95 protein-coding genes, 2 tRNA genes, 2 pseudogenes and 2 riboswitches (2 of these 101 cut by a window edge) are annotated in these 114,263 nt (G+C 63.1%); of the genes and pseudogenes, 60 read left to right on the top strand and 39 right to left on the bottom strand.

Annotation, left to right across the window (positions count from 1 at the left end; translation table 11 throughout):
- A protein-coding gene (locus ACIPW4_RS08885; protein ID WP_400656797.1) for a YceI family protein crosses the window boundary here: on the top strand, positions 1-225 show its 3' portion. The gene continues 354 nt to the left of window position 1, outside the view; 225 of the gene's 579 nt are visible here — the last part of the coding sequence; the start codon falls outside the window, past its left edge; the stop codon is at positions 223-225.
- 63 nt (positions 226-288) lie between these two features.
- Here ACIPW4_RS08885 and ACIPW4_RS08880 read toward each other — a convergent pair whose 3' ends face one another.
- The 5 genes from ACIPW4_RS08880 to ahcY form a co-directional block, all read right to left on the bottom strand.
- Positions 289-2,190 carry a DEAD/DEAH box helicase gene (locus ACIPW4_RS08880; RefSeq protein WP_400656794.1) on the bottom strand — a complete coding sequence of 634 codons (1,902 nt, stop codon included), beginning with the start codon at positions 2,188-2,190 and terminating at the stop codon, positions 289-291.
- 218 nt (positions 2,191-2,408) lie between these two features.
- Positions 2,409-3,197, bottom strand: coding sequence for a substrate-binding periplasmic protein (locus ACIPW4_RS08875; protein ID WP_400656791.1), 789 nt, complete (start codon positions 3,195-3,197; stop codon positions 2,409-2,411).
- 61 nt (positions 3,198-3,258) lie between these two features.
- Entirely contained in the window at positions 3,259-4,335 is a 1,077-nt protein-coding gene (locus ACIPW4_RS08870; RefSeq protein WP_400656790.1) for a hypothetical protein, read from the bottom strand.
- 93 nt (positions 4,336-4,428) lie between these two features.
- Positions 4,429-5,274, bottom strand: a complete 846-nt coding sequence (gene metF, locus ACIPW4_RS08865; RefSeq protein ID WP_400656787.1) for a methylenetetrahydrofolate reductase [NAD(P)H] — start codon at positions 5,272-5,274, stop codon at positions 4,429-4,431.
- Between the two features lie 137 nt (positions 5,275-5,411).
- Positions 5,412-6,821: an adenosylhomocysteinase gene (gene ahcY, locus ACIPW4_RS08860; protein ID WP_400656785.1), complete on the bottom strand. Its 1,410-nt coding sequence runs from the start codon at positions 6,819-6,821 to the stop codon at positions 5,412-5,414.
- 21 nt (positions 6,822-6,842) lie between these two features.
- Positions 6,843-6,939: riboswitch (S-adenosyl-L-homocysteine riboswitch) on the bottom strand.
- A 179-nt stretch (positions 6,940-7,118) separates the two neighbouring features.
- On the opposite strand from ahcY, the gene ACIPW4_RS08855 reads away from it, so the two are divergent.
- On the top strand, positions 7,119-7,520 hold the full coding sequence (locus tag ACIPW4_RS08855; RefSeq protein ID WP_012274534.1) for an acyl-CoA thioesterase: 402 nt from the start codon (positions 7,119-7,121) through the stop codon (positions 7,518-7,520).
- Positions 7,521-7,552: 32 nt separating this feature from the next.
- On the opposite strand, the gene ACIPW4_RS08850 is transcribed toward ACIPW4_RS08855, so the two are convergent.
- Together ACIPW4_RS08850 and ACIPW4_RS08845 are read right to left on the bottom strand one after the other, a co-directional pair.
- Complete coding sequence (locus ACIPW4_RS08850) at positions 7,553-8,788, bottom strand: cation:proton antiporter (protein ID WP_400656782.1); 1,236 nt, start codon at positions 8,786-8,788, stop codon at positions 7,553-7,555.
- Between the two features lie 141 nt (positions 8,789-8,929).
- On the bottom strand, positions 8,930-9,745 hold the full coding sequence (locus tag ACIPW4_RS08845) for a DUF3800 domain-containing protein (RefSeq protein ID WP_400656780.1): 816 nt from the start codon (positions 9,743-9,745) through the stop codon (positions 8,930-8,932).
- Between the two features lie 360 nt (positions 9,746-10,105).
- Here ACIPW4_RS08845 and ACIPW4_RS08840 point away from each other — a divergent pair, with 360 nt between their 5' ends.
- Both ACIPW4_RS08840 and ACIPW4_RS08835 read left to right on the top strand, forming a co-directional pair.
- Complete coding sequence (locus tag ACIPW4_RS08840) at positions 10,106-10,939, top strand: EamA family transporter (RefSeq protein WP_400656778.1); 834 nt, start codon at positions 10,106-10,108, stop codon at positions 10,937-10,939.
- Positions 10,940-10,967: 28 nt separating this feature from the next.
- Entirely contained in the window at positions 10,968-11,354 is a 387-nt protein-coding gene (locus tag ACIPW4_RS08835; RefSeq protein WP_110633294.1) for an MAPEG family protein, read from the top strand.
- Positions 11,355-11,447: 93 nt separating this feature from the next.
- Here ACIPW4_RS08835 and ACIPW4_RS08830 read toward each other — a convergent pair whose 3' ends face one another.
- The gene (locus tag ACIPW4_RS08830; protein ID WP_400656776.1) at positions 11,448-12,599 is read right to left on the bottom strand and encodes a murein transglycosylase A; all 1,152 of its coding nucleotides are present in this window, start codon (positions 12,597-12,599) and stop codon (positions 11,448-11,450) included.
- 118 nt (positions 12,600-12,717) lie between these two features.
- Between ACIPW4_RS08830 and ACIPW4_RS08825 the strand changes: the two genes are divergently transcribed.
- On the top strand, positions 12,718-13,164 hold the full coding sequence (locus ACIPW4_RS08825) for a c-type cytochrome (protein ID WP_400656774.1): 447 nt from the start codon (positions 12,718-12,720) through the stop codon (positions 13,162-13,164).
- Positions 13,165-13,194: 30 nt separating this feature from the next.
- Here ACIPW4_RS08825 and ACIPW4_RS08820 read toward each other — a convergent pair whose 3' ends face one another.
- The 4 genes from ACIPW4_RS08820 to ACIPW4_RS08805 form a co-directional block, all read right to left on the bottom strand.
- Positions 13,195-13,587, bottom strand: coding sequence for a DUF1090 domain-containing protein (locus ACIPW4_RS08820; RefSeq protein ID WP_400656772.1), 393 nt, complete (start codon positions 13,585-13,587; stop codon positions 13,195-13,197).
- Positions 13,588-13,718: 131 nt separating this feature from the next.
- Complete coding sequence (gene ligB / locus ACIPW4_RS08815) at positions 13,719-15,410, bottom strand: NAD-dependent DNA ligase LigB (RefSeq protein ID WP_400656770.1); 1,692 nt, start codon at positions 15,408-15,410, stop codon at positions 13,719-13,721.
- 144 nt (positions 15,411-15,554) lie between these two features.
- Positions 15,555-16,745: a methionine adenosyltransferase gene (gene metK, locus ACIPW4_RS08810; RefSeq protein WP_400656768.1), complete on the bottom strand. Its 1,191-nt coding sequence runs from the start codon at positions 16,743-16,745 to the stop codon at positions 15,555-15,557.
- Between the two features lie 18 nt (positions 16,746-16,763).
- Complete coding sequence (locus ACIPW4_RS08805; RefSeq protein WP_400656767.1) at positions 16,764-17,756, bottom strand: ArsR/SmtB family transcription factor; 993 nt, start codon at positions 17,754-17,756, stop codon at positions 16,764-16,766.
- 228 nt (positions 17,757-17,984) lie between these two features.
- Between ACIPW4_RS08805 and tkt the strand changes: the two genes are divergently transcribed.
- The 9 genes from tkt to ACIPW4_RS08760 all read left to right on the top strand — a co-directional run bounded on the left by tkt (position 17,985) and on the right by ACIPW4_RS08760 (position 27,390).
- Entirely contained in the window at positions 17,985-19,982 is a 1,998-nt protein-coding gene (gene tkt, locus ACIPW4_RS08800; RefSeq protein ID WP_400656764.1) for a transketolase, read from the top strand.
- Between the two features lie 180 nt (positions 19,983-20,162).
- The gene (gene epd, locus ACIPW4_RS08795) at positions 20,163-21,224 is read left to right on the top strand and encodes an erythrose-4-phosphate dehydrogenase (protein WP_152955657.1); all 1,062 of its coding nucleotides are present in this window, start codon (positions 20,163-20,165) and stop codon (positions 21,222-21,224) included.
- A gap of 12 nt (positions 21,225-21,236) precedes the next feature.
- On the top strand, positions 21,237-22,400 hold the full coding sequence (locus ACIPW4_RS08790; RefSeq protein ID WP_400656761.1) for a phosphoglycerate kinase: 1,164 nt from the start codon (positions 21,237-21,239) through the stop codon (positions 22,398-22,400).
- A 32-nt stretch (positions 22,401-22,432) separates the two neighbouring features.
- Positions 22,433-22,651 (top strand): hypothetical protein, encoded by a 219-nt coding sequence (locus ACIPW4_RS08785; RefSeq protein ID WP_400656759.1) that lies wholly within the window; start codon positions 22,433-22,435, stop codon positions 22,649-22,651.
- Between the two features lie 75 nt (positions 22,652-22,726).
- Positions 22,727-23,056, top strand: a complete 330-nt coding sequence (locus ACIPW4_RS08780; RefSeq protein ID WP_400656757.1) for an MliC family protein — start codon at positions 22,727-22,729, stop codon at positions 23,054-23,056.
- A gap of 100 nt (positions 23,057-23,156) precedes the next feature.
- Positions 23,157-24,221 carry a class II fructose-bisphosphate aldolase gene (gene fba / locus ACIPW4_RS08775; RefSeq protein ID WP_008093958.1) on the top strand — a complete coding sequence of 355 codons (1,065 nt, stop codon included), beginning with the start codon at positions 23,157-23,159 and terminating at the stop codon, positions 24,219-24,221.
- Positions 24,222-24,420: 199 nt separating this feature from the next.
- Positions 24,421-26,541, top strand: coding sequence for a putative bifunctional diguanylate cyclase/phosphodiesterase (locus tag ACIPW4_RS08770; protein ID WP_400656754.1), 2,121 nt, complete (start codon positions 24,421-24,423; stop codon positions 26,539-26,541).
- 39 nt (positions 26,542-26,580) lie between these two features.
- Positions 26,581-27,081, top strand: coding sequence for a M48 family metallopeptidase (locus tag ACIPW4_RS08765; RefSeq protein ID WP_027920691.1), 501 nt, complete (start codon positions 26,581-26,583; stop codon positions 27,079-27,081).
- Between the two features lie 12 nt (positions 27,082-27,093).
- Positions 27,094-27,390 carry a helix-turn-helix domain-containing protein gene (locus ACIPW4_RS08760; RefSeq protein ID WP_400656753.1) on the top strand — a complete coding sequence of 99 codons (297 nt, stop codon included), beginning with the start codon at positions 27,094-27,096 and terminating at the stop codon, positions 27,388-27,390.
- On the opposite strand, the gene ACIPW4_RS08755 is transcribed toward ACIPW4_RS08760, so the two are convergent.
- Entirely contained in the window at positions 27,365-27,838 is a 474-nt protein-coding gene (locus tag ACIPW4_RS08755) for a GNAT family N-acetyltransferase (RefSeq protein WP_400656751.1), read from the bottom strand. The genes ACIPW4_RS08760 and ACIPW4_RS08755 overlap by 26 nt on opposite strands.
- Positions 27,839-28,006: 168 nt before the next feature.
- On the opposite strand from ACIPW4_RS08755, the gene ACIPW4_RS08750 reads away from it, so the two are divergent.
- Entirely contained in the window at positions 28,007-28,744 is a 738-nt protein-coding gene (locus tag ACIPW4_RS08750; protein WP_400656749.1) for a substrate-binding periplasmic protein, read from the top strand.
- 25 nt (positions 28,745-28,769) lie between these two features.
- Here the strand turns inward: ACIPW4_RS08750 and yccS are convergent, their stop codons facing one another.
- The 7 genes from yccS to ACIPW4_RS08715 form a co-directional block, all read right to left on the bottom strand.
- Positions 28,770-30,953 carry a YccS family putative transporter gene (gene yccS / locus ACIPW4_RS08745; RefSeq protein ID WP_400657236.1) on the bottom strand — a complete coding sequence of 728 codons (2,184 nt, stop codon included), beginning with the start codon at positions 30,951-30,953 and terminating at the stop codon, positions 28,770-28,772.
- Between the two features lie 83 nt (positions 30,954-31,036).
- A complete protein-coding gene (locus tag ACIPW4_RS08740) occupies positions 31,037-32,218 on the bottom strand; it encodes an NAD(P)/FAD-dependent oxidoreductase (RefSeq protein ID WP_400656747.1) in 1,182 nt (393 codons plus the stop codon).
- A gap of 133 nt (positions 32,219-32,351) precedes the next feature.
- On the bottom strand, positions 32,352-33,689 hold the full coding sequence (dbpA, locus tag ACIPW4_RS08735; protein ID WP_400657234.1) for an ATP-dependent RNA helicase DbpA: 1,338 nt from the start codon (positions 33,687-33,689) through the stop codon (positions 32,352-32,354).
- A gap of 112 nt (positions 33,690-33,801) precedes the next feature.
- Positions 33,802-35,229 (bottom strand): multidrug transporter subunit MdtD, encoded by a 1,428-nt coding sequence (mdtD, locus tag ACIPW4_RS08730; protein ID WP_400656745.1) that lies wholly within the window; start codon positions 35,227-35,229, stop codon positions 33,802-33,804.
- Positions 35,230-35,338: 109 nt separating this feature from the next.
- Positions 35,339-36,658 carry a TldD/PmbA family protein gene (locus ACIPW4_RS08725; RefSeq protein ID WP_400656743.1) on the bottom strand — a complete coding sequence of 440 codons (1,320 nt, stop codon included), beginning with the start codon at positions 36,656-36,658 and terminating at the stop codon, positions 35,339-35,341.
- Positions 36,658-38,100 carry a TldD/PmbA family protein gene (locus ACIPW4_RS08720; protein WP_400656742.1) on the bottom strand — a complete coding sequence of 481 codons (1,443 nt, stop codon included), beginning with the start codon at positions 38,098-38,100 and terminating at the stop codon, positions 36,658-36,660. Before ACIPW4_RS08720 ends, ACIPW4_RS08725 begins: the two co-directional genes overlap by 1 nt.
- A 31-nt stretch (positions 38,101-38,131) precedes the next feature.
- Positions 38,132-39,934, bottom strand: a complete 1,803-nt coding sequence (locus ACIPW4_RS08715; RefSeq protein ID WP_400656741.1) for an acyl-CoA dehydrogenase — start codon at positions 39,932-39,934, stop codon at positions 38,132-38,134.
- Positions 39,935-40,072: 138 nt separating this feature from the next.
- Between ACIPW4_RS08715 and ACIPW4_RS08710 the strand changes: the two genes are divergently transcribed.
- Positions 40,073-40,753 carry a hypothetical protein gene (locus tag ACIPW4_RS08710; protein WP_400656740.1) on the top strand — a complete coding sequence of 227 codons (681 nt, stop codon included), beginning with the start codon at positions 40,073-40,075 and terminating at the stop codon, positions 40,751-40,753.
- A gap of 228 nt (positions 40,754-40,981) precedes the next feature.
- Here ACIPW4_RS08710 and putA read toward each other — a convergent pair whose 3' ends face one another.
- Complete coding sequence (putA, locus tag ACIPW4_RS08705; RefSeq protein WP_400656737.1) at positions 40,982-44,935, bottom strand: trifunctional transcriptional regulator/proline dehydrogenase/L-glutamate gamma-semialdehyde dehydrogenase; 3,954 nt, start codon at positions 44,933-44,935, stop codon at positions 40,982-40,984.
- Between the two features lie 358 nt (positions 44,936-45,293).
- Here putA and putP point away from each other — a divergent pair, with 358 nt between their 5' ends.
- The 8 genes from putP (at position 45,294) to ACIPW4_RS08665 (ending at position 55,374) form a co-directional block, all read left to right on the top strand.
- The gene (gene putP / locus ACIPW4_RS08700) at positions 45,294-46,772 is read left to right on the top strand and encodes a sodium/proline symporter PutP (RefSeq protein ID WP_400656735.1); all 1,479 of its coding nucleotides are present in this window, start codon (positions 45,294-45,296) and stop codon (positions 46,770-46,772) included.
- Between the two features lie 106 nt (positions 46,773-46,878).
- Positions 46,879-47,715 carry a 23S rRNA (adenine(2030)-N(6))-methyltransferase RlmJ gene (locus ACIPW4_RS08695; protein WP_400656733.1) on the top strand — a complete coding sequence of 279 codons (837 nt, stop codon included), beginning with the start codon at positions 46,879-46,881 and terminating at the stop codon, positions 47,713-47,715.
- 237 nt (positions 47,716-47,952) lie between these two features.
- Entirely contained in the window at positions 47,953-49,710 is a 1,758-nt protein-coding gene (locus ACIPW4_RS08690; RefSeq protein ID WP_400656730.1) for a carbamoyltransferase, read from the top strand.
- Positions 49,694-50,824: a glycosyltransferase gene (locus ACIPW4_RS08685; RefSeq protein ID WP_400656729.1), complete on the top strand. Its 1,131-nt coding sequence runs from the start codon at positions 49,694-49,696 to the stop codon at positions 50,822-50,824. Before ACIPW4_RS08690 ends, ACIPW4_RS08685 begins: the two co-directional genes overlap by 17 nt.
- Positions 50,824-51,720 (top strand): antimicrobial resistance protein Mig-14, encoded by an 897-nt coding sequence (locus ACIPW4_RS08680; protein ID WP_400656727.1) that lies wholly within the window; start codon positions 50,824-50,826, stop codon positions 51,718-51,720. Before ACIPW4_RS08685 ends, ACIPW4_RS08680 begins: the two co-directional genes overlap by 1 nt.
- Positions 51,717-53,120, top strand: coding sequence for a PIG-L deacetylase family protein (locus ACIPW4_RS08675; protein WP_400656725.1), 1,404 nt, complete (start codon positions 51,717-51,719; stop codon positions 53,118-53,120). Before ACIPW4_RS08680 ends, ACIPW4_RS08675 begins: the two co-directional genes overlap by 4 nt.
- A 37-nt stretch (positions 53,121-53,157) precedes the next feature.
- Entirely contained in the window at positions 53,158-54,114 is a 957-nt protein-coding gene (locus ACIPW4_RS08670) for a glycosyltransferase (RefSeq protein ID WP_400656723.1), read from the top strand.
- Between the two features lie 168 nt (positions 54,115-54,282).
- Positions 54,283-55,374: a glycosyltransferase gene (locus ACIPW4_RS08665; RefSeq protein WP_400656721.1), complete on the top strand. Its 1,092-nt coding sequence runs from the start codon at positions 54,283-54,285 to the stop codon at positions 55,372-55,374.
- Positions 55,375-55,376: 2 nt separating this feature from the next.
- Here ACIPW4_RS08665 and ACIPW4_RS08660 read toward each other — a convergent pair whose 3' ends face one another.
- Positions 55,377-55,982: a toluene tolerance protein gene (locus tag ACIPW4_RS08660; RefSeq protein ID WP_400656720.1), complete on the bottom strand. Its 606-nt coding sequence runs from the start codon at positions 55,980-55,982 to the stop codon at positions 55,377-55,379.
- 101 nt (positions 55,983-56,083) lie between these two features.
- Here ACIPW4_RS08660 and ACIPW4_RS08655 point away from each other — a divergent pair, with 101 nt between their 5' ends.
- The 3 genes from ACIPW4_RS08655 to hldE all read left to right on the top strand — a co-directional run bounded on the left by ACIPW4_RS08655 (position 56,084) and on the right by hldE (position 60,640).
- Complete coding sequence (locus ACIPW4_RS08655; protein ID WP_400656718.1) at positions 56,084-57,265, top strand: O-antigen ligase family protein; 1,182 nt, start codon at positions 56,084-56,086, stop codon at positions 57,263-57,265.
- 15 nt (positions 57,266-57,280) lie between these two features.
- A complete protein-coding gene (gene msbA / locus ACIPW4_RS08650; RefSeq protein ID WP_400656715.1) occupies positions 57,281-59,089 on the top strand; it encodes a lipid A export permease/ATP-binding protein MsbA in 1,809 nt (602 codons plus the stop codon).
- A gap of 129 nt (positions 59,090-59,218) precedes the next feature.
- The gene (hldE, locus tag ACIPW4_RS08645; protein WP_400656712.1) at positions 59,219-60,640 is read left to right on the top strand and encodes a bifunctional D-glycero-beta-D-manno-heptose-7-phosphate kinase/D-glycero-beta-D-manno-heptose 1-phosphate adenylyltransferase HldE; all 1,422 of its coding nucleotides are present in this window, start codon (positions 59,219-59,221) and stop codon (positions 60,638-60,640) included.
- 33 nt (positions 60,641-60,673) lie between these two features.
- Here the strand turns inward: hldE and ACIPW4_RS08640 are convergent, their stop codons facing one another.
- From ACIPW4_RS08640 to ACIPW4_RS08625, 4 genes are read right to left on the bottom strand one after another with little or no spacing between them, the layout of a single operon-like run.
- The gene (locus ACIPW4_RS08640; RefSeq protein ID WP_400656709.1) at positions 60,674-61,642 is read right to left on the bottom strand and encodes a metal ABC transporter ATPase; all 969 of its coding nucleotides are present in this window, start codon (positions 61,640-61,642) and stop codon (positions 60,674-60,676) included.
- A gap of 55 nt (positions 61,643-61,697) precedes the next feature.
- A complete protein-coding gene (locus ACIPW4_RS08635; RefSeq protein WP_400656708.1) occupies positions 61,698-62,510 on the bottom strand; it encodes an aldo/keto reductase in 813 nt (270 codons plus the stop codon).
- Positions 62,507-63,682 carry an NAD(P)/FAD-dependent oxidoreductase gene (locus tag ACIPW4_RS08630; RefSeq protein WP_400656706.1) on the bottom strand — a complete coding sequence of 392 codons (1,176 nt, stop codon included), beginning with the start codon at positions 63,680-63,682 and terminating at the stop codon, positions 62,507-62,509. Before ACIPW4_RS08630 ends, ACIPW4_RS08635 begins: the two co-directional genes overlap by 4 nt.
- Positions 63,683-63,728: 46 nt before the next feature.
- Complete coding sequence (locus ACIPW4_RS08625) at positions 63,729-64,061, bottom strand: DMT family transporter (RefSeq protein WP_400656704.1); 333 nt, start codon at positions 64,059-64,061, stop codon at positions 63,729-63,731.
- A gap of 87 nt (positions 64,062-64,148) precedes the next feature.
- Here ACIPW4_RS08625 and ACIPW4_RS08620 point away from each other — a divergent pair, with 87 nt between their 5' ends.
- Both ACIPW4_RS08620 and waaA read left to right on the top strand, forming a co-directional pair.
- Positions 64,149-65,039, top strand: coding sequence for a LysR family transcriptional regulator (locus tag ACIPW4_RS08620; RefSeq protein ID WP_400656701.1), 891 nt, complete (start codon positions 64,149-64,151; stop codon positions 65,037-65,039).
- Positions 65,040-65,050: 11 nt separating this feature from the next.
- A complete protein-coding gene (gene waaA, locus ACIPW4_RS08615) occupies positions 65,051-66,322 on the top strand; it encodes a lipid IV(A) 3-deoxy-D-manno-octulosonic acid transferase (RefSeq protein WP_400656699.1) in 1,272 nt (423 codons plus the stop codon).
- A 52-nt stretch (positions 66,323-66,374) separates the two neighbouring features.
- On the opposite strand, the gene ACIPW4_RS08610 is transcribed toward waaA, so the two are convergent.
- The gene (locus ACIPW4_RS08610; RefSeq protein WP_400656697.1) at positions 66,375-67,808 is read right to left on the bottom strand and encodes a TolC family outer membrane protein; all 1,434 of its coding nucleotides are present in this window, start codon (positions 67,806-67,808) and stop codon (positions 66,375-66,377) included.
- A gap of 161 nt (positions 67,809-67,969) precedes the next feature.
- Positions 67,970-68,076: riboswitch (TPP riboswitch) on the top strand.
- Positions 68,077-68,231: 155 nt separating this feature from the next.
- On the opposite strand from ACIPW4_RS08610, the gene thiC reads away from it, so the two are divergent.
- Together thiC and cytX are read left to right on the top strand one after the other, a co-directional pair.
- Positions 68,232-70,112, top strand: a complete 1,881-nt coding sequence (thiC, locus tag ACIPW4_RS08605) for a phosphomethylpyrimidine synthase ThiC (protein WP_400656696.1) — start codon at positions 68,232-68,234, stop codon at positions 70,110-70,112.
- Positions 70,113-70,277: 165 nt separating this feature from the next.
- Positions 70,278-71,561 (top strand): putative hydroxymethylpyrimidine transporter CytX, encoded by a 1,284-nt coding sequence (gene cytX, locus ACIPW4_RS08600; protein ID WP_400656694.1) that lies wholly within the window; start codon positions 70,278-70,280, stop codon positions 71,559-71,561.
- Here the strand turns inward: cytX and ACIPW4_RS08595 are convergent.
- Positions 71,530-72,276: an RsiV family protein gene (locus tag ACIPW4_RS08595; protein WP_400656693.1), complete on the bottom strand. Its 747-nt coding sequence runs from the start codon at positions 72,274-72,276 to the stop codon at positions 71,530-71,532. The genes cytX and ACIPW4_RS08595 overlap by 32 nt on opposite strands.
- Before the next feature lie 185 nt (positions 72,277-72,461).
- Here ACIPW4_RS08595 and ACIPW4_RS08590 point away from each other — a divergent pair, with 185 nt between their 5' ends.
- From ACIPW4_RS08590 to ACIPW4_RS08550, 9 genes are all read left to right on the top strand, one after another.
- The gene (locus ACIPW4_RS08590; RefSeq protein ID WP_400656691.1) at positions 72,462-73,079 is read left to right on the top strand and encodes an NUDIX domain-containing protein; all 618 of its coding nucleotides are present in this window, start codon (positions 72,462-72,464) and stop codon (positions 73,077-73,079) included.
- Positions 73,070-73,522 carry a DUF1249 domain-containing protein gene (locus tag ACIPW4_RS08585; RefSeq protein ID WP_400656689.1) on the top strand — a complete coding sequence of 151 codons (453 nt, stop codon included), beginning with the start codon at positions 73,070-73,072 and terminating at the stop codon, positions 73,520-73,522. The genes ACIPW4_RS08590 and ACIPW4_RS08585 overlap by 10 nt, the downstream gene beginning before the upstream one ends.
- 85 nt (positions 73,523-73,607) lie before the next feature.
- The gene (gene cpdA, locus ACIPW4_RS08580; protein ID WP_400656687.1) at positions 73,608-74,411 is read left to right on the top strand and encodes a 3',5'-cyclic-AMP phosphodiesterase; all 804 of its coding nucleotides are present in this window, start codon (positions 73,608-73,610) and stop codon (positions 74,409-74,411) included.
- Positions 74,412-74,598: 187 nt separating this feature from the next.
- Positions 74,599-75,207, top strand: a complete 609-nt coding sequence (locus ACIPW4_RS08575; protein ID WP_400656685.1) for a YqiA/YcfP family alpha/beta fold hydrolase — start codon at positions 74,599-74,601, stop codon at positions 75,205-75,207.
- A 35-nt stretch (positions 75,208-75,242) separates the two neighbouring features.
- Positions 75,243-77,147 (top strand): DNA topoisomerase IV subunit B, encoded by a 1,905-nt coding sequence (gene parE / locus ACIPW4_RS08570; protein ID WP_400656684.1) that lies wholly within the window; start codon positions 75,243-75,245, stop codon positions 77,145-77,147.
- Positions 77,144-78,130, top strand: coding sequence for an esterase-like activity of phytase family protein (locus tag ACIPW4_RS08565; RefSeq protein WP_400656681.1), 987 nt, complete (start codon positions 77,144-77,146; stop codon positions 78,128-78,130). Before parE ends, ACIPW4_RS08565 begins: the two co-directional genes overlap by 4 nt.
- On the top strand, positions 78,127-78,645 hold the full coding sequence (locus ACIPW4_RS08560; protein WP_400656679.1) for a TIGR02281 family clan AA aspartic protease: 519 nt from the start codon (positions 78,127-78,129) through the stop codon (positions 78,643-78,645). The genes ACIPW4_RS08565 and ACIPW4_RS08560 overlap by 4 nt, the downstream gene beginning before the upstream one ends.
- A gap of 10 nt (positions 78,646-78,655) precedes the next feature.
- The gene (gene parC, locus ACIPW4_RS08555; protein ID WP_400656677.1) at positions 78,656-80,914 is read left to right on the top strand and encodes a DNA topoisomerase IV subunit A; all 2,259 of its coding nucleotides are present in this window, start codon (positions 78,656-78,658) and stop codon (positions 80,912-80,914) included.
- Positions 80,915-81,088: 174 nt separating this feature from the next.
- On the top strand, positions 81,089-81,799 hold the full coding sequence (locus ACIPW4_RS08550; protein ID WP_400656675.1) for a membrane integrity-associated transporter subunit PqiC: 711 nt from the start codon (positions 81,089-81,091) through the stop codon (positions 81,797-81,799).
- A 177-nt stretch (positions 81,800-81,976) separates the two neighbouring features.
- Here ACIPW4_RS08550 and ACIPW4_RS08545 read toward each other — a convergent pair whose 3' ends face one another.
- Complete coding sequence (locus tag ACIPW4_RS08545; RefSeq protein WP_400656672.1) at positions 81,977-83,440, bottom strand: histidine kinase; 1,464 nt, start codon at positions 83,438-83,440, stop codon at positions 81,977-81,979.
- 135 nt (positions 83,441-83,575) lie between these two features.
- Here ACIPW4_RS08545 and serB point away from each other — a divergent pair, with 135 nt between their 5' ends.
- On the top strand, positions 83,576-84,790 hold the full coding sequence (gene serB / locus ACIPW4_RS08540; RefSeq protein ID WP_400656670.1) for a phosphoserine phosphatase SerB: 1,215 nt from the start codon (positions 83,576-83,578) through the stop codon (positions 84,788-84,790).
- A gap of 51 nt (positions 84,791-84,841) precedes the next feature.
- Here the strand turns inward: serB and asd are convergent, their stop codons facing one another.
- The 3 genes from asd to ACIPW4_RS08525 are packed head-to-tail and all read right to left on the bottom strand — an operon-like array spanning position 84,842 to position 88,109.
- Entirely contained in the window at positions 84,842-85,705 is an 864-nt protein-coding gene (asd, locus tag ACIPW4_RS08535; RefSeq protein WP_400656668.1) for an archaetidylserine decarboxylase, read from the bottom strand.
- The gene (locus ACIPW4_RS08530) at positions 85,702-86,529 is read right to left on the bottom strand and encodes a rhodanese-like domain-containing protein (protein ID WP_400656667.1); all 828 of its coding nucleotides are present in this window, start codon (positions 86,527-86,529) and stop codon (positions 85,702-85,704) included. Before ACIPW4_RS08530 ends, asd begins: the two co-directional genes overlap by 4 nt.
- A 44-nt stretch (positions 86,530-86,573) precedes the next feature.
- On the bottom strand, positions 86,574-88,109 hold the full coding sequence (locus tag ACIPW4_RS08525) for an HDOD domain-containing protein (protein ID WP_400656664.1): 1,536 nt from the start codon (positions 88,107-88,109) through the stop codon (positions 86,574-86,576).
- Positions 88,110-88,239: 130 nt separating this feature from the next.
- On the opposite strand from ACIPW4_RS08525, the gene motA reads away from it, so the two are divergent.
- Positions 88,240-89,091, top strand: a complete 852-nt coding sequence (motA, locus tag ACIPW4_RS08520) for a flagellar motor stator protein MotA (RefSeq protein WP_400656663.1) — start codon at positions 88,240-88,242, stop codon at positions 89,089-89,091.
- A gap of 3 nt (positions 89,092-89,094) precedes the next feature.
- Positions 89,095-90,129: a flagellar motor protein MotB gene (motB, locus tag ACIPW4_RS08515; protein ID WP_400656661.1), complete on the top strand. Its 1,035-nt coding sequence runs from the start codon at positions 89,095-89,097 to the stop codon at positions 90,127-90,129.
- Between the two features lie 33 nt (positions 90,130-90,162).
- Here the strand turns inward: motB and ACIPW4_RS08510 are convergent, their stop codons facing one another.
- Positions 90,163-90,633 carry a molecular chaperone Tir gene (locus ACIPW4_RS08510; RefSeq protein WP_400656660.1) on the bottom strand — a complete coding sequence of 157 codons (471 nt, stop codon included), beginning with the start codon at positions 90,631-90,633 and terminating at the stop codon, positions 90,163-90,165.
- A 113-nt stretch (positions 90,634-90,746) separates the two neighbouring features.
- Positions 90,747-91,778 carry a small ribosomal subunit biogenesis GTPase RsgA gene (gene rsgA, locus ACIPW4_RS08505; RefSeq protein ID WP_400656658.1) on the bottom strand — a complete coding sequence of 344 codons (1,032 nt, stop codon included), beginning with the start codon at positions 91,776-91,778 and terminating at the stop codon, positions 90,747-90,749.
- Between the two features lie 141 nt (positions 91,779-91,919).
- Between rsgA and orn the strand changes: the two genes are divergently transcribed.
- Together orn and ACIPW4_RS08495 are read left to right on the top strand one after the other, a co-directional pair.
- Positions 91,920-92,462, top strand: a complete 543-nt coding sequence (gene orn, locus ACIPW4_RS08500; RefSeq protein WP_400656656.1) for an oligoribonuclease — start codon at positions 91,920-91,922, stop codon at positions 92,460-92,462.
- Between the two features lie 91 nt (positions 92,463-92,553).
- Positions 92,554-93,165, top strand: a complete 612-nt coding sequence (locus ACIPW4_RS08495) for a trimeric intracellular cation channel family protein (RefSeq protein WP_400656654.1) — start codon at positions 92,554-92,556, stop codon at positions 93,163-93,165.
- Between the two features lie 146 nt (positions 93,166-93,311).
- Here the strand turns inward: ACIPW4_RS08495 and queG are convergent, their stop codons facing one another.
- Positions 93,312-94,376: a tRNA epoxyqueuosine(34) reductase QueG gene (gene queG / locus ACIPW4_RS08490; protein WP_400656652.1), complete on the bottom strand. Its 1,065-nt coding sequence runs from the start codon at positions 94,374-94,376 to the stop codon at positions 93,312-93,314.
- A gap of 64 nt (positions 94,377-94,440) precedes the next feature.
- Between queG and ACIPW4_RS08485 the strand changes: the two genes are divergently transcribed.
- The 15 genes and pseudogenes from ACIPW4_RS08485 (at position 94,441) to ACIPW4_RS08415 (ending at position 110,863) form a co-directional block, all read left to right on the top strand.
- Positions 94,441-95,301: an NAD(P)H-hydrate dehydratase gene (locus ACIPW4_RS08485; protein WP_400656650.1), complete on the top strand. Its 861-nt coding sequence runs from the start codon at positions 94,441-94,443 to the stop codon at positions 95,299-95,301.
- Positions 95,302-95,303: 2 nt separating this feature from the next.
- Entirely contained in the window at positions 95,304-95,762 is a 459-nt protein-coding gene (gene tsaE, locus ACIPW4_RS08480) for a tRNA (adenosine(37)-N6)-threonylcarbamoyltransferase complex ATPase subunit type 1 TsaE (RefSeq protein ID WP_400657232.1), read from the top strand.
- An 11-nt stretch (positions 95,763-95,773) separates the two neighbouring features.
- Positions 95,774-97,204 carry an N-acetylmuramoyl-L-alanine amidase gene (locus ACIPW4_RS08475; RefSeq protein ID WP_400656648.1) on the top strand — a complete coding sequence of 477 codons (1,431 nt, stop codon included), beginning with the start codon at positions 95,774-95,776 and terminating at the stop codon, positions 97,202-97,204.
- Positions 97,201-99,099, top strand: coding sequence for a DNA mismatch repair endonuclease MutL (mutL, locus tag ACIPW4_RS08470; RefSeq protein WP_400656646.1), 1,899 nt, complete (start codon positions 97,201-97,203; stop codon positions 99,097-99,099). Before ACIPW4_RS08475 ends, mutL begins: the two co-directional genes overlap by 4 nt.
- 1 nt (position 99,100) lies before the next feature.
- Positions 99,101-100,072 carry a tRNA (adenosine(37)-N6)-dimethylallyltransferase MiaA gene (miaA, locus tag ACIPW4_RS08465; RefSeq protein WP_400656644.1) on the top strand — a complete coding sequence of 324 codons (972 nt, stop codon included), beginning with the start codon at positions 99,101-99,103 and terminating at the stop codon, positions 100,070-100,072.
- Positions 100,073-100,166: 94 nt separating this feature from the next.
- Entirely contained in the window at positions 100,167-100,427 is a 261-nt protein-coding gene (gene hfq, locus ACIPW4_RS08460; protein WP_400656642.1) for an RNA chaperone Hfq, read from the top strand.
- A gap of 12 nt (positions 100,428-100,439) precedes the next feature.
- Positions 100,440-101,741 carry a ribosome rescue GTPase HflX gene (hflX, locus tag ACIPW4_RS08455; RefSeq protein ID WP_400656640.1) on the top strand — a complete coding sequence of 434 codons (1,302 nt, stop codon included), beginning with the start codon at positions 100,440-100,442 and terminating at the stop codon, positions 101,739-101,741.
- 96 nt (positions 101,742-101,837) lie between these two features.
- Positions 101,838-103,016 (top strand): FtsH protease activity modulator HflK, encoded by a 1,179-nt coding sequence (hflK, locus tag ACIPW4_RS08450; protein WP_400656637.1) that lies wholly within the window; start codon positions 101,838-101,840, stop codon positions 103,014-103,016.
- A complete protein-coding gene (gene hflC, locus ACIPW4_RS08445) occupies positions 103,016-103,885 on the top strand; it encodes a protease modulator HflC (protein ID WP_400656635.1) in 870 nt (289 codons plus the stop codon). The genes hflK and hflC overlap by 1 nt, the downstream gene beginning before the upstream one ends.
- 301 nt (positions 103,886-104,186) lie before the next feature.
- Positions 104,187-105,374: an ATP phosphoribosyltransferase regulatory subunit gene (locus ACIPW4_RS08440; RefSeq protein ID WP_400656633.1), complete on the top strand. Its 1,188-nt coding sequence runs from the start codon at positions 104,187-104,189 to the stop codon at positions 105,372-105,374.
- A gap of 55 nt (positions 105,375-105,429) precedes the next feature.
- Complete coding sequence (locus ACIPW4_RS08435) at positions 105,430-106,722, top strand: adenylosuccinate synthase (RefSeq protein ID WP_400656632.1); 1,293 nt, start codon at positions 105,430-105,432, stop codon at positions 106,720-106,722.
- A 599-nt stretch (positions 106,723-107,321) separates the two neighbouring features.
- A pseudogene (locus tag ACIPW4_RS08430) lies at positions 107,322-108,062 on the top strand (HAMP domain-containing protein); the annotation flags it as partial.
- The gene (locus ACIPW4_RS08425; protein ID WP_400657230.1) at positions 108,036-108,920 is read left to right on the top strand and encodes a methyl-accepting chemotaxis protein; all 885 of its coding nucleotides are present in this window, start codon (positions 108,036-108,038) and stop codon (positions 108,918-108,920) included. The pseudogene ACIPW4_RS08430 and the gene ACIPW4_RS08425, both read left to right, overlap by 27 nt.
- 475 nt (positions 108,921-109,395) lie before the next feature.
- A complete protein-coding gene (locus ACIPW4_RS08420; RefSeq protein ID WP_400656630.1) occupies positions 109,396-109,884 on the top strand; it encodes an Hcp family type VI secretion system effector in 489 nt (162 codons plus the stop codon).
- A 9-nt stretch (positions 109,885-109,893) separates the two neighbouring features.
- A pseudogene (locus ACIPW4_RS08415) lies at positions 109,894-110,863 on the top strand (hypothetical protein).
- Between the two features lie 421 nt (positions 110,864-111,284).
- Here ACIPW4_RS08415 and ACIPW4_RS08410 read toward each other — a convergent pair.
- From ACIPW4_RS08410 to ACIPW4_RS08395, 4 genes are all read right to left on the bottom strand, one after another.
- A complete protein-coding gene (locus ACIPW4_RS08410; RefSeq protein WP_400656628.1) occupies positions 111,285-112,850 on the bottom strand; it encodes an ABC transporter permease in 1,566 nt (521 codons plus the stop codon).
- Complete coding sequence (locus ACIPW4_RS08405; protein ID WP_400656627.1) at positions 112,850-113,863, bottom strand: extracellular solute-binding protein; 1,014 nt, start codon at positions 113,861-113,863, stop codon at positions 112,850-112,852. Before ACIPW4_RS08405 ends, ACIPW4_RS08410 begins: the two co-directional genes overlap by 1 nt.
- A gap of 180 nt (positions 113,864-114,043) precedes the next feature.
- Positions 114,044-114,130, bottom strand: a tRNA-Leu gene (locus ACIPW4_RS08400).
- An 87-nt stretch (positions 114,131-114,217) separates the two neighbouring features.
- Positions 114,218-114,263: transfer RNA gene (locus tag ACIPW4_RS08395), tRNA-Leu, on the bottom strand; it runs 41 nt beyond the window's last position.

The following is a 114,263-nucleotide window of genomic DNA, read 5'->3' as shown; positions in this document are numbered from 1 at the left end:
AAGACTGCCGATGTGACCGGTGACCTGACCCTGCACGGTGTGACCAAGCCCGTCACCTTCAAGGCCACCTTCAATGGTGAGGGCAAAGACCCGTGGGGCGGCGAGCGCGCTGGCTTCAACGCCACCACCACCCTGAACCTCAACGACTTTGGCATCAAAGGCCCAGGCCCGACTTCGCAGACCGTCGACCTGGATATCAGCCTCGAAGGCGTGAAGCAGAAGTAAGCCCTTTCAGGCACAAAAAAACGCCGCCCATCGGGCGGCGTTTTTTATTGTGCCATGGGCGGCTCAGCCCTTGCGGGTGAGTAATGCCGGGCGTTCACCACGTGGACGGCTTGGCAGCTCGTCCAGCTGCTCGGGCGTCGGGTAACGGTCGAGCTTGGACTCCTTGCGGATGATCACCGGCTGGTGCTGTTCGCGGGAGCTGCGTACTGTCGGCTCCTGGCGCGCTGCATCGTCACGCCCGGCTGAACGGTTGCGGCCACCGCCATTGTTGTCACGACGCGCGCCGCCAGCGTTGTTGTTGCGTGGGCGCTTGTCGCCGCTGGTGCCGCGCTGCTGACCGCCTGCATTGCGGCCTGCGCCCTGGCCACCACCGTTGTTGCTGCGTGGGGCACTGCCCTGGCTTTGGCCCTGGCCTTGACCTGCACCACCCGGGCGGCGGTTGCGGCCCTGTCCCTTACTCTGGTACGGGCTGACGTAATCGGCGCGGTTACCGAAGTTGTCGACATCATCGTCCAGGAATTCTTCCGGATCACGGTCGGCAGGCGCTTTTGGTATAGGGCTGTTGCTGGCCTGTTGCTGCTGGCGCGGCTTCTTGTCACGCGGCTTGCGCTGTTGCTGTTGCTTGTCGCCAGACTTTTCCTTGTCGGCCGGCTTGTCCGCAGCCTGTTGCTTGGCCTTGCCTTTGTCCTTGCCTTTGTCCTTGCGGCCGCCGTTGGCGTCTTTGCCGCCTTCGCCGCGGGCCTGCTGCTGGTTGCGGCCACCGCGGCCGGTATTCTGCTGGCGCTCGCGCACTTCAGGCTTTTCAGCTTCTACCTGGCTGGCATCGAAGCCCATCAGGTCGCCATCCGGGATCCTCTGTCGAGTGACCCGTTCGATGCTCTTGAGCAGCTTTTCTTCATCCGGCGCGACCATGGAGATGGCCTCACCCGACCGCCCGGCACGGCCGGTACGGCCAATGCGGTGCACGTAGTCTTCCTCGACGTTTGGCAGTTCGAAGTTGACCACATGGGGCAACTGGTCGATATCCAGGCCACGGGCAGCGATATCGGTGGCCACCAGCACGCGCACGCTGTTGGCCTTGAAGTCGGCCAGTGCCTTGGTACGGGCATTCTGGCTCTTGTTGCCATGGATCGCGGCGGCGGTCAGGCCGTGCTTTTCAAGGTACTCGGCCAGGCGGTTGGCGCCGTGCTTGGTGCGGGTGAACACCAGCACCTGCTCCCAGGCCCCGAGGGTGATCAAGTGCGCCAGCAGTGCACGCTTGTGGCTGGCGGGCAGGCGATAGACGCGCTGCTCGATACGCTCGACGGTGGTGTTCGGCGGGGTGACCTCGATGCGCTCCGGGTTGTGCAGGAGCTTGTCGGCCAGGTCAGTGATGTCCTTGGAGAAGGTTGCCGAGAACAGCAGGTTCTGGCGCTTGGCCGGCAGGCGGGCGAGTACCTTCTTCACGTCATGGATGAAGCCCATGTCGAGCATGCGGTCGGCTTCATCGAGGACCAGAATTTCTACATGGGCCAGGTCGACCTTGCCTTGGCCGGCCAGGTCGAGCAGGCGGCCCGGGCAGGCGACGAGCACGTCGACACCCTTGGCAATGGCCTGGATCTGCGGGTTCATGCCGACGCCGCCGAAGATGCAGGCGCTGACCAGTGGCAGGTCGCGGGCATATACCTTGAAGCTGTCGTGTACCTGGGCGGCGAGTTCGCGGGTCGGGGTCAGGACCAGTACGCGCGGCTGGCGTGGGCCATGACGCTGCGATTTGTCGGGGTGGCCGGCCGGGAACAGGCGCTCGAGGATCGGCAAGGCGAAGCCGCCGGTTTTACCAGTACCCGTCTGTGCGGCAACCATCAGGTCGCGGCCTTGCAACACGGCGGGAATGGCCCGCTGTTGCACTGGGGTCGGCTGGGTGTAGCCCGCTGCCTCGATAGCGCGGACAAGTGCCTCGGAGAGACCGAGGGAAGCAAAGGACATGGGCAATCCTGTTCTCGTGGGGGCTGGGCCCGTTGGGATATTCTGCCTGGCGCGACGGGCATCGAAGGGATGCGATCGCGTCCGGTCCAGCTGGGCTTTCACTGCACATCCGGGAAACGGAGGGTGGACGCCAGAAAGCGTCAATGCCGATCGGGATGCCTGTTGCGAGGCCGAGCGTCCGGGCGTGAGCCGGGCGGGAAGGCCCGAGTATAACAGAGCTAACGCAGCGTGCTGCTTTCCTGCTGCTCAACGGCGCCGACAAGATCGCCAGCGTCGCCGATGTAGCGTTCGATAATCGCCTCGAATGCCGGTTCCTGCTTGAAGCGGCGCAGCGCTTCGGCAAACGCCTCCGCCAATTGCTCGTGCCCGGGTTTGCGTGCCAGGCCCAGGTATTGCGCCTGACGGCTGATGACCAGCGGCAGCTCTTCGACCCGTTGTTCGAGGCCAAGCTGCCGGCGCAGGTAACGCCCGACCAGGCGGTCGGTGACCAGCAGATCGATGCGCCCGCGTATGAGTTTGCCGAAATTGGCTTCGTGACTTGGCGCGGTTTCGCGGCGGAAGTCGGCGGATTCGCTGAACGCCGTGTCGTAGGCGTAGCCCGGCGAAGTGCCGATGGTCAGGCCGGCAAGGTCATCCAGCTGGCGGATCGCATGGCGCCGGTCGCTCGCCTGAAACAGCACGAACTCGACATCGGACATGGGCTCTGCAGGGTAGACCAGAAACGTTTTGCGCGACTCGACCTGAAAGATATCCATCACCCCGTCAGCCTGACCCTGCTCCACCAAGGCCAGGCAGCGCTTCCAGGGCAGGAACTGCCAATCCACCTCGACCCCCAGGCGCCGGAACACCTCGGTGGTGACTTCGTAGTCGATCCCCTTTACCTGGCCACCATCGCGATACACATACGGCGCCCAGTCGTCGCTGACCAGGCGCAGCCGCTCGCCCAGCGCCATCGGGCTCAGGCAGGCGAGCAGCAAGATGCACAGCAGTTGAGCGATGTGGGGCATGGCGCGAGATTACGCGCTCACCAAGGGCAAGGCCAGTGAAGATGAATGCCCCGATGCCGGCTCAGCGATGTGAAGAACGCAGCAGGTGCGCTTCGATATCCTTGCGACGGCCACCCAGTGACAGGCGCAGGCTGGGGTGACGCAAGCACTGGCGCAACTGCTCGGGCTCGACGCGCCCGTTCCGTTCGTTGAGGTTCTCCAGCGCTTTGTCCCACCAGGCCGATGCACACGCGCGATCGAACTCATTGGGGTAGGGGTAGCAGCCATACAGCAGTTCGCGGACGAATTGGCGTTCGCGGCTGGGCATGGTCAGGCTCAAAGCCTTGTAGCCCAGGCGTTGCAGGGTCGGTGGCCGGGGCAGCTGGTCGTTGACCAACGCCACATCTGCAAGCGCAGCGGCACTCAGTGGGTTGTCGCCATGTTTACGCAGCCAGGCCTGGATCTTGGCGCGGAACTGGGCTTTTCGGCTCCAGTAGTGGTGGATCACGTCGGTACATTCGGCCAGATCCATCGTGCGGTAAGCAGCCACCGCCAGGCAGAACTCTTCGAGGGTGTAGGCGCTGCGGGCCAGCGGATAGAACTCGTCCATCATGGCAATGGAGCGGTCCAGCACATCGGTGTCCTCGGCGCACAGGCCGATCACGCCCGAATTGACCAGCGGCATCTGGCAGTCGCTCAGGCCGCGAGACTGCAGAATGCTCAGCAGGTTCGTGTACAGCAGGCACTTCTGATTCTCGCCGTAGCGCGCGCCGATGGCGTTGCACAGCAGCTTGCCGGGTTTGACCCGCCGGAACAGTTGCAGGGGCGACTTGCGAAAGAAGGTATCGGTGTCGATCAGCACGGCCTGGGGATGTTGCTGCAGCACGCGGCGCAACAGCACATGCTTGCTGCGAAAGTGATAGCCATGGGGCTCGTTCCAGGCTTTGCGGGTAGCCTCGTCGAGCAGATGAACGGTCACCGGCAACTTGCCGTAAGGTTCGGCATTGTCGGTGTAGACCTGGATATCGATGGCAGGGCTGGCACTGTGCCCCAGATGAGCGAGGGCGCTGACGATGCTGAAACAGGCTTCCTGGTGATAGGTGGCCGGGCCAAACGCCAGATACACGAGCTGAGGACGTGATGGCAGGAAATGTTGCATCGCAGATGACACCTGTCAGAGCCAGAATAAATCAAGGCCTCAGTCTACGACTAAAGCCTTAATTGAATCTGAATCAGATGGTGCCAAAAAGTTTCAGCGCGGCAGCTTCAGATTGTTCCAGATCGCCAGGCTCGCCTCGGCCTGGTTGAGGGTGTAGAAGTGCAGACCGGGCGCGCCACCTTGCAGCAGTTGCTCGCACATGCGGGTGATGACTTCTTCGCCAAACGCCTGGATGCTCGCAGTATCGTCGGCGTAGGCTTCCAGTTGCTTGCGGATCCAGCGCGGGATCTCGGCGCCGCAGGCGTCCGAAAAGCGCGCCAGCTTGCTGTAGTTGGTGATCGGCATGATGCCGGGCACTACCGGGATGTCCACGCCCATCTTCTGCGCACGCTCGACGAAGTAGAAGTAACTGTCGGCGTTGAAGAAGTACTGGGTGATGGCGCTGTCGGCACCGGCCTTGACCTTGTGCACGAAATTGCCCAGGTCGGCCTCGAAGTTGCGTGCCTGTGGGTGCATTTCCGGATAGGCGGCTACTTCCAGGTGGAAGTGGTCGCCGGTTTCCTGGCGGATGAACGCGACCAGGTCGCTGGCATACCGCAGCTCACCACTGGCCATGCCCATGCCCGACGGCAGGTCGCCACGCAGGGCGACGATGCGTTTGATGCCGGCCGCCTTGTACTCGGCCAGCAGGGCGCGCAGCTCGTCCTTGGTGTCGCCGACACACGAAAGGTGCGGCGCGGCAGGAACCTTCACTTCGCTTTCCAGCTGTAGCACGGTGTTCAGGGTGCGATCGCGGGTGGAACCACCGGCACCATAGGTGCAAGAGAAGAAGTCCGGGTTGTAGGCGGCCAGCTGGCGGGCAACGCCCATCAGTTTTTCGTGACCGGCATCGGTCTTGGTCGGGAAAAATTCGAAGCTGTAGCGGCGTTCTTGTGACATCTCTGTTTCCTCAGCTGCAAGCCGTGGGCCGCAAGCTGCAAGTAAAAGCCAGGGCGGTGTGGGCCGGCCTGGCTTGGGCATCGATCAAGATTCAACGACTACAAGCGCCAGCGGGCATGCCCGCTGGCGCTTGCCGCTTAGTAGCGGTAAGCGTGAGGCTTGAACGGGCCTTCGACGGTCACACCGATGTAGTCGGCCTGTTGCTTGGTCAGCTGGGTGACCACGCCGCCGAAGCCGCGGACCATTTCCAGGGCCACTTCTTCGTCGAGCTTCTTGGGCAGTACTTCAACGGTCAGGCGCTCGGCTTTCTTCTCGGCCGACAGGTCGGCGTATTTCTGCTCGAACAGGAAGATCTGGGCCAGCACCTGGTTGGCGAACGAGCCGTCCATGATGCGGCTTGGGTGGCCGGTGGCGTTGCCCAGGTTGACCAGGCGGCCTTCGGCCAGCAGGATCAGGTAGTCGTCATTCTGCGGGTCGAAGTCGCCAGCGCCGGTGCGGTGGATCTTGTGGACCTGCGGCTTGACCTCTTCCCATGCCCAGTTCTTGCGCATGAAGGCGGTGTCGATCTCGTTGTCGAAGTGGCCGATGTTGCAGACCACGGCACGCTTTTTCAGGGCCTTGAGCATGTTGGCATCGCAGACGTTGACGTTGCCGGTGGTGGTCACGATCAGGTCGATCTTGCCCAGCAGGGCCTTGTCGATGCTGGCTTCGGTGCCATCGTTGATACCGTCGATGAACGGCGAGACCAGCTCGAAGCCGTCCATGCAGGCCTGCATGGCGCAGATCGGGTCGACTTCGGTGACCTTGACGATCATGCCTTCCTGACGCAGCGACTGGGCCGAACCCTTGCCCACGTCACCGTAACCGATCACCAGGGCCTGCTTGCCCGACAGCAGGTGGTCGGTGCCGCGCTTGATGGCGTCGTTCAGGCTGTGACGGCAGCCGTACTTGTTGTCGTTCTTGCTCTTGGTGACCGAGTCGTTGACGTTGATCGCCGGGACTTTCAGCTCGCCCTTGGCCAGCATGTCGAGCAGGCGGTGCACGCCGGTGGTGGTCTCTTCGGTCACGCCATGAACGCGGTCCAGAACGGCCGGGTACTTCTTGTGCAGCAGTTCGGTCAGGTCGCCGCCGTCGTCGAGGATCATGTTGGCGTCCCATGGCTGGCCATCCTTGAGGATGGTCTGCTCCAGGCACCACTCGTACTCTTCCTCGGTTTCACCTTTCCAGGCGAACACCGGGATACCGGCGGCGGCGATGGAGGCAGCGGCCTGGTCCTGGGTGGAGAAGATGTTGCAGGACGACCAGCGCACTTCGGCACCCAGGGCAACCAGGGTTTCGATCAGCACGGCAGTCTGAATGGTCATGTGGATGCAGCCCAGGATCTTGGCACCCTTGAGCGGCTGCTCTGCGAGGTACTTGCGACGCAGGCCCATCAGGGCAGGCATTTCCGATTCGGCGATGATGGTTTCGCGACGGCCCCAGGCGGCCAGGGAAATGTCAGCGACTTTGAAATCGGTAAAACCAGCAGGCGTGTTTACAGCGCTCATTGAGAGCCTCCATTCGTAGTGTGCGAATGGGCGCCGTTGTGCGTTAAGCGCCCGCGGGAGCGGACAACGCCCCATCCGAGCCTGACAGGTCGAACCTGCTGCAGCGCCCCTCGGACAGGTGGCGGGCATGGCGCCGCTGGGGGCCGCCATGTAAAACGGCAAGGATTATAGCCTCGGCGGGAGTCATCGCCCAAGGTTTTCTGTCGATTAATCGAGACGATAGTCGATGTTCAATGGAGAGCTGCAGAACGCTCTGCCATCATTACTGCACGTTAGCCAAGCCGGTCAGGAGTAAAGATGAATTTTCACACCCGCAAATGGGTAAAGCCCGAAGACCTCAACCCCAACGGCACGCTGTTCGGTGGCAGCCTGCTGCGCTGGATCGACGAAGAAGCGGCGATCTATGCCATCGTCCAGCTGGGCAACCAGCGCGTGGTGACAAAGTACATGTCGGAGATCAACTTCGTCAGTGCCTCGCGCCAGGGCGACATCATCGAGCTGGGCATCACTGCCACCGAGTTTGGCCGTACCTCGATCACCCTCAAGTGCGAAGTGCGCAACAAGATCACCCGCAAGAGCATCCTGACGGTCGACAAGATGGTATTCGTCAACCTCGGTGAAGACGGCTTGCCGGCAGCCCATGGGCGGACCGAGATCAAGTATGTCCAGGACCAGTTCCCGGACTCTGCGGTCGAGTGATGTTCCGGGGCCGCATGGCGGCCCCGGCATTTTCAAGGTTGTGCGCTGACCTTGCGTACCACGCCCCCGATGCTCAACCCCTGCACCAGAATCGAAGACAGCACTACGATGTAGGTGATCGACAGCAGCAGGTCACGCTCCTCGCCCAGTGGCAGCGATAGCGCCAAGGCCACTGAAACCCCACCGCGCAAGCCACCCCAGGTCAGCACCCGCACTGTGCCTTTCGGCACCGGCCGCCAGCGCCGCAGCAGCACGATCGCCGGGGCCACCGTCAGCAGGCGCGACAACAGTACCGCCAGTGCCAGCACGCCACCAGCCGCCAGGTGCAGCCAGTTGAACGGCAGCAGCAAAAGCTCCAGGCCGATCAGGGCGAACAGCAGGGCATTGAGCATGTCGTCGATGAGTTCCCAGAAACCGTCCATGTAGCGGCGGGTCATGTCGTTCATCGCCAGGTTGCGGCCCAGGTTGCCGATGATCAGGCCGGCGACCACCATGGCGATCGGCGCCGAAACGTGCAGCTCGTAGCACATTGCCGAGCCACCGATCACCAGCGCCAGGGTCAGCATGACCTCGACCTGGTACTGCTCGACGCTCTTGATCATGCGGTAGGTGGCGTAGCCGATCACGCCGCCGAACAGCACGCCGCCGACCGCTTCGCGGGCGAACAGGAGGGCGGTGTCGGAGACGCTCGGCGTTTCGCCCAGCTGGATGATGCCCAGCAGCACGGTGAACACCACGACTGCGGTGCCGTCGTTGAACAACGATTCGCCGACGATGGTGGTTTTCAGCGGCTTGGGGGCGTTGGCGGTACGTAGCGCGCCGAGCACGGCGATCGGGTCGGTCGGGGAGATCAGTGCACCGAACAGCAGGCAGTAGATCAGCGGCACCTGCCAGCCGAACATCGCGAACACCCAGTGCGACAGGTAGCCGATCACCACGGTGGCGATCAGCACGCCCAGGGTGGCCAGCAGGCCGATTGGCCAGCGGTAGCTGCGCAGGTCGCTGAGGTTGACATGCAGTGCGCCTGCGAACAGCAGGAAGGCCAGCATCCAGTGCATCAGCAGGTCGTTGAAATCGATCTGGTTCATCAAACCTTCGACGCGTTCTTCCAGGCCAGGGAAGCCGATCAGGCTCAGGCCCTGCAGCATCAGGGAGAACAGCAATGCGGTGACCATTACGCCGATGGCGGGTGGCAGGCCGATGAAGCGGTAATTTACATAGGTGAGGAGGGTGGTGAGGCAGATAAACGCGGCAACTAGTTCAAGCATCCCGAATCCTGTGACAGTGGCTTCCAAGTCGTTACCCGAATGGCTCGGGCAGTTCTTTGATGATCTGGCGAGGGGGTGGGGCACACTTTTTGACTGTACAGGCAGACAGCGTATCCACTGCAAGGTTTCATGCCTGCAGCTTCAGGCTTCTGTACTCGCTATGGGGTGATTGCCGATCAGCGGCTTGACTGGATGGCGCTGCAGGCCGGAGCCCGGCAGGGCGACTTCGGCAATGCGTGCTGAGAAATACCTGTCGAAAGGCTCCCAGTCCGGATACTCCTCAGGCGAAACAGACAGTGCCATCAAGCGACCCACAAGGCCGCAGATCCAGTCTGCGCATTGCAGCGTCTGGAAGAGGTGGCTTTCGCCCTGCAGGGGTGGCTCTATCAAGCTTCGGCATTTTTCTGTGGCATCTTCGAACATCGCCAGGGTGCAGGCTTCTACATTTCGTTCACGCCACTCATTGCCGGCGCGCTGCTCATCCAGAAGGAGCATGAAGGTCGAAGCGGACGGGGCGCAGTACCGATCGATCGTTCTTGTCGCGTGCAGCAGTTGGCGTTTGAATGTATCGGTCGCGTCGTGCTGCCTGGCTGGGCATGTCTTGTGTTCACCCGCATAGATCACATGCCCACCAATCTTCCTGATGTGGTTGAGCAGGCGAAACGTTGCTTGTCTCAATGATCGGTATTGCGTGACGTTGCGTGTCGTGAAAAGTTTGGAACCTTTCTTTTCCCACTGATAGGCGGGAAGGCTCCTGGGATTTTCATGGGTTATGTCCCAGGCAAGCAATTGGCATTTCAACTGGTAGAAGAAAATGGCGAACTCTCGTACTTCTTCAGCTGGAAGAAGTATCCCAGCCAAGCCGAACACGGGGCTGGTCTTGAACTGGCTGTGTGTTCGCGAGACGTATTGCCCGACATGGCCGAATTCGTCGAGGTAGGCCACAAAGTGAGTCATGGATTCCGGGTGTCCTTGCCCCAGAAACACGAAAGCCCGTTTGCTTGCGCATCACGGGCCTCGGAAGGTAGGCACGGGTCACCCCATGCGTTACGGCGATCCTAAGCCTGCGAGCGTTGAAGCGTCAACCGTGTTTCGTAAGTGAGTGTGAATACATACGGCTGGGCTGCGTTCAGGTGCGCACGAGCCCTCAGCTACATGTAGTGCATTTCGTGATGAGTGTATTGGGTAATGCGATCAGAAATGGCCGTCTGTGCATGCCGAAACCTCTACACGACTTGTAGTCTTTTTCCGTGGCCGCACATTGCCACGAGGTATAGTGCTGCGACCTAATTGAATCCAAGGCAAGGACTCTCTCGCGTGCTGGCAACTTCCCTGGTTTTGGTCGCCGCCCTGCTCCACGCGACCTGGAACACCCTGATCAAATTCAGCGCCGAGCGCCTGCTGGTGATCGCCAGCATGGACGTCGTGGCGTTGCTGTTCGCCGTGTGCGCCGTGGCCTTCACCGATTTCCCGCCCGCCGAAATCTGGCCATGGCTGTTGGCCTCGGCGCTGGCCGAGCAGCTTTACCGGTTTCTGCTGATCCAGGCCTATCGGGTCGGCGACCTGGGTCTGGTCTATCCTCTGATGCGCGGCCTGTCGCCGCTGGTGGTGCTGGGGCTGACGCTGGCGTTCGCCGGCGAATCGCTCAGCCAGCAGCAGATCATCGGCATCCTGCTGATACCGTGCGGCATGGCGTGCCTGTTGTGGCAGGGCGGCGGGGGCGACCGGTTGCCCTGGTCGATGTTGCCGGTGGTTGCGCTGATCGGGCTGTGTATCGGTTGCTACACCTGGTTCGACGGCCAGGCGGTGCGGTTGTGGGGCAAGCCCTGGGACTACCTGGTGTGGCTGACGCTGCTCAGTGCCTGGCCCTTCCCGTTGCTGGCCAGCGTGGCACGCCGGGCGCCTTTCGTGCTGTTCTGGCGCACTCAATGGCGGCTTGGGTTGGCGGTGGGCTTTTGCGTGCTGTTCAGTTACGCACTGGTGTTGTGGGCCATGCACCTGGGCTCAGTGGCCGAAGCGGCGGCGCTGCGCGAGTTGAGCGTGATCCTGGTGGTGCTGTTTGGCATGCGCTATCTCAAAGAACCTTTTGGCGGGCCGAGACTCCTAGCTTGCGGGCTGGTGCTGGCAGGCATGCTGGTGATGAAGCTCTGACCTGAACATTGAACAAGGAGTCCTGTGCATGACCGTTGCCCTGTGGTGCATCCTGATCGCGCTGTTTCTGGCGCCGCTGTGTGCGTTGATCGCCAAGGTATCGAGTGGCCGTTTCGGCCTGAAGGACAACCACGACCCGCGGGCCTTCCTCGATACGCTGTCGGGCTTGCCGCGCCGTGCGCATGCCGCTCAGCAGAATAGTTACGAGGCTTTTCCCGCGTTTGCGGCGGCGGTACTGGTGGCCGATATCGTCGGTAATGCCGAGCAGGTGACCCAGGATGTGCTGGGGGTGATGTATATCACCAGCCGGCTGTTGTACATCATCTGCTACCTGGCGGACTGGGCGGCGCTGCGGTCGCTGGTGTGGTTCGCCGGGCTGGCCTTGATCGTGTCGTTCTTCGTGGTTTCCGTCTGACACCGCGTCGCTCTTTTCGCGGGTAAACCCGCTCCCACAGGAGATGTGCTGCACGTGTGGAAGCGGGTTCACCCGCGAAGAATCCAGCTCCGATCAGAGGGTTTTAGGCACCTCTGGCAGTGGCTTGCCCTTGGGCCAAAGCATCCAGATCTGACCTTGCTGCTTCATGTTCCCCGCCAGTTCGCCGGCCTGCGGCCCGGTGCCCCAGAACAAGTCCGCGCGCACCTCGCCAGCGATTGCCCCGCCGGTGTCCTGAGCACCTACCGGGCGCACCACCGGCGTTCCATCGGGGCGCGTGGTCGACAGCCACAACAAGCTGCCCAGCGGGATCACCTTGCGGTCGATGGCCACGCTGTAGCCCGCTGTCAGCGGCACGTTCAACGAGCCGCGTGGCCCTTCGTTGCTGTCCGGGCGAGTACTGAAGAACACGTAGCTAGGGTTGCTGGCCAGCAGTTCTGGCACTCGCTGCGGGTTGGCCATGGCCCAGGCATGGATGCTGCCCATGGTCACGTCTTCTTTTTTCAACTGGCCTTGCTCCACCAGCCAGCGGCCGATTGGCCGGTACGGGTGGCCGTTCTGGTCGGCATAGCCCAGGCGCAGTTGGCGGCCATCTTCCAGCTGCACCCGGCCTGAGCCCTGGATCTGCAGGAACTGCAGGTCCATCGGGTCGGTCAGCCAGGCCAGCACGGGTGCCTTCACGCCATCGCGGCTGATCACCTCGGCGGTGTCGTAGGGCTTGAGCACGCGACCGTCCAGGCGGCCACGCAAGCGCTTGCCCTTGAGTTCGGGATATACGCTGGCGAGGTCGACCACGATCATGTCATCGGGTACGCCATACACCGCCACATGTGCCGTTTCTGTGCGCTTCAGGCTGCCGGGGTAGACCGGTTCGTAATAGCCGGTGATCAGGCCGTTGGCGTTGTTGTCGGCGGAACGCAGGCCATAAACCTGCAGGTTCTGTTCGAGAAAGGTACGTACCTGGGCGGCGCTCGCCGTGTCGCTGCCGGCCGCTTCGCAGGTAGCGGCCCACACCGGGTCGCGTTTGAGTTTCTCGCAGCCGCTGCGCCAGGCGTAGAAGCCAGCCAGCAGGTCTTCATCGCTGACCGCAGGCAGGTCTTGCCAGGTGGCCGGTGCGTAGGTGGCGATGGCGTGAGGCTCGGGCTTGGCAGTCTCGCCGCCATTGCAGCCGGCCAGCAGGGCCAGGGCCGGTAGCGTCCAGGCCAGGTGGCGCAGGGCAGATTTCATCAGCGTGATCCTGTATGAAGCGAACATGAAGATTCGCCCCTGTAAATTATGTGGCTATTGGTCTTTGCCCACTTGGCAGCGATACTGGCCGCCCATTTGCGAGGCTTGAGTGACCGTGATGTTCAAGCGTTTGACTGTTGTACTGCTTGCTGCCCTTGCCCTTGCTGCCTGCGACCGGGTCGACCCGAACTCGCCGTTGGGCAAGCGCAAGGCCATTTTCAAAGACATGCTCAAGACCAGCGAAGACATGGGTGGAATGTTGCGCGGCCGGTTGCCGTTCGACGGGGTGAAGTTCGCTGATGGCGCGTTGAAGCTTGATGGCCTGGCCCACGCGCCGTGGCAGCATTTTCCGCAGGTGCGGGATGAGGGCGACAGCAGCGCGCGACCGGACGTGTGGGAACGACAGGCGCGTTTTCATGACCTTGCCCGGCAACTGGAGGGCGTGACCGGTGAGTTGGCCGACGTGACACGGGCACAGCCGTTGGACGCGGCACAGTTGAAGGCACCGATGGACAAGGTCGAGGCGGCGTGCAAGGCGTGCCATAACGAATTCCGCAATCATTGATCGCCTGCGTCGGCAGGCGATCGGGCATGATCAGCGGTCCAGTTCGTCCACTGCTTCCTGCAGCTCTTTACGGGATTCGGCAAGCTTGTCCTTGCGCTTGTTGATCTTTTCCGCGTCGCCTTTTTTCTCGGCCTTCTTCAGGTCCTTCTCGCGCTGCGCCACCTCGTGACGAGCATCGAGCACTTTCTGCTCGCGCTCTTTGCGCAGGCTGGCGTCGGTGCAATTGTCTACGCCACGCAGTGCCTCTTCGAGCCCTGCCACCTGATCGCTGTTGCCCTTGTCGCGGGCGATTTTCAGCTGGTTCTCGATGGCACTGCGCTTGGCTGCGCAACCGGTCAGGCCTTCTTCGGGCTGGGCGGCTTGGGCAACGCCGGTAGCGAGTGCAAGCGTGGTCAGCAATGCCAGGGTGGAAATCAATTTCATCAAAGCCTCCTTGTGGGGGCGGGGCAGCAAAAGATGGAGCAAATCCTGCCTTGCTTTTGACGATTTAGAAACCCTTGTTGGATATTTCCGGAACAATCATGGCGTTTTCCTACAACGGAATTTGTTAAAACTCATTGCCTCTCACGGGTTGCAACGTCAGTAAAACCGTGTATGCCGCTTTCACTCAGCTGTTGTGCCAAGGCCTGCACGTGCTCCGTCGCGAAAAAAGCCTGTAGCTGGAGGGCACGGGCCTCGCCAATACCGGGCAAGGTTTGCCACTCGACGTTCGAGCGCTTGGCCAAGGTTGCCCAGTTGCCTTCCAGTTGCATGTTGCGTGGCACCGGCACGCCAAGGCCGCTGACCCACTGGGCGAACGGCCGGGCGCGGCCAGCCTCGAAGCTTTGCTGCAGGCGCCTGGCGCTGGTGTCGCTGATGCCGGATAGCTGGGCCAGTTGCTCGGCGTCCAGCGCCAGCCAGTCTGCCAGCGATGTCACCAGCCCGGCCTGTACCAGCCGTCGCCAGGTACCGGGCCCGGTGCCCGGCATGGCCAGGCCTTGTTTGCCGCTGAGCCAGGTGAGACGGGCAATGAACTGTTCTTCGCAACGTTCGCCCGCTTGCCAGCACGTCAGGGTGCCGTATTGATCCAAGGCAGGCGCAGTGATGCTGTGGCGCTCGGTGGCCCGATGCACGACCTGCTCGAACCGCGGAATGGTCAGCCCCGCCAGACTGATTGCCACCTGATCACCCGGGCGAATGTCGAGGGCCTGCCAGCGAGCCAGGGAACCCAGGCTCACCTGGGCAACGCGACGGTCGTCGAGCTGTACCGGCTGCAGCTTCAGGATGGGCGTGATCCGGCCCGTGCGGCCGATGCGAAAGTGCACGTCACGGACCACGCTCAACGCCTGGGCAAAGGGGTATTTCCAGGCTGCAATCCAGTAAGGCGCATTGGTCTGCCAGCGGTCGGCGGATGGCCGTGCGTTCTGCCGCAGGATCACCCCGTCAGTGGCGAAGGGCAGGGCCGTGCGGTACCAGTGCATACGCCAGTGTGCAGCTTCCTCGGGGCTGTCGATGGCCACGCTGAAGCGTTGGCTGTCGGTGAAACCCAATGCAGCCAGCCGAGCCATGCGCTCGCCTTGGTCGCGTGGCCCGTGCGGCCAGTCCCAGACGAACAGGGCAATATCTGCGCCTTGTTCACGGCCCAGCTGTTTGCGCGCCAGCAGCCCCGCGACTGTAGTGCGTGCGTTGACGCTGCCGGCCTGGGCCTGCACATGGTCACCCAGGCGCATGTAGAGCTCCCCCTGCAGGGTCAGGTCCAGCGGGCTGGGCAGGTGCCGATTTATGCCCTCGAGCATCTCGATATGCCGGCTCCAGTCATGCCCCTGGTTACCGTCGCCTCGACTCAGCAGCTGGACCAGCCTGCCTTGGCGATAGACCAGGGTCACTGCGACGCCATCGACCTTCGGTTGCAGCCAGACGCCGGTCTTGCCGTCCATCCACTTCGTCACGGCCGGTTCATCCGGCAGCTTGTCGACGCCCGTATGGGGGGTCGGGTGGGCAATCGGTCCGCGTGCACTGGCCAGTGAGTCCAGGGCTTTTTCCAGTGCGAAGCAGCTTTGCAGATTCAGCAGACGTTGTCGGCTCTGGTCATAGACCTCGTCGGGCACCAGGGACTGGCCCAGGCGATGGTAATGGTCATCCCATTGGCGAACCGTCGCGTGGAGGCTGGCGATTTCTGCGCGTGCCCGTTCGGGCGACCAGGTCGGGCAGCCATCGGCTTGCGTGTTGAACGATAGAAAGAGCAGGAACAGTAGTAACGACGGCATGGCCAGCATCCTTGCTTGGCGGAAGGGAAGCCTCAGCCTAGGTAAAAGGAGCGAGCGTTGCGTCCTGCAGTTGTCAGCCGATATTTCACAAAAAAGCCCCTGCCGATCACTCGGCAGGGGCTTTGATTTACCGCTGCAGGAGAATTACAAGCCGGCAGCGTCACGCAGCGCCTGGGCGCGGTCGGTGCGTTCCCAGGTGAAGGTGGTGAAGGTGTCGTCGCCGACGGTCTTCTGCTGCGGCTCGCGGCCGAAGTGGCCGTAGGCCGCAGTTTCCTGATACATCGGGTGCAGCAGGTCGAGCATCTTGGTGATGGCGTACGGGCGCAGGTCGAAGCACTCGCGCACGATCTGGATGATCTTGTCGTCGGAAACCTTGCCGGTGCCGAAGGTGTTGATCGAGATGGAGGTCGGCTGGGCCACGCCGATGGCGTAGGACACCTGGATCTCGCAGCGCTCGGCCAGGCCCGCGGCAACGATGTTCTTGGCCACGTAGCGGCCGGCGTAGGCGGCGGAACGGTCGACCTTGGACGGGTCCTTGCCGGAGAACGCGCCACCACCGTGGCGGGCCATGCCGCCGTAGGAGTCGACGATGATCTTGCGGCCGGTCAGGCCACAGTCGCCCACCGGGCCACCGATGATGAAGTTGCCGGTCGGGTTGATGTGGAACTGGGTGCCTTTGTGCAGCAGCTCGGCCGGCAGGGTGTGCTTGACGATCAGCTCCATCACGGCTTCCTGCAGGTCTTTCTGCGAGACCTCAGGGTTGTGCTGGGTCGACAGCACTACCGCGTCGATACCGACGACCTTACCGTTCTCGTAACGGCAGGTGACCTGCGACTTGGCATCCGGGCGCAGCCACGGCAGCAGGCCGGACTTGCGCGCTTCGGCCTGGCGCTCGACCAGGCGGTGCGAGAAGCAGATCGGCGCTGGCATCAGCACGTCAGTTTCGTTGCTGGCGTAGCCGAACATCAGGCCCTGGTCACCCGCGCCCTGGTCTTCCGGCTTGGAGCGGTCGACGCCCTGGGCGATATCCACCGACTGCTTGCCGATGATGTTCATCACGGCGCAGGTGGCGCCGTCGAAGCCGACGTCGGAGCTGTTGTAGCCAATGTCGATGATGACCTTGCGCACCAGGTCTTCCAGGTCGACCCAAGCGGAGGTGGTGACTTCGCCGGCGATGATGGCGACACCGGTCTTGACCAGGGTTTCGCACGCGACGCGGGCGTACTTGTCCTGGGTGATGATGGCATCAAGGACCGCGTCCGAAATCTGGTCGGCGATCTTGTCCGGATGCCCTTCGGACACGGACTCGGAGGTGAAAAGGGAGTATTCGCTCATCTCGAAGGTTCCTGAAATTTACCGATGGTGTATGTCGCCAGCCGTCCGCTGAAAATGGCGGACCTGGATCTGGAAACCGTTACGCAAGCCCACATAGAGGCTGTCCCCGGGGGCCAGCCCGGCTGCTGTGGCCCAACGGGCCAGGTCGTCCTGCTCGAAGCCGAGCCAGAGGTCGCCGCAGGCTTCCCGCGCCCAACCCTGGTCATGGCTGCACAGTTCGGTGACCAGCAGGCTACCGCCTGCCTTCACCCGTTTGGCCAGCTGGCGCAGGGCCAGGGCCGGGTCGCTGAAATGGTGCAGGACCATGTTCAGCACTACGCAGTCGGCTTCCACATCCGTTGCACCCAGTGCATCGGCCAACTGCAGGTTTACATTACCCAGGTGTTCGCGTTCGCAGACCTGGCGCGCCAGCTCGAGCATGGTCGGGCTGTTGTCCAGGGCCGTGACCTGGGCGAAGCGCCGTGCCAGGTCTGGCAGGAAGCCGCCATCGCCGGGGCCGACTTCCAGCGCGCTGGCGGTCGGCGCGAAGTTCAGCTTGTCGAGCATCGCCAACAGGCTCTCGCGGTACTGCGGCAAGCCGGCGATCAGGTCTTGCTGGGCGCGAAATTTTTCTTCCACGCGCAGGAAGAAGTCCTGGCTGGTGGCGGCGCGGCGTTGCTGCACCTGGGCGATGCGGGCCTGGACATCTTCCGGCAGGGTCAGGTCGTCGACCTCATCGAGCAGGGCCATGTGCAGGCGCCCGCCGAAGCGTTGGCCGTCGGGCAGGGCGCGGCGGTAGAAGATCGCATTGCCCTCGCGCCGCGTGGCCACCAGTTCGGCCTGGGCCAGCACCTTGAGATGGTGGCTCATGCCCGATTGGCCGACGTCGAAGATCTGCGCCAGCTCCAGCACCCCGAACGAATCACTGGCCAAGGCGCGCAACACGTTCAGGCGCAGCTCATCGCCACTGGCCTTGCACAGGGCGGCCAGTGTGTCGCTTTGCTGGGGGATCGGTTGCGCACGGAGGTTCATGGTGCGGCAGTCTAGACAGGCAAGGCTGCCCCCGCAAGATCAATATCAAAAAGTTTTGATATTGCCGGATGGGTGGATGGCCCCGGCGTTTTTTTCGCCGTTATGGAGGCCAATCACAGGAAAATCCCCCAACTGCGACCATCCGTCATTGCCCCCGGCCCCCGCAGTGGGCGAAAATGGTCGCCTTTTTTCGTAACACCACCTCTTTCAAGCCTCAGGAGATAAGCGATGCCCAGCCGTCGTGAACGTGCCAACGCCATTCGTGCCCTCAGCATGGATGCCGTGCAAAAGGCCAACAGCGGCCACCCAGGTGCCCCGATGGGCATGGCGGATATCGCCGAAGTGCTGTGGCGCGACTACATGAAGCACAACCCGAGCAACCCGGATTTCGCCGATCGCGACCGTTTCGTGCTGTCCAACGGCCACGGCTCGATGCTGATCTACTCGTTGCTGCACCTGACCGGATACGATGTCACCATCGATGACATCAAAGGCTTCCGTCAACTGCACAGCCGCACCCCGGGCCACCCGGAATATGGCTACACCCCTGGCGTCGAGACCACCACCGGTCCGCTGGGTCAAGGCCTGGCCAATGCCGTCGGCTTCGCCCTGGCGGAGAAAGTGCTGGGTGCCCAGTTCAACCGTGATGGCCACAACATCGTCGACCACAACACCTACGTGTTCCTCGGCGACGGCTGCATGATGGAAGGCATCTCCCACGAAGTGGCCTCGCTGGCCGGCACCCTGGGCCTGAACAAGCTGATCGCCTTCTACGACGACAACGGCATTTCCATCGACGGCGAAGTGCACGGCTGGTTCACCGACAACACCCCGGCACGCTTCGAAGCGTACAACTGGCAGGTGATCCGCAACGTCGACGGCCATGACGCCGACGAGATCAAGATGGCCATCGAGACGGCGCGCAAAAGCGACCGTCCGACCCTGATCTGCTGCAAGACCATCATCGGTTTCGGCTCGCCGAACAAGCAGGGCAAGGAAGATTGCCACGGCGCACCGCTGGGCAACGACGAAATCGCCTTGGCCCGCAAAGAGCTGAACTGGAACCACGGTCCGTTCGAAATCCCGGCCGACATCTACGCCGAGTGGGATGCCAAGGCTGCCGGTGCCACGGCCGAAGCCGACTGGAACCAGCGTTTCGACGCGTACGCCAAGGCCTTCCCGGAGCTGGCTGCCGAGTTCAAGCGCCGTGACAGCGGCGAGCTGCCGGCGGACTTCAGCGCTAAGGCCCAGGCCTACATCAATGAAGTGGCTGCCAAAGGCGAAACCATCGCCAGCCGCAAGGCCAGCCAGAACGCCCTGAACGCTTTTGGCCCGATGCTGCCTGAGTTCCTCGGCGGTTCGGCTGACCTGGCCGGCTCCAACCTGACCCTGTGGAAAGGTTGCAAGGGCGTCGAAGCCAATGATGCCAGCGGCAACTACGTGTTCTACGGCGTGCGTGAGTTCGGCATGACCGCGATCATGAACGGCGTCGCCCTGCACGGTGGCCTGGTACCTTACGGTGCGACCTTCCTGATGTTCATGGAATACGCCCGCAATGCCGTGCGCATGTCGGCACTGATGAAGCAGCGTGTGATCCACGTCTACACCCACGACTCCATCGGCCTGGGCGAAGACGGCCCGACTCACCAGCCGATCGAGCAGCTGACCAGCCTGCGCAGCACCCCGAACCTGGACACCTGGCGCCCAGCCGACGCGGTCGAATCGGCCGTTTCCTGGAAAAACGCCCTGGAGCGCAAGGACGGCCCATCGGCGCTGATCTTCTCGCGCCAGAACCTGCAGCACCAGGAACGCGACGCCCAGCAGATCGCCGACATCAGCCGCGGTGGCTACGTGCTCAAGGACTGCGCCGGCGAGCCTGAGCTGATCCTGATCGCGACCGGTTCGGAAGTGGGCCTGGCCGTTCAGGCGCAAGCCAAGCTGACCGAACAGGGCCGCAAGGTGCGCGTGGTCTCCATGCCTTGCACCAGCGTGTTCGATGCCCAGGACGCTGCCTACAAGCAGTCGGTACTGCCGGTCGAAGTCGCTGCGCGCATCGCCATCGAAGCCGCCCACGCTGACTTCTGGTACAAGTACGTCGGTTTGGAAGGTCGTATCATCGGCATGACCACCTACGGTGAGTCGGCGCCGGCCGCTGCACTGTTCGAGGAATTCGGTTTCACCCTGGAAAACATCCTGGGCACCGCCGAAGAGCTGCTGGAAGACTGATACAGGCGTAAAGCGAGGGCTCGCCCTCGTTTCGCGACCGGTCCGACGCCTCGGCAAGGCCGCTCCTACAGGGTATTGCGCACGCCGTCCCCTGTAGGAGCGGCCTTGCCGAGGCGTCGGACCGGTCGCGATGGGCCGCAAGGCGGCCCCAACAGCCATCATGCGTTAGCGAGCCATCGAATGCCCCACCCGCGTCCCTACAAAGTTGCACTCAACGGTTACGGCCGCATCGGCCGCTGTGTCCTGCGCGCACTGTTCGAGCGGGGGGCAAAGGCCGGTTTCGAGATCGTTGCGCTGAACGACCTGGCCGATCAGGCCAGCATCGAATACCTGACACGCTTCGACTCCACCCACGGGCGTTTCCCCGGCGAGGTGAAGGTCGACGGCGACTGTCTGCATATCAATGGCGACTGCGTGAAAGTCATGCGCAGCGCCACCCCCGAAGGCATCGACTGGGCTGCCCTGGGTGTCGACCTGGTGCTGGAGTGCTCCGGCGTCTACCACACCCGCGCCGATGGCCAGCGTTTCCTCGATGCCGGCGCGCCGCGCGTACTGTTCTCGCAGCCCATGGCCAGCGAGGCGGATGTCGACGCCACCGTGGTCTATGGCATCAACCAGGACTGCCTGACGGGCAATGAACGCCTGGTGTCCAACGCCTCCTGCACCACCAACTGCGGCGTGCCGCTACTGCGCGTGCTGGACCAGGCATTCGGCATCGAGTACGTGCAGATCACCACCATCCACTCGGCGATGAACGACCAGCCGGTGATCGACGCCTATCACCATGAAGACCTGCGCCGCACGCGCTCGGCCTTCCAGTCGGTGATCCCGGTGTCCACTGGTCTGGCACGTGGCATCGAGCGCCTGCTTCCGGAACTTGCCGGGCGAATTCAGGCCAAAGCGGTACGTGTGCCGACCGTCAACGTCTCGTGCCTGGACATCACCCTGCAGACTGCCCGCGACACCAGCGCGGCCGAGGTCAACCGGGTGTTGCGCGAGGCGGCGCAGAGCGGCCCGCTCAAAGGCCTGCTGGCCTATACCGAGCTGCCTCACGCCAGCTGTGATTTCAACCATGACCCGCATTCGGCCATCGTCGATGCCAGCCAGACCCGCGTTTCAGGCCCACGCCTGGTGAACCTGCTGGCCTGGTTCGACAACGAATGGGGGTTCGCCAACCGTATGCTCGACGTTGCCGAACATTATCTGCACGTCGTCCACCCAACCCGCAGCAAACAGCCCTGAAGGACTGCATTCATGACCGTGTTGAAGATGACCGACCTCGACCTGCAAGGTAAGCGCGTACTGATCCGCGAAGACCTCAACGTACCTGTGAAGGACGGTGTGGTAACCAGCGATGCGCGTATCCTGGCAGCGCTGCCGACCATCAAGCTGGCCCTGGAAAAGGGTGCGGCGGTAATGGTCTGCTCGCACCTGGGCCGCCCGACCGAAGGCGAGTTCTCTGCCGAGAACAGCCTCAAGCCGGTTGCCGACTACCTGAGCAAGGCTCTGGGCCGCGAAGTACCGCTGGTTGCCGACTACCTGGCCGGCGTTCAGGTGAACGCGGGTGACCTGGTGCTGTTCGAGAACGTGCGCTTCAACAAGGGCGAGAAGAAAAACGCCGACGAGCTGGCCCAGCAGTACGCCGCCCTGTGCGACGTGTTCGTCATGGACGCTTTCGGCACCGCTCACCGCGCCGAAGGTTCCACCCATGGCGTCGCCAAGTTCGCCAAGATCGCTGCCGCCGGCCCGCTGCTGGCAGCCGAGCTGGATGCGTTGGGCAAGGCCCTGAAGGCTCCGGCCAAGCCGATGGCGGCCATCGTTGCCGGCTCCAAGGTATCGACCAAACTGGACGTGCTGAACAGCCTGAGCAGCGTCTGCGACCAGCTGATCGTCGGCGGCGGCATCGCCAACACCTTCCTGGCCGCTGCCGGCCACCCGGTGGGCAAGTCGTTGTACGAACCTGACCTGGTCGACACTGCAAAAGCCATTGCCGCCAAGGTCAGCGTACCGCTGCCGGTCGACGTGGTGGTTGCCAAGGCGTTCGCCGAGGACGCCGAAGCCACCGTCAAGGCAATCGCCGACGTTGCTGCCGACGACATGATCCTGGATATCGGCCCGCAGACCGCTGCCAATTTCGCCGAGCTGCTGAAGTCGTCGAAGACCATTCTGTGGAACGGCCCGGTCGGCGTATTCGAGTTCGATCAATTCGGTAACGGCACCAAGGTGCTGGCCAAGGCCATCGCTGATAGTGCTGCTTTCTCCATTGCCGGTGGTGGCGATACCCTGGCTGCCATCGACAAATATGGCGTCAGCAAGGATATCTCCTACATTTCTACCGGTGGCGGTGCGTTCCTCGAATTCGTAGAAGGCAAGGTGCTGCCAGCCGTGGCGATCCTGGAAGAGCGGGCAAAAGCCTGACAATGGCGGCGCCTGGCAAAGGGAGCGACCTGATGGTCAAGCAATTGCCTGTGATGATTCTGGCCGGCCTGCTGGGCGCTTGTTCCAGTGGCCCGTCCGCGGATGCCGACCCGGCGCAGCCGCCCAAGGGCGGCTGCTACCAGTCCGAGTGGCAGGCCGAGACCGTGCCGGTCATCAACAAGCGCGTCGGCCCGGAAGGCCTGGAAAAGTACGACGAAGAACACCAGCGCAAGGCGCCGGGTTGCCCTTGAAGGGAACAACCGCACCGGGCGTTCGTCGGTGCAGGCAACCAAGCGACCGCTCTGTGGTCATCTAGAGGATATGTAATGAAAGCGCTGATGGCCTCGATGGCCCTGGCGACACTGGCAGGATGCTCGCTATTGCAGCCTGCACCTTCTGCTCCGGCGGACGACTGGACCCGCTGGGTCTGCGATACCCAGACTGACGTGTTGTGGCGTTACGCCGATGCACAACGGGACCAGGTTGACGTACGCCTCGGTGGCGGTGACCAGGTCTACCGGCTCAAATCCGAGCCGGGCGCTTCGGGCGCGCTGTACAGCGATGGCGTGCTGGCCTTCCACACCAAGGGCGAGGAAGGCCTGGTGTACTGGGTGGCGACCAACGATCTGATTGGGCGGGGCTGCAAGGCACCGTGACTGGCCGGGCCGCACAGGCGGCCCACACTACTTGAACAGCAACCGCCCCTGCGGCAGGCTTGCACGAAACAATCGACGCTTGTCGGGAGAGAGATACACAATGGCACTCATTAGCATGCGCCAGATGCTGGACCACGCCGCCGAGTTCGGTTACGGCGTTCCGGCTTTCAACGTCAACAACCTCGAGCAGATGCGCGCCATCATGGAAGCGGCCGACAAGACCGACTCCCCGGTGATCGTCCAGGCTTCGGCCGGCGCCCGCAAATACGCCGGTGCCCCGTTCCTGCGCCACCTGATCCTGGCTGCCATCGAAGAATTCCCGCACATCCCGGTGTGCATGCACCAGGACCACGGCACCAGCCCTGACGTGTGCCAGCGTTCCATCCAGCTGGGCTTCAGCTCGGTGATGATGGACGGCTCGCTGGGTGAAGACGGCAAGACCCCGACCGACTACGAGTACAACGTCCGCGTCACCCAGCAGACCGTGGCCATGGCCCACGCCTGCGGCGTATCGGTGGAAGGCGAACTGGGCTGCCTGGGTTCGCTGGAAACCGGCATGGCCGGTGAAGAAGACGGCATCGGCGCCGAAGGCGTGCTGGACCACAGCCAGATGCTGACCGACCCGGAAGAAGCCGCCGACTTCGTCAAGAAGACCCAGGTGGATGCCCTGGCCATCGCCATCGGTACCAGCCACGGTGCCTACAAGTTCACCAAGCCGCCTACCGGCGACGTGCTGGCCATCGACCGCATCAAGGAAATCCACAAGCGCATCCCTAACACCCACCTGGTGATGCACGGTTCTTCCTCGGTACCGCAAGAATGGCTGGCGATCATCAACCAGTACGGCGGCGACATCAAAGAGACCTACGGCGTACCGGTCGAAGAGATCGTCGAAGGCATCAAGCACGGCGTGCGCAAGGTCAATATCGACACCGACCTGCGTCTGGCGTCCACCGGTGCCATGCGCCGCCTGATGGCTCAGAACCCAAGCGAGTTCGACCCGCGCAAGTTCTTCGGTGAAACCGTCAAGGCCATGCGTGACGTGTGCATCGCCCGTTACGAAGCGTTCGGTACCGCCGGCAATGCCTCGAAGATCAAGCCGATCTCCCTGGAAGGCATGTTCCAGCGCTACCTGAAGGGTGAGCTGGCCGCCAAGGTCAACTGATTCACAGGCGCAGTCATGAAAAACCCGCAGCGATGCGGGTTTTTTTATGCGTCGAAAATGCTGCAAGGCTACCGTTAGTCGGCTAACGTGAAACTTGTTCACTGATAGCGATCTGATTGCATTGCTTGTCGCAATCGCAGGTCTAGAGTATTAATCGGATCCAATAGCGAGCCGAAATCGATCAAACAAGAGAAGCAGCATGGATGGCGCTTACCCTCAACCACTGGATGGAAAATCTGTTCTTCTGGTGGTAGACGATTACCCGGAAAACCTCATCAGCATGCGGGCCTTGCTGGCGCGCAACGATTGGCACGTGTTGACGGCAAGCTCAGGGATGGAAGCTTTGGGTACGTTGCTTGAACACGAAGTTGATCTGGTACTGCTCGATGTGCAGATGCCCGAAATGGACGGCTTCGAGGTTGCCCGCCTGATGCGCGGCAGCCAGCGTACCCGCCTGACCCCGATCATCTTTCTCACGGCCAACGAGCAGTCCGATGCCGCCGTGCTCAAGGGCTACGCCAGCGGCGCAGTGGATTACCTGTTCAAGCCGTTCGATCCACAGATCCTCAAGCCCAAGGTGCAGGCGCAGCTGGATCAGCAGCGCAACCGGCGCATGTTGCAGCGCCTGACCCGCGAGCTGGAGGCGGCCCGGGCGTTCAATGCCTCGATCCTCGAGAACGCTGCCGAAGGCATACTGGTGGTCGATGCCGAGGGTGTCATCAGCTTCGCCAACCCGGCGATCTCGCGCTTGATGAATACCCCGGTCGAGCAATTGCAGGGTGTGCATCTGCTCGATCTGCTGCAATTGGCCAGCGCCACCCTGTGGAGCGAGTCCGAGTTCCACAACGCCTATCTCGCGCGGCAGATCGTGCGGGTCCATGATGCCCACCTGCGCATTCCGGGAAGTCAGCTGGTGCCTGTGGCCCTTTCGTGCGCGCCGTTGCCGGCGGAGCAGCAGGCCATGGTGGTGACGGTGCTGGACATGTCGGTAGAGCGCAACCTGCACCAGCAGCTTGAGTACCAGGCGGTAACCGACCCCTTGACCGGCCTGCTCAACCGCCGTGGTTTCTACCAGGCTGCCGAAGGCGTATTGCTGCGCGGCGAGCGCTCGAACAAGGTCCAGGCCCTGATGTATATGGACCTGGATGGCTTCAAACGGATCAATGACTCGCTAGGCCATGAGGCTGGAGACCGGGTGCTGCGCTGGGTGGCCGAGCAGATCAAGGACTGCCTTGGCAGCGAGGCGCTGCTGGCGCGCATGGGAGGCGACGAATTCACTGCGCTGTTCGATGGTTTGCCCTACCCGGAACAGGCCGGGCGCCATGCCGAGAAGCTGCTCGAGCGGGTGTCGATCCAGCAGCAGGTGGAAGGGCTGGATGTGTGCCTGGGTGTCAGCATCGGCATCGCCACCTTTCCCGACTGTGGCAGCAATGTCGAAGGCCTGCTGCGCGCTGCCGATACTGCGATGTACGCGGCCAAGCAGGCCGGTCGCCAGCAATATCGCTTCTATGATCAGGAACTCAACGGCCGCGCCCGCTCGCGGCTGATGCTCGAAGACAGCGTGCGCAATGCCATCGAGGCTCAGGATTTCAGCCTCGTCTACCAACCTCAGGTGGCCTTTGCCGATGGCCAGCTGCGGGGCTTCGAGGCCCTGCTGCGCTGGCAGCATCCCAGTGTCGGCGATGTGCCGCCCGGGCTGTTCATCCCCTTGCTGGAGGAGGCAAGGCTGATCAACCGCCTGGCCAGCTGGATCTACCGCCAGGGGGCCGCCCAGCGTCAGGCCTGGTGCCAGTGCTTTGCCCCGGAGCTGGTGCTGGGTATCAGCCTGAGCCGGGCGCAGTTCACCATGCCCAGCCTGGTCGATGAACTGCAACGGGTAATCCAGGACTACCAGCTCGACCCGGCGCAATTGGAAGTCGAGGTGGCCGAGACCTCGCTGATGTACAACATCGACACGGCGATCAAGCAGATTCACCGCCTGCGCGAGCTGGGCGTGCGCGTGGCGCTGGACGATTTCGGTGCGGGCGACTGCTCGCTGCGCATGTTGCGCGACCTGCCCATCGACACATTGAAGCTGGACCGTCACCTGGTGGCACGGCTGCCGGATTCGACGGCGGATGGCGCATTGGTGCGCAGTGTCATCGGGCTGTGCGCGGACTACGGTATCACCGTGATCGCAGAGGGTGTTGAAACACCAGCCCAGGCTGCGTGGCTGAAAGCAAACGGTTGCGCCTATGTGCAGGGTTTTCTGGTAGCGCGCCCGATGACGGCGGCCGATGCCAGCGGCTTTCCGGCGAATTTTCCCTGGCCGCGGCCGTGATTGGCTAGAATCGCCATTCGTTACGCCGAATGCCGTGCCATGACCGTATTACGCTATTTGCAAGCCTACCCACCGCACCTGCAGGAGCAGGTGCGGCAGATGATCGACAGCGACCGCCTGGGCGAATACCTGCAGCGCCGCTACCCCGGCCGCCATGACGTGCAGAGCGACAAGGCGCTGTACGGCTACGCCCAGGACTTGCGCCAGCAATACCTGCGCAGTGCGCCAAACCTGGACAAGGTGCTGTTCGACAACCGCCTGGACCTGACCCATCGGGCCCTGGGGCTCAATACTGCGGTTTCGCGGGTGCAGGGCGGCAAGCTCAAGGCAAAGAAGGAAATCCGTATCGCCTCGCTGTTCAAGGAGGCGGCGCCGGAGTTCCTGCGCATGATCGTGGTGCACGAGCTGGCGCACTTGCGCGAGCGCGACCACAACAAGGCGTTCTACCAGCTTTGCCAGCACATGGAACCGGCCTACCATCAACTGGAATTCGACCTGCGCGTCTACCTGACCTATCGGGAGTTGCCGGGCAACCTGTAAGGATCACGCAGCATGGATGTGAGCAAGACCAAGAGCAGCTTCTACCGCCGCCTGTACGTGGCCTGGTTGATCGACAGCCACACCGCCACCAGCGTGCCGGCGCTGATGGAGGCCACCGGCATGCCGCGCCGCACGGCACAGGACACGATCGCCGCACTCGCCGACCTGGACATCGTCTGCGAGTTCGAGCAGCAGCAAGGTGCGCGCAACCATGCCGGGCATTACCGCATCCATGACTGGGGGGCGATCGACAAACAGTGGATCATCCAGCACCTGCGCCAGATCAGGGAAGTGCTGGGCTATCCATGACCTTGCGCATGCCGATATGGGGTATGTCGTCCTCCAGGTATTGCTCACCCACCGCCTCGAAACCGTGCCGGGCGTAGAAACCCTGCAGGTGTGCCTGGGCCGACAGGTACACGGGCGTCCCATGCCAGCAGTGACCGGCCGCTTCCAGCCCTTTCATCAGCAACGGATGCCCGAGTTTCAGCTCACGCGCCTCGGGAGAGGTCACCACGCGCCCGATGACTACATCGCCACCCTGGGACTGCGGGTCGAGCAGGCGCAGGTAGGCCACCAGCTTGTCATCCTGCCAGCCCATAAGGTGCAGGGTGTCGCCCGTCAGGTCCTGGCCGTCGACTTCCTGGTAGGCGCAGCGCTGCTCGACCACGAACACGGCCGTACGCAGTTGCAGGATGGCGTAGAGCTCCTGCTTGTCGAGGTCGGTGTGATGCTTGCAAAGCCAGTGGGTGGGCATGGTGGCAGCTCCTGAAAATGATCGCCGATCATCGCAAATTTTCTCAGTTCGGCCAAAATAGAGGCTAAATGACATTATTGGCCGCTGCCTGACGCAGCGGCCATTGTGTACCCTGATCTGCGATTTGCCTTCCACAGCGTGTGCCTCCCACTGCAAAAGGACTTCTGCATGCGGCCACTGCTTTGCGCGTTGGGCTTGCTGGGCGTGCTCCTGGCAGCACCTGCAGCCGGCCAGGACAGGCTACGGCTGGTGGCCGACCATTGGCCGCCCTTTACCGACAGCAGCATGCCAGGTGGCGGCCTGGCCACTAGCCTGGTCACTACGGCCCTGGCCCGTGCCGGGTATGCCAGCGGCTACGAAGAGGTGCCGTGGGCGCGGGCCTTGATGGGCGTTGGCGAAGGGCGCTACGACGTGCTCATCAGCGCTTGGTACAACGACGCGCGCAAACAGATCGGGCAATTTTCCAAGGGCTACCTGAGCAACCGCATTCGCCTGCTCCAGCGCAAGGGCGACACGTTCCGCTACGAGCACCAGACCGACCTTTACCCCTACAGCATTGCGGTGGTGCGCGACTATGCCTATTCACCGCAGTTCGATGGCGATACACGCCTGCACAAAGTGGAGGTGCGCGACTTCTCCACCGCCGTGCGCATGCTCGCAGCCGGGAGAGTCAACCTGGCAGTGGAGGACGAATACGTGGCGCGCTATAACCTGCAGCGCGAGCCGCAGGCCGTGCGCGATGCGGTGATGGTGATGGAGCCGCTGCTGGGGGAGAACAGCCTGCATATTCTGGTCAGCCTGAAGCATCCCGATCACCAGCAGATCGTCGAACGGTTCGATCAGGCCATCGCAGCAATGAAGGCCGATGGCAGCTATGCGAGGCTGATGCGCCAGCATGGCTTCTGATCTCGGTTGCCAGCACAGGAAAAACTCAGGCCGCCGGTGCCTCTTTGATCAGGTGTGCCGCCAAGGTCCGCAACGGTCCCAACTGCCTGCAGATCAGCGCCAACTGGGTCTGCACCAACCGCTGGTGCTCATCCAGCTCCTCCGGCATCTGCTCCAGGGCATTGGCCAGCGCCTCTTCCTCATCACTGTGTATCGCCACCGGCAGCCGCGCCGCCAGGCCGTTGGCAATTTCGTCCAGGCTATTGGCCAGCCGCTGCGCGGCGCCATCAATCAACTGCTCCTGCACCTCTGCCGGCAAGGCGGTATCGCGGTGCGCGCCCAGCCCTGACAGGTAACTGAGCAAGGTGTGCGACAGCACCAGGAAGCGGAACCCGACATCGGCTTCCTTGCGGAAATGCCCCGGCTCCATGAGCATGTTGGCCAGTGTGGTCGACAGCGCTGCATCAGCGTTGTGGGCGTTGCGCCGGGCCAGGCGGTAGGCGAGGTCGTCACGCTTGCCGTGGGCGTACTGTTGCATGATCTGGCGCAGGTACACGCTGGCGCAGGCCAGGGTGTTGGCCAGCGCCTTGTTCAACCGTCGGCCCTGCCAGTCAGGCAGGAACAGGAATACCGCGAGGATGGCGATCAGGCTGCCGACCAAGGTATCGAACAGGCGCGGCAGGAACAGGCCGTAACCGTCGCCGATCTGGTTGAAGCAGAACAGCACCATCAGCGTGATCGCCGCCGTGGCCAGGGTGTAGCGGGTGGTGCGGTTGACGAAGAACACCACCCCCGCAGCCACGGCGAACAGCGACTGGATGACCGGGTTGGGGAACAGGTCGAACAGCGCCCAACCGACAGTCAGGCCGATCGCGGTGCCGAAGATCCGCTGCACCAGCTTGCGCCGGGTGGCGCCATAGTTGGGCTGGCAGACGAACAGCGTGGTGAGGATGATCCAGTAGCCCTGGGTCGGGTGGATCAGGTGCACCATGCCGTAACCGATCGACAGAGCCAGCGGCAGGCGCAGGGCGTGGCGGAACAGCAGCGAGGTCGGCGTCAGCTGGGTGCGCAGGCGCGTCCACACGTCTTTCAGAGTGCGGGGCGAGCGGTCGAGCAGGCTGCTGTCGCTGGCGTCGGCCAGGCTGTCGGGGTTGCTGGCGGCGCTGAGCAGGCGGTCGAGGGTCGCGAGGTTGGCGGCCAGGGCGCGCAACGAGCGCAGCAGGCCACGCCAGGCCGGGTTGTTCTGGGTGCGCAGGTGTTCGAGCGAGGCGTTGAGGTCTTCCAGTGCCTCGGTGAAGCCCGTGGCCAGCACGAAGGGTTGGCGCAGGCGGATCGAGCGGGCCAGCTCCTGGCAGGAGGCACCCTGTTTGCGCAGCAGCCGTTGGCAGCGGAACATGACATCGCTGTGGAAGAACGCTTCGTTCAGGGCATTGTAAGGGTAGTGCGAGGCGCTGACCCGTTCGTGGATGTCCTGGGCCAGGAAGTACAGCTTGAGGTAGCGGCTGACCTTGGAGTTCGGCTGGCTGTTGCCGACCCGGTGCAGAATGATCTCCTTGGCCGCATTGAGCGCCGCCACCACTTTGCCATTCTGCCGGGCCAGGTCCAGGCGCTGGGCTTCGACATCAAGGTTGCGGATCGGCTCGAACAGGCTGGCCTTGAGCTTGAGGTAGCTGCCAAGTTCGAAGAACAGCTTGGCCAGGCTCTGCTGCACCGGCTGGTTGGCAAACAGCGCCTGCCACAGCACCGAGAGCAGCCCGTACCAGGCTGCGCCCGCCACCAGCAGCATGGGTTCGTGCCAGAAATCCGTGACCTGTCCGCCACGCTGGTCCACGCCGATCATGGTGTACACCGAGGTGATCAGGGTCGCCGAAGCAATCGCGCCATAGCGCTCGCCCAAGGCGCCGAGCATGGTCAGGCCAAACGCTGCCAGGGCCAGGGCGATGGCGAAGACCCACGGGTAGGGGAACAGCAACTCCACTGCCAGCGCGGCAATGGCAAAGCAGGTGAGGGTAACGGCCAGGGCGCTGAGGCGGCCCTGCCAGCTGTCATCGGTCTCGGCCAGGGCGCTGGCGATGATGCCGAGGAACAGCGGAATCAGCAGGGCCATCTCGTTCTGGTACCAGCACAGGGCCAGGCTGCCGGTCAGGGCGATGGTGACCCGGATGCTGTAGCTGAACTTGTCTTGACCCCACAGGCGACGCAGTGACTGACGGAACGAGCTCGATGGCATGATGGCCTGCTGGGCAGTGATCGAATGAATGCATTGCAGCACGGCCAGCAAGAAGCGTTCCGTGCTGCTGAATGGATTCTACTCTACACGAACTGCGCAGCGGCGTTGGCCGATGCCCAGGCCCACTGGAAGTTGAAACCGCCCAGATGGCCGGTGACGTCGAGCACTTCGCCGATGAAGTACAGGCCGGGGCTTTTCAGCGATTCCATGGTCTTGGACGACACTTCACGGGTGTCCACGCCACCGAGGGTGACTTCCGCAGTGCGGTAGCCTTCGGTACCGGCCGGTACCACCTGCCAGTTCGACAGTTTCTCGGCGATCTGCGCCAGTTCCGCCGGGGTGTACTGTTTCATCGGCCGGGACTCGAACCACTGCTCGGCCAGCAGGTTGGCCAGCTTGCGGGTGAACACCTCGCCCAGCACGGTCTTCAGTTCGGCGTTGGCACGCTCGGCTTGCATCTGCTGCAGCCAGGTCAAGGCATCGCGATCGGGAAGCAGGTTCAATTCCACCGTGTCACCGGCTTCCCAGAACGACGAGATCTGCAGAATTGCCGGGCCACTGAGACCGCGGTGAGTGAACAGCAGGTTTTCGCGGAAGCTGGTGCCATTGCAACTGGCGGTGCAGTCGAGCGACGTGCCTGACAACTCGGTGCACAGTGCCTTGAGTTGGGGCTCGGTGATGGTGAATGGCACCAATCCGGCGCGGGTTGGCAGCAGCGTGTGGCCGAACTGGCGGGCCACCTGGTAACCGAAGCCGGAGGCGCCCAGGGTCGGGATCGACAGGCCGCCGGTGGCGATCACCAGCGACTGGCAGGCGAACTGGCCGCCGCTGGTTTGCAGCAGGTAGCCGGCTTCGGTCTTCTCGATGTGTTCGATGCTGGTGTGCATGCGGATTTCGGCGCCGGCGTCGTCGCATTCGGCCAGCAGCATGTCGAGGATGTCGCTGGCCTTGTTGTCGCAGAACAGCTGGCCGAGTTTCTTCTCGTGGTATGGCACGCCATGCTTGCTCACCAGCTCGATGAAGTCCCACTGGGTGTAGCGGGCCAGGGCCGACTTGCAGAAGTGGGCGTTGTGCGAGAGGAAGTTGGCCGGCTCGGTGTACATGTTGGTGAAGTTGCAGCGCCCGCCGCCGGACATGAGGATCTTCTTGCCAGGCTTGTTGGCGTGGTCGAGCAGCAGCACCCGGCGGCCACGGCGGGCGCTGAGCTGGGCGCACATCAGGCCGGCGGCGCCGGCGCCGAGGATGATCACGTCGGTGGAGTGCACGGTGTTACCTCATAGAATGCCGGGGCTGCTTCGCAGCCCTTTCGCGACACAAGGCCGCTCCTACAGGAGCATGCGATCCCCTGTAGGAGCGGCCTTGTGTCGCGAAAGGGCCGCAAAGCGGCCCCAAAATAGGTCAGACGATACGGACTTTCAGGGATCGGCCCTTGATCTTGCCGCTGTTCAGGCGCTGCATGGCCTGCTTGGCCAGCGGCCTTTCGACTGCCACAAACGCCTGGAAGTCGAAGATGGCGATCTTGCCCACCTGTTTGCCCGGAATTCCGGCATCCCCGGTCAACGCGCCCAGAATGTCACCCGGGCGCAGCTTGTCCTTGCGCCCGGCAGCAATGCACAGCGTGCTCATCAGCGGCAGCAGCGGCGCGCCGCCCTGGTTCTTCAGGCTGTCCAGCTGGTCCCAGCGCAGCGGGCTTTTCTGCAGGTCTTCGATGGCCTGGGCGCGGTGGCCTTCGGCTGGTGCGACCAGGCTGACCGCGATGCCTTTCTCCCCGGCACGGCCGGTACGGCCAACACGGTGCACATGAATCTCGGCATCACGGGCCAGTTCGACGTTGATGACCATGTCCAGACCATCGATATCCAGGCCACGGGCCGCCACGTCGGTGGCCACCAGTACCGAGCTGCTGCGGTTGGCGAACATAGTCAGCACCTGGTCGCGGTCACGCTGCTCCAGGTCGCCGTGCAGGGCCTGGGCGACGATACCCTTGGCGGTCAGGTGGGCAACCACATCCTCGCACTGCTGCTTGGTAAAGCAGAACGCCACGCACGATTGCGGGCGGTAGTGGCCCAGCACACGGGTGACGGCTTCCAGGCGTTGCTGCGGGTCGATCTCGATGAAACGCTGCTCGATCTGGTTGTCGGCGTGCAGGCTTTCGACCTTGACCTGCTGCGGCTTGCGCATGAAGTCGGCGGCCAGCTGCTCGATGCCGGCCGGGTAGGTGGCCGAAAACAGCAGGGTCTGGCGGCGTGACGGGGTCTTGCCGATGATGCTGGCGATGGCGTCGAAGAAGCCCATGTCGAGCATGCGGTCGGCTTCGTCCAGCACCAGCGTGTTCAGGCCGTCGAGCACCAGGGTGCCTTTGTCCAGGTGCTGCTGGATACGCCCCGGGGTGCCAACGATGATGTGCGCACCGTGCTCCAGCGAGGCAATCTGCGGGCCCAGCGACACGCCGCCGCAGAGGGTGAGGATCTTGATGTTGTCCTCGGCGCGGGCCAGGCGGCGCAGTTCCTTGGCCACCTGGTCGGCGAGCTCGCGGGTTGGGCACAGCACCAGCGCCTGGCAGCCGAAGTAGCGCGGGTTGATCGGGTTGAGCAGGCCGATGCCGAAGGCGGCGGTCTTGCCGCTGCCGGTCTTGGCCTGGGCGATCAGGTCCTGGCCGCGCAGGATGACGGGCAGGCTCTGGGCCTGGATCGGCGTCATCGAGGCGTAGCCGAGGGCGTCCAGGTTGGCCAGCATGGCGGTGGACAGCGGCAAGGTGGCAAAGGCGGTGGATTCGGTGGTCACGAGGCGGGCCTGCGTTGCGAAGCGAAAAATGCCGCACAGTCTACCAGCCTCATGGCCATTCGCCCTACGACTCCATGTGTTGTTCCGGACGACGGGCACGCCTTCCGTCCGTCGGCGACAGTTGCAGGAAGATCGCCGCCGCCAGCATGGCCATCACCCCGATGGTGAAGAAGGTCAGCTGGAACGCCCCCAGGGTGGTCTCCACGCCCTCTGCGCTACCCGCTGCGGTAAAGCCGCCGAGCAAGGCGCCAGCGCAGGCCACGCCGAGGCTCAGCGACAGCTGCGCGACCACCGACAGCAGGCTGTTGCCGCTGCTGGCGCTGGCATCGTCGAGGTCGATCAGGGTTACCGTGTTCATGGCCGTGAACTGCATCGAGTTGACCGCGCCGAGCAGGGCCAGCTGCACCAGCAGCACGGCGTAAGGGGTCTGCTCGTCGACCAGGCCCAGGCTGGCCAGGAGGATGCCCAGCAGCAAGGTGTTGCCGGTCAGCACGATGCGGTAGCCCAGCCGCTCGATCAGTGGCCGGGCGACAGACTTGGCGACCATCGCCGAAGCAGCCAGCGGAATCATGCTCATGCCGGCCTGGGACGGTGAATAGCCCAGCGCGACCTGCAGCAACAACGGCACCAGGAAGGGCAGGGCGCCGCTGCCCAGGCGCGAGAACAGGTTGCCAAGGATACCGATGGCGAAGGTGCGCACGCGAAACAGGCTGGGCGAGAACAGCGGCTCCGGGTCACGCCCGGCGCGCAGCCAGTAGGCGGCAAGGCAAGCCATGCCGGCGAACAGCAGCAACATCACCCGCAGGTGCGGCAGGTGCAGCTCGCCCAAACCTTCCATGGCGATGGTGATCAGCACCATCGCTGCGCCGAACAGCAGGAAGCCTGGGGTGTCGAAGCGGGTACGCTCGAGCCCGCGCAGGTCGGGAATGAACTTCCACACGGCATAGCAGCCCAGCGCACCGACCGGCAGATTGAGCAGGAAGATCCAGTGCCAGCTGAGGATTTCCACCAACCAGCCGCCAAGGGTCGGGCCCAGCAGCGGGCCGAGCAGGCCGGGGATGGTGATGAAGCTCATGATCCTCACCAGTTCGGTGCGCGGGTAGGCGCGCAGCACCACCAGGCGCCCGACCGGCAGCATCAGCGCGCCGCCCAGGCCCTGCACGATGCGGGCGCCGATCAGAAAACCGAGGCTGTTGGCCATGGCACACAGCAGCGAGCCGAAGCTGAACAGCAGGATGGCGCTGAAGAAAATACGCTTGGTGCCGAAGCGGTCGGCGATCCAGCCAGAGGCGGGAATCAACAGCGCCACGGTGAGCATGTAGGCGATGATCACCCCCTGCATGCGCAGCGGGTCTTCGGCCAGCGAGCGGGCCATGGCCGGCAGCGCGGTATTGAGGATGGTGCCGTCCAGGGACTGCATGAAGAAGGCGATGGCCACCACCCACGGGATCCAGCGAGCGGTGGTGGGGTCCAGGGGGATGCGTTCGGGCATGGCTTGCTCTTCCGTCAGTGCCGGCCCTATTGCGGCTAAAGCCGCTCCTACAGGGATTGCATATTCCCTGCAGGAGCGGCTTTAGCCGCAATAGGGCCGGTAAGGCCAATCACAATGTCAGGGTCAATCCCTTGACCAGCGCTCCCGGCAGATGACTCGACCCGGTACTGCGCTGCCCATAGGTACTGGTAGACAGGATCATCTCGCGCTCGCGGGTCAGATCCTCCAGCTGGCTGCCAAGCAGGCTGTACAGGCTGTCATCGAAGCGCATGGTGCTAACCGGCCCCTGGATCTCGCCGTTTTTCACCCAGAACGTGGCAAAACGGGTCAGCCCGGTCATGCGTGCCGCTGGCAAGTCAGAGTAGTTCAGGTACCACAGGTTGCTGATGTACAGCCCGGTCCCAAGCCGCTCCAGAATCTGCTCGCTGGGCAAATTGCCCGGCGCTAGGCTCAACGCGCACGGCGACTCGTAGCTGTCGGCGCCGTTGGCCAGCAACTCGAACTCCGCTGCGCTGCGGGCACTGACCAGCCGCTGCAATGCTTTACCCTGCTGAATCAGCGGAACATCCAGGCGCGGTGAGCCTTCGTCGGAGAATGCCGGGCTCAGCGAGCCGCTGACCTGCTCGCTGAAACTCACCATCGGATGCAGTTGCGCATCGCCGTTGTACAGGCGTTGCAGGGCACTGTTGCCGGTGGCCAGCGCCTGCGCGGAGAAGCCGCCCCAGCAGAGCATGCCGGCGATTTCGTCCATGGCCGCAGGCGCCAGGTAAGCGCGGTAGCTGCCAGGTTCGATCGTCACGGCCGGGCGGCCGAGGAAGCCCAGCTGCTCCCGTGCCTGGCGCAGGCGGGCGCTGAAGTCGTCAGCGTCCCAGCACTGGCCGGCATAGTTGGCCTTCACCGCCTGGCCATTGCCGTGGAACAGGCTCCAGTCGAAGTTGAAGCTGTTGGCCTGATGCCAGCCGAACGCCCCGAACGAGCTGGCAAAGCCCCGGCAGATCGGGCCGGCAGCGTAGATGCCGACCAAGTCCAGGTCGCCGGCTTCGCGGTCGAGCAGTGTCAGGACCTGGTCAAGCCCGGGTAGCGGTTGTGCCTGCTCGCTGAGGCTGTGCCAGGCGCTCTGGTCCAGCTGCAGGTATGGGTCCACGGCCAGCAGTGGCAGGGTCTGGCGCAACTGCTCCAGCGCTGAGATCAGGCGTTGCCGGTCAAGTGGCGTGTCGCCGCTCAGGGTCACCTGCTGTTCCGCCTGGCGGCCCTCACGGATCAACCGCAGTTGCGCGCTGGCCTGGCTCACCTCGCCGGCCTGGCGCACCTTGGCGTGGTTGAAACGCACGAATTGCGACTGTTCGGCGCTGAAGCCAAGGGTGAACTGCTCGCCAGGTTGCAGGGCATCCTGCATTGCGGCGACCAGGGTCTGGAAAAGTGGCTTCATCAGGCTTCACCTCCGAATACGTCTATCTGGCGGAAGACGCAGGCGGGCGAGGCATGCCCGACCCGTACCACCTGGTTGGGTTCGCCCTTGCCGCAGTTGGGTGTGCCCAGTACCTGGAAGGTGCTGCGATCACCGACGGCCGCCAGGTTGCGCCAGAACTGTGCGGAGATGCCGCGGTAACTGGGGTTCTTGACGATGCCCTTGAGCTCGCCGTTTTCGATCAGTTGGCCCCATTCGCAGCCGAACTGGAATTTGTTGCGTGCATCGTCGATCGACCAGGAGCGGTTGGTACGCATCAGGATGCCGTGCTCGATGCCCTGGATCAGCTGGTCGAGGGGCTGGTCGCCGGGTTCGATGTTGAGGTTGGCCATGCGGTCGATTGGCGCGCGGTTCCAGCCGCAGGCGCGGCTGTTGGCCACGCCACTCAGGCCCGAGCGGAACTGCGACAGTGCCCCGCCCAGCGGGCGCAGCAGCAGGCCATTGCGGATCAGGAACTGCTTGCTGGCCTCGCTGCCATCATCATCGAAGCTGTAGCTGGCCAGTTCTTCGCCGATGGTCGGGTCGAAGGTCACGTTGAGCAGGCTGGAGCCGTATTGAAGGTGGCCGAAGTCGCTGGCTTTGACGAAGCTGGTGCCGGCGTAATTGCGCTCGTCGCCGAGGATGCGGTCCATCTCCAGCGGGTGGCCGATGGATTCGTGTATCTGCAGCATCATCTGGTCGGGCATCAGCAGCAGGTCACGCGGGCCGCTGGGTGTGTTCGGCGCCAGCAGCAGCTGCAGCGCCTGGTCGGCGACCTGGCGGGCAGCGCCGACCAGGCCGCAGCGCTCGATGATCTCGAAGCCGCCCTGCTGGCCGAAGTTGTCACGGCCCAGGCTGCGGCTCTGGCTGTCCTGGCCGTCGCTGGCGGTGACGCTCAGGCCCGGGAACAGGAAGCGCTGGGCATGGCGCAGCTCGGCGCCGGCCGAGTTCAGGTAGGTCTGCTCCACCAGGCTCAGCCCCAGGCTGGCCTGCCAGTCCACCAGGCGGCTGTCCCTGGGCACGCTGGCCGATTCGGCGGCGAGCAGGCCAAGGCAGTCGGCCAGGCTTGGCACGGGTCGCTCGAAGTTGGGTGAAATGTGGTCGTGCCGGGCGCTGGTCACCGGCTGCTCGCGAAGGTCGAGCAGACTGTGCCGGGCGACCTGTCGAGCCAGCGCCTCAGCCTGCTCCAGTGCCCGTTGCAGGCCAGCCTGTGACAGGTCGGCGGTGGCCGCATAGGCCTCTACGCCGTTGACTCGCACGGTCAGCATGGCGCCCTCGTCCTGGCTGAAGTGGGGCGGCTCGGCCACATTGCGACGAACCGACAGCGCTTGGTGCGACTGTTTCACATGACGCAGAGAAAACAACTCGGCCGTACTGCGCAGCGCGGCAAAACGCTGGCGCAGCAGGGCGCTGGAATCGAACATCTGGAAGCCTCCGTTTTAACGGCGGCTCCCCCTAGAACCACCCATCTTGCATGGCCAGGCACGTATCGTCGCGCGCCTCGAGCAATGCCAGGTCATTATGGCAGGCGGGAATTTCCCAGGTCAGGAAAAAACGCGCGGCCTGCAGTTTGCCGAGGTAGAAGTCGCGGTCGGCGAGGTTGCCCTTGAGCAGCCCAAGTTCGGCATGGATCGCCTGCTCCAGCCAGCGCCAGCCGATCACGCAGTGGCCGAAGGCGTTCAGGTAGAGGGCTGAATTGGCCAATGCGCCAGCGATTTTGCCCTCGGCCAGGTCGCCGAGCAGCGCCAGGGTCACCGATTGCAGGCGATTGACCAACTGCTCCAGCGGCTGGCGCAGGGTATCCAGGCCCGGGTGATGGCTGGCGCGTTCGGCAGTGCTGGCGATCAGGCGGATCAGTTGCTTGAGGCCTGCGCCGTTGTTCTGCGCCAGCTTGCGGCCCAGCAAGTCGAGCGACTGGATGCCCTCGGTGCCTTCATGGATCGGGTTAAGGCGGTTGTCGCGGTAGTACTGCTCCACCGGGTACTCGCGTGTGTAGCCGTGGCCGCCGAGAATTTGGATTGCCAGTTCGTTGGCCTTGAGGCAGAAAGTCGAAGGCCAGGATTTGACGATAGGGGTCAGCAGGTCGAGCAGTTCCTGGGCTTGCCTGCGTGTGCTTTCGTCGCTGGCGGTGTGGGTGTCATCGAACAGGCGCGCTGCGTACAGGCCGAGGTCGAAGGCGCCCTCCACGTAGGCCTTCTGTGCCAGCAGCATGCGTTTTATGTCGGTGTGTTCGATGATCGGCACAGCCGGGCTTTGCGGATCCTTGTTGTCCGCCAGGCGACCCTGGGGCCGCTGGCGGGCGTATTCCAGCGAGTACAGATAGCCGGCGTAGCCGAGCATCACCGCGCCCATGCCGACCCCGATACGCGCTTCGTTCATCATCTGGAACATGCAGGCCAGGCCCTGATGCGGCTGGCCGACCAGGTAGCCGATGCACTGGCCGTTGTCGCCGAAGTTCAGCGCGGTGGAGGTGGTGCCGCGCCAGCCCATCTTGTGGAACAGCCCCGCCAACAACACGTCGTTGCGCGGACCACGGCTGCCATCTTGGTTGACCCGATACTTCGGCACGATGAACAGCGAAATACCCTTCACGCCGGGCGGCGCGTCCGGCAGCTTGGCCAGCACCATGTGCACGATGTTTTCCGACAGCTCGTGGTCGCCGCCGGAGATGAAGATCTTGTTGCCCTTGAGCCGGTAGGTGCCATCGCCGGCGGGTTCGGCGCGGGTGCGGATATCGGCCAGCGACGAGCCGGCATGGGGTTCGGTCAGCGCCATGGTGCCGAAGTAGCGGCCGTCGATCATTGGCTGTAGGTACAGGCGCTTCTGTTGCTCGGTGCCGAAGCTTTCGATCAGGTTGGCGGCGCCCATGGTCAGGAACGGGTAGGCCGTGGTGCCGGCGTTGGCTGCCTGGAAGTGGGCGAAGCAGGCCTGCGAGACCAGGCTGGGCAGTTGCATGCCGCCTGCTTCGAAATCGCGGTTGGCGTTGAGGAAGCCGGCTTGGAGGAAGGCATCGACGGCGGGCTTCACCTCGGGGATCAGCTCGGCACGGCCGTCCACGTAACGCGGCTCGTTTTCGTCGGCCTTGCGGTTGTGCGGGGCGAAGAACTTCTCGGCGATGGTGCGCGCAGTGGTCAGGGCAGCGTCGAACGTCTCGCGGCTGTGCTCGGCGAAGCGCGGGCGCTGGGTCAGGGCTTCGGCGTCGAGGACTTCGTAGAGTTCGAAGGCTAGGTTGCGGAGGCTGAGCAGGGTCTCGGGCATGGGGGCGGTCCTTGAGCGGGCATGAGCCGAGTCTAGGAGTCGCTTCAGGTGGATGACTACCATGATTGATTCAGTTGATAGCACGAAACACACGTAAACGTTGTGGGGTAGCTATCCCTTCATGGCCACAGGGGGTAGATGGCATTTACGCATCTGGCGATATTTAGACGTTTCCTGCGCAATCTTCAGAATCAGCCTGGTGAAGTTAAGGCACCGACTGGCCTTGAATGCTTGCTTTGGTGTTCGCTCAAGGAAATTGTTTTAATGGCCAGTGATCGTGTAAGTGGCTCCGGATCTAACGAAGCACCGTTTTTTGTGGTCTCACCCTCCAAGTTAGTAGTGATGACCTTATTTACTTTGGGCCTTTACTGGTGGTACTGCTTTTATCAAAGTTGGAGGTTGCACAAGGTCCGAACCGGTGAGCCCGTGATCCCTATGCTGCGTAGTGCGTTCGGAATGTTTTACATTTATCCGCTGCTAAAGCGCGTGGATGATGTCACCCGGTCTTCCGGCAAAGAATACCCTTGGTCCATTCTGAAGTTAACCTTGAGCTACTACGCCCTGATGATCGCAGCGTTTGTTGGATCATTCATATTAGAGGGCTTGCCGTGGGTGGCATTGGTGGTGGTCATTGCCTTGCAAGCACTCTCGCTTTACCTTCTCGCGGTCATGCAGAAAGGGATCAATTTCAGTGCGGGCGATGTGACAGGCAAGTCAAATAGCAAGTTCAGTTTTGCTAATCGGTTTTGGATGTATCTAGGTTTTGCAATGGAGCTGTCTCGTATTTATGTGTTGTTCATAGGCCCAGCGTCGAGTTGATCTTCGATTTAGATCTGGATGATAGGGGTACAGAAAGGGTGGGGCATACAGGTGTATGCTATGAGGCTTGCAGCGCCTGTGAGATCGAGCGCCGCGCGGGCGGCGCTCGATCTTATAGGCGCCGAAAGAATCAAGGCATGCTCCTGCCAGCCTTGAAACTCCCTCATGGCATGCACCCCAAAAAAAAGGAGAGCCGAAGCTCTCCTTTTCCATCAACGACCTTAGTCGTCAGCCAATGGTCATCAAGCTGGCGTTACCACCCGCAGCAGCAGTATTCACACTCACCGCCCGCTCGATCACCAAGCGCTCCAGCGCAATCTGATGGTCCCCGCTGGACAGCCCGTGCACACCCACGATCGCCCCGGCACGCTTGGCCACCTGCTGGCACACGCCACGCAGCTGGTCCGAGTCGCCATGGTGGATCACGGCGTCGAACGCCACTTCATCCTTGTTCCAGTCCGCCACCAGCTTGACCTTGGCTTGCAGTTCCTTCGGCAGGCGGCCGCGCAGGGCCTTGCCTGGCTCGCCGTCAGCCCACACCGCCGAGCTACCCACCGCCAGCACGGCAGCGAACTGCGCCAGCAGGTCGGCTTCGTTGTCCGCCAGGCACAGCACGTGCTCGCGTGGCAGGATGGTGTAGGTGTTGCGCTCGCCGGTCGGGCCTGGCAGCAGGCGGGCGATGCCGCTCTGCGACTGGCCGGCGAACTGGCTGCACAGGGCCGCCAGTTCAGCCTGCTGGTTGCTCTCGGCCCAGGCCTTGAGCACGTGCAGCGGCTTGATCAGATGGTCGTGCAGGGTGCGGTCCGGCTGGCCTTCGCCATCTTGCTGCTCGAAGTGGCGGCCAATCGCGTCGGCCGGACGGGTCGACAGCAGGCGGTACAGGTACAGCGGGCCACCGGCTTTCGGGCCGGTGCCGGACAGGCCTTCACCGCCGAACGGCTGCACGCCTACCACAGCGCCAACGATGTTGCGGTTGACGTACATGTTGCCGGCGTTGGCGGTTTCCACCACTTTGGCAATGGTCTCGTCGATGCGGGTGTGCACGCCGAGGGTCAGGCCATAGCCGGAAGCGTTGATCTGCTCGATCAGCTGGTCCAGGTTGCGACGGTTGTAACGCACCACGTGCAGCACCGGGCCGAAGATTTCACGCTTCAGTTCGTCGAAGCTGTCCAGCTCGATCAGGGTTGGCATCACGAAGGTGCCGCGCTTGATTTCGGCAGTATCGGCGATTGCCACCTGGTAGACCGTGCGGCCTTTTTCGCGCATGCCCTGGATGTGCTTCTCGATGCCTGCCTTGGCCTCGGCGTCGATTACCGGGCCAATGTCCACGGCCAGGCGGTCCGGGCAGCCCAGACGGCTTTCGGCCATGGCACCCTTGAGCATTTCGATCACGCGGTCGGCAGAGTCCTCCTGCAGGCACAGCACGCGCAGTGCCGAGCAACGCTGGCCGGCGCTGTCGAAGGCCGAGGACACCACGTCGATCACTACCTGCTCGGTCAGCGCCGAGGAGTCGACGATCATCGCGTTCTGGCCACCGGTTTCGGCGATCAGCGGGATTGGCCGGCCCTGGTTGTCCAGGCGGCCAGCGACATTGCGCTGCAGCAGGCGGGCGACCTCGGTGGAGCCGGTGAACATCACACCTTTGACGCGCTCGTCACCGACCAGGCCGGCACCGACGGTTTCGCCGCGACCTGGCAGCAGTTGCAGCACGCCTTCCGGAATGCCGGCTTCCAGCAGCAGGCGCACGGCCTGTGCTGCGATCAGCGGGGTCTGTTCGGCAGGCTTGGCCAGTACCGGGTTGCCGGCAGCCAGTGCTGCGGCCACCTGGCCGGAGAAGATCGCCAGCGGGAAGTTCCACGGGCTGATGCACACTACCGGGCCCAGTGGGCGGTGGGCGTCGTTGCTGAAATCGTTGCGTGCCTGTACCGCGTAGTAGCGCAGGAAGTCCACGGCTTCACGCACTTCTGCGATGGCGTTGGCGAAGGTCTTGCCGGCTTCGCGAATGAGCAGGCCCATCAGTGGCTGGATTTCGGCTTCCATCAGGTCGGCGCTGCGCTCGAGGATCGCGGCACGTTCGGCGGGCGGGGTGGCCTGCCAGATCGGCGCCGCGTTCAGCGCACACTGGATGGCATTGTCGACGTCGGCGACGGTGGCTTCCTGCACATGGCCGACCACATCGCGGTGGTCCGCCGGGTTCAGTACCGGCACGGCAGCGGCTTCGCTGGCGGCGCAGGCCAGCAGCGGGGTGGCTTTCCAGTCATTGTTGGCGGTGGCCAGCATGGCGCAGGACAGCGATGCCAGGCGGTGTTCGTTGGCCATGTCGATACCGGCCGAGTTGGCGCGGTCGCTGCCATACAGCTCACGCGGCAGCGGGATGCGTGGGTGCGGCAGGCCGATGTTGCCTTCCTGGGTGCCCATGCGCTCGATGCTGGCGACCGGGTCGGCGACCAGTTCCTGGATGGAGATCGAATGGTCGGCAATGCGGTTGACGAACGAGGTGTTGGCGCCGTTTTCCAGCAGGCGGCGGACCAGGTAGGCCAGCAGGGTTTCGTGGGTGCCGACCGGTGCATACACGCGGCACGGGCGGTTCAGCTTGCCGTCGGCGACCTTGCCTACAACCTGCTCGTACAGCGGTTCACCCATGCCGTGCAGGCACTGGAACTCGTACTGGCCTGGGTAATAGTTCTGGCCGGCGATATGGTAGATGGCCGACAGGGTGTGGGCGTTGTGGGTAGCGAACTGCGGGTAGATGGCCTCCGGTACGGCCAGCAGCTTGCGGGCACAGGCGACATAGGAGACGTCGGTGTACACCTTGCGGGTGTACACCGGGTAGCCTTCCAGGCCTTCGACCTGGGCGCGCTTGATCTCGCTGTCCCAGTAGGCGCCTTTTACCAGGCGGATCATCAGGCGGTGGCGGCTGCGCTTGGCCAGGTCGATGACGTAGTCGATCACGTACGGGCAGCGCTTCTGGTAGGCCTGGATAACGAAGCCGATACCGTTCCAGCCCGCCAGGGCCGGCTCGAAGCACAGGCGCTCGAGCAGGTCGAGGGACAGTTCGAGGCGGTCGGCCTCTTCGGCGTCGATGTTCAGGCCGATGTCATATTGCTTGGCCAGCAGGGTCAGCGACAGGAGGCGCGGGTACAGCTCTTCCATCACGCGCTCGTACTGGGCGCGGCTATAGCGTGGGTGCAGTGCCGACAGCTTGATCGAGATGCCCGGGCCTTCATAGATGCCGCGGCCGTGGGAAGCCTTGCCGATCGAGTGGATCGCCTGCTCGTACGAGGCCAGGTACTTCTGCGCGTCGTGTTCGGTCAGTGCGGCTTCGCCAAGCATGTCGTAGGAATAGCGGAAGCCTTTGGCTTCGAAGCGGCTGGCGTTGGCCAGGGCTTCGGCGATGGTTTCGCCGGTGACGAACTGCTCGCCCATCAGGCGCATGGCCATGTCGACGCCCTTGCGGATCATCGGCTCGCCGCTTTTGCCGATGATGCGGGTGAGCGAGGAGGTGAGGCCGGCTTCGTTGTGGGTGGAGACCAGTTTGCCGGTCAGCAGCAGGCCCCAGGTAGCGGCGTTGACGAACAGCGACGGGCTGTTGCCCAGGTGCGGTTGCCAGTTGCCGTTGCTGATCTTGTCGCGGATCAGGGCGTCACGGGTGCCCTTGTCAGGGATACGCAGCAGGGCTTCGGCCAGGCACATCAACGCAACGCCTTCCTGGGACGACAGGGAAAACTCCTGCAGCAGCCCCTGGACAATGCCTGCACGGCCGCCAGCGCTCTTCTGGTTGCGCAGCTTTTCCGCGATACCGGCGGCAAGCTTGTTGGTGGCCTCGGCCAGCGGGGCGCTCAGGCGCGCCTGCTCCAGCAGCATCGGCACCACTTCCTGCTCGGGGCGGCGGTAGGCGGCGGTGATGGCTGAACGCAGTACTGACTGCGGCAGGATGCTCTCGGCAAATTCGAGGAAGCACTGGTGGGCATGGTCTGGCTGCACTTCGCCAGCGTCATCGGCCTGGTTGCTGGTATGACCATTGAGTTCGGTCAGGGTAGCGCCACCCTCGAGCTTCTCCAGGTAATTGAAGATCGCTTGCTTGATCAACCAGTGCGGCGTACGGTCGATGGACTGCGCAGCAGCTTTGAGTCGCTCACGGGTCGGGTCGTCGAGTTTGACCCCAAGGGTGGTCGTCGCCAATTTCTTATCCTCATTATTGCCACGGTTGTGGCTTAAGCTGGGGCCAAGATTAGCTGTAGGCGTTTCCGGGTGCAACCAGGTGCAACCCTAAATTTGCGAAGAACAGGTGCAACTCGTCTGGTGGCTTTTCCTACGGCCTAAAAAGACGTTCTTACAGTGCATTTTCTTCTGAAAAATGTGGTTTTTGCTCCGAAGTGAAGCAAGAAATACGTTTTTTCAGAAAACCGACAGGAAGGTGCAACTTGCCAATGAAAAGTGGTTGCACCGACTTTGCGTTGTTGCATAGCATTCGCCGCCTGGGTGCAACCTTCTTCAGGGCGGTTGCGCATGACATAAAAACAAACGCCAGGGCACACGCATGGGCAATCCACTAACGATCACCTTCGTGATCTACATCGCGGTAATGGTGCTGATCGGTTTCGCAGCCTATCGCTCCACCAAGAACCTTTCCGACTACATCCTCGGTGGTCGCAGCCTGGGTAGCGTGGTAACTGCGCTCTCCGCCGGCGCTTCCGACATGAGCGGCTGGTTGCTGATGGGCCTGCCGGGCGCCATCTACTTCTCCGGCCTGTCCGAAGCCTGGATCGCCATCGGCCTGACCGTCGGTGCCTATCTCAACTGGCTGTTCGTTGCCGGCCGCCTGCGCGTGCAGACCGAACATAACGGTGACGCACTGACCCTGCCGGACTACTTCGCCAGCCGCTTCGAAGACCAGAGCGGGTTGCTGCGGATCATCTCGGCGATCGTCATCCTGGTGTTCTTCACCATCTACTGTGCCTCGGGCATCGTCGCCGGTGCGCGCCTGTTCGAAAGCACCTTCGGCATGTCGTATGAAACCGCCCTGTGGGCCGGTGCTGCGGCAACCATCGCCTATACCTTCATCGGTGGCTTCCTGGCAGTCAGCTGGACTGACACCGTGCAGGCCTCGCTGATGATCTTCGCACTGATCCTCACGCCAATCATCGTGCTGATCTCGACAGGTGGCTTCGACACCACCTTCCTGGCCATCGAAGCGCAAAATCCTGCCCACTTCGACATGTTCAAGGGTGCAACCTTCATCGGCATCATTTCGCTGATGGGCTGGGGCCTGGGTTATTTCGGCCAGCCACACATCCTGGCGCGCTTCATGGCCGCCGACTCGGTCAAGTCCATCGCCAAGGCGCGTCGCATCTCCATGACCTGGATGATCCTGTGCCTGGCCGGTACCTGCGCCGTTGGCTTCTTCGGTATCGCCTACTTCTCGGCGCACCCTGAGCTGGCTGGTCCGGTCACCGAGAACCACGAGCGCGTCTTCATCGAGCTGGCCAAGATCCTGTTCAACCCGTGGGTCGCTGGTGTGCTGCTGTCGGCCATCCTGGCGGCGGTGATGAGTACCCTCAGCTGCCAGCTGCTGGTCTGCTCCAGCGCCCTGACTGAAGACTTCTACAAGGCCTTCCTGCGCAAGAACGCTTCGCAGCGCGAGCTGGTGTGGGTCGGCCGCCTGATGGTGCTGGCCGTGGCCCTGATCGCCATTTTCATGGCCGCCAACCCGGAAAACCGCGTACTGGGCCTGGTGTCCTACGCCTGGGCCGGTTTCGGTGCCGCCTTTGGCCCGGTGGTGCTGATCTCGGTGCTGTGGAAGGGCATGACCCGTAACGGCGCGCTGGCCGGTATCGTGGTCGGTGCGGTGACCGTGATCCTGTGGAAGCACTTCGACACCCTCGGGCTGTACGAAATCATCCCGGGCTTCCTGTTCGCCAGCATCGCCATCATCCTGGTGAGCAAGCTGGGCAGCCCTTCGCCGGTGATGCTGCAGCGCTTCGAAACTGCAGATGCGGCGTATCACGCTGACAAGTAATACCCGTTGAATCGGCGGCGCCTGCCTCCCAGGCGCCGCCAATCAGCAGTCAGGCCTGACTCCGCCTGCAAGGCAAGGTAAACTTGCCACCCCCGCAGGAGTTGCCATGAACTATCGTCACGCCTTCCACGCCGGCAACCACGCCGACGTCCTCAAACATATCGTGCTGACCCGCCTCATCGCCCTGATGTCGCGCAAGGAGCAGCCGTTCGCCTACATCGACACCCATGCCGGCCTCGGTCTTTACGACCTGCAAGGCGATCAGGCGACCCGCACCGGCGAGTACCTGGAAGGCGTCGCCCGCCTGTGGAACCGCGATGACCTGCCGGCCATGGCTGCAGACTACCTGCGTATCATCAAGCGCCTGAACGCTGACGGCGAGCTGCGCTACTACCCGGGTTCACCCGAGCTGGCGCGTCGGCTGATGCGCGAGCAGGACCGTGCATTGCTCAACGAAAAGCACCCGGAAGACGGCCCGCTGCTCAAAGAGAACATGAAGAAAGACCCGCGTGTCGTGGTGCACCTGGGCGAAGGCTGGCATGTGCCGCGGGCACTGCTGCCGGTGCAGGAAAAGCGCGCCATCATGCTGATCGACCCGCCATTCGAGCAGGCTGATGAACTCAAGCGCTGCACCACCTCGATGAAGGAAGCGATCAGCCGCATGCGCCAGACCGTCGCAGCCATCTGGTACCCAATCAAGGACCAGCGCTCGCTGACCCGCTTTTACCAGGACCTGACCAGCACCGGTGCACCGAAGCTGCTGCGCGTCGAACTGTATGTGCACCACCAGGACAGCCCGCAGGGCCTGAACGGTTCTGGTCTTGCCATCGCCAACCCGCCATGGGGGCTGGAAGAAGAGCTGCGCGAGCTGCTGCCGTGGCTGGCCAGGGAGCTGGCGCAGACTGCCGGCAGCTTCCGCATGGACTGGCTGATCGCTGAGTAAGCGGTGCTGAGTTCCCCTGTAGGAGCGGCCTTGCGTCGCAAAAGGGCAGCGAAGCGGCCCCAGTTTTTCAGCTTCGCAGCAGAAATTGCCGGGGCCGCTTCGCAGCCCTTTCGCGACGCAAGGCCGCTCCTACAACGACCGCGCAGTCGGTGATGTTTGCGTTATAATCTCGCCCTTTAGCCGCCACCCGCCCATGAGGCCGCTGGCGCATCTCTACCGAATGAAGAGGCTAATCCCTTGGCATTGACGATTCTTGGCCTGTCCGGCGCCCTTAGCCATGACCCTTCCGCGGCCCTGTATATCGACGGCAAACTGATTGCCGCCGCCGAAGAAGAGCGCTTCGTGCGTGACAAGCATGCGAAAAACCGCATGCCCTACGAGTCGGCGAAATTCTGCCTGGAACAAGCCGGCATCAAGCCGTCCGACGTCGACGTGGTGGCCATCCCGTTCGCCCCGATCAGCCTGTTCGGCAAGGCCCGCTGGCACTATGCCAAGCGCTACTGGTACGCCCCGGACCGCGCACTCGATGCGATCCTGATGGGCAATCGTCGCTACAAGCGCTACCGCAAGAAGATCGTCTGGTGCCTGGAGCAGCTGGGCTTCGACCCGAAGAAGGTCAAGATCGAACCGGTCGAGCACCACCTGGCCCACGCTTCCAGCGCCTACCACTGCTCGGGCTTCAAGGAAAAGACCGCGATCCTCGGCATCGACGGCAAGGGTGAATACGCCACCACCTTCTTCGGCTATGGCGAAAACGGCAAGATCCACAAGATCAAAGAGTTCTTCGATCCGGACTCGCTGGGTGGCCTGTATGGCGCGATCACCGAATTCCTCGGTTTCGAGATGCTCGACGGCGAGTTCAAGGTCATGGGCATGGCGCCGTACGGCGATGCCAGCAAATACGACTTCTCCCGCCTGGCCAGCTTCGAGAACGGCGAACTGGTGATCAACACCGAGTATGCCAATGTCATCGGCCTGCGCCGCCATAAAGAGAAGGGCAAAGGCTTCTACTTCTCGCCGAAGCTGATCGAATGGCTGGGCCCCAAGCGCGAAGGCGACATCGCCGACGAGCCGTACATCCACTACGCGGCCAGCATGCAGGCGCTGTTCGAAAAGCTCGCCCTGCAGATGATCGACCATTACCTGGGCGACACCCTGCGTGAAACCGGCAAACTGGCCTTCGCTGGCGGCTGTGCGCTGAACGTCAAGCTCAACCAGAAGATCATCGCCCGTCCAGACGTCAAGGAACTGTTCGTCCAGCCGGCTTCCGGCGACGCCGGTACCGCCGTCGGTGCTGCGGCCTACGTTTCCCACGCCCGTGGCGTGCCAGTCGAGAAGATGGAGCACGTCTACCTCGGCCCGTCGTATTCCAACGAAGACGTGATCGCTGCCTGCGCTCGTCACCCGAATGCACCGAAGTGGCGCAAGCTGGACAACATGCCTGAACAGATTGCCAAGATCATGGTCGACGGCAACCCGGTGGCCTGGTTCCAGGGTCGCATGGAATTCGGTCCGCGCGCCCTGGGTGGTCGTTCGATCATTGGCTGCCCGAGCGTAGAAGGCGTGGCTGACCGCATCAACCACCAGATCAAGTTCCGCGAACGCTGGAGACCTTTCTGCCCGTCGATGCTCGACACCGTCGCCCCGCAGATGATCAAGGTCGACCACCCAGCGCCGTTCATGACCTTCACCTTCGAAGTGGCTGAAGAGTGGAAGACCCGTGTACCGGAAGTGGTCCACGAGGACGGTACCTCGCGTGCCCAGGTGCTCAAGCGCGAATACAACCCGCGCTATTACGACATGATGAAGGCGCTGGAAGACCTGACCGGCAACGGCGTATCGCTGAACACCTCGCTGAACCGCCGTGGCGAGCCGATGATCTGCTCGCCGACCGATGCGCTGAACATGTTCTTCGGTTCGGACCTGCAGTACCTGATCATGGAAGACATCCTGGTCGTGAAGGACGGCGCCGCCGCCTATGACCAGCCGCTCTGAAGCGCGGATCCTGCAGTTCTGCCATGGCTATGACGGGCCGTTCCTCGATTGTGCCCGTCAGTACGCCAGCCTGTTCCAGGGCAGCGGCTACAAGGTCACCACCGTGTTCCTCACTGGCGCTGCCGACCCGCAGGTTGCCGCGGGTTGTGCGTCGGACGAGGTGCTGTTCCTCGAATTCAGCTCCAAGGCCGTGCGTGGCCTGAAGCTTGGTGCCATTCGTGCCCTGCGACGCATTGCGGCCGAGCGCAATTTCAGCTTCTGCATCGCTCACCGTTTCAAACCGATCTATATCGCGCTGCTGGGTACCGGCTTGCCGGTGATTGGTGTGCACCATGCGTTTGGCGACTATGTGCGCAAGGGGCGGCGTATCTTCGCCAACCTGTTCAGCAAGCGCCTGAGCTTGCTGGGCGTGTCGGATGCGGTGCGTGACGACATGCGCCGTTGCCTGCCGCAGTGGCCGGCCGAGCGTATCCAGACGCTGTACAACCGTATCGACATCGATGCCCTGCAAGCTGCCCTGGTGCCCCGTGCCGAGGCACGTGAGGCACTGGGCCTGGATGCCCAGGCGTGGGTGGTTGGCAATGTCGGCCGCCTGCACCCTGACAAGGATCAGGCCACCTTGCTGCGTGGTTTTGCCGAGGCGCTGCCTGGGCTGCCGGCCGGGGCACGCCTGGCAATCCTCGGCAAGGGCCGCCTGGAGGCCGAACTCAAGGCCCTGGCTACCGAGCTGGGCATCGCCGGGCAGGTGGATTTCCTCGGTCAGGTGGCGGATGCCCGCCGCTATTTTCAGGCCTTCGACGTGTTTGCTTTGAGCTCCGATCACGAGCCATTCGGTATGGTCCTGCTCGAAGCCATGGTCGCCGGCGTGCCCGTGCTGGCCACGGCCTGCGGCGGTGCACGTGAGGTGGTCGAGGGGGTTGGCGTGCTGTTTCCGCTGGCCGATGCCGGGCAACTGGCGCAGGGTCTCAAGCACATGGCCGCGCTGGATGATCAGCAGCGTGAAGCCTGCGCCATGCACATGTTGCGGCGCCTGCGAGAGCGTTTTTCCGACCAGGCCGTGCGCGAGGCATTTTGGCAGTTGCCGCAGGTTGGTGTGCTGGTGGGGAAGGGTTGATGTTCAATCATATCCAGGCTTTGCGCGAGCGCGGTTGGCAGGCAATCGATGCGCCGACCTACGCCGAGGCGTGGGCGCGTTTCGGTGGCAGCGTCGCGACGCACCCGTTGGTGGTCGAGCAACTGGCGGATCTGGCGCAGATTCCAGTGCGTTACCTGGGCTGGTACCAGGCGGGTGAGCTCAAGGCAGCGATCCCGACCTGGGGGCGTCATCTGGCGTTGTCCAAGGACGAGCTCAAGCGTGCCGGCAAAAAAGCCCTGTTCGACCTTGGCAATGCCGAGATCATTCTGCCGGCAGCGGCGGATGCCGGCGCGCCGTTGCGCCATGGCGCACGCTACCTGTCCGAACTAAACCAGGGCCGCTTCAGTGGCCTCAAGGTGCAGAAGGAGCAGCTGGCCATGGCCCGCGCCCACGAAGACCTGTCGAAGAAATTCCGCTACAACCAGCGCCGCGAATTGCGCCTACTGGAGGAAGCGGGTGGCATTGTGCGCCCGATCAGCGACTTCAGTGCGCAGCAGATCGCAGCCATGTACTGCGACCTGTTCCAGCGCCGCTGGGGCTTCCCGGCCACGGGTGCCGAGCGCATGGCCGATGTGCTGGAGCGCCTGCGCGAGCTGCTGATCGGTTCGGTGCTGATGCTGGACGACAAGCCAATCGCTATCCAGCTGGTGTATCGCGTCGAAGCGCCCGGGTGGATCAGCGTCGAATACATCAACGGCGGCGTCGACCCTGAAACCAAGGCCTTCAGCCCGGGTAGCGTGCTGAGCTTCCTCAATACCCAGGCCGCCTGGGAAGATGCTCGTGCGCGCAACAAGCCCCTGCGTTTCTCGTTCGGCCGTGCCGACCGGGAGTACAAGGACCGTTGGTGCAACCCTGTGCCGGTATTCCAGGCATGAGCCGCAAGCAGCAATTGCTCAAGCGCCATCGGCGCAACAAGCGCCTGGGGTTGCTGGCAAGCCTGGCCGTGCTGGTGGCGCTGGGGGTGTGCACCTGGTGGTGGCTGCCGCTGTTGCTGCTGCCGCTGCTCTGGGCCGCTCACGAAGCCTGGTTTGCCGATCACCTGTTCTATGCCCCTGGCGAGGATTATGCCTACCGCTTCGGCGAACTGAGCCATGAAGCGCCGGTCGTGCTGCGTGACGGGCTGCTCAAAGTGGATACGGCGTTGCAGGGTGATGAAACGCTGGTGCTCGAGGTCCGGCTGAAAAGTCATTGGCTGGGGCGCTTCCTCGACCCACGGGTCGAGCTGCACGGCAGCGAAGATACCGACCGGCAAACCTTCGAGCGCGGAGTCGATGGGCTTCGTTTCCTCAACCTCACCGGGCTGGCTGAACCTCTGCAGGCCGGCACGCTGCGTTTGCGCGGCAAGTATTGCCGGTTGCTGGGTGAGCCACGCCTGTGGATAACCCCCGGCGCCGAGTTTCAGCGCCGCCGCGTGATGGTCATCGCGCCGCATGCCGATGATGCCGAACTGGCGGCTTATGGGTTGTACAGCCAGGCGGACGAGACCTGGGTGGTGACCCTGACTGCGGGTGAGATCGAGGCCGAGCATTATCAGCAAATGGGCCTGGGCAAGTCGGAGGCTGCCCGTCTGAAAGGCCGCCTGCGCGCCTGGGACAGCATCGCCGTACCGCGCTGGGCAGGCGTACCGGAGTCGCATTGCGTGCAGTTGGGCTATTTCTGCCTGCAGCTGCCCGCCATGCAGGCAGCCCCCCATCAGCCTGTCGCATCCCGTGAAGCCGACATGGCCGATATCCGCCCGTTCCGTCAGTTCAACCCGTTCCCGCTACCCGCTGACCGCGATGGTGCGCCAACCTGGCACAACTTGCTGGCCGACCTGCGGGCCCTGCTGGAAATGGCCAAGCCTGAAGTGCTGGTCATGCCGCATCCGCAACTTGACCCGCACCCCGACCATATCTGCGCCCAGGCGGCCGTCATGGAGGCACTGCAAGGCCTGGCCTGGCAGCCGCAGACTCTGCTGTGCTACGCCAACCACCTGCATGACAACGACCGTTGGCCAATGGGTGACAGTGGCGATGGCGTAGCTCTGCCGCCGCAACTGAGCGCCGAGCAAGCCTGGGCGCCATGCACCTTGATGCTGGATGTCGCTACCCAGCGTGACAAGGCCATGGCCTTGGGCATGATGCACGACCTGCAGCCCCCGGCACCGTTCAAGCGCCGCCTGCGTCGCTTGCTGCAGCGCTGGCTGGCGGGGCGCCGGCCGTCGCCTTACGGGGAGAACGAATTCTTCCGCAAGGCCGTGCGCCGGCATGAGCTGTTCTGGCGGCGTGAGCTGTAAACCTGACCGCGATGGCGCAGAGCGCCCAAGGAAAGCAATGAAAGTCCTATTTCTGGTACAGAAGGAACAGCGTGCGATCCTCGATCGCCTGTACGATGGCGTCGCGGCCAACTGTGAATGCGACCTGCGCTGGCTGACCAGCGAAGACCAGCGCAACCTGCGCCGTTATTTCAAGCGTGAAGTGCAGGCAGAGCGTTATGACCGCATTGTCTTTTTCCTGCGCTTCAAGCAAGAGATCCGTCAGGCCGCCTTCATCCGCACGGTGCCGAACCTGGTCATTCTCGAGCACGACGCCTACCAGAACTACATCCCCTGCAAGTACACCGGCAAGTTCAGTGCGCATTACCGCAAACTTCCCTGGGCGCGGGTGATAAGTTCGGGGTTCATGGTCAGCGAGCGCCTGCGTCAGGAAGGCTTCGACGCGGTGTTCGTGCCCAAGGGCTACGATGAGCAACTGCTGGCCGACCAAGGCCGCGAGCGCGATATCGAACTGGCATTCGTCGGCAGCACCAACAGTGTCGCCTACAGCGGGCGCAAGGCGCTGCTGGACGAACTGGGGCAGGTCGAGAACCTGGTGGTGACCCGCACCAAGTCAGGTGAAGACTACTGCAACACACTGAACCGCATTCAGTACTTTGTCAGTGCCGATGTCGGCATGGGTGAGTACATGATCAAGAATTTCGAGGCCATGGCCTGTGGCTGCGTGCTGCTGGCCTATGACCAGGGCGAAGCGGAAAACCGTGCGCTGGGCCTGCAGGACATGGTCAACGTTGTCTTCTATGGTGACATCCCGACGCTGCAGGCGAAGCTGCGCATCTTGCGCGATGATCCTGCACTGGCACGGCAGATAGCCGAAAATGGCCGTGAGCTGGCCGTGTCACGTTTCAGTTTTGCTGCCGTCGGGCAGAGCATCGTGGAGCACATGCGCCCACCGCTCAGGCCTCATCCTCCGTTGTCTGCCTGGCAACGCTTGCGGCTCAAGCTGGGCCTCTGATCTGAATATTACGGCCTATGCTGGAGGGAGGGCGCCTTCCCGGCATTGCGTCGGGACAAGGCGGGCATTGACGCGGTTCTTGGGCGCCCTTGTCAGCATGGGATCATCTTTTTCTGCCAATGACGTTGCAGTCCCACCTGGCTTGCACGGGAGAGGGGCGCTATCCCCATGAATATTGTCAACATGATGTGGGCAGGCGGTTCGCCGTACATGTCCATCCACAAAGTCCATCAACAGGTGCTCTCGCACGCGGGGGCCGACGCCCGTATCAGTAACTGGCTGCTGCTCGGCGGGGAACTCTGCCACGGGCGAGGCTCCACCCGTGTCTGGCATATGCCGCAGCGAGCCTTGAAGGGCAAGCACCTGTGGCGTCTGCTACGGCCTTGGCTGCGCCTGCGCCTGCAGCGGGCGCTGAAGGAGGCGGGTGCCGACGTGATCCTGCTCGACGGCGTTGGTGTCGCGCGGCTGGTGTTGCCGGTGCTGCAGCATATCCCCGAGGTGCGGGCCAAAGTGTTGTTCCATGGCATGACCCGGCTGAACGCCGGCGATGTGAACTTGTTGAACAGGCTGCCCGCCGAGCGTTTGAGCCTCGCGGCGGTCTCGCACACCTTGGCGCGTTCGCTGGAACGGGACATTGGCCGGCCGGTACAGACGCTGCGCATGGCGTTCGACCCGCAAGCCTTTACCGGGCCGCTGCTCAGCCGGGAGCAGGCGCGTCAGGTACTGGCACTGCCGCAAACCACTGGTCAAGTGCTCGGTGCGGTGGGGCGGCTGGTCGAAAGCAAAGGGTTCGAGATGCTCATAGAGGCCTTTGCCAAGGCTGTGGTGCATAGGCCAGACATGCAGCTGGCGATTGTCGGTGATGGCCCTCTGCGCACCAGCCTTCAGGCGCGGATCGATGAGCTGGGCCTGGCAGATAGCGTGCACCTGAGTGGGCATCATGACGAGTTGCAGCGACTGTACCGGGCATTTGACTGGCTGCTGGTGCCTTCGCGTGCCGAAGGCCTGGGCCTGGTGGTGCAAGAGGCGGTCATGGCGGATGTGCCAGTTGTTTGCAGCGACTTGCCGGTATTCCGGGAGCAGTTGCAGGCATCGGGTTGCTACCTGGCGGTAGGCTGTGTAGAAGCCTGGGCGCGGGAGATCGCGCGCTGTGATTCGGCCCGCGCCGTGGCGGTGGCTACCCGGCAGCGGCAGATACTGGCACCCGAGGCGGCATGGCAGGCCTTCTGCGACGGGTCGCACAGCCTGCTGCGTGGTTGAACTCAGCGCGCCAGCAAGGCAGCCTCGAAGTCGGCAAGGGGGAATCGGTCACCCAGGTTTTCCCGCTCGATATAGCGCACCATGTGTTGCACATTGCGGCGGATCATGCGGGCGGACAGGGGCGGGCGCAGGAATCGCATGTCCGCCACGTCGATCAGACCGAGGCGCTGGTCAGGGGTGACGACCACATTGCCAAGGTGCAGGGAGCGAAAGTAGATGCCGCTTCGGTGCAGATGGCGAATCAGTTCGATCAGCCGGGGCAGGTAGTGGTCCCAGCTGAAATCGGCGTCGCGGGACATTTGCAACAAAGTACGTCCCGGTAGTGGTCGATAAAGCACCGCCGTTCTGCCCGGTACATCCAGTTTGTGCTGGCTGATGACTTCGAGGGTAGGGATGCCCAGTTGGGCAAGGCGTGCGGCGTTGTCGACGAAGCGTTGCGAGTAGGGGCGCAGCAGCGCAGATGAAATCAGTCGCTTGCGACGAAATACCTTAAGGAAATTACCATCGCCAAGCAGGTAGACTTTGGCGCCATGGCTGTCAGCCTCCAGTACCTGGGCGCCAAGTATCAGCTGATCGAAGTCGACTTGGGAGAGTCGGGAGCATTGCATGAGTTGGGCCTTGTCGTCTGGCGAACAAATTGACCGGCAATAATGCCGAAAATAATGCTGCAGCACCAACGTATGCTGTCGTTGATTGACCGAGGGGACCTATGGTCTACGAGAAAAACTGGGTTCAGGCCTGGTTGGGGTTTGGTCTGGTGTGGTTCTTCGGGGCAATTGCCTTGGCACCGAGCAACAAGATTTATCAGCAAGGTTTGGTTGTGTTCCTGTGGCTGCCCGCGCTGCTGTTGGCGTGGCCGGCGCGGCGTGTGCTGGTCGAAGCCTGGCGACGCCAGCCGGCGCTGTGGGGCAGTGTGCTGTTGCTGATGGCCTGGGGTGGCGTGAGCCTTGCCTGGACACCCGCCGAGGACCTCGCTCGGGAGGCCAAGCGCCTGCTCTACATCTTCGTGTTCTTGCTGGCGTTTCCACTGCTGGCGCAAGCAGGGGGAGATCGTATACGCAATTTGCTGCAGATCGGCAGTGGGTTGCTGGCGATTGCCGCGCTGATTTCGATCATTCATTTCTATGGGCTACAGGCCCAGCCCCTTGTGGCACGCCTGGCCGGGATCGGGGAAATTTCACACCCGATTCTAGGCGCCTACGTGATCGGCGCCGCAGCTTTGCTGTTGCTTTATCAAATGCCTCGCCGGCGGCTATTTCAGCTCGGCTGGATGCTGGCACTGGCCTGTCTCGGGGCTTTCGTCATCCTCAGCCAGAGCCGCGGCGCGTCACTGGCGCTGCTGGTGACCATGGTGCTTGCGCCGGTATGGCTGCGCGATCGACATAGCCGAATCCTGGCGATGGGAGCGGTGCTCGCCACTGCGTTGGCTTTTTTCGTGATGTATAACTTGATCACGGCCCGTGGCGCGTCATTCCGGCCAGAGATTTTCGAGCAAGTGCTGAAAATGATCGGCGAGCATCCCTGGACCGGCCTGGGTTTGGGCGCTGCCTACAACGTCAAGGTCGCTTCCGTGGGCATGCAGTTCGACCATACGCACAACATGTTCACCCATGTTGCCGTCGAGCTGGGCCTGCCCGGTATGCTGTTGTGGATCTTCGTCTGGCTGTTCGCCCTGGGTGAGATCATCCGCGCACGGCACACCTTGCTCGGCAAGATTCTGCTCGGGTTGTGGGTGTACTCGACAATGGCCATGCAGTTCGATGCCGCCAGTCTCACCGCCACGCCTCGGGCAGAATGGTTCGTCAGCTGGCTGCCAGTCGGTCTGGTCATGTTGTTGCCATGGGTACGTGCCGAAAATGACGCCTGTGGTAAAATTTCCGGTTCAACCTGAACAGCGAGCTCGATGATGGCCGAAACACCGCTACCGGCGGAGCACACCTCCAGCCTGAAGATCTACTTCCGGTTGCTGAGCTACGTGAAACCCTACGCCGGCATTTTCCTGCTGAGCATTGTCGGTTTCGTGATTTTTGCTTCGACCCAGCCCATGCTGGCCGGGATTCTCAAGTATTTCGTCGATGGGCTGAGCAACCCTGAAGCGGTCCTGTTCCCCAATGTCCCCTACCTGCGCGACCTGCAGTTGCTGCAGGCGGTGCCGCTGCTGATCATCCTGATTGCAGCGTGGCAAGGCCTGGGCTCGTTCCTGGGCAACTATTTCCTGGCCAAGGTTTCCCTGTGCCTGGTGCATGACCTGCGCGTGGAACTGTTCAACAAGCTGCTGGTGCTGCCCAACCGCTACTTCGACAACCACAACTCGGGCCACCTGATTTCGCGGATCACCTTCAACGTGACCATGGTCACCGGTGCCGCCACCGATGCGATCAAGGTCGTTATCCGTGAAGGCCTGACGGTGGTGTTCCTGTTCGGTTACCTGTTGTGGATGAACTGGCACCTGACCCTGGTGATGGTCGCTATCCTGCCGGTGATCGCAGTGATGGTCAGCATCGCCAGCAAGAAATTCCGCAAGCAGAGCAAGAAGATCCAGTCCGCCATGGGCGATGTGACGCATGTCGCCTCCGAGACTATCCAGGGTTACCGCGTGGTCCGCAGCTTCGGTGGTGAAGCCTACGAACAGCAGCGCTTCGGCAATGCCAGCCAGAGCAACACCGACAAGCAGCTGCACATGACCAAGACCGGCTCGCTATACACACCGCTGCTGCAACTGGTGATCTACACCGCCATGGCGGCGCTGATGTTCCTGGTGCTGTTCCTGCGGGGTGATTCCACAGCCGGTGACCTGGTGGCTTACATCACGGCGGCAGGCTTGCTGCCCAAGCCGATCCGCCAGTTGTCGGAAGTCAGTTCGACCATCCAGAAGGGCCTGGCCGGTGCCGAGAGCATTTTCGAACAGCTCGACGAAGCACCAGAGATCGATACCGGCACCGTCGAGAAAGACCGTGTGCAAGGCCGCCTCGAAGTGCGCAACCTGAGCTTCACCTACCCCGGCACCGAGCGCGAAGTGCTGAGCGACATCAGCTTCGTCGCCGAGCCTGGGCAGATGATCGCCCTGGTAGGGCGCTCGGGCAGTGGCAAGTCGACCTTGGCGGCCTTGATCCCGCGCTTCTACCACCACGACCAGGGGGAGATCCTGCTCGACGGTGTGGAAATCGAGAACTATCGCCTGCGCAACCTGCGCCGCCATGTTTCCCAGGTGACCCAGCACGTCACCCTGTTCAACGATACCGTGGCCAACAACATCGCCTATGGCGACCTGGCCGGCGCCCCGCGTGCCGATATCGAAGCGGCAGCCGCAGACGCCTACGCCAAGGAGTTCGTCGACCGCCTGCCGAAAGGCTTCGATACCGAAGTCGGTGAGAACGGCGTGCTGCTCTCCGGGGGCCAGCGCCAGCGCCTGGCGATTGCCCGGGCACTGCTGAAGAACGCGCCGCTGCTGATTCTCGACGAAGCCACTTCGGCGCTGGACACCGAGTCCGAGCGGCATATCCAGGCAGCCCTGGATCATGTCATGGAGGGTCGCACCACGCTGGTCATTGCCCACCGTCTGTCGACCATCGAGAAAGCCGACCTGATCCTGGTGATGGACCAGGGCCGTCTGGTCGAGCGCGGCACCCACGCCGAATTGCTCGCGGCCAATGGCCATTATGCCCGCCTGCATGCCATGGGCCTGGATGAGCCGGCCAAGGCCGATATCACCTGACCCACCTTGATCGGGGCCGCATCGGCCCCGATTGTCACGGGGATTTTCCAGGGTGCATCTGGCCGTAAAGCCGTCGCTTACCCTGTGCTAATATCCTGCCCCTGTTCATTATTTCCATATGGGTTGCCCATGAAGTTGTCCATGCCGCGTTTCGATCAAGCTCCGGTACTGGTGGTCGGCGATGTCATGCTCGACCGCTACTGGCATGGCGGTACTTCGCGTATCTCGCCTGAAGCGCCAGTGCCGGTGGTCAAGGTCGACCAGATCGAGGATCGCCCCGGCGGCGCGGCCAACGTTGCCTTGAACATCGCCGCCCTCGGCGCGCCAGCCTCGCTGATCGGTGTCACCGGCCAGGACGAAGCCGCCGACAGCCTCGCCAACAGCTTGCAGGCCGCTGGCGTACGTTCGGTGTTCCAGCGCATCGCGCACCAGCCGACCATCGTCAAGCTGCGGGTCATGAGCCGTCACCAGCAACTGCTGCGCATCGACTTCGAAGAGCCGTTCGCCACCGACCCGCTGTCGCTGGGGGCCGAAGTCGACACGTTGCTCGAAGGTGTCAAGGTCCTGGTCCTGTCCGATTACGGCAAGGGCGCGCTGAAGAACCACCAGAGCCTGATCCAGGCCGCACGTGCCAAGAGCATTCCGGTGCTGGCCGACCCCAAGGGCAAGGATTTTTCCATCTACCGTGGCGCCAGCCTGATCACCCCGAACCTCAGCGAGTTCGAAACCATCGTCGGCCGTTGCGCCGATGAGGCCGAGCTGGTCGCCAAAGGCCTGCAATTGCTGCAGGACCTGGACCTTGGCGCGTTGCTGGTAACCCGTGGCGAGCACGGTATGACCCTGCTGCGCACCGGTCAGCCGGCGCTGCACTTGCCAGCCCGGGCTCGCGAAGTGTTCGATGTGACCGGTGCCGGCGATACCGTGATCTCTACCCTGGCAGCTGCCATTGCCGCAGGCGAAGACCTGCCGCACGCCGTGGCACTGGCCAACCTGGCCGCGGGCATCGTGGTAGGCAAGCTGGGTACTGCGGCGATCAGTGCCCCGGAGCTGCGCCGGGCTATCCAGCGTGAAGAAGGCTCCGAGCGCGGCGTGCTGGGCCTGGAGCAACTGCTGCTGGCCATCGACGACGCGCGGGCACACAAGGAGAAGATCGTCTTCACCAATGGCTGCTTCGATATTCTGCATGCCGGGCATGTCACCTACCTGGAGCAGGCGCGGGCACAGGGTGATCGGCTGATCGTCGCAGTCAATGATGATGCATCGGTCAGCCGCCTGAAGGGGCCTGGCCGCCCGATCAACAGTGTTGACCGGCGCATGGCTGTACTGGCCGGCCTGGGGGCGGTGGACTGGGTAATCAGCTTCCCTGAAGGCACGCCGGAGAACCTGCTGAGTCAGGTCAAACCGGATGTGCTGGTCAAGGGGGGGGACTATGGCATCGACCAGGTGGTGGGTGCCGATATCGTCAAGGGATATGGCGGCACCGTGAAGGTGCTGGGGCTGGTCGAGAACAGCTCGACCACGGCGATCGTCGAGAAGATTCGCAAGCACTGATCGATTGCAGGGGCTGCACAGCAGCCCCAACAGCTATTTATGAAGTGAAGTGCGGGCCCGTTCCAAAAGCGCTCGTGCCTTGTCACCAAAGCGCTGCAGGTGCGAGGCCGGCGTCATCTTGCGCTCCACCAGCCCCTGCTGCTTCACCCAGTCCTTCCAGCGAATCCGCTCATCGGCCACCACCCAGCCTTCCTGCCGGGCAAAGCTCTCGGCCAGGTAAAGCCCCCGTGTGCTCGCCGGCACCAGCTCATCCTTCTTCAGCGTGTACAGCTCGGCCAGCGGTTGCCCATCCTTTACCGGCATCAGGTACAGATCCGGCCGCTTGCGGTTGAGTCGCGCTACCAGCTGGTCGCCTTCCAGGCGTTCATCGACATGAAACAGGCTGAGTTTCTTGGCTTCACGGGGTACCTGCAGGCGCATGTCGTAGATCAGCTGCAGCGAAGCGGTCGGCAGATGCACATAAGCCCGCGGGCGTTCCAGCAGCATCAGGTTGCCGCAATGCACCGGGCGGGCAGCGCCAGACTCTGGTGCCAGCACGAACGGCAAGGCTTCGCGGTAATGCAGTGCAGCGGCGTAAGGGGCCGGCAGCCAGGTGTCGTTGAAGCGCCCGCTCAGCCAGCCTTCCGGGGTTTCCAGCAAGCATTCTTCTGCCACTTCCTGCACGGCTGTATGCAGCGGAAGGTTGAGCTCCTGAGCGGGGACATATCCGGAAATCAATTTCAGAACCACGTCACCGCGGTCCTGGCGGCGTTGCCTGACCAGCACCCAGTAATCACGGTGCTGCCAGTGCAGGGTCAGGCGTACGGATACACCCAGGTTGGCCAGCTCGACCACGAAGCGTTGCTTGTCGGCAAGCTGGATGGTGCGCCGGCGCTGCTGGGTCTGGGCAAAATTGAGAGGCATGCCGATGCTCTGGTAGACCAGGCCTTCGGGGGTGGCTTCGACATGCAGCGGCAGTGTCTTGAAGTTGCTCGGGTTCTTGCGGATCAACGTACGCGCCACGAGGCTCCTCCTTGCGTCGGGTCAGTCTCCAGGCCCAGCTCGGCTGGGTGGCAACTCAATGCTGGCCCAGGATACGGGCAACGGTGGCCACGTTGTGGGCCAGGTGCAACGGATTGATGGTGCCGACGATAGCACTGCTCACGCCTGGGTGGGCGAACAACAGCTCGAAGCTGGCCTGGACCGGATCGACCCCGGGGGCAAGGCAGATATGCCCGCTGGCCAATGCCTTCTTCACCAGAATGGCCTTGCCGTGTTCGGCAGCGTAGTCCAGCACCGGGCGTTCTGCCTGCTCGTTGAGGTTGTAGGTGACCATGGCGCAATCGCCCTTTTCCAGCGCCTTCAGGCCACCGGCGACGGTCTTGCCGGAAAGCCCATAGCCGAGAATCTTGCCTTCCTGCTTGAGTGCGGCGAGGGTCTGGTAGACCTCTTCCTGCTCGAGGATCGCCAGGTCATTGCCATCGGAGTGCACCAGCACCAGTTCGATGTGGTCGGTTTCCAGGCGCCGCAGGCTGCGCTCCACCGAGCGGCGAGTGTGGGCTGCGCTGAAGTCGAAGCTGGACTGGCCCGCTTCGAACTCTTCACCTACCTTGCTGACAATCACCCACTGGTCACGCTGGCCGCGCAACAGCGGCCCCAGGCGCTCTTCACTGTGGCCATAGGCCGGGGCAGTGTCGATCAGGTTGATGCCCAGTTCGCGGGCCTGGGCCAGCAGCAGGCGAGCTTCGTCGTCGCCGGGAATGGTGAAGCCATTGGGGTACTTGACGCCCTGGTCGCGGCCAAGCTTGACCGTGCCCAGGCCCAGTGGCGAAACATTCAAACCGGTGCTGCCCAAGGGGCGGTGCAGGCCATGCAAGGTGGGCAAGGTCATGGCAGCAGTTGCTCCCACGCCGGTACACCCAAGGCCGGGCGTGGCAGGCCGGCAAGGTCGGCCCTGGCTGTCGGGCGCACGCCGTCACGCTCGAGGCTGGCCAGTACACGGTCGCTGAAGTCCGGTGCCAGTGCCAGTTTGGTCGGCCAGCCCACCAACAGGCGCTGCTGCTCGGCGAGGAATGCGTTGTCGGGGCGCACCAGGCCAGACTGCGCGGGCTCGGCGCGGTCGACGCGCAGGGTCGCCCAGCGCACCTGGCCTTGATCGACCCAAGGCAGCAGGTTGGCAATTTCCTTCTGCGCTGCCGCAACCTGTGCGGCGGGCTCGCGGGCAACGCCATCGGCCTCGGCCAGGTCGCCGCCGAGGTACCAGACCCACTGGCCATCGGCGGCCGGGTGGGTGGTGATGGTCACGCGTGGCTTCGGCCCACCGCCCAGGCAGTGGGCGTAAAGCGGCTTGAGGTTCGGCCCTTTGGCCAGGACCATGTGCAACGGCCGGGTCTGCATGGCGGGTTGCTGCAGGCCCAGGGCGTGCAGCAGGTTCTCGGTACCGGCACCGGCGCTGAGAACGATGCGTTGGGCGCGGATTTCGCGGCCGTCGACACGCAGACCGACCAGCTCGTCGCCCTCGTGCAGCGGCTCGATGTGTTCACCTGCAAGCAGGCTGTCGCCGGCGAGTTCGGCCAGGTTGGCGAGCAGGCTGGGTACGTCGATCACCAGCTCCGCAAGGCGGTAGACCTTGCCTTTGAAGGCTCGGTCCTGCAGGGCTGGCGGCAGTTGCTCGCCCTTTACCTGGTCGACCCGGCCACGCACGGCCTTGCTGGCGAAGAAGCTGGTCAGGTTGCCGGCCAGGGTGCCTGGTGACCAAAGGTAATGGGCATCGGACAGCAGGCGGGTGCTGGTCAGGTCAAGCTCGCCGCCGCCACTGATCGCTTCGCGCCAGCGCCGGGGCATGTCGGCGATGGCTTCCGAAGCGCCGGTCAGGGCACCGTGCAAGGCGTACTTGGTACCGCCGTGAATGATGCCCTGCGACTTGATGGTCTGCTCGCCACCGAGGCTGGCGCGCTCCACCAGCACTGTCGAGTAGCCCAGGCGCCGCAGGCGGGCATTGAGCCAGAGGCCTGCGACCCCGGCGCCGACGATCAGCACGTCAGTGGAAATGGCAGATGGCATGGCGGTACCTCGAAGACTGGGACAGCTGGCAAGTATACAGGCTGCCTCAGTGCCCGGCAGTTTTGGAGAACAGCTGAATCACCACCACACCACCCACGATCATCGCCATGCCCAGCATGGCCGGTACATCCAGCTTCTGCCCATAGACCACCAGTGCCGCCACGCTGATCAGCACGATGCCCAGCCCCGACCAGAGCGCATAGGCAACACCCACCGGAATGCTGCGCACCACCAGGGTCAGCATCCAGAACGCGATCCCGTAGCCGACCACCATCAGCAGCAACGGCAACGGCGTGCTCAGCCCCTTGACCGCCTTCATGGAGGCAGTGGCGATGACTTCGGCGCAGATGGCGATGGCGAGATAGGTATAGGCATTCATGGCAGGATTCTCCGGTTACTGGGCGGGCATTCTAGACCTAACCTGGATGCGGTAAAGTCATTACCTATCACCTATGGAGATAGCTGTATGGCGGAGCAGTGGAACCTGGAGCAGTTGCGCACGTTTTTGCGAGTCGCCGATCTGCGCTCGTTCTCTGCCGTCGCGCGCGAGCAGCGCAAGGCTCAGTCGGCAATCAGCAGTGCGATTGCCCTGCTTGAAACCGACCTGGGCGTGACGCTGTTCGAGCGCAGCAGTGGCCGGCAGCCGAAACTGACCGAAAACGGCAGTGCGCTGCTGGAAGATGCTCGCGAACTCCTGCGCCAGTGTGAGCGCCTGGATGGCCGCGCGGCGGCGCTTATGCGCGGGCAAGAAGCCTTGTTGCGGGTGGCTCAGGACGAAGCCATGCCCTACCAGCCAGTGATCGACAGCCTCGACGAACTGGCCAGCCGCTACCCCTACCTGGAGGTGCAGTTGGCCAGCGGCGCCCAGGGCGACGTGGCGCGCAAGTTGGTGGAGCGGCGCGCAGACCTTGGGCTGTTCTTCCATCATGAGAGCATTCCCGATTCGCTTGAGCGGCGGGCATTGGGCAGCGTGGAAATGGTCACGGTCTGCGCCATCGGCCATCCGCTGGCGCATGAAAAGCGTGTCACCTGCCAGCAGCTGGCTCGGCATCGACAGTTGTTGATCACCCCGCAGCAAAGCGGTTACCCCGGCAGCGAGGCGGCTAGCCCTCATGTGTGGCGGGCTGACAGCTTCTATGCCATGGCCGAACTGCTGATGCGCGGCTTGGGCTGGGCGTGGTTGCCGCGGCATGTGGTTCAGTACCCGACCTACCAGGCGCACATGGTCGAGCTCGACAGCGAATGGCGCCCGCCTGCGCTGGTGACGGAACTGGCCTGGCGCCGTGATGAACCGCTGGGTCCGGCCGCGCAATGGTTGGCCGAGCGCTTTGCGGTGCACCTGCGTGCGATCGGGTAAACTCCGCCGCCATGAACAGAACACTCTATACCTTGCTGTTTCACCTGGGCCTGCCGCTGGTTGCGTTGCGCCTGTACCTGCGCGCACGCAAGGCACCGGCCTACGGCCAGCGCATCGGCGAGCGCTTTGCCCGCAACCTGCCGGCCATGCGCCAGGGAGGGATCTGGGTACACGCGGTGTCAGTCGGTGAAAGCATTGCCGCCGCGCCCATGGTGCGTGCGCTGCTCAAGGCCTACCCGGACCTGCCGATCACGCTCACCTGCATGACCCCGACCGGCTCCGAGCGCATTCGCGCGATGTTCGCCGATGAGCCGCGCATCCAGCATTGCTACCTGCCTTACGACCTGCCATGGGCGGCCGGGCGCTTTCTCGACCATGTGCGCCCGCGGCTGGGCATCATCATGGAAACCGAACTGTGGCCCAACCACATCCACCAGTGCGCCAGGCGCGGCATACCGGTGGCCTTGGCCAATGCCCGGTTGTCCGAGCGCTCGGCCCGTGGTTATGGGCGCTTTGCCAGGCTGACCCGGCCGATGCTGGGCGAGATGAGCCTGATCGCGGTGCAGACCGAAACCGAGGCCCGGCGCTTCCGTGACCTGGGTGCCCGCCCCGAGTGCGTGCAGGTGACCGGCTCGATCAAGTTCGACCTGAAGATCGACGAGCACTTGCAACCCCGTGCCAGGGCATTGCGCGAACAGTGGGGCGCTGGCCAGCGTCCGGTGTGGATCGCTGCCAGCACTCACGAGGGTGAGGATGCCTTGATCCTGCAGGCGCACCGGCAACTGCTGCAGGTACATGGTGACGCGCTGCTGATCCTGGTGCCTCGCCATCCAGAGCGGTTCGATGCCGTACATGCCTTGTGCGCAGGGCAGTTCACCACGGTACGCCGCTCTGCCGGCATGCCGCTGGATGCCCAGACTCAGGTGCTGCTTGGCGACACCATGGGCGAGTTGCTGTTCCTTTATGCCTTGGCCGATATCGCCTTTGTCGGCGGCAGCCTGGTGGCCACCGGCGGCCACAACCCCTTGGAGCCGGCGGCATTGGCATTGCCGGTGCTCATGGGGCCACATGTGTTCAACTTCCTTGAAATCAGCGCGATGTTGCGTGATGCCGGGGCATTGCAGCAGGTCGATGATGCCGACGGGCTGGCCGAAGCGGTGCGGCGCCTGATCGAGCTGCCGCAGGATGCGCAGCGCATGGGCGAGGCGGGCAGGGCGGTGATGCGGGCCAACCAGGGCGCCTTGCAGCGCTTGCTGGATGGGCTGGGCAAGCTTCTCGGCTGATTCCTGCGTTGGCTTCTTCGCGGGCGCGCCCGCGAAGAAGCCAACATTTATCTCAAGGCTTGCGCTCGAAATTCTTTGCAGCCGCCGCAGCCAGGTCCGGTGGCAGGAAGTCCTTGTCCGGGTTGTAGTCCGGTTTCAGGTAGCGCCTGAGGTCCTGCAGATCCTGCGGGCTCAGGGTCCCGGCTGCCTGCTTCAGGCTCAGGTTGTCGAGAATGTAGTCGTAGCGGCTGTTGTTGTAGTCACGCACCGAGGTGTACAGCTGGCGCTGGGCATCGAGCACGTCGACGATGTTGCGGGTACCGACCTGGTAGCCGATCTCGGTGGCTTCAAGCGCACTCTGGTTGGAGATGATCGACTGCTTGCGCGCCTGCACCTGCTCGACATCGGTGTTCACCGCACGGTGCAGGTTGCGGGTGTTTTCCACCACCTGGCGGCGCAGGCTCTCGCGCTGCTGTTCGCTCTGGCTCAGGCGCTGGTAGGCCTCGCGTACCTGCGAGCTGGTCAGGCCGCCGCTGTAGATCGGGATGTTCAACTGCAAGCCGACACTGGTTTGCTCGACGTCGCCGCTGTAGCGCACGCCAAGCTGCGAAGGGTTGGTGAAACCGAGGCTGTCGTTGTCGCCCTTCTGGTACTTTGCCACGGCATCCAGGGTCGGCGCATGGCCGGCCTTGCGCTGGCGCAGCGTCTCCTCGGCAGCCGATACCGCATAGTTGGTGGCCAGCAAGTTGAGATTCTGGCGCCCGGCGGTTTCGACCCAGGCCTTGGCGTCGTTGGGGGTTGGCACCTGCACCGGCAAAGAGTGCTTCACGCCCTGGATCGCGCTGTACTCCCGGTTGGTCAGCGTCACCAACGCCTCGAAGGCATCCTGCACCTGGCGTTCGGCAATGATCCGGTTGGCCCGGGCAGTGTCGTAGCTGGCCTGGGACTGCAGCACGTCGGTCTTGTCCGAGAGGCCGACATCGAAGCGCTCGTTGGACTGGTCCAGCTGACGCTTGAACGCAGCTTCCTCGGCCTTGGTCGCCGCCAGGTTGTCCTGGGCCCGCAGCACGGCGAAGTAGTTTTGCGCGGTTTGCAGGATCAGGTTCTGCTCGGTGGCCGACAATTCCAGTGCCGCCTGTTCGTTGACGGCCTCGGCAGCCTGCAACTGGAACCAGCGGTCGGCCCGGAAGATGGGCTGGGCCAGGGTCGCGCTCCAGGAATTGCCGCTGCGGTTGGAGGTGATCGAAGGCTCATCCAGCTTGGTGCGCGTATTCAACATCTCGGCACCGGCCGACAGGTTCGGCAGCAGGCCGGCGCGGGCTTGCGGCACTACTTCTTTCTGGGCGCCATAGTTGGCACGGGCGGCCGCAAGATCGGCGTTGTTGTCCACCGCTTCCTGGTAGACGCTGACCAGATCGGTCTTGACCGATGTGGGCGCATCGGCTGCCCAGACCACTCCGTTGGACGCACAAGACACGGCTATCGCCAGTGAGAGTTTGCGCAGCATAGAGGCAATCCTTGTACGAAAAATAATTACTGAACCGTTGAGTATTGTCCGGCGCGCCAGTGTAGTGCCATGCGCCCCCCGGCAACAATCGCCGTCTGCGCCTTTCATCATGCCGCGATTTACCCGCTTGGCTTTGCCGACCACTCCAGTCTAGACTGCGCATGTTCTTGTCGGGGTGCCTTGAAGCAAAGGCTGAGATCGCAGAGGTGCGGATCCCGTTGAACCTGATCAGGTTAGCGCCTGCGTAGGGAACAAGATTGCTCGCCTTCCCGGGGAGCCTCTTGTGCCAGGTCCGGGAATGTCGCAGCTGCATGCAGCTTCAGGCACCCCCATATCCGGCACTGCACCCGTCAAGGGGTGCGTCCGCGCCATTCAGGTTCACCCCGACATTCCACTGCTAGGAAGCCGTCTGGAGAGCCTGTGATGACCAAACAAGAAAAAGCGATCAACCTCAGCGAATCGGCGCAAGTCGATCAGCAGTCCGTGCAACCGTTCCCGCGTTCGCGCAAGGTCTATGTCGAAGGCTCGCGCCCGGATATCCGCGTGCCCATGCGCGAAATCAGCCTGGACGATACCCCGACCGACTTCGGTGGCGAAAGCAATGCACCGGTGCTGGTCTACGACACCTCCGGCCCGTACACCGATCCCAACGTCATCATCGACGTGCGCAAGGGCCTGGCTGACGTGCGTTCGGCCTGGATCGACGCGCGCGGTGACACCGAGCGCCTGGGCGGCCTGAGCTCCGACTTCGGCCAGCAGCGCCTGAACGATGCCGAACTGGCCAAGCTGCGCTTTGCCCATGTGCGCAACCCGCGCCGGGCCAAGGCTGGCGCCAACGTTTCGCAAATGCATTACGCTCGCCAGGGGATCATCACCGCCGAGATGGAATATGTCGCCATCCGCGAGAACATGAAGCTGCAGGAAGCCCGCGCCGCTGGTCTGCTCAACGAGCAGCACGCCGGCCACAGCTTCGGTGCCAGCATCCCCAAGGAAATCACCCCGGAGTTCGTCCGCGAGGAAGTCGCCCGTGGCCGCGCGATCATCCCGGCCAACATCAACCACCCCGAAGTGGAGCCGATGATCATTGGCCGCAACTTCCTGGTGAAGATCAATGGCAACATCGGCAACAGTGCCCTGGGCTCCTCGATCGAGGAAGAAGTGGCCAAGCTGACCTGGGGTATCCGCTGGGGCTCGGACACGGTCATGGACCTGTCCACCGGCAAGCACATCCACGAAACCCGCGAGTGGATCATCCGTAACTCGCCGGTGCCGATCGGTACCGTGCCGATCTACCAGGCCCTGGAGAAGGTCAACGGCGTGGCCGAGGACCTGACCTGGGAGCTGTTCCGCGACACCTTGATCGAACAGGCCGAGCAAGGCGTGGACTACTTCACCATCCACGCGGGTGTGCTGCTTCGCTATGTGCCGCTGACCGCCAAGCGGGTCACCGGTATCGTCAGCCGCGGTGGCTCGATCATGGCCAAGTGGTGCCTGGCGCATCACAAGGAAAACTTCCTGTACACGCACTTCGACGAGATCTGCGAGATCATGAAGGCCTACGACGTCAGCTTCTCGCTCGGCGACGGCCTGCGCCCGGGTTCGATCGCCGACGCCAACGACGCGGCCCAGTTCGGTGAGCTGGAAACCCTCGGCGAGCTGACCAAGATCGCCTGGAAGCACGATGTGCAGTGCATGATCGAGGGCCCTGGCCACGTGCCGATGCAACTGATCAAGGAGAACATGGACAAGCAGCTGGAATGCTGCGACGAGGCGCCGTTCTACACCCTTGGGCCGCTGACCACCGACATCGCTCCGGGCTATGACCACATCACTTCCGGCATCGGTGCGGCGATGATCGGCTGGTTCGGTTGCGCCATGCTGTGCTACGTCACGCCCAAGGAGCACCTGGGCCTGCCGAACAAGGATGACGTCAAGACCGGCATCATCACCTACAAGATCGCCGCCCACGCAGCCGATCTCGCGAAAGGTCATCCGGGCGCGCAGATTCGTGACAATGCCTTGTCCAAGGCGCGTTTCGAATTCCGCTGGGAAGACCAGTTCAACCTGGGCCTGGACCCGGACACCGCGCGCGCCTTCCACGACGAGACACTGCCGAAGGAATCGGCCAAGGTCGCGCACTTCTGCTCGATGTGCGGGCCGAAGTTCTGCTCGATGAAGATCACCCAGGAAGTGCGTGAGTACGCAGCCAGGATCGAGGCCGTGGATGTGAGCGTCGAGCAAGGCATGCGCGAGCAGGCCGAGCGGTTCCGTCAGGAAGGCAGCCAGCTGTACCACAAAGTCTAAAAAATGCTGGGGCCGCTTTGCGGCCCTTTCGCGACGCAAGGCCGCTCCCACAGGGACCGCGCAAGGCTTGAAGCTTGCACTGTCCTTGTGGGAGCGGCCTTGCGTCGCGATTCGAGGACGAAGTCCTCGCCAAGAACACCAACAACATTCCGGCGAGCGCCAACCATGACATCACCCAGCCAATTCTCCCCCGACCACCCGGTCCCCACCCACCAGCGCATCTTCGGCGCTCGTGACCTGTTCTCGCTATGGTTCTCCCTGGGCATCGGCCTGATGGTCCTGCAGGTCGGCGCCATGCTGGCCCCTGGCCTTGGCCTGGCCGGCGCGGTCCTGGCCATCGCCCTTGGCACCGGTGTCGGTGTGCTGCTGCTCGGCGCCGCCGGTGTCATCGGCAGTGACACCGGCCTGTCGGCCATGGGCACCCTGAAGCTGAGCCTGGGTAGCCATGGCGCGCGCTTGCCGGCACTGCTCAACCTGCTGCAACTGGTAGGCTGGGGCGCATTCGAGATCATCGTCATGCGCGATGCTGCCAGCCTGCTGGGTGCCCGAGCATTCGGCGAAGACAGTGCCTGGAACAGCCCGATGCTGTGGACGCTGTGCTTCGGTGGCCTGGCCACCCTGCTGGCGGTCAGCGGGCCGTTGGCATTCGTGCGCAAGGTGCTGCGTGCCTGGGGTATCTGGCTGCTGCTGGGTGCGTGCCTGTGGCTGACCTGGAACCTGTTCGCCAAGGCCGACCTGGCTGAGCTGTGGAACCGCGCCGGGGACGGTTCGATGTCGCTGGCGGTGGGCTTCGACATCGCCATCGCCATGCCATTGTCATGGTTGCCGCTGATCGCCGATTACTCGCGTTTCGCCCGTAACGGCAAGCAAGTATTCGGCGGTACGGTACTGGGCTACTTCATTGGCAACACCTGGCTGATGAGCCTGGGCGTGGCCTACACCCTGGCGTTTGCCGCCAGTGGCGAAGTCAATGCGCTGCTGCTCGCGCTGGCGGGTGCCGGCATGGGTATCCCGCTGCTGTTGATCCTGCTGGACGAGTCGGAAAAGGCCTTTGCCGACATCCACTCGGCTGCCGTTTCCACCGGCGTGCTGTTGCCGCTGAAGGTCGAGCACCTGGCCTTGGCCATTGGTGTGCTATGCACCCTGATCGCCTTGCTGGCGCCATTGGCACAGTACGAGAACTTCCTGCTGCTGATCGGCTCGGTGTTCGCACCGCTGTTCGGCGTGGTGCTGATGGACCACTACGTGATCCGTCGCCGCCGCCTGCCGACCCAGGTCGGTGGTTTGCATTGGCAGGCGCTGCTGGCCTGGGCGGTGGGTGTGGCGGCCTATCATGTGATCGCCGCCAAGGCGCCGGAGCTGGGGGCTACCCTGCCAGCGCTGCTGCTGGCAGGTGGACTGCATGGCCTGCTGAGTGTCAGCCGCGGCCGGGAAACAGCTCAGGCTTGAGCACGCCGTTCAGGCGGGGGTAGGGGATCTTCAGTTCCACATGGCCCATGGAGTAAGGCGCGATGGCATAGACCTCGTACTTCACCACCAGCGCGCCGTACGTCAGGGCGATGTGCGGCGAGCGCTTGAAGGGCCAGGTCTTGACGAACTCGGCGTCCTTGTCCATGCCCACGCTGATCAGCCAGGCACGGTGGGACTCTTCCACGGTCTTCCAGAACGTTTCTTCCTGGCCTGGCACCAGCATGTCCTGCAGGGTCAGCACCTTGTCCAGTTTGCGCGAATAGTTGATGAAGCCGCGCCCCGGCATGCCGTGGGCACCGCCGCTGTCGAGGTAGCTGGACAGCTCAATGATCACCAGCCCGTCATGCTGCTCGCGTACCTTGGCTTGCAAGTAGCTGCTGTTGCGTTTGTCGGCACTGGCCAGGTATTGCTGCTCGTAGGCCTGCAGGGTGCTCGGCGCGGTGCCATGCTGATTGTCTTCGGTCAGCTGCAGCAGGCGCTGTTCGACGATGGCATCGAGCTTGGGCTGGGCCGGGAAGTGAATGGTGTCGATGTTCACCAGCGGGCAGTCGCTTGCACTGCAGCCAGGTTTGACGTGCTCCCAGGCATCACGCTTGACCTCGAGCGGGGTCCGGTAATTGGGTGCGAACAAGCTCTGGCAGGCGCCCAGAGCCAGTGCCAGCACGGCCACGGAAGTCAGTTTGACAAGTGTCATGATGATCCTTGCAGAACAGGGAAAAGTCGGCCTTTGACCGTCAGCACGGCCTTCAGTTCGCCACTAAGCTAACAGAGTGAAGACGTACTGTCCCGAGTGCGCGAACGGTTGCCGGAAAGGGGTGAAACGGGCAACCGTGCAGAGTAGGATGGCGCGATGCGGTAATTGAGGTAATGAGGATTTCCATGTCAGACACGTTGAATTCGGTGCCCAGGGCGGTCGAGATCGTCAAGCGGGCCAACTGCTTCCAGGGCTTCTACAAGCTGGACAAGGTGCACCTGCGCCACGAGCTGTTCGCCGGTGGCCTGGGGCGCGAGATCAGCCGCGAGCTGTTCGTGCGCCATGATGCGGTGTGCGTGCTGCCTTACGATCCGCTGCGCGATGAAGTGGTGCTGATCGAGCAGTTCCGCGTCGGCGCCCTGGACAAGGTCGACAACCCATGGCTGATCGAGATGGTCGCCGGGCTGATCGACAAGGATGAGCAACCCGAAGAAGTCGCCCACCGCGAAGCCGAAGAGGAAGCCGGGCTGGCTTTCAGCGCGCTGTGGCCGATGACCCGCTACTTCCCGTCACCCGGTGGCAGCGATGAATACGTACACCTGTTCCTGGGCCGTTGCAGCAGCGAAGGCGCGGGTGGCCTGCATGGCCTGGAAGAAGAGGGCGAGGACATCCGTGTGCGCGTGTGGTCGTTCGACGACGCATTGCAGGCGGTACGCGATGGGCGCATCTGCAACGCGGCGACCATCATTGGCCTGCAATGGCTCGCGCTGAATAAAGATGAAGTTCGAGGTATGTGGAAGTGAACCTCTTGCGTGAGCGTTATCGGGTCGACCTGGCCGGGCTGCAAGCAGCCTGCGAGGCCAACTATGCCCGGCTCATGCGCCTGCTGCCCGATATGCGTACCACCCAGAGTTCGCGGCGCATCGGCATGACCCAGGGTGACCAGATGCTTGGCGTGCTGGTGCTCGATGTGCTGCTGGCCTGCCCGTATACCACGACCCTGCGGGTGCGCCAGGAACACAGCCTGCCCTGGCTGCCGGTGCCGCACCTGGAGGTGCAGGTGTATCACGATGCGCGCATGGCCGAAGTGGTCAGCGCCGAGCATACCCGCCGACTGCGCAGCATCTACCCGTACCCCAACGCGGCCATGCACCAGCCGGACGAGAAGGCCCAGCTGAATATGTTCCTCGGCGAATGGCTCAGCCATTGCCTGGCCTGCGGCCACGAACTGGCAAGTGTGCGCTGAAATGTGACCTGGGTCGGTTGCGAGTGTTTGCTCGCAACGGTTCCAGCGCCATAATTCGTGCAGTACCTGTTCGAGGAGACGGCCGTTGCCGCACCCAGACCTTTCCCCCGCGCCCGTGCATGTGGTGCAACTGACCGACGCCCACCTGTTCGCCGACCCAGCGGGCACCTTGCTGGGCCTCAATACCCGTGACAGCCTGCGCCACGTGGTGGCCCAGGTGCGGCGCGAACAGCCGCGTGTCGACGTGCTGTTGTGCACCGGCGACCTTTCCCAGGATGGCAGTGTTGCGTCGTATGAAGCGTTCCGCGAGCTGACCGGCGAATTTGCCGTACCGACGCGCTGGTTGCCGGGCAACCACGATGAAGCCAGGGTCATGGCCCAGGTCGCGCCGGCGCTTGTGCAGTCGGTGACCGATATCGGTAGCTGGCGTGTGGTCATGCTCGACTCGGCAGTGCCGGGCGCTACCCATGGGCTGCTCGGGCAAAACCAGTTGTCGATCCTTGATGACGCCCTGGCATCGGCCGGCGAGCGCCATTGCCTGGTGTGTTGCCACCATCAGCCGGTGGATATCGGTTGCGCCTGGATTGCTCCGATTGGCTTGCGCAATGCCGATGAGCTGTTGCGCCGCTTGCGTGGTTATCCACAGGTGAAGGCGTTGCTCTGGGGGCATATTCATCAGGAGTGGGATGAGCTGCGCGACGGCTTGCGGCTGCTGGCGACGCCCTCGACCTGCATCCAGTTCGCGGCGGGCAGCGAGGACTTCAAGGTCAGCGAGGAACAGCCGGGGTATCGCTGGTTGCGCTTGCATGCCGATGGGCGGGTGGAGACCGGCGTGGAGCGCGCCGCCGATTTTGAAGTGAAGCTCGACTTCCATAGCCCGGGATATTGATGATCCTCGGGCAAGCGCTGCACCTGTGGGAACCGCGCTTGCCGGCGATGGGCCGCGCAGCGGCCCCTGCTCTTTGAAGAAATTGTTGCGAAATTGGCCATCCGGCGCCAAAACCCGGCGGACGCGCTACACTGCGCGTCCCTGCGCCCGCTCGATCGGGCGCGAAGCCACAGATTCCGGGGGCAGCATGTCGGGTTCCATCCTCTATATCCATGGCTTCAACAGCTCGCCGCTTTCCACCAAGGCGCGCCAGCTCGAGGCTGTCATGCAGCAGCTGGGCCTGTCGCAGCAGCTGCGCGTACCGGACTTGCACCACCACCCGCGCCAGGCCATGGTCCAGCTCGAAGCCGCCATCGCCGAGCTCGGCGCGCCCCTGCTGGTCGGCAGTTCGCTCGGCGGCTACTATGCCACCCATCTGGCCGAGCGCCATGGGCTCAAAGCCCTGCTGGTCAATCCGGCAGTCACCCCGCACAAGCGTTTCGACGGTTATCTGGGCACGCAGCGCAACCACTACAGCGGCCTGACCTGGGAGCTGACCCAGGACCATGTACAGGCCCTGGCCGAGCTGGAAGTGCCGGCGCCGACCGACCCGGGCCGCTATCAAGTGTGGCTGCAGACCGCCGATGAAACACTGGACTATCGCCACGCCGAGCAGTATTACCGGGCTTGCGCCCTGCGCATCCAGGCCGGTGGCGACCACAGCTTTCAGGGCTTTGCCAAGCAGCTGCCAGGCCTGCTGGCCTTCGCCGGGATTGCCCGGCAGCAGTATGCGGCACTCGATTTTTCTGTATTTTGATCTTTTTGCATTCACCAGACTGACGACGAGAATCCATGGCCAATCCCAGCGCTAGCGCCTATAACGCAGACGCCATCGAAGTCCTCTCCGGCCTCGACCCGGTGCGTAAACGCCCGGGCATGTACACCGATACCAGCCGGCCCAACCACCTGGCCCAGGAAGTCATCGACAACAGTGTCGACGAAGCCCTGGCCGGCCACGCACGCTCGGTGCAGGTCATCCTTCATGCCGACCATTCGCTGGAAGTCAGCGATGATGGCCGTGGCATGCCTGTGGATATCCACCCGGAAGAGGGCGTATCGGGCGTCGAGCTGATCCTCACCAAGCTGCACGCCGGCGGCAAGTTCTCCAACAAGAACTACCAGTTCTCCGGCGGCCTGCACGGCGTGGGCATTTCGGTGGTCAACGCCTTGTCGACCCAGGTGCGCGTGCGCGTCAAACGCGACGGCAACGAGTACCAGATGACCTTTGCCGATGGCTTCAAGGCCAGCGAGCTGGAAGTGGTCGGCACGGTCGGCAAGCGCAACACCGGTACCAGCGTGTACTTCAGCCCGGACCCGAAATATTTCGATTCGCCGAAATTTTCCATCAGCCGCCTCAAGCACGTGCTCAAGGCCAAGGCTGTGTTGTGCCCGGGTCTGCTGGTCAGCTTCGAGGACAAGGCCAGCGGCGAAAAGGTCGAGTGGCATTACGAAGATGGCCTGCGCTCCTATCTGGTCGACTCGGTCAGCGAATTCCAGCGCCTGCCCGACGAGCCGTTCTGCGGCAGCCTGGCAGGCAACAAGGAGGCCGTGGACTGGGCGTTGCTGTGGCTGCCCGAAGGCGGTGACAGCGTTCAGGAAAGCTACGTCAACCTGATTCCCACCGCCCAGGGCGGTACCCACGTCAACGGCTTGCGTCAGGGCCTGCTCGACGCCATGCGCGAGTTCTGCGAGTTCCGCAACCTGCTGCCGCGCGGGGTCAAGCTGGCGCCGGAGGATGTCTGGGAGCGGATCACCTTCGTCCTCTCGATGAAGATGCAGGAGCCCCAGTTCTCCGGCCAGACCAAAGAGCGTCTGTCGTCCCGCGAGGCCGCAGCGTTCGTCTCTGGTGTGGTCAAGGACGCCTTCAGCCTGTGGCTCAATGCCCACCCCGAGCTGGGCATGCAACTGGCCGAGCTGGCCATCAGCAACGCCGGTCGGCGCCTCAAGGCCAGCAAGAAGGTCGAGCGCAAGCGCATCACCCAAGGCCCGGCATTGCCAGGCAAGCTGGCCGATTGCGCCGGGCAGGACCCGATGCGCGCCGAACTGTTCCTGGTCGAGGGTGACTCTGCCGGTGGCTCGGCCAAGCAGGCCCGCGACAAGGAGTTCCAGGCCATCCTGCCGCTGCGCGGCAAGATCCTCAACACCTGGGAAGTGGACGGCGGCGAAGTGCTGGCCAGCCAGGAAGTGCACAACATCGCCGTGGCCATTGGTGTCGACCCGGGCGCGACCGACCTTTCGCAACTGCGCTACGGCAAGATCTGCATCCTCGCCGACGCCGACTCCGACGGCCTGCACATCGCCACCTTGCTTTGCGCACTGTTCGTCCAGCACTTCCGCCCGCTGGTCGAGGCCGGCCACGTCTACGTTGCCATGCCGCCGCTGTACCGCATCGACCTGGGCAAGGAGATCTACTACGCCCTCGACGAAGCCGAGCGTGACGGTATTCTCGATCGCCTGGTCGCCGAGAAGAAACGCGGCAAGCCGCAGGTCACCCGATTCAAGGGCCTGGGCGAGATGAACCCGCCACAGCTGCGTGAAACCACCATGGACCCGAACACCCGGCGCCTGGTGCAGCTGACCCTGGAAGATGTCGAAGCCACCTGCGAGCTGATGGACAAGCTGTTGGCCAAGAAGCGAGCAAGTGATCGCAAGAGCTGGCTGGAAACCAAGGGGAACCTGGCTGAGGTCATGGTTTGATCCGTCTTTTCGTCGCGGCCTGCCTGGCGCTGGTTGCCCTGCCGAGCCTGGCGGGCAACTGGCCGGAACTGAAGCTGGCCTCCGAGCACCCGATCGACGGCATGCGCGGCGGCAACTTGTCCGGCCTGGTCGAATGCCGGGGCGGGCTGTGGGGTGTTTCCGATCGTGATGACGATCGTATCTACCGCTTCGATCAGCAGAATGCAGCCTGGCGCGCTCAGCCGCTGACCTTCACGCCACCGCCGGTGCCCGAGAGCGGCCTGCCATGGGGGCTGAAGTCGCGTAACTGGGCGGTATCCTACGTGCGCGGCGGCGAACTGGATTACGAAGGCATTACCTGTGACCAGGCGGGCAACCTCTACGTGGTCAGCGAGGCCCATGCGGCAGTGCTGGAGTTGCCTGCCGAGGGTGAGCCGGGCTGGCTGAAGATCGACCCGGCGATGGTGCGCCAGGCCCGTGCCAGCGGCATGTTGCTCAACTTCAATGCGCTGTTCGAGGGCCTAGCCATCAACCCGGCGGGTGACCGCCTGTGGCTGGCGGCCGAGCGCGAGCGGCGCGGGCTGGTGGCCATCGAACGTCAGCAGTCGGTGTGGACCTGCGGGCGCAGTTGCGTGTTGCTGAGCGAAGCCGGGGTCGAAATGCAGCCGCCACAGATGCCCGACCCCCGGGCACTGTCGCGAGACTTCGCCGACCTGGCCTGGTTCGGGGGCAAGCTGTTTACCCTCGAACGCAACGCCTACCGCGTGTGCCGGCGTGATGCCGACAGTGGCAAGGTCGAGCGATGCTGGTCGTTCGCCGCCGAGGCACTGGTGCCGGAGCGCCGCTACGACCAGCCGTTCGGCCTGGCCGAAGCGCTGGTGATCGATGCCAAGGGCGCCTGGATCGGCCTGGATAACAACAACGGTGATCGCGCCGATGGTGAAAGCCGGCCGATCGTCTGGCGCTTCGAGGCGCCGCAGGGCGGCTGGAGCGCCACGCCATGAGCCAACCACCGGGCAAACGCGCCGGCAAGGTACTGATGATCGTCGCCTGGGCGGCGGGGTTGTTCCTTGCCACGCGTTTCTTCGGGCAGTGGGAAGACCACGAGCGCAACCCGAACACCCAGGTGCAATCGTCCCAGGGTGATGGTTACATCGAAGTGCGCTTGCTGGGCAATGGCCAGGGCCACTTCGTGGTGGATGGAGCGATCAACGGCCAGGCGGTGCATTTCATGCTCGATACCGGCGCCACCGACGTGGCCATTCCCGATTCGCTGGCACAGGACCTGAACCTGCAGCGCGGCAGCCCAGTGGTATTGAGCACCGCCAATGGTCGTACCGAAGGCTACCGGACCCGGCTGGATACCCTGCAGCTGGGCGATATCCGCCTGCAGAATGTGCGCGCCCTGGTGGTGCCGGGCCTGGACGGGCAGACCGTGCTGTTGGGCATGAGTGCCCTGAAACAACTTGAATTTACCCAGCGCGGCGGCACCATGCTGCTGCGCCAGAACCTGAAATGACGAGGCCCGCATGAGCGACTCACTGGAACTCAGCCTGGATGGCGTCGAACGCCGCTCGCTGGCTGACTTCACCGAACAGGCCTACCTCAACTATTCCATGTACGTGATCATGGACCGGGCCTTGCCGCATATCGGCGATGGCCTGAAGCCGGTGCAGCGACGCATCGTCTACGCCATGAGCGAGTTGGGGCTCAATGCCGACGCCAAGCACAAGAAGTCCGCCCGTACCGTCGGCGACGTGCTCGGCAAGTTCCACCCCCACGGCGATTCGGCCTGCTACGAGGCCATGGTGCTGATGGCGCAGCCGTTCAGCTATCGCTACACCCTGGTCGATGGCCAGGGCAACTGGGGTGCACCGGACGATCCGAAGTCGTTCGCCGCCATGCGTTACACCGAGGCACGCCTGTCGCGTTACTCGGAAGTGCTGCTCAGCGAAGTGGGTCAGGGTACCGTCGACTGGGTACCGAACTTCGACGGCACGCTGGAAGAACCTGCGGTACTGCCGGCGCGCCTGCCGAACATCCTGCTCAACGGCACCACCGGTATCGCCGTGGGCATGGCCACCGACGTGCCGCCGCACAACCTGCGGGAAGTGGCCAGCGCCTGCGTGCGCCTGCTCGACGAGCCCAAGGCCACTATCGAGCAGCTGTGCGAGCACATTCAGGGCCCGGACTACCCGACCGAGGCGGAAATCATCACCCCGCGCGCGGAAATCCAGAAGATCTACGAAAGTGGCCGTGGCTCGATCCGCATGCGCGCCGTGTACCGCGTCGAAGATGGCGACGTCGTCGTCACCGCATTGCCGCACCAGGTCTCCGGGGCCAAGGTGCTGGAGCAGATCGCCGCGCAGATGCAGGCCAAGAAGCTGCCGATGGTTGCCGACCTGCGTGACGAGTCGGACCACGAGAACCCCTGCCGTATCGTCATCATCCCGCGTTCCAACCGGGTGGATGCCGACGAACTGATGCAGCACCTGTTCGCCACCACCGACCTGGAAAGCAGTTACCGGGTCAACGTCAATATCATCGGCCTGGACGGCCGCCCGCAGCTGAAGAACCTGCGCGCGCTGCTGCTGGAGTGGCTGGAATTCCGTACCAATACCGTTCGTCGCCGCCTGCAGCACCGCCTGGACAAGGTCGAGAAGCGTCTGCACCTGTTGGAAGGCTTGCTCACGGCGTTCCTCAACCTGGATGAAGTGATCCACATCATCCGTACCGAAGAACACCCCAAGCAGGCCCTGATCGAGCGCTTCCAGCTGACCGAGATTCAGGCCGACTACATCCTCGAGACGCGCCTGCGGCAGCTGGCGCGCCTGGAGGAGATGAAGATCCGCGGCGAGCAGGACGAATTGCTCAAAGAGCAGGCCAAGCTGCAAGCCCTGCTGGGCAGCGATGCCAAGCTGCGCAAGCTGGTACGCAGCGAGCTGATCAAGGACGCCGAGACCTATGGCGACGACCGTCGCTCGCCCATCGTCGAGCGCGCCGAAGCCAAGGCCCTGTCGGAAAACGAGCTCATGCCGACCGAGCCGGTCACCGTGGTGCTGTCTGAAAAGGGCTGGGTGCGCTGCGCCAAGGGCCACGATATCGACGCTACCGGGCTGTCCTACAAGGCGGGCGACGGCTTCAAGGCCGCCGCTGCCGGGCGCTCCAACCAGTTTGCCGTGTTGATCGACTCAACCGGGCGCAGTTATTCGGTGGCCGCGCACACCCTGCCGTCGGCGCGGGGCCAGGGCGAGCCGCTGACTGGCCGCCTGACGCCTCCGCCTGGGGCGACGTTCGAATGCGTGCTGCTGCCGGACGATGACGCGCTGTATGTGGTGGCCTCGGATGCGGGTTATGGCTTCGTGGTCAAGGGCGAGGACCTGCAGGCCAAGAACAAGGCCGGCAAGGGCCTGCTCAGTTTGCCCAACGGCGCCAAGGTCATGACCCCGCGCCCGGTGGCCAATCGCGAGCAGGACTGGTTGGCGGCGGTGACCACTGAAGGTCGCCTGCTGGTGTTCAAGGTTTCCGACCTGCCACAGCTGGGTAAAGGCAAAGGCAACAAGATCATCGGTGTACCGGGTGATCGGGTCGCCAGTCGTGAAGAATATGTCACCGATCTGGCAGTGATCGCCGAGGGTGCAACCCTTATTCTGCAAGCCGGCAAGCGTACCCTGTCACTTAAAGCCGACGACCTTGAGCACTACAAAGGTGAACGTGGCCGACGCGGCAGCAAGCTGCCACGCGGCTTCCAGCGGGTCGACGGGTTGCAGGTGGAAGTGCCAGCGTAATCCGACGAAATGTCTGGAACGGCAATTTCAGCGCCGTTCCAGGCAGAAATGCTGGAGTCGAACCGATATTTCGCGGATGATAGTGCCCCTGCGGTGCCGGCGTGGCCGTGTGCCCGATTGAATCTCTATCAGTATCACTGCGGTTTGCCTGGTGCGACCGCCTGGATGGGTTGAATGAAATTCCTGCGCCTTCCATTTGCGCTGTTGATGACGGGTTTGCTGGGACTGAGCGGGTGCAGCATGCACCAGCCGGTTGCCCTGTACCAACTCGACAGCGGTGATCCTGGCCAGCCTTCGCAGAGTGCGGGCATGGCCGTGGTGCTCGGCCCGGTGTCGCTAGCCGATTACCTTCAGCGTGAAACCTTCTTGCAGCGTCAGGCCGATGGCAGCCTGAGTTCGGCGACCGACGGTCGTTGGGCCGGTAGCCTGTCGGCAGACATCGATCAACTGCTGGTGCGTCAGCTGGCCTGGCGTCTGGACAGCCAGCGCGTGGTGCTGGCCCCGGCCAGCACAGGCTTCAGCCCGGACGTGCAGGTGCTGCTGTCGATCACTCGGCTGGACTCGGGCAAGAACCAGCCGGCGATTCTGGATGCGCAATGGCGCCTGCTCGACCGTCGTGGCCATGTGCGTGACAACCGTATCGTTCACCTCGAACAGCCGCACGAAGGCAGCGAGTCGTCCCAGGTTCAGGCCCAGGGGCAGTTGTTGCAGAAGCTGGCAGAACAGTTGAGCTCGGCGGTCAAACCGCTGGCCAATCAACCTGCGATTGCTGAAGAGGCGCCGAAGAAGCAGGCAGCACCGGTGCAAGTCAAGAAAGAGCCGGAGAAGTCGAAGATCCCGATGGCTTCGCCGATTCGTACCGATATGGAAGTCTATCGGTTCTGATCGAACCGCCAGATACAAAAAAGCCCGCACGTCTGCGGGCTTCTTTGTATCTGAAATCGCTGGGGCCGCTTTGCGGCCCTTTCGCGACACAAGGCCGCTCCTACAAGAGACCGCGATCCCCTGTAGGAGCGGCCTTGTGTCGCGATAGGGGCGCAAAGCGCCCCCAGAGATCTGAAGTCAGGCCCGGCGCTCGTGCATCCGCGCCAACTGACGCTCCAGCATCGACGGGTAGGGCTCCATCAAGCGTTCCACACAGCAGGCGCCTTCTGGGCTGGCAATCGGACGGATGCGGGCGCGCTTGCGGATCAGCTCGTCATCGTTGATCTGCCGTTCCACCAGCAGCAGGTTGCGACTGTGCTGCGACAGCGCCAGCGCGTCCTGGGCCTTTTCGGCCATCAGCAGATCGCCCTGCTCCAGGCCTTGCAGGTCATCGCCCAGGGCCAGGCCCAGCTGCAGCTGCAGGGTGATGCCGCTGTCGGCCACTTCGATCTGAAGGGCATGGCCCAGCGCACGCAGCAGCTCGCCGCAGCAGATGGCGTTGGTCAGGTAATCCTCGCCACACTCGCGGCTGTGGAATAGCACCAGGGTGCTGCCATCACTGAGCGTGTGGATGTCGCCTTCATACAGCGACGCTGCCTGCTCCAGGCAGCCACGGTAGCGTTCCAGCAGCTCGGTCAGGCGCGTGCGCGGCAGGCGGCGCAGTTGCTCCTGGGAGCCCAGTTGAACTGCCAGCACTGCCGTATTCTGGGGTTCGTCGGATTCGGCCACGGCAGCTTTGGCCACAGGTTGCTGCTCGTCATCCAGCAGCCCGGCGAAGGCCTCGTCGTCTTCCTCGTCCGCCTGGACTACGGCCCTGGCGCGCTGTGCGGGCTTGGCCGGGACTTCGTCGTGCAGTTCGTCGAACGCGTCTTCGTCCTCTTCTTCCTCCGGTTCCGGCTCGGGCGGAGGGGGCGGCGCCAGGCGGGCGTGCAGCTGGCGGGCGATGTCGCCGATCTCGTCTTGGCGGTCGATGGCCGGGGTGTAAGGGTGCGGGTCACGCAGCCACACTCGCAGCTGCAGCAGCGGCAGGGTGATGTGGCGGCCTTGTCGCAGGCTCAGGCTCAACGCCAGTGCCAGCAGAATGGCGGCGAGGATGCCCATGCTCTGCAGGCTGATCAGCATCGGCTGCTGGAACTGGCTCATGTCCAGACTGATGCGCAGCTGACCGGCGGTCACGTCCTGGAACGTGATCTTGGTCTGGTACAGGCCTTCGGCCTCGCCCAGCAGGCTGTTGCGCGGGCGCTGACCGGCCTCGGCGAGGATGCGGTTATCCACGCTGTAGATGGCCGCATGGGCCACCAGCGGGTTCTTCACCAGGTTGCCCAGCAACACATTGAGGCTGAGGATGTCATTGGACACCAGCAGCTCGGTCGCCGAGGTGGCGGTCTGGGTGGTCAGGCTCTGGCCGAGGGCGTCCGCCTGCTCGTGCATGGCCTGCTTGAACTGCAGGCCCATCACGCAGGCGTAGATCACCAGCGCCAGCGCCACCAGGAAAATGTTGGTGGTGGCGATGCGCAGTGCCAAGGGCACGCGGCGTTGACGCAGGGCTCGGAAGATCATGATGAAGAAGTTGTCGGTTTTGACGGGCGTGGGCCGGTTCACAGAGCTCGGCTCTTAATGGCATAAAAGTGTTGCGCAGTATAGCGAGCTGTGTTTTGTCGGCAAAGTAGAGTTGGCGCCCGATGGTCATGGAAAATCGGTAGAATGCGCATTTTTCATCGAAGTCGGAGCCAGGTTGTGCGCGAAATCGTTCTGATCAATATCACCGGTGAGGACCGCCCCGGTCTCACCGCCGCCATTACCGGCGTCCTGCTCCAGGGCGGTGTGAACATCCTCGACATCGGCCTGGCGGTCATGCACGGCACCCTGTCGTTCGGCATCCTGGTCGATATCCCGGACAACGAAGTGGCCACCAGCCTGCTGCAGAGCGTGCAATCCAAGGCCCATGAGCTGAACCTGCAAGCGCGCTACACGCCGATCTCCGAGGCCGACTACCAGCACTGGGCCGATGCCCAGGGCGAAGCGCGTCATATTGCGACTTTGCTCAGCCGCAAGATCACCCCCGAGCAATTGCAGCGCGTGAGTGCGGTCATCAGCCAGTACGGCCTGACCATCGAACGTATCGAGCGCCTGTCGGCGCGGGTCGCTCTGGCCGCCTCGGGCGAGAAGGGCAAGGCGGCGTTGGAAATTTCCGTGCGCGGCGTGCCGAGCGATGCCCAGGCCTTGCGTGCCGATTTCTTCGCGCTGGCCGAAGAGCTGAACATCGACATCGCTTTCCAGAAGGATGACCTGTTCCGCCGCAACCGCCGCCTGGCGGTATTCGACATGGACTCGACGTTGATCGAGGCCGAAGTCATCGACGAGCTGGCCAAGGCGGCCGGCGTGGGCGAGCAGGTTGCCGCGATTACCGAACGCGCCATGCGCGGCGAGCTGGATTTTCGCGCCAGTTTCAAGGAGCGCATGGCGCTGCTCAAAGGCCTGGATGTCGGCGTACTCGACGAGATCGGCGCTTCCCTGCGCCTGACCGAAGGTGCCGAGAACCTGTTTGCCGAACTCAAGCGCCTGGGCTACAAGACGGCGATCCTCTCTGGCGGCTTCTCGTATTTCGCCAGGCAGGTGCAGGCGCGCCTGGGCATCGACTACGTGTTTGCCAATGAACTGGAAGTAGTCGATGGCAAGGTAACCGGCGTGGCCGTCGAGCCCATCGTCGATGCCCAGCGCAAGGCTGACCTTCTGCAGCAGTTGGCCAGTGAAGAAGGCTTGCAGCTGGAGCAGACCATCGCCGTGGGCGATGGCGCCAACGACCTGCCCATGCTGTCGCTGGCCGGCCTGGGTGTGGCATTCCGCGCCAAGCCGCTGGTGCGCCAGTCGGCCAAGCAGGCGATTTCCACCTTGGGCCTGGATGGCGTGCTGTACCTGCTGGGCTTGCGCGACCGCGACGCCCGCGGCTGATACCAGAACGAAAAAGGCCCTGCAGGTGCAGGGCCTTTTTTGCAGCCAGGGTCAGCCCTGGGCAGGGGTAGCCAGCAGTTCACCCATGCGCACAGCCGAAGCAGCACCCAGGTTCCCAGCCCATTTCACCTGCTCTGGCCCGAACAGCACAATGGCGGTCGAGCCCAGCTTGAAGCGGCCCAGCTCGGCGCCTTTCTCCAGATGGATCGGCGCACGGCTGCTTTCGTCGTAGCGGAAGGTCTTCAGCTCGCGCTTCGGCGGCGTGACCAGGCCGGCCCACACGGTCTCGATCGAAGCGACGATCATGGCGCCGACCAGCACCACGGCCATCGGCCCGCGTTCGGTATCGAACAGGCAGACGACACGCTCGTTGCGGGCAAATAGCTCCGGAACGTTCTCGGCAGTGGTCTGGTTGACCGAGAACAGACGGCCCGGCACATAGACCATCTCGCGCAGGGTGCCGGCCAGCGGCATGTGCACGCGGTGGTAATCCTTCGGCGACAGGTAGATGGTGGCGAACTCACCGCCCATGAAGGGCGCGGCCAACGCCGGGTCGCCACCGAGCAGTTCGAGGGCGCTGAAACTGTGGCCCTTGGCCTGGAAGATACGACCGTGCTCGATCGGGCCCAGCTGGCTGACGGCACCATCGGCCGGGCAGAGGATCGCGCCCGGGGTTTCGTCCAGCGGGCGAGCGCCTGGCTTCAGGGCGCGGGTGAAGAAGGCATTGAAGTGCTCGTAGGCGGTGAGGTCTTCGACCAGCGCTTCGTTCATGTTCACCTGGTAGCGCTTGGCGAACCAGGCGGTGAAGGCGTTCTTGAACCAGCGTGCTCGGCATTCGGCGACGCAGCCAGCCAGGCGCGACAGCAAGTGGTGCGGCAGCAGGTACTGGCTGAGGATGAACAGACGGGATTTCATTGAGTTGATTGTCCTTGAACTTCGACAGGCGTGTCCGGGTGGTTGCCCCATTCGCTCCACGAACCGGCGTAAGCCTTGATGCGTGGGTAGCCGAGGGACTTGGCCACCAGGTAGGTGAAACCGGAGCGTCGGTGGGTCTGACAGTGGGTGATCACTTCCTTGTCCGGCGTGATGCCCAATTGTTTCAGGACTTCAGCGATGTCCTTGCGGATGCGCAGATGGTCGTTGAGGTCCATGCCGGCCGTCCATTCGAAATTGACGGCGCCGGGAATGTGCCCAGCCTTGGCAGCCAGGACTTTTTCGCCGTTGAATTCCTGCGGGCCACGGGCATCCCAGACCACCAGGTCGTCGGCGCCCAGGCGGCTTTGCAGGTATTCGCGGGTGGCGGTCGGTTCGCCGTGCAGTTGCAGGTGCACGGGGGTGTTGCCAGGTACTGGCACGTCGGTGGCGAGCTTGTCCGCTGGCCAGGCCTGGATGCCGCCATTGAGGTAGTGATAACGGGGATGACCGACGACATCGAGCAGCCAGATGAAGCGGCCGGCCCAGCCGCCGCCTTCATCGTCGTACACCACATAGACTGCGTCGTCGCGGTGGCCGAGTTCGCTGAACAGTTTTTCCACGTCGGCCAGGGCCGGCAGCAGGCCTGGCGCCGGAGGCTGGCCAAGCTGGGTGCGCTTGCCCTCGACGAAGCGGGCGCCGGGGATATGCCCGCTGACATAGCGGTTGGCGCTGCTCAGGTCGACCAGGATCAGCTGGGGCGAATCCAGGCGCGGCAGCAACTCCGCAGCTTCGATCACCAGGGGCAGGCCGGAAAAGTCAGTCATCCACGTTCTCCAGTGTGGAAAGAGGAGCGATTGTAGCGCAAGGCTCAGGCACCGCGGTTGGCAAACACCGCCAGCGCACGCTCGATACATTGCGAAGTCTTGCCAAAGGCCTGCACGCTGACATCGGCCAGTGGCTTGCCGCCCTGGTCGGCCACCGCCAGCATCAACACCTGGTCGCCGACCGCCAGAGAACGTAGCAGCACATGTTCGCTGGCGAAGAGCGCCCGCAGTGGGGCGGGTAGCAATGCCGAGAACTGGGCGTGATTGTCCGGCGTCAGGCGCAACTGGCCGGCCTTGCTCATGAGCTTTTGCAGCAATTTGTTCTGTGCGACCGGCAAGGCCATGGCGGCAGCCTCCTTGGGCAGGCCGGCGGTCTGCTGTACGCGCAGGTAGTCGCTGGCACGGTCCAGTGTCAGCAGCATGATGCGCTGCATGCCGCAGGCGAGCATGGCGTCGCGCGCCTGGCTAGCCAGGTGCACTGCGTTGGTGAACGGGCTGGGTTGGGCCAGCAGTTCCTGGCACAGCGTGCGCCAGCGGCCGAGGTCGTCGCTGGAGGGAGGAGGTGGCGTCAGCATGTCCGGGTGCGGGCGGCGCTGCTGCCACGGCCAGATCAGTGCTTCGGCCGGGTGGAACAGCGCATGCCGGGCATGACGCCGGGCGCTGGCGGCAGCCTGTTGGTGCATTTGCTGTTGCACGTCTTCTAGTGAAGTCTGCAGATACAGTGCAGTCAGCAGCTGCCAGCGCAATAAATGAGGGTTGTCCCAACCGACCTGGGCCGCCAGGGCCAGGTTGTTGGCCAGCAGTACGGTGTTGGCCGGCTCATTGAACCAACGGCGCAAGCCGGGTGCATCGTCCAGGCGATGCTGCTGGCTGAGCGGGTTTTCTTCGCGGGCAATGCTCAATACCAGCGCCAGCTGTTCGCGCTCTTCAAGCAGCAGGCGATAGCCTTGGGTCACCCACTTGGGCAGGCGCCAGTGTTCGGCCATGGCCTGGCACAGGGCGAAGATGCGCACGCCGAACAGTTCCTGCTCCACGTCGGCTGCGGTTTCGCCCTTGTGGATGACCCGCAGCTCCCAGGCGTCCAGCAGCTTGGGGTGAGCCACGGCCAGCGGCCACAGAGGGGCGAGGAACAGCAGGCTGCCCCAGTGGATCTCTTGCCACAGGCGTGCCAGCCGGCTGGCAAACAGGCCGCTGGCCTGCTGCGCGGCGTGCTGGCTGATCAACAGGAATTGACGCAGCACTGGCGGAATGTCGTCTTCCGGCAGGGCTGGCAGGCGCATCAGCAGTTCCTTGCTGCGGCCCAGGCCCAGGCGGTTGAGGGCGACTTCCAGGCTTTCTGCAGGCTCGGCCTGGCTGGCGTTGGCGGGGTGGTTGGCCTCGCGCATCACCGACAGCACGAGAGCGGGGCTGTCCTGCATCAGTTCGGCGATGTCGCGCAACGAGCGGCGATTGTCGTTGATAGCGTTCATGACCTGGTCGTAACTCTGCTTCGGGACCGGTACGCGAACACCGTCGAGCAGCTTGACCCAGGCTTCTACCGTACGCGGATTCTGAGTGGGCACCTTGGATTCCATTGGCATTTTGACATCAGTCCGAACTGGCTTTTCGCTTTGAGTGGCTATAGTCTGGCGCAGTTCTGCCGATAAGTAGAAGAAGAGTTTTAAAGCTCCCGTCCCTCACCCTGACCACGACAGCAAGTGCTTTGAACCTATGGCTAAAATTATCGGCATCATCGTCGTATTCGCGAGCGTGCTCGGCGGATATGTACTCTCCCACGGCAAGATCGCGGCGCTGATCCAGCCGTTCGAAGTGCTGATCATCGGCGGTGCAGCTTTTGGCGCCTTCATGCAGGCCAACCCTGGTTACATGACCATGCATGTAATCAAGAAGTCGGTGAAGATGTTCGGCTCGCGCTTCTCCCATGCTTACTATCTGGAAGTACTGGGCCTGGTCTATGAAATCCTCAACAAGAGCCGTCGCGAAGGCATGATGGCGATCGAGAGCGATATCGAGGACGCCGCTGCCAGTCCGATCTTCGCCAAGTACCCGGCGGTGCTGGGCGACGAGCGCATGACCGCGTACATCTGCGACTATCTGCGGATCATGTCCACCGGCAACATGGCGCCCCATGAGCTCGAAGGCCTGTTCGACATGGAGCTGATGAGCATGAAGGAAGAGCTCGAGCACCCGTCGCACGCGGTCACCGGTATCGCCGACGGCATGCCGGGTTTCGGTATCGTCGCGGCGGTACTGGGTATCGTGGTGACCATGGCTTCGTTGGGCGAAGGCGATCAGGCGGCTATCGGCATGCACGTCGGTGCGGCACTGGTCGGTACTTTCTTCGGTATTCTGGCGGCCTATGGCTTCTTCGGTCCCCTGGCCAAGTGCCTTGAGCACGATGCCAAGGAAGAGCTCAACCTCTACGAATCGATCAAGGCTTCGCTGGTGGCCTCGGCGTCCGGCATGCCGCCTTCGCTGGCCGTCGAGTTCGGGCGCAAGGTGCTGTATCCGAAGCACCGTCCAAGCTTCGCCGAGCTGGAACAAGCAGTTCGCGGTCGCTGAGTCATGGAGAACAATCAGCCGATAATCATCAAGCGCGTCAAGCGCTTCGGTGGCGGGCACCACGGCGGCGCCTGGAAGATCGCCTTCGCCGACTTCGCCACGGCGATGATGGCGTTCTTCCTGGTGCTGTGGTTGATGTCTACCGCTACACCTGAGCAGAAGATCGCCATCGCCGGCTACTTTAAGGACCCGATCGGTTTTTCCGAGAGTGGCACGCCCTATGTCATTGATCTGGGCGGCTCGCCGGAGCTGGCGCCGGAAAAAACCATCAACCCGGAGCAGAAGTCCGAGCCTACCCCTGACACCAGCATCCAGCTGGACAAGGACCAGGTCCAGACCATGGCCGAGCAGGTCGAGCGCGAACGCCTCGAGCTGCTGTTGCAGGAACTGCAGAACAAGGTCGAGGAAAACCCGCAACTGCAGAAGTTCAAAGACCAGATCCTCTTCGAAATTACCCAGGACGGCCTGCGGATCCAGATCATGGACGCCGAGAATCGGCCGATGTTCGACATCGGCAGTGCACGCCTGCAGCCGTATTTCGAAGACATCCTGCTGGCCATGGCCGACACCATCAAGGCGGTGCCGAACAAGATCAGCATCAGTGGCCATACCGATGCCAAGCCGTACTCCGGCACTGGCGATTTCGGCAACTGGGAGCTGTCGGCCAACCGGGCCAACGCCGCGCGCCGTGCCCTGGTCGCCGGCGGCTACCCGGATGCCCAGGTGGCGCGGGTGGTGGGGTATGCCTCGTCGTCGCTGTTCGACCGCAAGAACCCGTTCAACCCGGTCAACCGCCGTATCGACATCATCGTCCTGACCAAGAAGGCGCAGCGCAACATCGAGGGTGAACAGGGTGCCCCCGACGCGCCTGCCCAGCCGGCTCCGCCAGCGGGCGCAGCACCTGGGGCGGCAGCTCCGGCAGCGCCGGCGTCGGGTGATGCCGCTGGTGAAGCGCCGATGCAGCCGCGGGAACTGCGCCAGAAGCTGAACATCTTCGAGGATGGCACCTTGAAGATGGATGAGGCCAAGGACCAGTAACGGCTGGCAGGGGCCGCAAAGCGGCCCCAATACTCAGAACCCCCGCCTGATCTTGGCCTTGAGATCGGCATGAAAGTAGTCCGCATTGTCCCGGTCGACACTCGACCCACGCTCTGCTGGCAGAGTCATCGCCCGCTGAAACGTGCACTCATCATGATACGCCCGCACGAACAGGTCGATATGCGCCCGTTCGCGCATCACTGGCCACCTGTCGAGCTGCTTGGGTAGCTCGCAGTCCCCGTTGCGATAGAAACTCACTCGTAGATTGGCTGTTACCGCAGTCTCCAGCAACCTGACAGTCCACCAGTCATCGTCGGCTTCTGCCGGTAGCAGGCCGATCCAGTGGGTTGCATCGTTTAACTGTTGGCAGGCCCTGCCTTGAGCGTCTTGCCCATCGACACCAAACTCCACCAGCTGCGCGGTAATGCCCTCAAGCAGCAGGCGTTCGTTGAGAATGAAGGCGTCAAGCCGCTCTTCGTGGCGGTAACTGATGAAAACCGGCATCGCGGTTGCCCTCCCTGATAGAAGTCATGACCTTCAGGGAAAGCGGAGGGTAGGGCAATAGATGGCAGGAAAACCGGAAGCGTCCTACGTGCCCCGGTAACATTTCCTACAAATCAGTAACTCTCTTCCGGCAAGCTGGCGATGATCGAGCGGTAGCTGTTCATCCGTTGCGGCTTGATGCGGCCGTCTTCGAGGGCCTTGAGCAGTGCGCACCCCGGTTCGCGATCATGCTTGCAGTCGCGGAAACGGCAGGTGCCGAACAAGTCGCGGAACTCGATGAAGCCATCTTCCACGTCGTCGCGGCTGACGTGGCCGAGGCCGAATTCGCGGATGCCTGGCGAGTCGATCAGGTCGCCGCCGTTGGGGAAGTGATACAGGCGCGCCGTGGTGGTGGTGTGCGTACCCTGGCCAGACCATTCGGACAGATCGCCGACGCGAGTGTCGGCATCCGGCAGCAAGCTGTTCACCAGCGACGACTTGCCCACGCCCGACTGCCCGACGAACACGCTGATGTGACCATCGAGCACCTGCTGAAGGCGTTGCATGCCATCGCCGTGGTGCGCGGAGACCTCCAGCAGCGGGTAGCCCAGGTCACGGTAGACCTCAAGCAGGGCCTGCAGGCCGGGGCCGTTCTCGTCATCTACCAGGTCGGCCTTGTTCAGCAGCAGCAGCGGGCGGATGCCGGCGTGTTCGGCAGCCACCAGGTAACGGTCGATCAGGTTCGGGTGCGGCTCCGGGGCCGGGGCGAAGACGATCACGATCAGGTCAACGTTGGCCGCGACCGGTCTGAGCTGGCCATGGTTGTTTGGCCGGCACAGTTCGGTGCTGCGTGGCATCTGCGCGACGATCACGCCGATGCCCTGGTTACCGGCGCGCCAGACCACACGGTCGCCAGTGACCAGCGCCGGCAGGTTGGCCCGCAGGTGACAGCGGAATACCTGACCGGCGACCTCGCCGTCCTGGGCTTCCACCTCGACCTGTACACCGAAGTGGGCGATTACCAGGCCCAGTTGCTCCGGCCCCAGGTCGCCGCCCTCCAGCTCCTGCAGCACGTGCTGTTCGCGTTTGGCGGCGCGAGCGGCGCGTTCGTTCTGGATTTTTTCGATACGCCAGTTCTGGCGACGATTGAGCTGGCGTTTGGCCATGGACCTTCCAAGGAGGGGCAAGTTGAAAACGGCAGGCAGTTTAGCACGCCAGGTCACCGACCATTCTGGTTACGTTTGCGCCGCGCATGCGCAGGCCGGCGTCGCTAGGCTAATATGACGGCCTATACGAGGAGCTCCTTCATGCAGAACCCACAGAACCTGATCTGGATCGATCTGGAAATGACCGGCCTGGATCCGGACCACGACGTCATCATCGAGATGGCCACCATCGTCACCGACAGCGAGCTGAATACCCTGGCCGAAGGCCCGGTGATCGCCATTCACCACAGTGACGAAGTGCTGGCACGCATGGACGAGTGGAACACCCGCACCCATGGCGCCTCCGGCCTGACCCAGCGCGTGCGCGACAGCAAGGTCAGCACGGCCGAAGCCGAAGCGCAGACCATCGCCTTCCTCGAGCAATGGGTGCCGAAAGGCAAGTCGCCGATCTGCGGCAACAGCATCTGCCAGGATCGCCGCTTCCTCTACCGTCACATGCGCGGCCTGGAAAACTTCTTCCACTATCGCAACCTCGATGTCTCGACGCTGAAGGAGCTGGCTGCGCGCTGGGCACCGGATGTGCGTGACAGCTTCAAGAAGGGCGGTACCCACCTGGCACTGGACGATATTCGCGAGTCGATCGCCGAACTGCGTCACTATCGCGAGCATTTCATCAAGGTATGACCTGAAAGAGCGCAAGTATTGTGCCCGCGCCCTCTTTTGGTGCCTCCGCCAACTGGTTAGACTTCGCGCCTTTCCCGCACGGACCCGCGCCATGTTGTTGATGCTCTACCTGATCGCCATCACCGCCGAAGCCATGACCGGTGCCCTGTCCGCCGGCCGCCGCGGCATGGACTGGTTTGGCGTGGTGCTGATCGCCTGCGTGACCGCCCTGGGGGGCGGCTCGGTGCGTGACGTGCTGCTGGGGCATTACCCGCTAACTTGGGTGAAACACCCGGAATACCTGGTGTTGACCAGTTTCGCTGCGTTGCTGACGATTTTCATCGCGCCGATGATGCGCCGTTTGCGCTCGCTGTTCCTGGTGCTCGATGCCCTGGGGCTGGTGGCCTTCACTTTGATCGGTTGCATGACCGCGCTGGAGATGGGCCAGGGCATGCTGGTGGCATCGATCAGCGGGGTGATCACCGGGGTATTTGGCGGCATCTTGCGGGATATCTTCTGCAACGACATCCCGCTGGTGTTCCGGCGCGAGCTCTACGCCAGCGTGTCGTTCGCGGCGGCTTGGTTCTATCTGGGCTGCGTGCACTTCAAGGTGCCGGCGGAGCAGGCGATGTTGCTGACGTTGTTTGGCGGTTTTCTGGTCCGTCTGCTGGCGATCCGCTTCCATTGGGAAATGCCCAAGTTCCACTACAACGACCAGCAGTGAGCCTGGCGCGGTCAGTTGTAGGAGCGGCCTTGTGTCGCGAAAGGGTTGCGAAGCAGCCCCGGGATATCAGCACCGATGAACAAATTGCTGGGGCTGCTGCGCAGCCCTTTCGCGACACAAGGCCGCTCCTACAGGGAATTGCGTTGTTACTGGAGGCCGTGCCGCCCCAGCGCCCACTCCACATGCTCGCGCACCAGCTCCGACTCATCTTCCCGCCTGGCCTTCAACGCCTCGATCACCGGAATCGTTGAAGGCGCATTCCCCAATCCCACTGCCAGATTACGCAAAAATCGCTCATACCCCGCTCGCCGCAGCGGCCCACCCTCGGTCTTGCGCAGGAACGTGCGCTCGTCCCACAGGAACATTTCAGCCAGTTCGGCATTTTCCAGCCCATGGCGCGGCTGGAAGTCCTGCTCCTTGCTGTGATTGGCAAAACGGTTCCACGGGCAGACGATCTGGCAGTCGTCGCAGCCAAACACGCGATTGCCCATCATCGAGCGCAATTCGACCGGAATAGGCCCGCGTAACTCGATGGTCAGGTAGGAGATGCAGCGCCGCGCATCCAGCACATAGGGCCCGACGAAAGCCTGGGTCGGGCAGATGTCCAGGCACGCCTGGCAGCGCCCGCAGTGTTCACTGGTATGTGCCTCGTCCACCGGCAGTGGCAGGTCGACGAACAGTTCGGCGAGGAAGAAGTAGCTGCCGGCCTTGCGGTTGAGCAGCAAGGTGTTCTTGCCGATCCAGCCCAGCCCGGCTTGCTCTGCAAGGGCCTTTTCCAGCACCGGGGCGCTGTCGACGAAGGCGCGATAGCCGAACGGGCCGATCGCTTCCTGGATGCGGTCCGCCAGGAACTGCACGCGCTTGCGCACCAGCTTGTGGTAGTCGCGGCCCAGGGCGTAGCGCGACACGTAGGCTTTTTCCGGCTGGGCCAGGCGTTGCGCCATTTGCGTGTCACCGGGCAGGTAATCCATGCGCAGTGACACCACGCGCACCGTGCCGGGAATCAGCTGGTCAGGGTGGGCGCGCTTGCTGCCGTGGGCGCCAAGGTATTCCATTTCGCCCTGGTAGCCGGCCTCGAGCCAGCGTTGCAGGTGCTGTTCGTGTTCGCCAAGGTCGACACCGGCGATGCCGACATGGGCAAAACCGAGTTCTTGGCCCCAGATCTTGATGGATTGGGCCAGTTGGGCGAGGTCAGGTGTACAGGCGGACATGGATGGGCAGGCAATACGGGCTCAGGTGCGTATAATTCTGCCAGACATTGGAGCCTTTGACCCCATGCCGCAGACCAAACACCCCAGCAACGCCCCGCAATTGCTCAGCAGTGTGACCGTCGCACGACTGCCTGCGCGTCATGCGCATGCCCATAAAGGCGACTTCGGCCATGTGCTGGTCGTGGGGGGTGACCTGGGTACCGGTGGCGCGGTGCTGCTCAGTGCCGAAGCTGCGCTCCGTTGCGGAGCAGGGCTGGTGAGCATGGCGACACGCCCGGAGCACGTCGTGGCAGGGCTGGCGCGCATGCCGGAGGCGATGTGCCTGGGGGTCGAGTCGGCCAACCAATTGGTCGGCGTACTGGAGCGTGCCTCGGTGCTGGTGGTCGGCCCCGGCCTGGGCCAAGCGGCCTGGGGCCGCAGCCTGCTGTCTTCGGTAGCCAACGCCGAGCGGCCGCAGGTGTGGGACGCCGATGCGCTGAACCTGCTGGCCCGCACGCCACTGGCACTGCCCAGTGGTAGCATCCTCACCCCGCACCCGGGGGAGGCGGCGCGCTTGCTGGGTATCTCGACCGAAGCGGTGCAGGCCGACCGCCCAGGTGCGGCGCGCAAGCTGGCGCGCCGCTATGCCAGTGTCTGTGTGCTCAAGGGCGCCGGCACCCTGGTGGCGGACCCCGCCGGCAAGCTGGCGCTGTGCGAGCGGGGCCACCCGGCGATGGCGGGAGCCGGGTTGGGTGATGTACTGACCGGCGTGCTGGCAGCACTGCTGGCCCAAGGGCTGGATGCCTGGAGCGCGGCGGCCCTGGGGGTATGGTTGCACGCCTGCGCTGGCGAACGCCTGGGCGTCAAAGGTAGAGGCTTGGCAGCCAGCGATCTGGTGCCGGTCATTCGTGAGTTGTTGGAGGAGCATTCTGCGTGTCTGGCTTAACCCTGTTTCTGGCCGATGAAGCGGCCACGGTCGATTTCGGCGCCAAAATGGCCGAGGTGACCGGCGGTCGTGGCGTGATTTTCCTGGAAGGCGACCTTGGGGCGGGCAAGACCACGCTCTCACGTGGCCTGATCCGTGGCCTGGGCCATACTGGTGCAGTGAAGAGTCCGACTTTCACCGTGGTAGAACCCTACGAAATCGGTGAAGTGCGCGCCTTCCATTTCGACCTGTATCGCCTGGTCGATCCGGAAGAGCTGGAGTTCATGGGCATTCGTGACTATTTCGAAGGCGACCCGCTGTGCCTGTTCGAATGGCCACAAAATGGCGCGGGCGTTTTGCCAAAGCCCGACCTGACCATTACCATAAGCCCCCAAGCGGGCGGCCGCTCGCTTGACCTTACGCCGCAGGGGGCTCGCGGCGAGGCCTGGTGCTCTGCACTGGCCGAACACTATAAACAGTAAGTGGGGTAGGTATGCGCATACGCGCACTGGTCGCTGTCGTTGGACTGCTGCTGACAGCGGTGACCGTTGACGCTCTGGCCGTCACTCAAGTCAAGAGCATGCGCCTGTGGCGCGCACCGGACAACACGCGGCTGGTCTTCGACCTGTCTGGCCCCGTGCAGCATAGCGTCTTCACCCTCAGCGCTCCCGATCGCCTGGTGATCGACATCAACGGCGCGACCCTGGCCGCGCCGCTGAATGTGGCGACTTCGAACACGCCGATCAGCAGCGTGCGTTCGGCCCAGCGTACCCCCACCGACCTGCGGGTGGTGGTCGACCTGAAGAAGTCGGTCACGCCCAAGAGCTTCACCCTTGCGCCCAATGCGCAGTACGGCAACCGCCTGGTGGTCGACTTGTACGACCAGGAAGCCGACGCCATCGCTGCCACGGCGCCAACCCCGCCGCCAACGCCGGTGCAAACCCCGGCGACCACGCCAGCGGTGCCGGTGAGCCCGGCGCAGCCGGCAATCAAGCTGCCACCGGTGCCAAGTGGCAAGCGTGACATCGTGGTCGCCATCGATGCCGGCCATGGCGGCGAGGACCCTGGCGCTTCCGGCTCGCGCGGCCAGCACGAGAAAGACATCGTGCTGCAGATCGCCAAGGAACTGCAGCGCCAGATCAACACCGAGAAGGGTTACCGCGCCGAGCTGACCCGTACCGGTGATTACTTCATCCCGTTGCGCAAACGCACCGAGATCGCCCGCAAGAAAGGCGCCGACCTGTTCATCTCTATCCACGCCGACGCCGCCCCGTCGCGCGCCGCTTTCGGTGCTTCGGTGTTCGCCTTGTCCGACCGTGGTGCCACCTCCGAAACTGCGCGCTGGCTGGCCGACACGGAAAACCGTTCCGACCTGATCGGTGGTGCCGGCAACGTCAGCCTCGACGACAAGGACCGCATGCTCGCGGGCGTGCTGCTCGACCTGTCGATGACCGCCACGTTGAGTTCCAGCCTCAACGTCGGGCAGAAAGTGCTGGGCAACATGGGGCGTGTCACCTCGCTGCACAAGCAGCGGGTGGAACAGGCGGGCTTCATGGTGCTGAAATCACCGGATATCCCGTCGATCCTCGTTGAAACCGGGTTCATCTCGAACAATAACGAAGCGGCCAAACTGGCCACTGCCAGCCATCAGCAAGCGCTGGCGCGTTCGATTCATACTGGCGTGCGTCAGTACTTCCAGCAGAATCCGCCGCCTGGCACCTACGTTGCCTGGCTGCGTGACAGTGGCAAGATCGCCCAGGGCCCGCGTGAGCACACCGTGCGCCCGGGTGAAACCCTGGCGATGCTCGCGGTGCGCTACCAGGTCAGCGTCACCAGCCTGCGCAGCACCAACAGCCTCAAGACCGATGAGCTGAAGGTCGGCCAGCACCTCGATATCCCCGCCACCACGCTGGCTTCGCAATGAGTGGCGGTTCGCGCATCCAGCTGCTCAGCCCGCGGCTGGCCAACCAGATTGCTGCGGGTGAGGTAGTCGAACGCCCGGCTTCAGTGGCCAAGGAGCTGTTGGAAAACAGCCTGGACTCCGGTGCCCGGCGCATCGATGTGGACGTCGAGCAGGGTGGTGTGAAGCTGCTGAAGGTGCGTGACGATGGCGGCGGCATTTCCGCCGACGACCTGCCACTGGCCCTGGCCCGCCACGCCACCAGCAAGATTCGCGAGCTGGAAGACCTGGAAGGTGTATTGAGCCTGGGCTTTCGTGGCGAGGCCCTGGCATCGATCAGCTCGGTGGCACGCCTGACCCTGACGTCGCGTACCGCCAGCGCGGGCGAGGCCTGGCAAGTCGAGACCGAGGGTCGAGACATGACCCCGCGCGTGCAGCCCGCCGCGCATCCGGTTGGCACCTCGGTGGAAGTGCGCGACCTGTTTTTCAATACCCCGGCCCGGCGCAAGTTTCTCAAGGCCGAAAAGACCGAATTCGATCACCTGCAGGAAGTCATCCGTCGCCTGGCCCTGGCCCGCTTCGATGTCGGCTTCCACCTGCGACACAACGGCAAGAGCATCCTCAGCCTGCATGAGGCGCATGACGAAACGGCCCGTGCGCGGCGGGTCGGTGCCATCTGCGGCCCGGGCTTCATGGAGCAGGCGCTGCCGATCGACGTCGAGCGCAACGGCTTGCGCCTGTGGGGTTGGGTCGGTCTGCCGACGTTCTCGCGCAGCCAGGCCGATTTGCAGTACTTCTTCGTCAATGGCCGAGCGGTGCGCGACAAGCTGGTCGCCCATGCCGTGCGTCAGGCCTATCGCGACGTGCTGTTCAATGGCCGGCACCCGACCTTCGTGCTGTTCCTCGAACTCGAGCCGAACGGTGTCGACGTCAACGTGCACCCGACCAAGCATGAAGTGCGCTTCCGTGAAGGCCGCTCGGTGCACGACTTCCTCTATGGCACGCTGCACCGGGCCCTGGCAGACGTGCGCCCGGAGGACCAGCTGGCTGCGCCTGCCGCCCTGCCTGAAACGGTGCGCGCGACTGGCCAGCAGGCCGGTGAGTTCGGCCCGCAGGGCGAGATGCGCCTGGCCTCGCCAGTGCTCGAGCAGCCGCAGGTGCCGCAGCATTCCATTTCCAATGGCGGCAGTGGGGCCGGTTACCAGTACCAGTACACCCCGCGCCCGTCGCAGCCGTTGCCGGCCGCCGAGTCCCAGGCGGTCTACCGCGAGTTCTACAAGCCGCTGAGCGAGGGCGCGTCAGCCCCTTCCGCGCTGCCGGAAAGCCAGGGCGACATCCCGCCGCTGGGCTATGCCCTGGCGCAGCTCAAGGGCATCTACATCCTTGCCGAGAACGCTATTGGCCTGGTGCTGGTGGACATGCATGCGGCCCACGAGCGCATCATGTACGAGCGCCTCAAAGTGGCCATGGCCAGCGAAGGCCTCAGCGGCCAGCCGCTGCTGGTGCCGGAAACCCTGGCGCTGAGCCAGCGCGAGGCCGATTGTGCCGAAGAGCATGGCCAGTGGTTCCAGCGCCTGGGCTTCGAACTGCAGCGCCTGGGTCCTGAAACGCTGGCGATCCGCCAGATCCCGGCGCTGCTCAAGCAAGCCGAGGCCAATCGCCTGGTGCAGGATGTACTCGCCGACCTGATGGAATACGGCACCAGCGACCGCATCCAGGCACACCTCAACGAACTGCTCGGCACCATGGCCTGCCACGGCGCGGTGCGCGCCAACCGGCGCCTGGCCATCCCCGAAATGAATGCCCTGCTGCGGGATATGGAAAACACCGAGCGCAGCGGCCAGTGCAACCACGGGCGTCCGACCTGGACCCAGATGGGCCTGGACGATCTGGACAAACTATTCCTGCGCGGTCGATGACATGAGCGGCAAGCCCCCTGCGATATTCCTCATGGGCCCGACGGCAGCCGGCAAGACCGACCTCGCCATCGAGCTGACCAAGGTCCTGCCTTGCGAGCTGATCAGTGTCGACTCGGCGCTGGTCTATCGCGGCCTGGACATCGGCTCGGCCAAACCTTCCAAAGAAGTTCTGGCCGCCTACCCGCACCGGCTGATCGACATCCGCGACCCGGCCGAGAGCTACTCGGCCGCGCAGTTTCGCGCCGATGCCCTGGAAGCGATGGCCGATATCACCGCCCGAGGCAAGATTCCGCTGCTGGTCGGCGGCACCATGCTCTATTACAAGGCACTGATCGAGGGCCTGGCGGACATGCCGGCGGCCGATGCTGCCGTGCGCGCAGCGCTCGAGGCAGAGGCCGAGGCGCTGGGGCTGGCCGAGTTGCACCGGCAACTGGCGCAAGTCGACCCGGAGTCGGCGGCGCGCATCCACCCCAATGACCCGCAGCGGTTGATCCGGGCGCTGGAGGTGTACCGGGTGAGTGGCCAGAGCATGACAGCCCATCGCCAGCGTCAATTCGCGGAAAGTAGCGGCGCAGACGCGGGCGCTGGCGGGCATTTGCCCTATACTGTCGCGAGTTTGGCCATTGCGCCTGCCGATCGTCACATTTTGCACAAGCGAATTGCGCTACGATTTTCGCAGATGCTGGAACAGGGCTTTGTCGATGAGGTCCGATCGCTGCGAGCCAGAAGTGACTTGCACGCCGGGCTGCCGTCTATACGGGCAGTGGGGTATCGACAGGTCTGGGACTACCTCGACGGCAAGCTGACTGAGAATGAGATGCGAGAACGCGGTATCATTGCCACTCGGCAACTGGCCAAGCGGCAGTTCACCTGGTTGCGTGGCTGGCCTGACGTGCACTGGCTCGACAGCCTGGCCTGCGACAATCTGTCCCGCACCTTGAAATACCTTGGGGCCGTCTCCATATTGAGCTGAGTCCCTGCTGATAGCCGTCTATTCTTGCGAAGGGGCGGCCTGACTTATCAATTTTTCTGATTTTCTATTATTTATCCTTACAGGAGTGCGGCATATGTCAAAAGGGCATTCGCTACAAGACCCTTACTTGAATCAACTGAGAAAGGAAAAGGTCCCGGTATCGATCTATCTGGTCAACGGGATCAAGCTGCAGGGCTCGATTGAATCGTTCGACCAGTTCGTGGTGCTGCTGAAGAACACCGTCAGCCAGATGGTCTACAAGCACGCCATCTCGACCGTGGTACCGGCCCGTCCAGTCCGCCTGCCAAGCCCGACCGATAGCGAACACGGCGACAGCGAGCCAGGCAACGCCTGATAGGAGCCTGCATTGTTCTTTGAGCGCCACGGTGGTGGTGAGCGGGCGTTGCTCGTTCACTTGGAAGGTCAGAACCCTGAGGCGCGCGAAGACCCGCAGGAGTTTCAGGAACTGGCACTGTCGGCCGGAGCCGACATCGTTTCGTTGGCCACGGTAGCCAGGCATCAGCCTACGGCCAAATACCTGATTGGCAGCGGCAAGGTCGAGGAGTTGCGCGACCTGGTCAAAGCCGAGCAGGTAGACCTGGTGATTTTCAATCACACCCTCACGCCCAGTCAGGAACGCAACCTCGAGCGCGTCTTTGAGTGTCGCGTGCTCGACCGTACCGGGTTGATCCTCGACATCTTCGCCCAGCGGGCGCGTACCCATGAAGGCAAGCTGCAGGTCGAACTGGCCCAGCTCGACCACATGAGCACGCGGCTGGTGCGCGGCTGGACCCACCTCGAGCGGCAGAAGGGTGGTATCGGCCTGCGCGGCCCGGGCGAAACCCAGCTGGAAACCGACCGCCGCCTGCTGCGGGTACGTATCCGCCAGATCAAGGGGCGCCTGGAAAAGGTGCGCAGCCAGCGCGAGCAGGCCCGCCGTGGCCGCAAGCGCGCGGATATTCCTTCGGTGTCGCTGGTGGGTTATACCAACGCCGGCAAGTCGACACTGTTCAATGCGCTGACCGAATCCGAGGTTTACGCGGCCGACCAGCTGTTCGCCACGCTCGACCCGACCTTGCGCCGGCTCGAACTGGCCGACCTGGGCCCGATCGTGCTGGCAGACACCGTGGGCTTCATTCGCCACCTGCCGCACAAGCTGGTCGAGGCATTTCGGGCTACGCTCGAAGAATCGAGCAACTCGGACCTGTTGCTGCATGTGATCGACGCCCATGAGCCAGAGCGCATGGAGCAGATCGAGCAAGTGCTGGCCGTGTTGGGAGAGATCGGTGCTGAAGGCTTGCCGATCCTCGAGGTCTATAACAAACTCGACCTGCTTGAAGATGTCGAGCCGCAGATTCAGCGCGATGCCGATGGCAAACCGCAGCGGGTCTGGGTGTCGGCACGAGATGGACGTGGCCTGGAGCTGGTCGGCCGGGCGATTGCCGAGTTGTTGGGGGATGATCTGTTTGTCGGCACCCTGTGTCTGGAGCAGCGTTTTGCCCGCTTGCGCGCGCAATTCTTTGCCCTGGGTGCCGTGCGGAGTGAAGAGCATGACGAAGAAGGGCGCAGCCTGCTGAGTGTTCGCCTGCCCAGGGTCGAGTTGAATCGCCTGGTCAGTCGTGAAGGCATGGAGCCGCAAGTGTTTGTCGAGCAACACACTTTGCAATAAATGCCCGGTGAGGTCGCCGGGCAGCAGTGGCAGGCATTCTGTAGCATTGGACGGCGCGCCGTGGGCGCGTCTTTGCTTTATCAGATGGAGAGCGCTATGGCTTGGAACGAGCCGGGTGGCAACTCGAACAATCAGGATCCCTGGGGCGGCCGTCGCGGTGGCGGCGGTGGTGGCGACAAGAAGGGTCCGCCGGATCTGGACGAGGCCTTCCGCAAGCTGCAGGACAGCCTGAACGGCATGTTCGGCAGTGGCAAGAAACGTGGCGGCGGTGACCGCAATGTCGGCAAGGGTGGCGGCTACGGCCTGCTGGGCATCGGCCTGGTGGTGCTTGCTGCAATCTGGCTGTACAGCGCCGTGTATGTGGTCGACGAGCAGGAGCAGGCCGTGGTGCTGCGCTTCGGCAAGTACTATGAGACGGTCGGTCCCGGCCTGAACATCTACTTCCCGCCAATCGATCGCAAGTACATGGAAAACGTCACGCGCGAGCGTGCCTACACCAAGCAGGGCCAGATGCTCACTGAAGACGAGAACATCGTCGAGGTGCCTCTGACCGTCCAGTACAAGATCAGCAACCTGCAGGACTTCGTGCTCAACGTCGACCAGCCTGAGGTCAGCCTGCAGCATGCGACCGACAGCGCCCTGCGCCACGTGGTGGGTTCCACCTCGATGGACCAGGTGTTGACCGAAGGCCGTGAGCAGATGGCCGTGGATATCCGCGAACGCCTGCAGCGCTTCCTCGACAACTACCGCACCGGTATCACCGTCACCCAGGTCAACGTACAGAGCGCGGCAGCCCCGCGTGAAGTGCAGGAAGCCTTCGACGACGTGATCCGCGCCCGTGAAGACGAGCAACGTGCCCGCAACCAGGCCGAGTCCTACGCCAATGGCGTGGTGCCGGAAGCCCGTGGTCAGGCGCAGCGCATCATCGAGGACGCCAACGGCTACCGTGACGAAGTCATCGCCCGCGCCAAGGGTGAGGCCGACCGCTTCACCAAACTGGTCGGCGAGTACCGCAAGGCACCCGACGTGACCCGTCAGCGCCTGTACCTGGAGACCATGCAAGAGGTCTACAGCAATTCGAGCAAGGTCCTGGTCACGGCCAAGGACGGGCAGAACAACCTGCTCTACCTGCCACTGGACAAGATGGTCGAAGGCAGCCGCAACGCGGCCGCGCCGAGCACCAGCGTCAGCCCGTCGGTCAACGATGCGGCCTCGCGTGCGGCGCAGGACCTGCAACAGCAACAGCCGCCACTGCGTACTAGGGAGAGCCGCTGATGAGCAACCGATCGCTGATCGCCCTGATCGCCGCCGTGGTTCTGGCCATCGTGGCCTGGAACAGCTTCTACATCGTGTCCCAGACCGAACGTGCGGTAATGCTGCGCTTCGGTAAGGTGGTCCAGGCGGATGTCCAGCCGGGCCTGCACGTGAAGATTCCGTACGTGAACCAGGTACGCAAGTTCGACGCACGCCTGATGACCCTCGACGCCCCGACCCAGCGGTTCCTGACCCTGGAGAAGAAGGCGGTGATGGTCGACGCCTACGCCAAGTGGCGCGTCAAGGATGCCGAGCGCTTCTACACCGCCACTTCCGGCATGAAGCAGATCGCCGACGAGCGTCTGTCGCGCCGCCTGGAAAGCGGCCTGCGTGACCAGTTCGGTAAACGTACCCTGCACGAGGTGGTTTCCGGTGAACGTGACGCGTTGATGGCTGACATCACCGCATCGCTGAACCGCATGGCCAGCAAGGAGCTGGGTATCGAGGTCATCGACGTGCGCGTCAAGGCCATCGACCTGCCGAAGGAAGTCAACCGCAGCGTGTTCGACCGCATGAGCACCGAGCGTGAGCGTGAAGCCCGCGAGCATCGCGCCAAAGGTAACGAGTTGGCCGAAGGTATTCGCGCCGATGCCGACCGTCAACGCCGTGTGCTGCTGGCCGAAGCCTACCGCGAAGCGGAAGAGACCCGTGGTGATGGCGATGCCCAGTCGGCAGCCATCTACGCCAAGGCCTACACCCAGGACGCCGATTTCTATGCGTTCTACCGTAGCCTGCAGGCGTACCGCGAAAGCTTCTCGAACAAGGGCGACGTGCTGGTTCTGGACGCGAAGAACGAGTTCTTCCGCTTCCTGGACAAGAGCAAGCCTTGATGTTCAGGCCCTGATATTCATGCAGCGGCGCCCCGCCTGGCAGCTAAAACACCAGGCGGGGTGCATCCTGAATGAAAAGGGGTGTATGATGAGGCAGCCGGGAAATTTCCCGGCTTTTTTGCGTCTGCAAGGTTGATTGGCAAAGCGCCAGTTGACGGTTTGGTCAGCTCGCAAGGCAATTCGAGGGTGTCGGGTACGGTGGCTGCGCTGGGATCAGTGCTGCCCGCTGCTGTGCGCGATACCGGCTTTACTGACGGCTCGCCTGCTGGCAAGCCGCCCGGACCAGAGGGGAAAAGGCGTAATGGCAACGGTAGACCGCTGGCTGCTGCCAGATGGCATCGAGGAAGTACTGCCACCTGAGGCTGCGCGCATCGAGATCGCGCGCCGCCAGGTGTTGGACCTGTTCCAGAGTTGGGGCTACGAACTGGTCGTCACCCCGCATATCGAGTACCTGGAGTCGCTGCTCACCGGCGCCGGCCAGGACCTGGATCAGCGCACCTTCAAGGTGGTCGACCCGCAGTCGGGCCGCCTGATGGGCTTCCGCGCCGACTTCACCCCGCAGGTAGCGCGCATCGACGCCCACACCCTGCGCCGTGAAGGTCCGAGCCGCCTGTGCTACGCCGGCAGCGTGCTGCACGCGCAGCCGCGTGCCCTGTCCACCTCGCGCAGCCCGATTCAGCTGGGCGCCGAGCTGTATGGCGATGCCAGCCCGACCAGCGACGTCGAGGTCATCAGCCTGATGCTCGCGACGCTGCAGCTGACCGATGTTGCCGATGTGCACATGGACCTTGGTCATGTCGGTATCTACCGCGGCCTGGCCCGTGCCGCCGGCCTGTCGGGTGCCGTCGAGCAGCAGCTGTTCGACGCCCTGCAGCGCAAGTCCGTCGACGAAGTACAGGCGCTGACCGCCGACCTGCCCAAGGACCTGGGCAACATGCTGCGCGCCCTGGTCGAACTGTGCGGTGGCCGTGAAGTGCTGGCCGAAGCCCGCGTGCGCCTGGGCCGTGCCCCGGCCAGCGTGCTGGCGGCGCTCGACGACCTGCTGGCGATCGCCGATCGCCTGGCGTCGCGCTACCCCGAGCTGCCATTGTATTTCGACCTCGGCGAACTGCGCGGCTACAACTATCACACCGGCGTGGTGTTCGCCGTGTTCGTGCCGGGCGAAGGTCAGTCGATCGCCCAGGGCGGCCGCTATGACGACATCGGCGCCGACTTTGGCCGGGCACGCCCGGCCACCGGTTTCTCCACGGATTTGAAGACCCTGGTCACACTGGGGCGAGCGGAGGTCGTATTGCCAACTGGCGGCATCTGGATGCCGGACAGTGGCGACGCGGCCCTCTGGCAGCAGGTCTGCCAGTTGCGCAACGAGGGCCAGCGTGTGGTCCAGGCTCTGCCTGGCCAGCCGTTGAGTGCTGCTCTCGAGGCGGATTGTGATCGGCAATTGATTCAGCAAGACGGGCGCTGGCAGGTTCTGCCGCTGGCCCAGTGAGTTTCTGCGTCGGCAAAGGCCGGCAACCAAGTTTGCGTGAATGAGGAACAATGTAATGGGTAAGAATGTCGTCGTCCTGGGCACCCAGTGGGGTGATGAGGGCAAAGGCAAGATCGTCGATCTGCTGACCGAACATGCTGCCGCAGTAGTGCGCTACCAGGGTGGCCACAACGCGGGCCACACCCTGGTGATCAACGGTGAAAAGACCGTTCTGCACCTGATTCCCTCGGGCATCCTGCGCGAAGGCGTACAGTGCCTGATCGGCAACGGCGTAGTCGTTGCTCCGGACGCCCTGATGCGTGAAATCACCAAGCTGGAAGAGAAGGGCGTACCGGTGCGCGAGCGCCTGCGCATTTCCCCGGCTGCTCCGCTGATCCTGTCGTACCACGTTGCCCTTGACCAGGCACGTGAAAAGGCCCGTGGCGAAGCCAAGATCGGCACCACCGGCCGCGGCATCGGCCCAGCCTACGAAGACAAGGTCGCACGCCGCGGCCTGCGCGTTGGCGACCTGTTCCACCGCGAGCGTTTCGCCGCCAAGCTGGGTGAGCTGCTGGACTACCACAACTTCCAGCTGGTGAACTATTACAAAGAGCCGGCCATCGACTTCCAGCAGACCCTGGACGAGTGCATGGCCTACGCCGAACAGCTCAAGCCGATGATGCTCGATGTCACCGCCGAGCTGCACAACCTGCGCCGCGCCGGCAAGGACATCATGTTCGAAGGCGCCCAAGGTTCGCTGCTGGACATCGACCACGGTACCTACCCGTACGTTACCAGCTCCAACACCACCGCTGGCGGCATCTCCACTGGTTCCGGCGTTGGCCCGATGTACCTGGACTACATCCTGGGTATCACCAAGGCCTACACCACGCGCGTCGGTTCCGGTCCGTTCCCGACCGAACTGTTCGACGAGACCGGCGCCACCCTGGCCAAGCGTGGCCACGAGTTCGGTTCGACCACCGGCCGTGCCCGTCGTTGCGGCTGGTTCGATGCCGTCATCCTGCGTCGCGCCATCGACGTCAACAGCATCTCGGGCATCTGCCTGACCAAGCTGGACGTGCTGGACGGCCTGGAAACCATCAACATCTGCGTTGGCTACAAGAACGAGAACGGTGCCGTCATCGACGCGCCTTCCGATGCCGACAGCTACATCGGCCTGGAGCCGGTGTACGAAGAGATGCCAGGCTGGAGCGAATCGACCCTGGGCGTGAAAACCCTGGAAGCGCTGCCGCAAGCTGCGCGTAACTACATCAAGCGCATCGAAGAGCTGGTCGGCGCGCCGATCGACATCATTTCGACCGGCCCGGACCGCAACGAGACCATCGTCCTGCGTCATCCGTTCGCCTGATCTGCCCTCCAGGCTGATCTGACGCCGCGGTCCTGAAAAGGACCGCGGCGTTTTCATTTCTGGAGTTTGCCAATGTCGGCCCATTCGCGGGTAAACCCGCACCCACAGGTACTGTGCAAGCCCTGAAATTTCGCGATTCCTGTGGAGAGTCCCATTGCTAGACCTTGGCGTTTATCCCTGCTGTGTACGGCACAACCCTTGCTGTAAGAAGTTTCTGTAGATGCCATCAGAATAGTGGCGCCAGAAAACACGAGGGTTCCACCGTGTCTGCCATCCTTTCACTGTTACGAAGCCGCCTCTTGCGGCCTGTGTTTGTTGCCCTTGGTATCGCCCTTTTGGTGCAAGTGCTGGTTGCCGTTGCGCTGACCCGCAACACAGTGACTGCGCTGGAGGCCGACCTGGGTGAACGGCTTGGCAACGATAGCCGCCAGCTCGCCGGTGAGCTGGAGCAGGCGGGCCAGGATGTTCGCGGGGGGCTGGAAAGCCTTTCCAGTAGCACTCGCCAGCGGCTCAGTGCCGGCCTGTCCACTCGTCTGCAGGACGAGCAGAAGCAATTGCGCGCCACCCTGGAGCAAAACCTCAAGGACTCGGCCAACGACATGGCGCAGCTGCTGGCCTCTGTCGCCCCACGGGCGATATGGGACAACGATGTGCCGACGCTTTCCGACTTTGCGCGCCGCGCACAGCGCAACCCTAATGTGCTGTTCGTGATCTACGACGACGCCCAGGGCCAGCACCTGACTCGTTACCTGAACCGGCAGAACCCGATCAACCAGGCGCTGATCGAGAGGGGGCAGGGCGAGCGGACGCTGGACAAGGTGCTCGACGCCGCGCGCCGCGATCCATCGGTGTATTTCGTCGAAGCCTCGATCAATCCCAATGGTGCCGAGATCGGCAAAGTCCTGATGGGTGTGTCCACGGCCGGCGTCGACCAGGCGCTCAAGGCCCTCGACCAGCGCTTCAATGCCCTGATCGCCAGTGGCGAGCAACTGGTCGGCGATAGCCTGGGCGCTGCGGCGGCCGACAGTGGCAAGGCCTTGCGCGAGCGCCTGGAAACCGCGCAGGCCAGCGCCACTGCGATGCAGGCCAATACCGCGCAAACCGTGCGCGATGCGGCTGCCGAACTGCGCTGGCGAATCGGCCTGGGCCTGGTGGTGGTCGGCCTTGGCGTGTTGCTGGTGGTGGCCCTGGTGCTGGGGCGCCAGGTGCTCAGCAAGCTGCGCCTGCTGATCGTTGCGCTCAACGACTTGGCCGCCGGCGAAGGCGACTTGACCAAACGCGTGACCCTCGACAGCCGCGACGAGATCGGTGACATGGCCTCGGCGGTCAACCGCTTCGTCGACAAGCTGCAGCCCATCGTCCGCGAGGCGGGTGAGGTGGCTCAGCGCACCGGTATCGAGATCGGCGCGATGGCCCAGCGCAATGCCGGCGCCGATGCCGCAGCGGCGCTGCAGCGTGACGAAGTGGCCGCCAGCCTGCGCGACCTGTCGAGCATGGCTGACGAGGCTCAGGCTGAGAGCCATGCCATGCAGGCGGCATTACAGCAGGTGGTGGACATTCGCCAGGCAACCGACGAGAACAGCCGTTCCTCGACGCAGCTGGCGAGCCTGATCGAGAACCTGGCCGGTCAGGTCGAGACGGGCTCGCAGGTGATCGAGCGTCTGGCCAAGCAGAGCGAGCAGATCGAGGTGGTACTCACGGTCATCCATGGCATTGCCGAGCAGACCAACCTGCTCGCCCTCAATGCTGCAATCGAGGCTGCACGCGCTGGCGAGACGGGGCGCGGGTTTGCCGTAGTGGCCGATGAGGTGCGCGCGCTGGCGAGCAAGACCCAGAGCTCTACCGGCGACATTCAGGCGCACATCGCCGCGCTGCAGAAAGGTGCCAAGGAGGCGGTGGCGACCATCAGTCAGGCGGGGCTCAAGGCCAGCGAAGGGCTGTTGGTGCTACGTGACAACGAGCGCCGCCAGCAGTCAGTGCAGGCTGCGGTGGAGCAGGTGCATGCGGCCATCGGCCTGGCGACCCACGCCGCCGAGCAGCAAGCCCACGGCGCACAGGCCGTGCGTGGACGGGTGGAGAACATCCATGCCCAGGCTGAACGCTCGGCCGAAGTGGTGATGCAGACCACCGCCAGCAGCAAGGTGCTGGATGGCCTGGCAGCGCAGCTGCGTGCCAGTCTGGGCCAGTTCAGAGCATGACGACTGCGCGGTGCCTGTGTGAGAGCAACTGTATTTGCGCAAAGTTGGCGAGGCCCCCCTGTGGGAGCCGCGCTTGCCGGCGATGGGTCGCGAAGCGACCCCGGCAATGTCAGCCTTGATGCACAAGCTCAAGGGTTGCCAAGTAGCCCTTTCGCGATACATTGCGAAACTGCTTCCCATCCCCGGCCCCTGAGCGCCATCGGGTTCACGTTCTAAGATTTTCCCGGCCGGTGATCAGATCGTTGGGAAACATTGATTTACAAGATCAAGTCGCTATCAACGCCAAAGTTGTAGGAAATTTCCCAAAGTCTTCTTGGTAGATAGATTTTCATTGCGCGCATAAAAACTGATAGCTAGTGTCGATTGGGCCTGGAGACGCTCAGCCTTATCTGCTGTTTTCCTTCAAGGCAGCCTAACAACGGCGAAGTCGACTGTCGTCGTTATTCAGCCCAATCTTTACCAAGGAGAGGTAAGCATGGCTTTCGATGCTTATATTCAAATCGCGGAAATTACTGGCGAAGCACTGGACGAGCAGTTCCCTAACTGGATCGAGATTGCTGGCTACAAGTTCGGTGTCAACCAGGGTACCTCTGCCACTGCCAGCTCTGCGGGCGGCGCATCATCAGGCCGTACCACCCTCACCAATTTCTCCTTCACCAAGCACCTGGACAGCGCCAGCTGCAAGCTGCTGGAAGCCAGCTGTGCCGGTCAGCACCTGAAGGAAGTGAAGCTGGTGGTCTGCCGCGCCGGTGGCGACAAGCTCAAATACTACGAGGTCGTCCTCGAAGAAGTGATTATCGCCGACTACGCCCAGAGTGCCAGAGCTGGGGTGCCTATGGAAATCGTGCAGCTGAACTACGGACGCATCAAGACCACCTACACGCGGCAGAAACGCTTCGATGGCAGCGCCGGTGGCAACATCACCGGGGGTTGGGATCGCATCAATAACAAGAAGTACGCGTGAGGTGCGACCATGTCCGAGGCACGTAGCTACATTAATCCAAAAGCGCAGTCCTATGAGTCGCTGAAGGCCGATACACCCATGAACGGGAGTCAGCAGGCCAAGTTTGATGTGTTGAATGCGCATATCGTCAACACTGTTGTTTTCCCTGGTGAACTGATAATCGTTGGTGACCCAAGCACGCCGTCCTGTACTGCTCATGAGGCATTTCTCATGGGTAAGGCGTTAAGTATCCACCTTGACATCGAATTGAACGGCGGTGGGTTTGACGGGTTTCTTCTGGAGAATTTTGAGCTGCTGCAGAGCCTTCTGGCCCGCGCTTCCATCGGTGCTGGCACAGCTAGTGATGCTTGGAGTAAGCATCTTGAAGCTATCAAGAAAACGTTAGAAGAGATAGAACAGCTGCACCGAGATTATTTGCGTCAGGGCACGTTGAGGGCTCGTGATGAATTTTACTCGAAGCGTACAGCGTTGTTTTTGAAGTTGGAAGCGCAGCTAGATAGTATGGCTGCGTATGGGGCAGGGTTGCGCAGTCGGGGTAAAATCAAGCATGCGCTGGATATATCCACCAAAAGATTTCTTCACGGTGGTGAGATTAAAGGGTATGCAGAAAAGATATTGGCGTGGCAAGGGCGGCTAATTGTGTGAAAAAAGGTACGTATTTAGGGATGGCGCTTGAAGTGGCGTCAACCGAATTGTCGATTCGTAACGCTTGCGTGCTTGGGAGGGAGGAAGAATGTAGAAAGGCTAAGTATGTCGAGAGAAATTCGCTACTTGCGGGATTGGGGCTAGGAGGAATTGGTGGGAAAGTCGGGGGCGTACTAGGGCCAATAGCTTGTGTTGCTGCAGGTATCCCCACCAGTGGAACGGCAACTTTTGCATGCGTGGTATTGGGGGCGCGGCTGGAGGTATTGCTGGCGGTGAGTTTGGCGAAGTGTTGGGAGAAAGAGTAGGGGAGATTTTGTATGAGGTAGTGCGATGAGTAATTTGCATATGGCAGTTCTTGGTGTGATTGTAATTATTTCGCCGTTTTTGATGTTAGGTGTATGGATGTTCGTTGCGCATCGATATCTGGACCGTGTCGAGTCAGCCTTGTCAAATAGCCGAATGGTGGCTGTGAACAGAGAAATATATGCTCATACTGGGCTGCCGGGGAAAGTCATGCGGCTAGGGTCAATTTCTGCAATGCTATCTATGAGGTATTTTAGCGTTCGAAAGGGTTTATTAGATAGCGATGACCTTGCTAAGACTCCCGTCGACCTGCAAAAGCTGTTAGTCCGCTTGTGGTCTGTACAAATTTGCCTGATTGCACTGATTGTGCTGTTTTTTGTTTGGATAGAGTACTGGAGGTAAACGCATGGGTCGTTCGGAAATCCAGGCTGCTCACCAGCCTGGATTCATTCTCAAGCCTTGTTCAAATACATCCGCGTAGTCAGCAAATACACCGGCAAGCCCGATACCACAATCAACAGCGCCGCATATGGCGCCGCCGCCGCAAACTCGACGTTGGCGGTATGCGCCCAGACCTCTGTGGCCAGGGTGGTCATGCCAGTCGGGCTGAGCAGCAGGGTGGCGGTAAGCTCCTTCATGGCATCAAGAAACACCAGTGCAAACGCCGCCGCCAGCGCCGGGAAGATAATCGGCAAGGTCACCCGGCAGAACGCTGCGAAGCTGCTGGCGCCCAAGGTGCGGGCTGCTTCTTCGAGTGTTGGTGAGGCCTTGTTCAGCGCGGTACGCACCGGTGCCTGTGCCAGCGGCAGGAACAGCAGCGCATAGGCCAGTAGCAACAGTGCGGTGGTCTGGTACAGCGCTGGCACGTAGTGCAGCGAGAACACCACCAGCGTCAGCGCAATCACCAGTCCGGGCAGGGCGTGCAACAGGTACGGCAGGCGCTCGGCCCAGATCGCCAGGCGGCCTTTGTAGCGCACCACCAGAAAGCTCACCGGCAGCGCCAGTAGCACGCAGACGCCTGCACCACCCAGCGACACCGACAGCGAAGTCAGCAGTGCCTTGCTGATCGCTGCCACCGGGAAGGCTGCCGACGAACCCACGCTCAGCCAGTAACCCAGCATGGCCAGCGGAATACCGCTGCCAAGAATCGCCAGGCCCAGGCAGAACAGTTGCGCCAACGGCATCCAGCCCCGCAGGCGCACCGGCTGCCCGCGGCGTGCCACGCCCTGGCCGATCCGCACATGGCGGGCCTTGCCGCGTACACGCAGCTCCAGCCACAGCATCAGCAGGCAGAGCGCCAACAGCACGGCCGAGAGCATCGCCGCATTGGCGTTGCTGAACTCCAGTTCGAATTGCTGGTAGATCGCCGTGGTGAAGGTCTGCAGGCCGAGGATCGACAGCGCGCCGAACTCGACCAGCATGTGCAGGGCGATCAGCAGAGCGCCGCCAAGCATCGACGGCCACAGCAGTGGCAGGGTGATCTTGCGGAACACGCCCCAGCGGCTGTAACCCAAGGTACGTGCCGACTCTTCCAGCGACGTATCGAGGTTGCGCAGGGTGGCGGCCACCGGCAGGAACACCAGCGGGTACTTGGACAATGCCATGACCAGGATTGCCCCGCCAAGGCCTTCGAAGTCCGAGCTCAGCGACACCCAGGTGAAGCTGCTGACGAACGACGGTACGGCGAATGGCAGGCACAGCACCACGCCCCACAGCCGGCGGCCGGGCAGGTTGCTGCGCTCGAGCAGCCAGGCCAGGGCCAGGCCGACCACCATGCACGCCAGCGTCACCCCGGCCATCAGCATCAGGGTGTTCTTCATCAGCCCCCAGACGAACGGGCGCCAAAGCAGGTGCAGGGCTTCGCGCCAGCCGGCTTCCCAGGCTTTCATGGCGACGTACAGCAAAGGCAGCAAGCTCATTGCCACCAGGAACAGCACAGGCAGCAGCACCCAGATCGAGGGGCGCTTGCGGCGCGGTACGAAGCGTACCGGTACCGGCTCGGACAGGGCGGCGGTCATCAGAGCAAACCGACCTCGCGCTCAAGCTCCAGCGCTTCCTCGGCATTGCCCAGGTCGGCTGGCGAGATTTTTGGCGGGCGCAGGTCTTCGAACGGCTTCAGGCCGCGGTCGGAGACCATGCCTTTGTGCAGCGGGTACTCGGCGGTGGTCTGAGTGATCACGCGCTGGCCTTCTTCGCTGGCCATCCAGTTGAGCAGCGCCTGGGCTTCTTTCGGGTGCTTGCTGGCCTTGACTGCGGCAGCACCAGAGATGGTCACCAGGTTGCCAGCGTCGCCGTCGGCCAGGTAGTACAGCTTGGAATCCAGCTTGCCGCGCTCGCGCTCCAGGGCGTACCAGTAGTAGTTGTTAACGAGTACGGCAGCGACTTCGCCTTTTTCCACGGCCTTCAGTGCGACCATGTTGTTGGTGTAGGTCTTGCCGAAGGCTTTCAGGCCGGTCAGCCATTCTTCGGTGGCTTCACGCCCGTGCATCTTAAGGATGGCGACGGCCTGTTCCTGGAATGCCCCACTGGTCGGCACGAAGCCGACACGGCCTTCCCATTCCGGATTGGCGAAATCCATGACGGTGGTCGGCAGGTCTTTTTCGTCGATTTTCTTCGGGTTGAATACCACCACGCGGGTGCGCGCGGTCACGCCCATCCAGGTGCCGTTTGCGCCGACGTATTCCTTGGGCAGCATGTTCAGGGTGGCGTCGTCGATCTTCGCCAGCAGGCCCAGCTCGCCCAGGTTGTTCAGGGGCGGGGACTCTTCGGTGTAGATGATGTCGGCCGGCGAGCGGTCGCCTTCCTCGATGATCTGGCTGGCCAGCTGGTTGCTGCTGCCCTTGCGGATGTTGATGTGGATGCCGGTCTTGGCCTCGTAGGCCTTGGCAATGGCTTCGCCGATTTCCTTGTGCTGGCCGTTGTACATGGTCAGCGTGACCGGTTCGTCTGCCAGGGCGGCCGGAGCGCCGATCACCAGGCTCAGAACTGCGGCGGCCAGGGTGCGCATCAGCGGTTGCGGGCGGATCGTCATGCGGGTACTTCCTCGCTTACGGCTACATATTCGGAAACAATGGTAAACGAAATCGTTTCTCAAGTGGCCGGGTGACGAGAAATTCATGGTCAGACAAACGTGTGATGCCGGCGAGGGGTGAAGCGGATGCAAAAAACGCAGGCAAGAAAAAACCCACTAGCAAGCTAGTGGGTTTTAGTATGGTGCCCAGGAGAAGACTCGAACTTCCACGACCGTTAAGTCACTGATACCTGAAACCAGCGCGTCTACCAATTCCGCCACCTGGGCAAAGCTTTACATCATCTGCAGAAGGCGACTATCGTTCGCTTTCACACAGTAGTAACAGATCCTTGGTCATCTGTTACTTGAAATACTTGGTGCCCAGGAGAAGACTCGAACTTCCACGACCTTGCGGTCACTG

The organism is Pseudomonas sp. NPDC089996 (genome assembly GCF_044748405.1).
GTDB lineage: Bacteria > Pseudomonadota > Gammaproteobacteria > Pseudomonadales > Pseudomonadaceae > Aquipseudomonas.
Note: the sequence above shows the minus strand (reverse complement) of the source record. Positions and strands in the feature narration are given on the sequence as shown.

Excerpts from the sequence above, each read along its gene's own strand:
- metF (WP_400656787.1), bottom strand. The coding sequence starts at position 5,274 with ATGTCACAAGAACGCCGCTACAGCTTCGAATTTTTCCCGACCAAGACC.
- ACIPW4_RS08835 (WP_110633294.1), top strand. The coding sequence starts at position 10,968 with ATGACCGTTGCCCTGTGGTGCATCCTGATCGCGCTGTTTCTGGCGCCG.
- ACIPW4_RS08660 (WP_400656720.1), bottom strand. The coding sequence starts at position 55,982 with ATGCAATGCTCCCGACTCTCCCAAGTCGACTTCGATCAGCTGATACTT.
- motA (WP_400656663.1), top strand. The coding sequence starts at position 88,240 with ATGGCTAAAATTATCGGCATCATCGTCGTATTCGCGAGCGTGCTCGGC.
- asd (WP_400656668.1), bottom strand. The coding sequence starts at position 85,705 with ATGAAATCCCGTCTGTTCATCCTCAGCCAGTACCTGCTGCCGCACCAC.
- ACIPW4_RS08805 (WP_400656767.1), bottom strand. The coding sequence starts at position 17,756 with ATGAACCTCCGTGCGCAACCGATCCCCCAGCAAAGCGACACACTGGCC.
- ACIPW4_RS08790 (WP_400656761.1), top strand. The coding sequence starts at position 21,237 with ATGACCGTGTTGAAGATGACCGACCTCGACCTGCAAGGTAAGCGCGTA.
- mutL (WP_400656646.1), top strand. The coding sequence starts at position 97,201 with ATGAGTGGCGGTTCGCGCATCCAGCTGCTCAGCCCGCGGCTGGCCAAC.
- ACIPW4_RS08870 (WP_400656790.1), bottom strand. The coding sequence starts at position 4,335 with ATGCAACATTTCCTGCCATCACGTCCTCAGCTCGTGTATCTGGCGTTT.
- ACIPW4_RS08410 (WP_400656628.1), bottom strand. The coding sequence starts at position 112,850 with ATGACCGCCGCCCTGTCCGAGCCGGTACCGGTACGCTTCGTACCGCGC.
- ACIPW4_RS08575 (WP_400656685.1), top strand. The coding sequence starts at position 74,599 with ATGTCGGGTTCCATCCTCTATATCCATGGCTTCAACAGCTCGCCGCTT.
- ACIPW4_RS08760 (WP_400656753.1), top strand. The coding sequence starts at position 27,094 with ATGGATGTGAGCAAGACCAAGAGCAGCTTCTACCGCCGCCTGTACGTG.
- ACIPW4_RS08755 (WP_400656751.1), bottom strand. The coding sequence starts at position 27,838 with ATGCCCACCCACTGGCTTTGCAAGCATCACACCGACCTCGACAAGCAG.
- motB (WP_400656661.1), top strand. The coding sequence starts at position 89,095 with ATGGAGAACAATCAGCCGATAATCATCAAGCGCGTCAAGCGCTTCGGT.
- ligB (WP_400656770.1), bottom strand. The coding sequence starts at position 15,410 with ATGCCGTCGTTACTACTGTTCCTGCTCTTTCTATCGTTCAACACGCAA.
- thiC (WP_400656696.1), top strand. The coding sequence starts at position 68,232 with ATGACCAAACAAGAAAAAGCGATCAACCTCAGCGAATCGGCGCAAGTC.
- hflK (WP_400656637.1), top strand. The coding sequence starts at position 101,838 with ATGGCTTGGAACGAGCCGGGTGGCAACTCGAACAATCAGGATCCCTGG.
- ACIPW4_RS08475 (WP_400656648.1), top strand. The coding sequence starts at position 95,774 with ATGCGCATACGCGCACTGGTCGCTGTCGTTGGACTGCTGCTGACAGCG.
- orn (WP_400656656.1), top strand. The coding sequence starts at position 91,920 with ATGCAGAACCCACAGAACCTGATCTGGATCGATCTGGAAATGACCGGC.
- ahcY (WP_400656785.1), bottom strand. The coding sequence starts at position 6,821 with ATGAGCGCTGTAAACACGCCTGCTGGTTTTACCGATTTCAAAGTCGCT.
- ACIPW4_RS08685 (WP_400656729.1), top strand. The coding sequence starts at position 49,694 with ATGACCAGCCGCTCTGAAGCGCGGATCCTGCAGTTCTGCCATGGCTAT.
- ACIPW4_RS08655 (WP_400656718.1), top strand. The coding sequence starts at position 56,084 with ATGGTCTACGAGAAAAACTGGGTTCAGGCCTGGTTGGGGTTTGGTCTG.
- ACIPW4_RS08590 (WP_400656691.1), top strand. The coding sequence starts at position 72,462 with ATGTCAGACACGTTGAATTCGGTGCCCAGGGCGGTCGAGATCGTCAAG.
- ACIPW4_RS08765 (WP_027920691.1), top strand. The coding sequence starts at position 26,581 with ATGACCGTATTACGCTATTTGCAAGCCTACCCACCGCACCTGCAGGAG.
- ACIPW4_RS08875 (WP_400656791.1), bottom strand. The coding sequence starts at position 3,197 with ATGCCCCACATCGCTCAACTGCTGTGCATCTTGCTGCTCGCCTGCCTG.
- ACIPW4_RS08625 (WP_400656704.1), bottom strand. The coding sequence starts at position 64,061 with ATGAATGCCTATACCTATCTCGCCATCGCCATCTGCGCCGAAGTCATC.
- ACIPW4_RS08710 (WP_400656740.1), top strand. The coding sequence starts at position 40,073 with ATGGCATTTACGCATCTGGCGATATTTAGACGTTTCCTGCGCAATCTT.
- miaA (WP_400656644.1), top strand. The coding sequence starts at position 99,101 with ATGAGCGGCAAGCCCCCTGCGATATTCCTCATGGGCCCGACGGCAGCC.
- mdtD (WP_400656745.1), bottom strand. The coding sequence starts at position 35,229 with ATGCCCGAACGCATCCCCCTGGACCCCACCACCGCTCGCTGGATCCCG.
- ACIPW4_RS08880 (WP_400656794.1), bottom strand. The coding sequence starts at position 2,190 with ATGTCCTTTGCTTCCCTCGGTCTCTCCGAGGCACTTGTCCGCGCTATC.
- cytX (WP_400656694.1), top strand. The coding sequence starts at position 70,278 with ATGACATCACCCAGCCAATTCTCCCCCGACCACCCGGTCCCCACCCAC.
- ACIPW4_RS08550 (WP_400656675.1), top strand. The coding sequence starts at position 81,089 with ATGAAATTCCTGCGCCTTCCATTTGCGCTGTTGATGACGGGTTTGCTG.
- ACIPW4_RS08495 (WP_400656654.1), top strand. The coding sequence starts at position 92,554 with ATGTTGTTGATGCTCTACCTGATCGCCATCACCGCCGAAGCCATGACC.
- ACIPW4_RS08630 (WP_400656706.1), bottom strand. The coding sequence starts at position 63,682 with ATGCCATCTGCCATTTCCACTGACGTGCTGATCGTCGGCGCCGGGGTC.
- ACIPW4_RS08850 (WP_400656782.1), bottom strand. The coding sequence starts at position 8,788 with ATGCTTGAACTAGTTGCCGCGTTTATCTGCCTCACCACCCTCCTCACC.
- metK (WP_400656768.1), bottom strand. The coding sequence starts at position 16,745 with ATGAGCGAATACTCCCTTTTCACCTCCGAGTCCGTGTCCGAAGGGCAT.
- parC (WP_400656677.1), top strand. The coding sequence starts at position 78,656 with ATGAGCGACTCACTGGAACTCAGCCTGGATGGCGTCGAACGCCGCTCG.
- ACIPW4_RS08725 (WP_400656743.1), bottom strand. The coding sequence starts at position 36,658 with ATGAAGCCACTTTTCCAGACCCTGGTCGCCGCAATGCAGGATGCCCTG.
- ACIPW4_RS08595 (WP_400656693.1), bottom strand. The coding sequence starts at position 72,276 with ATGACACTTGTCAAACTGACTTCCGTGGCCGTGCTGGCACTGGCTCTG.
- fba (WP_008093958.1), top strand. The coding sequence starts at position 23,157 with ATGGCACTCATTAGCATGCGCCAGATGCTGGACCACGCCGCCGAGTTC.
- ACIPW4_RS08420 (WP_400656630.1), top strand. The coding sequence starts at position 109,396 with ATGGCTTTCGATGCTTATATTCAAATCGCGGAAATTACTGGCGAAGCA.
- epd (WP_152955657.1), top strand. The coding sequence starts at position 20,163 with ATGCCCCACCCGCGTCCCTACAAAGTTGCACTCAACGGTTACGGCCGC.
- hfq (WP_400656642.1), top strand. The coding sequence starts at position 100,167 with ATGTCAAAAGGGCATTCGCTACAAGACCCTTACTTGAATCAACTGAGA.
- ACIPW4_RS08780 (WP_400656757.1), top strand. The coding sequence starts at position 22,727 with ATGAAAGCGCTGATGGCCTCGATGGCCCTGGCGACACTGGCAGGATGC.
- ACIPW4_RS08405 (WP_400656627.1), bottom strand. The coding sequence starts at position 113,863 with ATGACGATCCGCCCGCAACCGCTGATGCGCACCCTGGCCGCCGCAGTT.
- ACIPW4_RS08855 (WP_012274534.1), top strand. The coding sequence starts at position 7,119 with ATGAATTTTCACACCCGCAAATGGGTAAAGCCCGAAGACCTCAACCCC.
- ACIPW4_RS08610 (WP_400656697.1), bottom strand. The coding sequence starts at position 67,808 with ATGCTGCGCAAACTCTCACTGGCGATAGCCGTGTCTTGTGCGTCCAAC.
- ACIPW4_RS08695 (WP_400656733.1), top strand. The coding sequence starts at position 46,879 with ATGAACTATCGTCACGCCTTCCACGCCGGCAACCACGCCGACGTCCTC.
- ACIPW4_RS08665 (WP_400656721.1), top strand. The coding sequence starts at position 54,283 with ATGAATATTGTCAACATGATGTGGGCAGGCGGTTCGCCGTACATGTCC.
- ACIPW4_RS08845 (WP_400656780.1), bottom strand. The coding sequence starts at position 9,745 with ATGACTCACTTTGTGGCCTACCTCGACGAATTCGGCCATGTCGGGCAA.
- ACIPW4_RS08510 (WP_400656660.1), bottom strand. The coding sequence starts at position 90,633 with ATGCCGGTTTTCATCAGTTACCGCCACGAAGAGCGGCTTGACGCCTTC.
- ACIPW4_RS08620 (WP_400656701.1), top strand. The coding sequence starts at position 64,149 with ATGGCGGAGCAGTGGAACCTGGAGCAGTTGCGCACGTTTTTGCGAGTC.
- ACIPW4_RS08750 (WP_400656749.1), top strand. The coding sequence starts at position 28,007 with ATGCGGCCACTGCTTTGCGCGTTGGGCTTGCTGGGCGTGCTCCTGGCA.
- dbpA (WP_400657234.1), bottom strand. The coding sequence starts at position 33,689 with ATGCTGGCCAACCTGGACGCCCTCGGCTACGCCTCGATGACGCCGATC.
- ACIPW4_RS08635 (WP_400656708.1), bottom strand. The coding sequence starts at position 62,510 with ATGACCTTGCCCACCTTGCATGGCCTGCACCGCCCCTTGGGCAGCACC.
- ACIPW4_RS08440 (WP_400656633.1), top strand. The coding sequence starts at position 104,187 with ATGGCAACGGTAGACCGCTGGCTGCTGCCAGATGGCATCGAGGAAGTA.
- ACIPW4_RS08825 (WP_400656774.1), top strand. The coding sequence starts at position 12,718 with ATGTTCAAGCGTTTGACTGTTGTACTGCTTGCTGCCCTTGCCCTTGCT.
- ACIPW4_RS08530 (WP_400656667.1), bottom strand. The coding sequence starts at position 86,529 with ATGACTGACTTTTCCGGCCTGCCCCTGGTGATCGAAGCTGCGGAGTTG.
- msbA (WP_400656715.1), top strand. The coding sequence starts at position 57,281 with ATGGCCGAAACACCGCTACCGGCGGAGCACACCTCCAGCCTGAAGATC.
- yccS (WP_400657236.1), bottom strand. The coding sequence starts at position 30,953 with ATGCCATCGAGCTCGTTCCGTCAGTCACTGCGTCGCCTGTGGGGTCAA.
- putP (WP_400656735.1), top strand. The coding sequence starts at position 45,294 with ATGGGCAATCCACTAACGATCACCTTCGTGATCTACATCGCGGTAATG.
- ACIPW4_RS08525 (WP_400656664.1), bottom strand. The coding sequence starts at position 88,109 with ATGCCAATGGAATCCAAGGTGCCCACTCAGAATCCGCGTACGGTAGAA.
- ACIPW4_RS08820 (WP_400656772.1), bottom strand. The coding sequence starts at position 13,587 with ATGAAATTGATTTCCACCCTGGCATTGCTGACCACGCTTGCACTCGCT.
- ACIPW4_RS08785 (WP_400656759.1), top strand. The coding sequence starts at position 22,433 with ATGGTCAAGCAATTGCCTGTGATGATTCTGGCCGGCCTGCTGGGCGCT.
- ACIPW4_RS08830 (WP_400656776.1), bottom strand. The coding sequence starts at position 12,599 with ATGAAATCTGCCCTGCGCCACCTGGCCTGGACGCTACCGGCCCTGGCC.
- ACIPW4_RS08425 (WP_400657230.1), top strand. The coding sequence starts at position 108,036 with ATGGCCTCGGCGGTCAACCGCTTCGTCGACAAGCTGCAGCCCATCGTC.
- ACIPW4_RS08770 (WP_400656754.1), top strand. The coding sequence starts at position 24,421 with ATGGATGGCGCTTACCCTCAACCACTGGATGGAAAATCTGTTCTTCTG.
- hldE (WP_400656712.1), top strand. The coding sequence starts at position 59,219 with ATGAAGTTGTCCATGCCGCGTTTCGATCAAGCTCCGGTACTGGTGGTC.
- ACIPW4_RS08675 (WP_400656725.1), top strand. The coding sequence starts at position 51,717 with ATGAGCCGCAAGCAGCAATTGCTCAAGCGCCATCGGCGCAACAAGCGC.
- ACIPW4_RS08435 (WP_400656632.1), top strand. The coding sequence starts at position 105,430 with ATGGGTAAGAATGTCGTCGTCCTGGGCACCCAGTGGGGTGATGAGGGC.
- rsgA (WP_400656658.1), bottom strand. The coding sequence starts at position 91,778 with ATGGCCAAACGCCAGCTCAATCGTCGCCAGAACTGGCGTATCGAAAAA.
- ACIPW4_RS08670 (WP_400656723.1), top strand. The coding sequence starts at position 53,158 with ATGAAAGTCCTATTTCTGGTACAGAAGGAACAGCGTGCGATCCTCGAT.
- ACIPW4_RS08715 (WP_400656741.1), bottom strand. The coding sequence starts at position 39,934 with ATGCCCGAGACCCTGCTCAGCCTCCGCAACCTAGCCTTCGAACTCTAC.
- queG (WP_400656652.1), bottom strand. The coding sequence starts at position 94,376 with ATGTCCGCCTGTACACCTGACCTCGCCCAACTGGCCCAATCCATCAAG.
- tkt (WP_400656764.1), top strand. The coding sequence starts at position 17,985 with ATGCCCAGCCGTCGTGAACGTGCCAACGCCATTCGTGCCCTCAGCATG.
- parE (WP_400656684.1), top strand. The coding sequence starts at position 75,243 with ATGGCCAATCCCAGCGCTAGCGCCTATAACGCAGACGCCATCGAAGTC.
- ACIPW4_RS08485 (WP_400656650.1), top strand. The coding sequence starts at position 94,441 with ATGCCGCAGACCAAACACCCCAGCAACGCCCCGCAATTGCTCAGCAGT.
- ACIPW4_RS08720 (WP_400656742.1), bottom strand. The coding sequence starts at position 38,100 with ATGTTCGATTCCAGCGCCCTGCTGCGCCAGCGTTTTGCCGCGCTGCGC.
- hflC (WP_400656635.1), top strand. The coding sequence starts at position 103,016 with ATGAGCAACCGATCGCTGATCGCCCTGATCGCCGCCGTGGTTCTGGCC.
- waaA (WP_400656699.1), top strand. The coding sequence starts at position 65,051 with ATGAACAGAACACTCTATACCTTGCTGTTTCACCTGGGCCTGCCGCTG.
- ACIPW4_RS08560 (WP_400656679.1), top strand. The coding sequence starts at position 78,127 with ATGAGCCAACCACCGGGCAAACGCGCCGGCAAGGTACTGATGATCGTC.
- ACIPW4_RS08680 (WP_400656727.1), top strand. The coding sequence starts at position 50,824 with ATGTTCAATCATATCCAGGCTTTGCGCGAGCGCGGTTGGCAGGCAATC.